The sequence below is a fragment of the Kineosporiaceae bacterium genome, from assembly GCA_016713225.1.
GTDB lineage: Bacteria > Actinomycetota > Actinomycetes > Actinomycetales > Kineosporiaceae > JADJPO01.
In genome coordinates this window covers 922,743-1,036,399 of record JADJPO010000002.1, presented here as the reverse complement: position 1 = coordinate 1,036,399, position 113,657 = coordinate 922,743, and the positions used below count along the sequence as shown (strand labels likewise).

General features: G+C 70.4%; 116 protein-coding genes, 2 pseudogenes and 1 riboswitch (2 of these 119 cut by a window edge). Of the genes and pseudogenes, 37 read left to right on the top strand and 81 right to left on the bottom strand.

Annotated features, from left to right (window positions below):
- A protein-coding gene (locus IPK24_10735; protein ID MBK8076026.1) for a MarR family transcriptional regulator crosses the window boundary here: on the top strand, nt 1-417 show its 3' portion. The gene continues 60 nt to the left of window position 1, outside the view; 417 of the gene's 477 nt are visible here — the last part of the coding sequence; its start codon lies beyond the left edge, outside the window; it ends in the stop codon at nt 415-417.
- Nucleotides 418-642: 225 nt separating this feature from the next.
- The gene (locus tag IPK24_10730; GenBank protein MBK8076025.1) at nt 643-2,244 is read left to right on the top strand and encodes a cellulose binding domain-containing protein; all 1,602 of its coding nucleotides are present in this window, start codon (nt 643-645) and stop codon (nt 2,242-2,244) included.
- A gap of 114 nt (nt 2,245-2,358) precedes the next feature.
- Here IPK24_10730 and pcrA read toward each other — a convergent pair whose 3' ends face one another.
- Nucleotides 2,359-4,785 carry a DNA helicase PcrA gene (pcrA, locus tag IPK24_10725; protein MBK8076024.1) on the bottom strand — a complete coding sequence of 809 codons (2,427 nt, stop codon included), beginning with the start codon at nt 4,783-4,785 and terminating at the stop codon, nt 2,359-2,361.
- A gap of 60 nt (nt 4,786-4,845) precedes the next feature.
- Nucleotides 4,846-5,601 (bottom strand): hypothetical protein, encoded by a 756-nt coding sequence (locus IPK24_10720; protein MBK8076023.1) that lies wholly within the window; start codon nt 5,599-5,601, stop codon nt 4,846-4,848.
- 115 nt (nt 5,602-5,716) lie between these two features.
- Here IPK24_10720 and IPK24_10715 point away from each other — a divergent pair, with 115 nt between their 5' ends.
- Nucleotides 5,717-6,976: an aminotransferase class I/II-fold pyridoxal phosphate-dependent enzyme gene (locus IPK24_10715; protein MBK8076022.1), complete on the top strand. Its 1,260-nt coding sequence runs from the start codon at nt 5,717-5,719 to the stop codon at nt 6,974-6,976.
- Nucleotides 6,977-7,145: 169 nt separating this feature from the next.
- Entirely contained in the window at nt 7,146-8,444 is a 1,299-nt protein-coding gene (locus IPK24_10710) for an ArsB/NhaD family transporter (GenBank protein MBK8076021.1), read from the top strand.
- Here the strand turns inward: IPK24_10710 and IPK24_10705 are convergent.
- Entirely contained in the window at nt 8,426-9,727 is a 1,302-nt protein-coding gene (locus tag IPK24_10705) for a sodium:proton antiporter (GenBank protein MBK8076020.1), read from the bottom strand. The two genes, IPK24_10710 and IPK24_10705, sit on opposite strands and share 19 nt — an antisense overlap.
- Nucleotides 9,728-9,810: 83 nt before the next feature.
- On the opposite strand from IPK24_10705, the gene IPK24_10700 reads away from it, so the two are divergent.
- The 12 genes from IPK24_10700 to IPK24_10645 all read left to right on the top strand — a co-directional run bounded on the left by IPK24_10700 (nt 9,811) and on the right by IPK24_10645 (nt 21,083).
- Nucleotides 9,811-10,431 (top strand): hypothetical protein, encoded by a 621-nt coding sequence (locus IPK24_10700; GenBank protein ID MBK8076019.1) that lies wholly within the window; start codon nt 9,811-9,813, stop codon nt 10,429-10,431.
- A complete protein-coding gene (locus tag IPK24_10695; GenBank protein MBK8076018.1) occupies nt 10,428-10,982 on the top strand; it encodes a hypothetical protein in 555 nt (184 codons plus the stop codon). Before IPK24_10700 ends, IPK24_10695 begins: the two co-directional genes overlap by 4 nt.
- A 78-nt stretch (nt 10,983-11,060) precedes the next feature.
- On the top strand, nt 11,061-11,225 hold the full coding sequence (locus IPK24_10690) for a hypothetical protein (GenBank protein MBK8076017.1): 165 nt from the start codon (nt 11,061-11,063) through the stop codon (nt 11,223-11,225).
- A 198-nt stretch (nt 11,226-11,423) separates the two neighbouring features.
- Nucleotides 11,424-12,359: a class I SAM-dependent methyltransferase gene (locus IPK24_10685; protein MBK8076016.1), complete on the top strand. Its 936-nt coding sequence runs from the start codon at nt 11,424-11,426 to the stop codon at nt 12,357-12,359.
- Nucleotides 12,360-12,402: 43 nt separating this feature from the next.
- Entirely contained in the window at nt 12,403-13,596 is a 1,194-nt protein-coding gene (locus IPK24_10680; GenBank protein ID MBK8076015.1) for a PLP-dependent aminotransferase family protein, read from the top strand.
- A 130-nt stretch (nt 13,597-13,726) separates the two neighbouring features.
- Nucleotides 13,727-14,788: an NAD(+)/NADH kinase gene (locus IPK24_10675; GenBank protein ID MBK8076014.1), complete on the top strand. Its 1,062-nt coding sequence runs from the start codon at nt 13,727-13,729 to the stop codon at nt 14,786-14,788.
- A gap of 8 nt (nt 14,789-14,796) precedes the next feature.
- On the top strand, nt 14,797-15,774 hold the full coding sequence (locus IPK24_10670; GenBank protein ID MBK8076013.1) for a thiamine pyrophosphate-dependent dehydrogenase E1 component subunit alpha: 978 nt from the start codon (nt 14,797-14,799) through the stop codon (nt 15,772-15,774).
- A 43-nt stretch (nt 15,775-15,817) separates the two neighbouring features.
- Nucleotides 15,818-16,831 (top strand): alpha-ketoacid dehydrogenase subunit beta, encoded by a 1,014-nt coding sequence (locus IPK24_10665; GenBank protein ID MBK8076012.1) that lies wholly within the window; start codon nt 15,818-15,820, stop codon nt 16,829-16,831.
- 8 nt (nt 16,832-16,839) lie between these two features.
- Nucleotides 16,840-18,051 (top strand): acetoin dehydrogenase dihydrolipoyllysine-residue acetyltransferase subunit, encoded by a 1,212-nt coding sequence (locus IPK24_10660; protein MBK8076011.1) that lies wholly within the window; start codon nt 16,840-16,842, stop codon nt 18,049-18,051.
- Nucleotides 18,052-18,177: 126 nt separating this feature from the next.
- Entirely contained in the window at nt 18,178-19,323 is a 1,146-nt protein-coding gene (locus IPK24_10655) for a GAF domain-containing protein (protein ID MBK8076010.1), read from the top strand.
- A 40-nt stretch (nt 19,324-19,363) separates the two neighbouring features.
- Entirely contained in the window at nt 19,364-20,083 is a 720-nt protein-coding gene (locus IPK24_10650) for a PIG-L family deacetylase (GenBank protein MBK8076009.1), read from the top strand.
- 67 nt (nt 20,084-20,150) lie between these two features.
- On the top strand, nt 20,151-21,083 hold the full coding sequence (locus tag IPK24_10645) for a CPBP family intramembrane metalloprotease (GenBank protein MBK8076008.1): 933 nt from the start codon (nt 20,151-20,153) through the stop codon (nt 21,081-21,083).
- 70 nt (nt 21,084-21,153) lie between these two features.
- Here the strand turns inward: IPK24_10645 and IPK24_10640 are convergent, their stop codons facing one another.
- A complete protein-coding gene (locus IPK24_10640; protein ID MBK8076007.1) occupies nt 21,154-21,504 on the bottom strand; it encodes a hypothetical protein in 351 nt (116 codons plus the stop codon).
- A 50-nt stretch (nt 21,505-21,554) separates the two neighbouring features.
- Between IPK24_10640 and IPK24_10635 the strand changes: the two genes are divergently transcribed.
- The gene (locus tag IPK24_10635) at nt 21,555-22,163 is read left to right on the top strand and encodes a hypothetical protein (protein MBK8076006.1); all 609 of its coding nucleotides are present in this window, start codon (nt 21,555-21,557) and stop codon (nt 22,161-22,163) included.
- Here IPK24_10635 and IPK24_10630 read toward each other — a convergent pair.
- Complete coding sequence (locus tag IPK24_10630) at nt 22,129-22,767, bottom strand: response regulator transcription factor (protein MBK8076005.1); 639 nt, start codon at nt 22,765-22,767, stop codon at nt 22,129-22,131. The genes IPK24_10635 and IPK24_10630 overlap by 35 nt on opposite strands.
- 32 nt (nt 22,768-22,799) lie before the next feature.
- A complete protein-coding gene (locus IPK24_10625; GenBank protein ID MBK8076004.1) occupies nt 22,800-24,152 on the bottom strand; it encodes a PspC domain-containing protein in 1,353 nt (450 codons plus the stop codon).
- 200 nt (nt 24,153-24,352) lie between these two features.
- On the opposite strand from IPK24_10625, the gene IPK24_10620 reads away from it, so the two are divergent.
- The gene (locus IPK24_10620; GenBank protein MBK8076003.1) at nt 24,353-25,882 is read left to right on the top strand and encodes a PspC domain-containing protein; all 1,530 of its coding nucleotides are present in this window, start codon (nt 24,353-24,355) and stop codon (nt 25,880-25,882) included.
- Nucleotides 25,883-25,892: 10 nt separating this feature from the next.
- Nucleotides 25,893-26,186: a hypothetical protein gene (locus IPK24_10615; protein MBK8076002.1), complete on the top strand. Its 294-nt coding sequence runs from the start codon at nt 25,893-25,895 to the stop codon at nt 26,184-26,186.
- A 70-nt stretch (nt 26,187-26,256) separates the two neighbouring features.
- On the opposite strand, the gene IPK24_10610 is transcribed toward IPK24_10615, so the two are convergent.
- Nucleotides 26,257-28,434 carry an N-6 DNA methylase gene (locus IPK24_10610; GenBank protein ID MBK8076001.1) on the bottom strand — a complete coding sequence of 726 codons (2,178 nt, stop codon included), beginning with the start codon at nt 28,432-28,434 and terminating at the stop codon, nt 26,257-26,259.
- Between the two features lie 2 nt (nt 28,435-28,436).
- A complete protein-coding gene (locus IPK24_10605; GenBank protein ID MBK8076000.1) occupies nt 28,437-29,222 on the bottom strand; it encodes an NUDIX domain-containing protein in 786 nt (261 codons plus the stop codon).
- A 348-nt stretch (nt 29,223-29,570) separates the two neighbouring features.
- On the opposite strand from IPK24_10605, the gene IPK24_10600 reads away from it, so the two are divergent.
- Together IPK24_10600 and IPK24_10595 are read left to right on the top strand one after the other, a co-directional pair.
- Nucleotides 29,571-30,134 (top strand): NUDIX hydrolase, encoded by a 564-nt coding sequence (locus IPK24_10600; GenBank protein ID MBK8075999.1) that lies wholly within the window; start codon nt 29,571-29,573, stop codon nt 30,132-30,134.
- A gap of 32 nt (nt 30,135-30,166) precedes the next feature.
- Nucleotides 30,167-31,840, top strand: a complete 1,674-nt coding sequence (locus IPK24_10595) for a SpoIIE family protein phosphatase (protein MBK8075998.1) — start codon at nt 30,167-30,169, stop codon at nt 31,838-31,840.
- A 3-nt stretch (nt 31,841-31,843) separates the two neighbouring features.
- Here the strand turns inward: IPK24_10595 and IPK24_10590 are convergent, their stop codons facing one another.
- Nucleotides 31,844-32,305, bottom strand: coding sequence for a hypothetical protein (locus IPK24_10590; GenBank protein ID MBK8075997.1), 462 nt, complete (start codon nt 32,303-32,305; stop codon nt 31,844-31,846).
- A gap of 449 nt (nt 32,306-32,754) precedes the next feature.
- On the opposite strand from IPK24_10590, the gene IPK24_10585 reads away from it, so the two are divergent.
- Both IPK24_10585 and IPK24_10580 read left to right on the top strand, forming a co-directional pair.
- Nucleotides 32,755-33,789: an inorganic phosphate transporter gene (locus tag IPK24_10585; protein ID MBK8075996.1), complete on the top strand. Its 1,035-nt coding sequence runs from the start codon at nt 32,755-32,757 to the stop codon at nt 33,787-33,789.
- A gap of 71 nt (nt 33,790-33,860) precedes the next feature.
- On the top strand, nt 33,861-34,553 hold the full coding sequence (locus tag IPK24_10580; GenBank protein ID MBK8075995.1) for a DUF47 family protein: 693 nt from the start codon (nt 33,861-33,863) through the stop codon (nt 34,551-34,553).
- A gap of 162 nt (nt 34,554-34,715) precedes the next feature.
- On the opposite strand, the gene guaA is transcribed toward IPK24_10580, so the two are convergent.
- Genes guaA through IPK24_10565 form a run of 3 tightly spaced genes read right to left on the bottom strand, consistent with a single transcriptional unit; the run spans nt 34,716 to nt 37,437 of the window.
- Nucleotides 34,716-36,290, bottom strand: coding sequence for a glutamine-hydrolyzing GMP synthase (gene guaA / locus IPK24_10575; GenBank protein ID MBK8075994.1), 1,575 nt, complete (start codon nt 36,288-36,290; stop codon nt 34,716-34,718).
- Entirely contained in the window at nt 36,287-36,634 is a 348-nt protein-coding gene (locus tag IPK24_10570; GenBank protein MBK8075993.1) for a DUF3817 domain-containing protein, read from the bottom strand. Before IPK24_10570 ends, guaA begins: the two co-directional genes overlap by 4 nt.
- Nucleotides 36,631-37,437, bottom strand: coding sequence for an SURF1 family protein (locus tag IPK24_10565; protein MBK8075992.1), 807 nt, complete (start codon nt 37,435-37,437; stop codon nt 36,631-36,633). The genes IPK24_10570 and IPK24_10565 overlap by 4 nt, the downstream gene beginning before the upstream one ends.
- Nucleotides 37,438-37,521: 84 nt before the next feature.
- Here IPK24_10565 and IPK24_10560 point away from each other — a divergent pair, with 84 nt between their 5' ends.
- Complete coding sequence (locus tag IPK24_10560; protein ID MBK8075991.1) at nt 37,522-39,324, top strand: cache domain-containing protein; 1,803 nt, start codon at nt 37,522-37,524, stop codon at nt 39,322-39,324.
- Between the two features lie 6 nt (nt 39,325-39,330).
- On the opposite strand, the gene IPK24_10555 is transcribed toward IPK24_10560, so the two are convergent.
- The 5 genes from IPK24_10555 to IPK24_10535 all read right to left on the bottom strand — a co-directional run bounded on the left by IPK24_10555 (nt 39,331) and on the right by IPK24_10535 (nt 44,770).
- Nucleotides 39,331-39,738, bottom strand: coding sequence for a DUF1707 domain-containing protein (locus tag IPK24_10555; GenBank protein MBK8075990.1), 408 nt, complete (start codon nt 39,736-39,738; stop codon nt 39,331-39,333).
- Between the two features lie 67 nt (nt 39,739-39,805).
- The gene (locus IPK24_10550) at nt 39,806-41,350 is read right to left on the bottom strand and encodes an aldehyde dehydrogenase family protein (protein ID MBK8075989.1); all 1,545 of its coding nucleotides are present in this window, start codon (nt 41,348-41,350) and stop codon (nt 39,806-39,808) included.
- Nucleotides 41,351-41,394: 44 nt separating this feature from the next.
- Nucleotides 41,395-41,748 carry a hypothetical protein gene (locus IPK24_10545; GenBank protein MBK8075988.1) on the bottom strand — a complete coding sequence of 118 codons (354 nt, stop codon included), beginning with the start codon at nt 41,746-41,748 and terminating at the stop codon, nt 41,395-41,397.
- Between the two features lie 173 nt (nt 41,749-41,921).
- The gene (locus IPK24_10540; GenBank protein ID MBK8075987.1) at nt 41,922-43,589 is read right to left on the bottom strand and encodes a glycerol-3-phosphate dehydrogenase/oxidase; all 1,668 of its coding nucleotides are present in this window, start codon (nt 43,587-43,589) and stop codon (nt 41,922-41,924) included.
- Between the two features lie 47 nt (nt 43,590-43,636).
- The gene (locus IPK24_10535) at nt 43,637-44,770 is read right to left on the bottom strand and encodes a GuaB3 family IMP dehydrogenase-related protein (protein ID MBK8075986.1); all 1,134 of its coding nucleotides are present in this window, start codon (nt 44,768-44,770) and stop codon (nt 43,637-43,639) included.
- An 80-nt stretch (nt 44,771-44,850) separates the two neighbouring features.
- Here IPK24_10535 and IPK24_10530 point away from each other — a divergent pair, with 80 nt between their 5' ends.
- Entirely contained in the window at nt 44,851-46,743 is a 1,893-nt protein-coding gene (locus tag IPK24_10530; GenBank protein MBK8075985.1) for a hypothetical protein, read from the top strand.
- A gap of 35 nt (nt 46,744-46,778) precedes the next feature.
- Here the strand turns inward: IPK24_10530 and guaB are convergent, their stop codons facing one another.
- From guaB to IPK24_10510, 4 genes are all read right to left on the bottom strand, one after another.
- On the bottom strand, nt 46,779-48,290 hold the full coding sequence (gene guaB, locus IPK24_10525) for an IMP dehydrogenase (GenBank protein ID MBK8075984.1): 1,512 nt from the start codon (nt 48,288-48,290) through the stop codon (nt 46,779-46,781).
- Between the two features lie 44 nt (nt 48,291-48,334).
- Nucleotides 48,335-49,474 carry a hypothetical protein gene (locus IPK24_10520; GenBank protein ID MBK8075983.1) on the bottom strand — a complete coding sequence of 380 codons (1,140 nt, stop codon included), beginning with the start codon at nt 49,472-49,474 and terminating at the stop codon, nt 48,335-48,337.
- Entirely contained in the window at nt 49,471-50,058 is a 588-nt protein-coding gene (gene shbA, locus IPK24_10515) for an RNA polymerase sigma factor ShbA (GenBank protein MBK8075982.1), read from the bottom strand. Before shbA ends, IPK24_10520 begins: the two co-directional genes overlap by 4 nt.
- Nucleotides 50,059-50,128: 70 nt before the next feature.
- Complete coding sequence (locus tag IPK24_10510; GenBank protein MBK8075981.1) at nt 50,129-50,743, bottom strand: response regulator transcription factor; 615 nt, start codon at nt 50,741-50,743, stop codon at nt 50,129-50,131.
- Between the two features lie 250 nt (nt 50,744-50,993).
- On the opposite strand from IPK24_10510, the gene IPK24_10505 reads away from it, so the two are divergent.
- The gene (locus tag IPK24_10505) at nt 50,994-51,296 is read left to right on the top strand and encodes a WhiB family transcriptional regulator (GenBank protein ID MBK8075980.1); all 303 of its coding nucleotides are present in this window, start codon (nt 50,994-50,996) and stop codon (nt 51,294-51,296) included.
- A gap of 93 nt (nt 51,297-51,389) precedes the next feature.
- On the opposite strand, the gene groL is transcribed toward IPK24_10505, so the two are convergent.
- Nucleotides 51,390-53,009, bottom strand: coding sequence for a chaperonin GroEL (groL, locus tag IPK24_10500; protein MBK8075979.1), 1,620 nt, complete (start codon nt 53,007-53,009; stop codon nt 51,390-51,392).
- A gap of 99 nt (nt 53,010-53,108) precedes the next feature.
- Entirely contained in the window at nt 53,109-53,408 is a 300-nt protein-coding gene (groES, locus tag IPK24_10495; GenBank protein MBK8075978.1) for a co-chaperone GroES, read from the bottom strand.
- A 267-nt stretch (nt 53,409-53,675) separates the two neighbouring features.
- Between groES and IPK24_10490 the strand changes: the two genes are divergently transcribed.
- The gene (locus tag IPK24_10490; protein ID MBK8075977.1) at nt 53,676-54,875 is read left to right on the top strand and encodes an SAM-dependent methyltransferase; all 1,200 of its coding nucleotides are present in this window, start codon (nt 53,676-53,678) and stop codon (nt 54,873-54,875) included.
- Here IPK24_10490 and IPK24_10485 read toward each other — a convergent pair.
- On the bottom strand, nt 54,859-55,890 hold the full coding sequence (locus IPK24_10485) for a nucleoside hydrolase (GenBank protein MBK8075976.1): 1,032 nt from the start codon (nt 55,888-55,890) through the stop codon (nt 54,859-54,861). The two genes, IPK24_10490 and IPK24_10485, sit on opposite strands and share 17 nt — an antisense overlap.
- A gap of 24 nt (nt 55,891-55,914) precedes the next feature.
- On the opposite strand from IPK24_10485, the gene trxA reads away from it, so the two are divergent.
- A complete protein-coding gene (gene trxA, locus IPK24_10480; protein ID MBK8075975.1) occupies nt 55,915-56,340 on the top strand; it encodes a thioredoxin in 426 nt (141 codons plus the stop codon).
- Nucleotides 56,341-56,373: 33 nt separating this feature from the next.
- On the opposite strand, the gene IPK24_10475 is transcribed toward trxA, so the two are convergent.
- On the bottom strand, nt 56,374-57,702 hold the full coding sequence (locus IPK24_10475; GenBank protein MBK8075974.1) for an aspartate aminotransferase family protein: 1,329 nt from the start codon (nt 57,700-57,702) through the stop codon (nt 56,374-56,376).
- 50 nt (nt 57,703-57,752) lie between these two features.
- On the opposite strand from IPK24_10475, the gene IPK24_10470 reads away from it, so the two are divergent.
- The 4 genes from IPK24_10470 to IPK24_10455 all read left to right on the top strand — a co-directional run bounded on the left by IPK24_10470 (nt 57,753) and on the right by IPK24_10455 (nt 61,325).
- The gene (locus tag IPK24_10470) at nt 57,753-58,277 is read left to right on the top strand and encodes a DinB family protein (protein ID MBK8075973.1); all 525 of its coding nucleotides are present in this window, start codon (nt 57,753-57,755) and stop codon (nt 58,275-58,277) included.
- A 117-nt stretch (nt 58,278-58,394) separates the two neighbouring features.
- Complete coding sequence (locus tag IPK24_10465; GenBank protein ID MBK8075972.1) at nt 58,395-59,141, top strand: hypothetical protein; 747 nt, start codon at nt 58,395-58,397, stop codon at nt 59,139-59,141.
- 134 nt (nt 59,142-59,275) lie between these two features.
- Nucleotides 59,276-59,389, top strand: a riboswitch (SAM riboswitch).
- Nucleotides 59,390-59,425: 36 nt separating this feature from the next.
- Nucleotides 59,426-60,823, top strand: a complete 1,398-nt coding sequence (locus tag IPK24_10460) for an aminotransferase class V-fold PLP-dependent enzyme (protein MBK8075971.1) — start codon at nt 59,426-59,428, stop codon at nt 60,821-60,823.
- A gap of 67 nt (nt 60,824-60,890) precedes the next feature.
- A complete protein-coding gene (locus IPK24_10455) occupies nt 60,891-61,325 on the top strand; it encodes a hypothetical protein (protein MBK8075970.1) in 435 nt (144 codons plus the stop codon).
- A gap of 28 nt (nt 61,326-61,353) precedes the next feature.
- On the opposite strand, the gene IPK24_10450 is transcribed toward IPK24_10455, so the two are convergent.
- The 9 genes from IPK24_10450 to glmS all read right to left on the bottom strand — a co-directional run bounded on the left by IPK24_10450 (nt 61,354) and on the right by glmS (nt 70,876).
- Nucleotides 61,354-62,952 carry a methyltransferase gene (locus IPK24_10450; GenBank protein MBK8075969.1) on the bottom strand — a complete coding sequence of 533 codons (1,599 nt, stop codon included), beginning with the start codon at nt 62,950-62,952 and terminating at the stop codon, nt 61,354-61,356.
- The gene (tsaD, locus tag IPK24_10445; protein MBK8075968.1) at nt 62,949-64,019 is read right to left on the bottom strand and encodes a tRNA (adenosine(37)-N6)-threonylcarbamoyltransferase complex transferase subunit TsaD; all 1,071 of its coding nucleotides are present in this window, start codon (nt 64,017-64,019) and stop codon (nt 62,949-62,951) included. Before tsaD ends, IPK24_10450 begins: the two co-directional genes overlap by 4 nt.
- Entirely contained in the window at nt 64,016-64,471 is a 456-nt protein-coding gene (gene rimI / locus IPK24_10440) for a ribosomal protein S18-alanine N-acetyltransferase (GenBank protein ID MBK8075967.1), read from the bottom strand. The genes tsaD and rimI overlap by 4 nt, the downstream gene beginning before the upstream one ends.
- A 65-nt stretch (nt 64,472-64,536) precedes the next feature.
- Complete coding sequence (gene tsaB / locus IPK24_10435) at nt 64,537-65,280, bottom strand: tRNA (adenosine(37)-N6)-threonylcarbamoyltransferase complex dimerization subunit type 1 TsaB (GenBank protein ID MBK8075966.1); 744 nt, start codon at nt 65,278-65,280, stop codon at nt 64,537-64,539.
- 2 nt (nt 65,281-65,282) lie between these two features.
- Nucleotides 65,283-65,756, bottom strand: a complete 474-nt coding sequence (gene tsaE, locus IPK24_10430) for a tRNA (adenosine(37)-N6)-threonylcarbamoyltransferase complex ATPase subunit type 1 TsaE (GenBank protein MBK8075965.1) — start codon at nt 65,754-65,756, stop codon at nt 65,283-65,285.
- Nucleotides 65,757-65,869: 113 nt separating this feature from the next.
- Entirely contained in the window at nt 65,870-67,072 is a 1,203-nt protein-coding gene (locus tag IPK24_10425) for an alpha/beta hydrolase (GenBank protein ID MBK8075964.1), read from the bottom strand.
- Nucleotides 67,069-68,619, bottom strand: coding sequence for a bifunctional ADP-dependent NAD(P)H-hydrate dehydratase/NAD(P)H-hydrate epimerase (locus IPK24_10420; GenBank protein MBK8075963.1), 1,551 nt, complete (start codon nt 68,617-68,619; stop codon nt 67,069-67,071). The genes IPK24_10425 and IPK24_10420 overlap by 4 nt, the downstream gene beginning before the upstream one ends.
- A gap of 21 nt (nt 68,620-68,640) precedes the next feature.
- Nucleotides 68,641-68,994, bottom strand: coding sequence for a holo-ACP synthase (locus tag IPK24_10415; GenBank protein MBK8075962.1), 354 nt, complete (start codon nt 68,992-68,994; stop codon nt 68,641-68,643).
- Nucleotides 68,995-69,019: 25 nt separating this feature from the next.
- Nucleotides 69,020-70,876 carry a glutamine--fructose-6-phosphate transaminase (isomerizing) gene (gene glmS / locus IPK24_10410; protein MBK8075961.1) on the bottom strand — a complete coding sequence of 619 codons (1,857 nt, stop codon included), beginning with the start codon at nt 70,874-70,876 and terminating at the stop codon, nt 69,020-69,022.
- A gap of 80 nt (nt 70,877-70,956) precedes the next feature.
- Between glmS and IPK24_10405 the strand changes: the two genes are divergently transcribed.
- Complete coding sequence (locus IPK24_10405) at nt 70,957-71,898, top strand: type I pantothenate kinase (GenBank protein MBK8075960.1); 942 nt, start codon at nt 70,957-70,959, stop codon at nt 71,896-71,898.
- A 19-nt stretch (nt 71,899-71,917) separates the two neighbouring features.
- On the opposite strand, the gene IPK24_10400 is transcribed toward IPK24_10405, so the two are convergent.
- The 3 genes from IPK24_10400 to rplM are packed head-to-tail and all read right to left on the bottom strand — an operon-like array spanning nt 71,918 to nt 74,265.
- Nucleotides 71,918-73,273: a phosphoglucosamine mutase gene (locus IPK24_10400; GenBank protein ID MBK8075959.1), complete on the bottom strand. Its 1,356-nt coding sequence runs from the start codon at nt 73,271-73,273 to the stop codon at nt 71,918-71,920.
- Nucleotides 73,274-73,284: 11 nt separating this feature from the next.
- Entirely contained in the window at nt 73,285-73,791 is a 507-nt protein-coding gene (rpsI, locus tag IPK24_10395; protein MBK8075958.1) for a 30S ribosomal protein S9, read from the bottom strand.
- 30 nt (nt 73,792-73,821) lie between these two features.
- Nucleotides 73,822-74,265 carry a 50S ribosomal protein L13 gene (rplM, locus tag IPK24_10390; protein ID MBK8075957.1) on the bottom strand — a complete coding sequence of 148 codons (444 nt, stop codon included), beginning with the start codon at nt 74,263-74,265 and terminating at the stop codon, nt 73,822-73,824.
- A gap of 172 nt (nt 74,266-74,437) precedes the next feature.
- Between rplM and sthA the strand changes: the two genes are divergently transcribed.
- Both sthA and IPK24_10380 read left to right on the top strand, forming a co-directional pair.
- Nucleotides 74,438-75,865, top strand: a complete 1,428-nt coding sequence (gene sthA, locus IPK24_10385) for a Si-specific NAD(P)(+) transhydrogenase (protein MBK8075956.1) — start codon at nt 74,438-74,440, stop codon at nt 75,863-75,865.
- 42 nt (nt 75,866-75,907) lie between these two features.
- Nucleotides 75,908-76,864 carry a DMT family transporter gene (locus tag IPK24_10380; protein MBK8075955.1) on the top strand — a complete coding sequence of 319 codons (957 nt, stop codon included), beginning with the start codon at nt 75,908-75,910 and terminating at the stop codon, nt 76,862-76,864.
- Here IPK24_10380 and IPK24_10375 read toward each other — a convergent pair.
- Entirely contained in the window at nt 76,810-78,543 is a 1,734-nt protein-coding gene (locus IPK24_10375) for an ABC-F family ATP-binding cassette domain-containing protein (GenBank protein MBK8075954.1), read from the bottom strand. The genes IPK24_10380 and IPK24_10375 overlap by 55 nt on opposite strands.
- A gap of 43 nt (nt 78,544-78,586) precedes the next feature.
- Between IPK24_10375 and IPK24_10370 the strand changes: the two genes are divergently transcribed.
- A complete protein-coding gene (locus tag IPK24_10370) occupies nt 78,587-79,234 on the top strand; it encodes a GNAT family N-acetyltransferase (GenBank protein ID MBK8075953.1) in 648 nt (215 codons plus the stop codon).
- 5 nt (nt 79,235-79,239) lie between these two features.
- On the opposite strand, the gene IPK24_10365 is transcribed toward IPK24_10370, so the two are convergent.
- On the bottom strand, nt 79,240-80,274 hold the full coding sequence (locus tag IPK24_10365; GenBank protein MBK8075952.1) for a GNAT family N-acetyltransferase: 1,035 nt from the start codon (nt 80,272-80,274) through the stop codon (nt 79,240-79,242).
- Nucleotides 80,275-80,413: 139 nt separating this feature from the next.
- Nucleotides 80,414-81,988, bottom strand: a complete 1,575-nt coding sequence (locus tag IPK24_10360; GenBank protein ID MBK8075951.1) for a DUF222 domain-containing protein — start codon at nt 81,986-81,988, stop codon at nt 80,414-80,416.
- A 240-nt stretch (nt 81,989-82,228) separates the two neighbouring features.
- Between IPK24_10360 and IPK24_10355 the strand changes: the two genes are divergently transcribed.
- Complete coding sequence (locus tag IPK24_10355; GenBank protein ID MBK8075950.1) at nt 82,229-82,867, top strand: maleylpyruvate isomerase N-terminal domain-containing protein; 639 nt, start codon at nt 82,229-82,231, stop codon at nt 82,865-82,867.
- 99 nt (nt 82,868-82,966) lie between these two features.
- Here the strand turns inward: IPK24_10355 and IPK24_10350 are convergent.
- The 41 genes and pseudogenes from IPK24_10350 to rpoB all read right to left on the bottom strand — a co-directional run.
- Nucleotides 82,967-85,570, bottom strand: a pseudogene (locus IPK24_10350) (cation-translocating P-type ATPase).
- 17 nt (nt 85,571-85,587) lie between these two features.
- Nucleotides 85,588-86,652, bottom strand: coding sequence for an aldo/keto reductase (locus IPK24_10345; GenBank protein MBK8075949.1), 1,065 nt, complete (start codon nt 86,650-86,652; stop codon nt 85,588-85,590).
- Between the two features lie 30 nt (nt 86,653-86,682).
- The gene (gene truA, locus IPK24_10340; GenBank protein ID MBK8075948.1) at nt 86,683-87,531 is read right to left on the bottom strand and encodes a tRNA pseudouridine(38-40) synthase TruA; all 849 of its coding nucleotides are present in this window, start codon (nt 87,529-87,531) and stop codon (nt 86,683-86,685) included.
- A gap of 38 nt (nt 87,532-87,569) precedes the next feature.
- Nucleotides 87,570-88,349 (bottom strand): 50S ribosomal protein L17, encoded by a 780-nt coding sequence (rplQ, locus tag IPK24_10335; GenBank protein MBK8075947.1) that lies wholly within the window; start codon nt 88,347-88,349, stop codon nt 87,570-87,572.
- Between the two features lie 60 nt (nt 88,350-88,409).
- Entirely contained in the window at nt 88,410-89,426 is a 1,017-nt protein-coding gene (locus tag IPK24_10330) for a DNA-directed RNA polymerase subunit alpha (GenBank protein MBK8075946.1), read from the bottom strand.
- Between the two features lie 133 nt (nt 89,427-89,559).
- Nucleotides 89,560-90,186 (bottom strand): 30S ribosomal protein S4, encoded by a 627-nt coding sequence (gene rpsD / locus IPK24_10325; GenBank protein MBK8075945.1) that lies wholly within the window; start codon nt 90,184-90,186, stop codon nt 89,560-89,562.
- A 51-nt stretch (nt 90,187-90,237) separates the two neighbouring features.
- Nucleotides 90,238-90,645: a 30S ribosomal protein S11 gene (gene rpsK, locus IPK24_10320; protein MBK8075944.1), complete on the bottom strand. Its 408-nt coding sequence runs from the start codon at nt 90,643-90,645 to the stop codon at nt 90,238-90,240.
- The gene (gene rpsM / locus IPK24_10315; protein MBK8075943.1) at nt 90,645-91,025 is read right to left on the bottom strand and encodes a 30S ribosomal protein S13; all 381 of its coding nucleotides are present in this window, start codon (nt 91,023-91,025) and stop codon (nt 90,645-90,647) included. The genes rpsK and rpsM overlap by 1 nt, the downstream gene beginning before the upstream one ends.
- A 153-nt stretch (nt 91,026-91,178) precedes the next feature.
- Nucleotides 91,179-91,292 carry a 50S ribosomal protein L36 gene (gene rpmJ, locus IPK24_10310; protein MBK8075942.1) on the bottom strand — a complete coding sequence of 38 codons (114 nt, stop codon included), beginning with the start codon at nt 91,290-91,292 and terminating at the stop codon, nt 91,179-91,181.
- 16 nt (nt 91,293-91,308) lie between these two features.
- Entirely contained in the window at nt 91,309-91,530 is a 222-nt protein-coding gene (gene infA, locus IPK24_10305) for a translation initiation factor IF-1 (protein ID MBK8075941.1), read from the bottom strand.
- A gap of 305 nt (nt 91,531-91,835) precedes the next feature.
- On the bottom strand, nt 91,836-92,672 hold the full coding sequence (map, locus tag IPK24_10300; GenBank protein ID MBK8075940.1) for a type I methionyl aminopeptidase: 837 nt from the start codon (nt 92,670-92,672) through the stop codon (nt 91,836-91,838).
- A 22-nt stretch (nt 92,673-92,694) separates the two neighbouring features.
- A complete protein-coding gene (locus tag IPK24_10295; protein ID MBK8075939.1) occupies nt 92,695-93,261 on the bottom strand; it encodes an adenylate kinase in 567 nt (188 codons plus the stop codon).
- Nucleotides 93,258-94,583 (bottom strand): preprotein translocase subunit SecY, encoded by a 1,326-nt coding sequence (gene secY, locus IPK24_10290; GenBank protein MBK8075938.1) that lies wholly within the window; start codon nt 94,581-94,583, stop codon nt 93,258-93,260. Before secY ends, IPK24_10295 begins: the two co-directional genes overlap by 4 nt.
- A gap of 87 nt (nt 94,584-94,670) precedes the next feature.
- Nucleotides 94,671-95,135, bottom strand: a complete 465-nt coding sequence (gene rplO, locus IPK24_10285) for a 50S ribosomal protein L15 (GenBank protein MBK8075937.1) — start codon at nt 95,133-95,135, stop codon at nt 94,671-94,673.
- A gap of 2 nt (nt 95,136-95,137) precedes the next feature.
- Nucleotides 95,138-95,323: a 50S ribosomal protein L30 gene (gene rpmD / locus IPK24_10280; protein MBK8075936.1), complete on the bottom strand. Its 186-nt coding sequence runs from the start codon at nt 95,321-95,323 to the stop codon at nt 95,138-95,140.
- Nucleotides 95,320-95,958, bottom strand: a complete 639-nt coding sequence (gene rpsE, locus IPK24_10275; protein ID MBK8075935.1) for a 30S ribosomal protein S5 — start codon at nt 95,956-95,958, stop codon at nt 95,320-95,322. Before rpsE ends, rpmD begins: the two co-directional genes overlap by 4 nt.
- Before the next feature lie 37 nt (nt 95,959-95,995).
- Complete coding sequence (gene rplR, locus IPK24_10270) at nt 95,996-96,385, bottom strand: 50S ribosomal protein L18 (protein MBK8075934.1); 390 nt, start codon at nt 96,383-96,385, stop codon at nt 95,996-95,998.
- Nucleotides 96,385-96,924, bottom strand: coding sequence for a 50S ribosomal protein L6 (gene rplF / locus IPK24_10265; protein ID MBK8075933.1), 540 nt, complete (start codon nt 96,922-96,924; stop codon nt 96,385-96,387). Before rplF ends, rplR begins: the two co-directional genes overlap by 1 nt.
- 12 nt (nt 96,925-96,936) lie before the next feature.
- Nucleotides 96,937-97,335 carry a 30S ribosomal protein S8 gene (gene rpsH / locus IPK24_10260; protein MBK8075932.1) on the bottom strand — a complete coding sequence of 133 codons (399 nt, stop codon included), beginning with the start codon at nt 97,333-97,335 and terminating at the stop codon, nt 96,937-96,939.
- Entirely contained in the window at nt 97,332-97,562 is a 231-nt protein-coding gene (locus IPK24_10255; protein ID MBK8075931.1) for a hypothetical protein, read from the bottom strand. The genes rpsH and IPK24_10255 overlap by 4 nt, the downstream gene beginning before the upstream one ends.
- 5 nt (nt 97,563-97,567) lie before the next feature.
- The gene (locus IPK24_10250) at nt 97,568-97,753 is read right to left on the bottom strand and encodes a type Z 30S ribosomal protein S14 (protein ID MBK8075930.1); all 186 of its coding nucleotides are present in this window, start codon (nt 97,751-97,753) and stop codon (nt 97,568-97,570) included.
- A gap of 1 nt (nt 97,754) precedes the next feature.
- Nucleotides 97,755-98,321, bottom strand: coding sequence for a 50S ribosomal protein L5 (rplE, locus tag IPK24_10245; protein MBK8075929.1), 567 nt, complete (start codon nt 98,319-98,321; stop codon nt 97,755-97,757).
- A gap of 2 nt (nt 98,322-98,323) precedes the next feature.
- A complete protein-coding gene (rplX, locus tag IPK24_10240; GenBank protein ID MBK8075928.1) occupies nt 98,324-98,668 on the bottom strand; it encodes a 50S ribosomal protein L24 in 345 nt (114 codons plus the stop codon).
- A 10-nt stretch (nt 98,669-98,678) separates the two neighbouring features.
- Entirely contained in the window at nt 98,679-99,047 is a 369-nt protein-coding gene (gene rplN, locus IPK24_10235; GenBank protein MBK8075927.1) for a 50S ribosomal protein L14, read from the bottom strand.
- Between the two features lie 148 nt (nt 99,048-99,195).
- On the bottom strand, nt 99,196-99,507 hold the full coding sequence (gene rpsQ / locus IPK24_10230; GenBank protein MBK8075926.1) for a 30S ribosomal protein S17: 312 nt from the start codon (nt 99,505-99,507) through the stop codon (nt 99,196-99,198).
- Nucleotides 99,507-99,737, bottom strand: coding sequence for a 50S ribosomal protein L29 (locus tag IPK24_10225; GenBank protein MBK8075925.1), 231 nt, complete (start codon nt 99,735-99,737; stop codon nt 99,507-99,509). Before IPK24_10225 ends, rpsQ begins: the two co-directional genes overlap by 1 nt.
- A complete protein-coding gene (rplP, locus tag IPK24_10220) occupies nt 99,737-100,156 on the bottom strand; it encodes a 50S ribosomal protein L16 (protein ID MBK8075924.1) in 420 nt (139 codons plus the stop codon). Before rplP ends, IPK24_10225 begins: the two co-directional genes overlap by 1 nt.
- 3 nt (nt 100,157-100,159) lie before the next feature.
- Nucleotides 100,160-101,008 (bottom strand): 30S ribosomal protein S3, encoded by an 849-nt coding sequence (gene rpsC / locus IPK24_10215; protein MBK8075923.1) that lies wholly within the window; start codon nt 101,006-101,008, stop codon nt 100,160-100,162.
- On the bottom strand, nt 101,008-101,370 hold the full coding sequence (rplV, locus tag IPK24_10210) for a 50S ribosomal protein L22 (GenBank protein ID MBK8075922.1): 363 nt from the start codon (nt 101,368-101,370) through the stop codon (nt 101,008-101,010). The genes rpsC and rplV overlap by 1 nt, the downstream gene beginning before the upstream one ends.
- Before the next feature lie 31 nt (nt 101,371-101,401).
- Nucleotides 101,402-101,683, bottom strand: coding sequence for a 30S ribosomal protein S19 (rpsS, locus tag IPK24_10205; protein MBK8075921.1), 282 nt, complete (start codon nt 101,681-101,683; stop codon nt 101,402-101,404).
- Between the two features lie 17 nt (nt 101,684-101,700).
- Nucleotides 101,701-102,537 carry a 50S ribosomal protein L2 gene (gene rplB / locus IPK24_10200; protein MBK8075920.1) on the bottom strand — a complete coding sequence of 279 codons (837 nt, stop codon included), beginning with the start codon at nt 102,535-102,537 and terminating at the stop codon, nt 101,701-101,703.
- A gap of 40 nt (nt 102,538-102,577) precedes the next feature.
- Nucleotides 102,578-102,889 (bottom strand): 50S ribosomal protein L23, encoded by a 312-nt coding sequence (gene rplW / locus IPK24_10195; protein ID MBK8075919.1) that lies wholly within the window; start codon nt 102,887-102,889, stop codon nt 102,578-102,580.
- Nucleotides 102,886-103,584: a 50S ribosomal protein L4 gene (gene rplD / locus IPK24_10190; protein ID MBK8075918.1), complete on the bottom strand. Its 699-nt coding sequence runs from the start codon at nt 103,582-103,584 to the stop codon at nt 102,886-102,888. The genes rplW and rplD overlap by 4 nt, the downstream gene beginning before the upstream one ends.
- 4 nt (nt 103,585-103,588) lie before the next feature.
- A complete protein-coding gene (gene rplC / locus IPK24_10185; protein MBK8075917.1) occupies nt 103,589-104,239 on the bottom strand; it encodes a 50S ribosomal protein L3 in 651 nt (216 codons plus the stop codon).
- 8 nt (nt 104,240-104,247) lie between these two features.
- Nucleotides 104,248-104,556 (bottom strand): 30S ribosomal protein S10, encoded by a 309-nt coding sequence (rpsJ, locus tag IPK24_10180; GenBank protein ID MBK8075916.1) that lies wholly within the window; start codon nt 104,554-104,556, stop codon nt 104,248-104,250.
- Between the two features lie 254 nt (nt 104,557-104,810).
- Nucleotides 104,811-106,004 carry an elongation factor Tu gene (gene tuf, locus IPK24_10175; protein MBK8075915.1) on the bottom strand — a complete coding sequence of 398 codons (1,194 nt, stop codon included), beginning with the start codon at nt 106,002-106,004 and terminating at the stop codon, nt 104,811-104,813.
- A 101-nt stretch (nt 106,005-106,105) separates the two neighbouring features.
- Nucleotides 106,106-108,221: pseudogene (gene fusA / locus IPK24_10170) on the bottom strand (elongation factor G).
- 109 nt (nt 108,222-108,330) lie between these two features.
- Entirely contained in the window at nt 108,331-108,801 is a 471-nt protein-coding gene (gene rpsG / locus IPK24_10165) for a 30S ribosomal protein S7 (GenBank protein MBK8075914.1), read from the bottom strand.
- On the bottom strand, nt 108,801-109,175 hold the full coding sequence (locus tag IPK24_10160; protein MBK8075913.1) for a 30S ribosomal protein S12: 375 nt from the start codon (nt 109,173-109,175) through the stop codon (nt 108,801-108,803). Before IPK24_10160 ends, rpsG begins: the two co-directional genes overlap by 1 nt.
- Before the next feature lie 363 nt (nt 109,176-109,538).
- Entirely contained in the window at nt 109,539-113,408 is a 3,870-nt protein-coding gene (locus tag IPK24_10155) for a DNA-directed RNA polymerase subunit beta' (GenBank protein MBK8075912.1), read from the bottom strand.
- A 52-nt stretch (nt 113,409-113,460) separates the two neighbouring features.
- Nucleotides 113,461-113,657: the final stretch of a DNA-directed RNA polymerase subunit beta gene (gene rpoB, locus IPK24_10150; protein ID MBK8075911.1), read on the bottom strand. Its footprint extends 3,283 nt past the window's final position; only the last 197 of its 3,480 coding nucleotides appear in the window; its start codon lies beyond the right edge, outside the window; it ends in the stop codon at nt 113,461-113,463.

Below are 113,657 nucleotides of genomic sequence, written 5' to 3'. Positions count from 1 at the left end.
CACGGCCTGCTGCTCGAGTTGGTGCGGTCGATGGGCGACCTGGTGAGCACCGACGAGGACGGCGGCGCCCGCACGGCCGTCACCATGTCCGAGGCTCTGACCCTGCACGAGCTCGATTCCGATGTGGTTCTCTCACAACAGGAACTCGCCGACCGGCTGCGACTCGACAAGAGCACCGTCAGCCGCCTCGTCGCAGGGCTCGAGGGGCGTGGCCTGATCCGTCGCCACCGCGATCCCGCCAATCGACGCTACGTACAGCTGATCCTGACCCCGACGGGGCAGCAACTGCACCGGGACATCGGCAGCGCCATGCACCACCGGCAACAGCGAGTGCTCGGCCGGATGACGGCCGCCGAGCGACAGTCCCTGCGCACCGGCCTCCAGGCCCTGCTGAGCGCCCTCGACCAGGGCGACTGAGCCGCACGGTTATCAGGGGCTCTGATTCCCCTTATGCGCTCCTGAACGATCACGGCATGGCCGTTCGTGGCCTCTAGCGTCGTCTCGGCCGCACCACTCGCGCAGCACGCCGGACCCTGCTCGTCACCCGGCGGCACCAGGAGGCATCACATGGACCCGAACAGGCCGACCCTCGGCCGCCACTGTCTCCCCGTGGACGTCGTGACGTCTCGGGCGGGCACCCGGATGGCTCATGCCGGCTCGAACGGACGGCGGGACCGGCGACTCGGACGGCGGGCGGGGCTCGCCGCAGGAGCAGCCCTTGCCGTGACCCTCGCCGGGTTCGGCGTGAATGCGGTCGCCGGGATCACCTCGGGGGTGACCCGGGCGACCTATCACCTCGACAGCTCGTGGGGTTCGGGTTACCAGTCGACCTACACCATCACCAACGTCGGCCGATCGGGCGTGACAGCGTGGCGGTTGGAGTTCGACCTGCCGACGAGCGCACACCTGACCAGCGTGTGGGGCGGTAGCGCCTCGGCGTCCAACGGGCACATCATCGTGCGGCCGGAGAGCTGGAACGCCCAGCTCGGCCCGCGCCACTCGACCACGGTCGGGTTCGTGGTCAGCGGCCGGGGAGCGCCGACCCGGTGCCGGATCGATGGTCACTCCTGCACCTCGGCCACGCCGCCGACCGCCACGGCGATCCCCACGCCATCGTCGAGCACCGCACCCGGACCGGCGAGCCCCACCTCCGGCGCCCCGGCGCCGAGCGTGCCCGCCTCTCAGGTCCCGGTTCCCACCGCTTCGACCCCCCGGCCGTCGGTGCCCGGCGCCACCGGCACGGGCGCCCCGAGCACTCCGGCGCCCACCGTCACCACCCCACCCTCCGGGTCGACGCCGCCCCCAGCGCCACCGGCCACGGGCGCAACCGGCGCCTTCGCGCCGTATGTCGACACCTCGCTCTACCCGCCCGCCAATCTGGTCTCGATCTCGAAGGCCACGGGAATGAAGGTCGTCAACCTGGCCTTCATCGTGTCCGGCGGTGGCTGCACCCCCAAGTGGGGCGGCGTCACGGCCCTGGCAGACGACGCGGTGGCCTCTCAGATCGGGGCACTGCGGGCGACAGGAGGGGATGCCCGCGTGTCCTTCGGTGGGGCCGCCGGCAGTGAGCTCGCCACGGTCTGCACCACCCCGGCCACGTTGGCCGCGGCCTATCGCTCGGTGATCTCGGCCTACAACCTCACCAAGGTCGACTTCGACGTCGAGGGCGGAGCGATCGCCGACACCGCGGCCAACGCGCGCCGGGCCACCGCCATCGCCACCCTGCAGAAGGAGGCCGTCGCCGCCGGCAAGACCCTCGAGGTATCAGTGACCCTGCCGGTGCTGCCCTCGGGCCTGACCCCGGACGGCGTGAACCTGGTCTCCGGGCTGAAGGCGGCCGGGGTGAGGGTCGACGCCGTGAACATCATGGCCATGGACTACGGCGACTGGGCGGCCCCGAGCCCGGCGGGCAAGATGGGCGCCTACGCCATCCAGGCGGCGAAATCGACCCAGGCGCAGGTGAAATCGGCTCTCGGCCTGAACGACACCCAGGCCTGGGCCGCCGTCGCGGTGACCCCGATGATCGGCGTCAACGATGTCTCGAACGAGATCTTCACCGTCACCGACGCCAGGCAACTGGTCGACTTCGCCAGGACCGTTCACCTGGGTTGGCTGTCGATGTGGTCGCTCACCCGGGACGTCGCCTGCACCGGTGGGGCCAAGACCTATGCCGACGCCACCTGCAGCAGCATCGTGCAGACACCCTGGGCGTTCACCACGACCCTGGCCGGGTACACCGGCTGACGGCACAGGGCTCGACTGCCCCCGCGCAGGCGAGCCGTGTCGATGACGCGCAGCGGCCCTTCGGGCCTGCTTCCTCGGGGGAGCAGGCCCGGAGGGCCTTCGCCTGCCCGGACGTCAGAGCTTGGTGACCGGGGCGTAGCGCAGCAACAGCCGCTTGCTGCCCTCGGAACGGAACTCGATGTGCGCCACGGCCTTGTCCCCCGCGCCCTCGACCCGGGTCACCGTGCCCAACCCGAACGTGTCGTGGGTGACCCGATCGCCGGGCTCGAGGTGCACGATCTCGCGGTTGCCGGGTGAGCGCACTCCCGGACGCGCCGCGACGCGCGACATCGCCGGGGCAGACGCCGGACGCGAGGACATCCCCGTGGCCTCCAGCCGGCGCCAATCGACCAGGTCGGGCGGGATCTCGTCCAGGAAACGACTGGCCGGGTAGTAGTTCGGCTGCCCCCAAGCGCTGCGTACCACGGCCCGCGACAGGTACAACCGCTCCCGCGCGCGGGTGATGCCGACATAGGCCAGCCGCCGCTCCTCGGCCTGCTCGGTGGCATTGCCGAGGGAGCGCATGTGGGGGAAGGTGCCATCTTCCATTCCGGTGAGGAACACCGTCGGGAACTCGAGCCCCTTGGCGGTGTGCAGCGTCATCAGGGTGACCACCCCGGCGTCCACGTGCTCCTCGGCCGCGTGCTCGCCGGCGGCGACGGCCTCGTCCGGCACCTGGTCGGCGTCGGCGACCAGCGAGACCTGTTCGAGGAACTCGGTCAGGCTCGGACCTGCCTCGGCCTCGGCAGCGGTGACCTCGTACTCCTGGGCGACCGCCACGAGCTCGGACAGGTTCTCGATGCGCGACTCGTCCTGCGGGTCGTGGCTGGCCTGCAGTTCGGCCAGGTAGCCGGTCTGTTCCAGGACGGCGGTGAGCACCGTCGCCGGCCCCTCCCCCGCCTCGACCACGGTACGCAACTGCTCGATCAGGGCGTTGAACGCGAGGATGTTGCTCAGCGAGCGCGTGGCGATCCCGGGAGCCTCCTCGGCCCGCAGCAAGGCGTCGCCGAACGAGATCCGCTCGCGATCGGCCAGCGCCGCCACGCACGCCTCGGCGCGCTCACCGATGCCCCGCTTGGGCACGTTGAGGATCCGGCGCAGGTTCACGGTGTCGGCCGGGTTGTCGATCAGGCGCAGGTAGGCCAGGGCATCCTTGATCTCGCGCCGCTCGTAGAACCGGGTACCGCCGACCACCTTGTAGGGCAGGCCGACCCGGACGAAGACCTCCTCCAGCGCCCGCGACTGAGCGTTGGTCCGATAGAACACCGCGACGTCCCCGGGGCGCACCCCCTCGGCGTCGGTGAGGCGGTCGATCTCCTCGGCGACGAACGCGGCCTCGTCGTGTTCGGAGTCGGCGACGTAGCCGACGATCTTCGCGCCGGGACCGTCCGCCGTCCACAGCTTCTTGGGCTTGCGGTCGGGGTTGCGTTCGATCACCGCGTTGGCCGCCGACAGGATCGTCGCCGTCGAGCGGTAGTTCTGTTCCAACAAGATGGTGCGGGCGTCCGGGTAGTCCTGCTCGAACTCGGTGATGTTCCGGATGGTCGCGCCGCGGAAGGCGTAGATCGACTGGTCGGCGTCACCGACCACGGTCAGCTCCGCGGGTGGCACGGGCACGGCAGGCGCCGCGGCGCCGTCGTCCACCCCGGACGCCGCGCGCTCGGCGTCCTTGATCGCCTGGGACAGCGAGCCACCGACCAGTTCACGAACGAGCACGTACTGCGCGTGGTTGGTGTCCTGGTACTCGTCGACCAGGACGTGCCGGAACCGGCGCCGGTAGTGCGAGGCGACGTCCGGGAAGGCCTGCAGGATGTTGACCGTCGTCATGATCAGGTCGTCGAAGTCCATCGCATGCGCCTGGCGCAGCCGCTGGGCGTACCCGGTGTAGGCCTGCGCCAGGGTGCGCTCGATCGGGGTGCCCTCGGCCACCTGCGAGGCGTACGTCTCCTCGTCGATCAGGTCGTTCTTCAGGTTGCTCACCTGGTGGCTGAACGCCCGTGGCGGGTACCGCTTGGGGTCGAGGTCGAGGTCGCGACAGACCAGCGCCATCAGCCGCTGCGAGTCGGCCTGGTCGTAGATCGAGAAGCTCGACTTCATGCCGACCCGGCTCGCCTCGCGGCGCAGGATCTTCACGCACGCCGAGTGGAAGGTCGAGACCCACATCGTCGAGGCCTGCGGGCCGACCAGGGTCGCCACCCGTTCGCGCATCTCGGCGGCGGCCTTGTTGGTGAAGGTGATCGCCAAGACCTGACCCGGCCGGACGCCGCGCGCCGCCAGCAGGTGAGCGATCCGGTGGGTCAGCACCCGGGTCTTGCCCGATCCGGCACCGGCCACCAGCAGCAGCGGGCTGCCCTGGTGCAGCACGCCCTCGCGCTGCTGCGGATTCAGCCCGTCGAGCAGGTCGGCGACCGAGGCACGGGTGCGCGCGAGCGACACCGACGGCGCCGGGTCACCGAGGGTGTCCAGGCCGGGCAACGGGATGTCTTCGAACAGGGTGCTCATGGCGTCGTCCAGACTACGTGCCCCCACCGACACGTCCCAGCACCAACCGGCGCTGAACCATCAGCCGCACCCGGCCAGGGTGAAGCGGCACAGCTGACGGGCGATGAGCTCCAGATCCGGGCGCAGGTCGGCGATCACCGCGGCATCGAACCGGTCGATCGCCGGGGTGAACTCGCCGCCGGCACGCACGGCGGCGACCGCCCGGCCGGTGCGCGCGAGCACCAGGTAGTCCAGACCCATGTGGCCCACGGTCGCATCGCTCGCACCGTCACGGACGGCGACCGAGGTGCTGTAGACCCGCCCGCGCCCCCACGGCCCGGCCAGATCACCCGCGCGCATCACGTGCTCGCCCCGGGCCGCCGGGGCACAGCGGGTGACCGCGGCGTCCAGGCGGGCGACGTAGGCGATGGCCGCTGCCGCGTCCGGGAAGACCGCGACCATCTCCTGCCGGGTGTACTCCGGGCCGGTCTGCACGATCGACCGGGCGTCGACGCCCGCGCCGAAGCTCAGGGGCGCGTCGTCCCCGCAGGGGCGGTAGGCCCACGTGGTGGGCTGCCAGTCGCTGATGTCGGTATCAGTGGAGCGCACACCCTGGTGCGGCAACCGGACGTCATCCGCCTCACCAGCCGCGGTCGGCGCGGAACTCTGCCCGGACGACGGAACCGCCGTCGAGGTCCGTGCCGACGAGGCCGACGAGGGCGACGCCGAATCGGCCGGGATCGGGGTCGGGCCGGTGCACCCGGCGAGGGCCGACGCTGCGGCCGACATCAGCAGGACCGCCACGGAGCGAGTGGGCGAGGACCAGATGTGGGTCATGACCCGAGGACGCTGCCCCGTGCACCGGCGTTGCCGGGCCGAGGATCACGATCCGGCGACAGCGGACCCTCACACCTGCCGCCGGTCGCCGGTCACGGACGAGTACTTTGTGCCCATGACGAACGACGCGCGCCCCGCACTCGCCGACGCCCAGGCCGCCTACGACGCCTTCGCCGCCAAGGGTCTGAAGCTCAACATGCAGCGCGGTCAACCGTCCGATGCCGACTTCGACCTGTCCAACGGCCTGATCACCGCCCTGTCGGAGCAGGACACCTCGCTGGACGGCATCGACCTGCGCAACTACCCCGGTGGCGTCGCCGGGCTACCGAGTGCCCGCGCGCTGTTCGCCGACTACCTCGACGTCGCCCCGGCCAACGTGGTGGTGTGGAACAACTCCTCGCTCGAACTGCAGGGCATGGTGCTGAGTTTCGCTCTGCTACATGGCGTCCGGGGATCGCAGCCCTGGTTCGGGCAGCACCCGAAGATGATCGTCACCACGCCCGGCTACGACCGGCACTTCCTGCTGCTCGAGACCTTGGGCTTCGAGCTGGTCACCGTGCCGATGCACCCCGACGGCCCCGATCTGGACGCCGTCGAGCAGCTCGCCGCGAGCGACCCCAGCATCAAGGGCATCGTGTTCGTGCCCACCTACTCCAACCCGGGCGGCGAGACGATCAGCGCCGACAAGGCCCGCCGTCTGGTCGCGATGCCCACGGCCGCAGCCGATTTCACCATCTTCGCGGACGACGCCTACCGCGCTCACCACCTGGGCGAACCGGATGCGGTGGTGAACCTGATCGAGCTGGCAGCCGCGGCCGGCAACCCCGACCGGGTGATCGTCTACGCCAGCACCAGCAAGGTCACCTTCGCCAGCGCCGGGCTCGGCTTCCTCGCCTCCAGCGCAGCGACCCTGGGCTGGATCTCGACCTATCTCGGCGCCCAGAGCATCGGCCCGAACAAGGTGGAGCAAGCCCGTCACGTCCGGTTCCTGCAGGGCTACCCGGGTGGCCTGACGGGATTGATGCGCGACCACGCCGCGCTGATCGCGCCGAAGTTCGCCGCGGTCGACGAGGTGCTGGCCGCCGAGCTGGGCACCGACGGCAGTCTGGCCACCTGGACCAGCCCGAGGGGCGGCTACTTCAGCTCGCTGTTCACCACCGCACCGGTGGCCTCCCGGGTCATCGAACTGGCGGGCGCCGCGGGCGTCAGCCTGACCCCGGCGGGCGCCACCTACCCCGGCGGGAACGACCCGGCGAACAGCAACATCCGCCTCGCCCCCACCCGTCCGCCGGTCGAGGAGGTGTACACCGCGATGCAGGTGGTGGCCGCCTGCATCCGGCTGGCCACCGAGGAGTACCGCGCTGTGCAGGGCTGACCTCGGCTGACCTCGGCTGACCTCGGCCGATCTCGCTCGGCCGATGCCCGCCGACCGGGCTACAGTGATCGAGTACGGGTGAGCCGGGAAGCCTGGTCGGCGCGACGGCGCCCCCTGCCCGCAGGGTCACTCGCCGTCGCTCGCCTGCGAGCTGCCGGGAGTTCGTACCGTGACCCTCACCGCGTGGTCTGCTGTAGCCGTTTTCGCCTCGGCCTACGTCCTCATCGCCAGTGATCGGATCAGCAAGGTCAAGATCGTCCTGGGCGGCGCCGTCCTCATGCTTCTCATCCAGGCGACGGACGGCCGCACGGCCTTCTTCTCCCCCGAGGCCGGCATCGACTGGAACGTACTGTTCCTGCTGCTCGGCATGATGCTCATCGTCGCCGTGGTGGAGCGGACCGGGGTGTTCGAGTTCATCGCCATCTGGGCGGTGAAACGGGCCGGGGGCAAGCCGTTTCGCGTGATGGTGATCCTCGTGGTGGTGACGGCGGTGGCCTCGGCCCTGCTCGACAACGTCACGACGATCCTGCTCATCGCCCCGGTGACATTCCTGGTGTGCGACCGACTCGCCGTCCCGGCGACCCCCTTCCTGATCGCCGAGACGCTCGCCAGCAACATCGGCGGCACGGCCACCCTGGTCGGCGACCCTCCCAACATCATCATCGCCAGCCGGAGCGGGTTGACCTACGACGACTTCCTCATCCACCTGGCGCCACTGGTCGTCGTCCTCATGGTGGTGTTCATCGGGTTGTGCCGGGTGATGTTCCGCTCCGCGTTCGTTCACGACGAGCAGCGCGCCGCTCAGATCATGGCCCTGCGAGAGCGCGACGCGATCCGTGATCCGCGGCTGCTGGTGATCTCCTCGGTGGTCCTGGCGGCGGTCACACTCGCCTTCGTCCTGCACACCGCCTTGCACCTCGAGCCGGCGGTGGTGGCCATGATCGGTGCCCTGGTGCTGTTGGCGGTCTCGGGCCTGGACGCCGAAGAGGTCGCCTCGGACGTCGAGTGGCCCACCTTGATCTTCTTCGCCGGCCTGTTCGTCATGGTCGGGGCACTGGTGAACACCGGGGTCGTCGACCAGATCGCGCGCGCCGCCGCCGAGGCCGCCGACGGACGTCTCGCTGCGGCAGCCGTGGGACTGCTGTGGGGGTCGGCCGCCCTGTCGGCGATCATCGACAACATCCCCTACGTGGCCACCATGAGCCCGGTGGTCGCCGAGGTGGTCGCGGCCGAGGGCAGCTCGCCTCAGGCGAGATCGCTGTGGTGGGCGCTGGCCCTGGGCGCCGACCTGGGCGGCAACGCCACGGCGGTCGGCGCCTCGGCGAACGTGGTCGCCCTGGGCCTGGCCCGCAAGGCCGGGCAGCCGATCAGCTTCTGGGGCTTCACGAAGTACGGCCTGCTCACCGCCGTGGTGACGATCGCGATCGCGACGCCCTACGTGGTGGTGCGCTACTTCGTGCTCGCGTGATCCGGGCTGGGATCCGTCTCGACCGGCTCGGCGGTGGCCTCCGCCGCCCGAGCAGCCAGCCGACCCACGGTCAGCCCCTGCACCACGATGCTGAACACGACCACGCAATAGGTCATCACCAGGAACAGCTCGCGGGGGGCGCCGTCCGGCAGGGTGAAGGCCATGGCGACGCCGAGGGCACCTCGCAGACCACCCCACACCATCAGCCGCCGGGTGTACGGGTCGAAGACCCGGCGGGTGAACAACAGCGTCGAGCCCTGCACGCTCACCGTGCGGGCGAACAGCACCAGCGGGATCGTGATCAGGCCGATGACGATCCAGCGCACCTCGAAGGCGATGGCCACGATCTCGAGCGCGAGCAAGGCGAACAAGACGACGTTGAGCACCTCGTCGATCAGGTGCCAGACCTCTTCGAAGCGTTCCCGGCTGGTGAGCAGGGACGGCTTGCGGTCGGTCAACGAGCCGACCAGCAACCCGGCGGCAACCGCGGCCAACGGACCGGAGACGTGCAGGTGAACGGCTACCGCAGTCAGTACCAGCACCACGCCGAGTGAGATCATCACCTCGGTGACGACGTCCTCGATGAGACGGATGCCGATCAGGCCCGCATAGCCCAGGACGGCGCCGAGCACCAGGCCCCCGACCGCCTCCTGCAGGAAGAACAGGCTGATCTCACCGGCGCCCGTCGCGCCGTGTCCGTCAGCGCCGTCACCAGCCGTGGCCGCCGCGGCGATCACGGTGAAGGCGACCACGCCGATGCCGTCGTTGAACAGACTCTCGCCGGCGACCAGGGTCTCGATCCGTGGCGGAACCTTGGCGTGCTTCAGCATGCCGAGCACGGCAACCGGATCGGTCGGGCTGATGAGCGAGCCGAACAAGAGGCAGTACACGAACGGGACCTCGAGACCGAAGAGCGTCAAGACGCCGTAGGTCAGTCCCCCCACCAGGGCGATCGAGATCGCCGTGGCCAGCAGCGCGAACACCAGCACCGGCCAGCGCATGCGCCAGAGCTCGTGCGAATCCAGTCCGAGGGCGCCGGCGAACAGCAGGAACGAGAGCACCCCGAGGAAGACCACCGCGTCGAAGTCGATGTCCCGCACCAGGTCGACGGCGTTCACGGCGAGTGGCACCTGAAGGCCGGCCAAACCCAACATCAGCAAGCTGACGCCCAAACCGGCGATGGTGACCCCGATGGTCGACGGGAGCCGCAGATAGCGGGCATTGACGAAGGCGAGGACGCCGATGAGAAACGCCAGGAGCGCGGCCAGGTCAAGAAGATGCACGCAGGCACCCTATGCCCGCACTATTCCCCGAAAGGCAAGCCTGAGACCTTGCTTTCACTTGAGAAAGGCTTCAGACTTTATTCATGCCCTTTGTCCTGACGATCGACCAACGCGGATCGAGCACCACAACCGATCTGGTGGATCACATGCTGGCCAGACTCACGCGCATCCACACCCGCCTGCCGTTCGAGCGGACAGCGGGCGATGAGTTCCAGGGCCTGCTGGAGGACCCGGTGTCGGTGGTCGATGCCATCCTCGATCTCGTGAGAGATGGCAACTGGCACATCGGGCTCGGGGCCGGCCCGGTGGCCGAGCCGCTGCCCTCCAGCACGAGGGCCGCTCGCGGCTCGGCGTTCGAGCGGGCCCGCGCCGCGGTCGAGGCGGCCAAGCGTCGCCCACAGCATCTGGCGGTGCAGGGGGCCGACACCGCACCTGCAGCCCAGGCCGATGCCGTACTGACCCTGCTCGCCGCGGTGATCCAACGGCGCAGCGAGGCCGCCTGGCAGGCGATCGACCTGGACGACGCCGGGCTCACAGCAGCCCAGGCCGCCACCAAGCTCGGCATCAGCCGGCAGGCCGTCGGGCAACGTCTCGCGGTGGGCCTGCGCTCCCAAGAGCTGGCGGTGCGGCCGGTGATCGCCGACCTGCTGATCCGTGCCGAGCGGCTGCCTCCCGCGGCCGAACCCACCACGCCGGTCCGGTGAACCCGCACGTGAACGTGGCGGCCGTGGCGGCCCAGGCCGTGCTCGGGGGCCTGGCCGTCCTGGCTCTGCCGTTCTGGGGCCGAGTGCGTCACGTGCGGCGGCTGCGCCTGCGCGCCGGCGCCGTGGTCGTCGTCGCCACGACGGGGTTGGCCGCTGCCGAGATCCTGGCCTGGCAGGCCGCCGCCGTCAGCGGGGGCGCCACGGTCATCGCCCTGGGACTGGTGGGGGCGGGCTCGGTGGCGGGGGGTGGCCCGGTCGCCACCGCGGTGCTGCGGCTGGCCGATCCCGGACGGCGCGACCGCCCCGGCCCGGCAGATCCCGATGTGCTGCACGGCGGGGCGTGGGTCGGCACCCTCGAGCGACTGGGCATCACGGCCTCACTGCTGGCGGGCTGGCCGGAGGGCATCGCGATCGCCCTGGCCATCAAGGGCCTGGGTCGTTACCCCGAGCTGCGGTCGCCGGCGGCGGCCGAGCGGTTCATCATCGGCACCTTCGCCAGCGTGTTGTGGGCCGCCGGATGCGCCGCGGTCGGCATGGCACTGCTGAGCTGAGGCTGCTTCGCGGAACCGGACAGGTCTCCCGGGACGGGTCCGCCGGGCCGGCCGGCACTCCTGCCAGAATCGACCACCGTGAGCGTGGCCCGTTACCTGACGATCATCGCCGTTCTGCTCCTGCTGGCGGGCGCAGCGATGATCCGGTTGCCCGGGCCCGGAGTGCTCGTGATGTCGAGCGCCGCTCCCCTCCTGCTGGTCGCTGCACTGCTGCACCTGATCCGCTCCCGACCGCGCGACTGATTCGACGAGTCCGGGCACCTCGGGTAGGAACAGCGGCCAGCTTCGTGTCCGATCGGAGATCGACGCCCTCGATCGCCGGCTGGAGCACACCGTGACCGCGAGCCAGCGTGATCACCGGGTGATCACCACGTGATCACGTGGGACCCGCCGGAGGCGAGGCAACCTGCGATCTCACGATGATCACGGTAAGAAGGTGGGGTGCCGTCACGGTCCGAGCGCATCCCGGTCACCCTCACCGGCGTGCCCGAGACACTGCTGTGGACGCTCTACTTCCGCGCCCAGGAGGCGTCCCGCCCGGACAGCGTGCTGAGCGACCCGCTCGCCATCGAGCTCATCGATCGCCTCGACTACCCCTTCGCGCAGCGGTTGGGACGCGGCGTCCGGCGTGCGCAATGGCAGGGTCTGCGCGCCCGGACCTTCGACGAGCAGATCCGCTCGTTCATGACCGCGCACCCCGGGGGCACGGTGGTGGCCCTCGGTGAAGGACTCGAGACTCAGTTCTGGCGCGTGGACGACGGCCGCGTGCACTGGGTGAGTGTCGACCTGCCCGAGTCTGCAGTGGTGCAGCGCCAGGTGTTGCCACGCCACGAACGCCGCCGCGAGATCGCCACGTCCGCCCTGGACGAGGGCTGGATGCACGAGCTGCGCGACGAACAGGCCGATCCCTGCGATGTCCTGATCACGGCCCAGGGCCTGCTGATGTACCTGCCGCGCGGCGACGTCCACACGCTGATCAGACGCCTGGCCGCGCACATCCCGGGGGCGCACCTGCTGCTCGACGGCGTCCCCCGCTGGGCCACCCGCGCCACCGCCGTCGGCCAACGCCAACACCTCAGCCGCCACGCTGCGCATCAGGCCAAGGACACCGAGGACACCGAGGACGCCGACCCCGGGCCGGAGCACTCGTTCCCGCCGCCGGCCATGCTCTGGTGGCTGGATGACACCGAGGCCGCCGCGCTGAGCCGGCTGCCGGGGGTGGCGCACGTTCGGCGCCTGCACCCGCCGCGCGGTCGCGGCCCGGTGCACGCCCTCGCGTTGCCGCTCGTCGACCGCACACCGGTGCTGCGCTCACAGGTGCTGTCCATCTGGTCGATCCTCTTCGCCGACCCCTCCGGCGACGTGAGCATGCCCTAGCGTTCGCGGCATGACCGTCCCGGACGACGTGCGGCGCCGCCTCATGTCGCAGACCAGCCAACTGTGGGGCGAGCCCGGCGTGGTCGACCTCGGCATCGGTCAGCCGCAGGATGTCCTGCTGCCGGTCGAGGAGTTCCGCCGCGCCCTGAGCGCTGCCCCCGTGCCGCCGTTTCAGCTCCAGTACGGCATCGAGCGTGGTGACGGCGCACTGCGGGTCGCACTCGCGGACTCGCTGGCCCCGCGGTACGGGGCACCTGTGGACCCTGAACTGATGATCATCTCGAACGGTAACTCGCAGGCGATCGACTGGTGCTGCGCCGCGCTGACCCGACCGGGCGACGTCGTCCTGGTCGAGGACCCGACCTACTTCTTGGCTCGGAACATCTTCGCCGACCACGGGTTACGTGTGGTCGGGCTGCCGATGGACGACGACGGCCTGCTGCCCGACGCACTCGCCGCTGCGCTGATCGAGCATCGCCCCGCCTTCGTCTACACGGTGCCCACCTACGCCAACCCCACCGGCATCACGACGTCCGCGACCCGGCGGGCCGAGATCGTCGAGCTGATCGCCCGGCACGGCAGCCTGCTGGTCGCCGACGAGGTGTACCACCTGCTGTCCTACGGCGAGGAGCCGCCGCCGTCCTGTTGTGCGTGGCTGGATTCGAACGTGGTGATCTGCCTCGGGACGTTCTCGAAGATCCTCGCGCCGGGGCTGCGACTGGGCTGGGTTCAGGCCGCCGAGCCGATCCTGGCCCGGCTCGAGGGGTACGGGACGCTGGTCAGCGGTGGCGGGCTGAACCCGTTCGCCGCCCCCATCGTGACCGCGATGCTGCAGGACGGGACCGCACTGACCTACCTCGACCGGCTGCGCACGATCTATGCGGCACGAGTCGCCGTGATGGACGACGCGCTGCGGACCGCGTTCGGCTCACCCGATCCGACCGGCGGCACGATCACGTCGGCCGGCCCGGTCTCGTGGCGCACCCCGGACGGCGGCTATTTCTTCTGGCTGCGCTTCCCGCCCGAGGTCGACACCGGGGCCGTACGCCCCCTCGCCGTGGCGCGGGGCGCTGCATTCCAGCCGGGGGCGAAGTTCTCGACGGACAGCGGATTCCGCGACTGCCTGCGACTCAGCTTCGCCTACTACGGCGAGGACGACCTGGTGCGCGGCGTCCACGCCCTCGCCGAGGCCTTCGCCGCTCGGTATCCCGACCTCCACCTCGAAGATCACCGTTAGCTCGCAGTCCGTACCGGGTGAGCCGGAACAAACGGCGATCCAACGGTGATCATGGGCGAGGGGTGCGCCTTCGCGTTGCAACCTTCGGCAACCCTGATGTCACCGGTGTGACCCAGGTCATGCTCACCGCATGGGTGAGGTGGCCCTCGGCATCGTGGCCAACCCGATGTCCGGGCGGGACATTCGGCGGTTGGTGGCCAAGGCATCCGTCTTCCCGACGGCCGAGAAGGCCAACATGATCCAGCGGATCCTCACCGCGGCAGCGGTGGTCGGGCTGCCCAAGGTGCTCATGTCGACCGATGTCGGCGGCATCAGCGCCGCCGTCCTGCGCGCCCTGCAGGCCCATGCCGGCACCCCGCCCTGGCCCGAGGTCGAGTTCGTCGAACTGCCCGCCCACAGTCAGACCGCCACCGACTCGGTGGCCCTGATCCGCGAGATGATCACCCGCGGCGCCACGGCGTTGATCTGCCTCGGCGGCGACGGCACGGCCCGGGTCGCCGCGGGTGCCTGCGGCGACGTCCCGCTGCTGCCGTTGTCGACCGGCACCAACAACGCCTTCCCGCAGATGCGCGAGGCCACCGTCGCAGGCCTGGCCGCCGCACTGGTCGCCACCGGAGCGGTCTCGGCGGACGACGGCACCCGCCGCGCCGCCACGCTGCAGGTCAGCGCGCGGCGCCCCGGGACGGGTGAGCTGCGCACCGAGAACGCGCTGGTCGACGTCGCGGTCGCCCGGACCAGCGACGTCGGTGCTCGTGCCCTGTGGGACCCGACCGTGCTCACCGAGCTGTACGTCACCTTCGCCGAGCCCGATGGCATCGGCCTGTCGTCGATCCCCGGCCTGCTCTGCCCCAGCCCCCGCAGCAGCCCGGACGGCGTGGCGCTGCGGCTGTGCCCACCCGCCCGAGCCCGCGTCATCGTCCAGGCCCCGATCGCGCCGGGACTGGTGCTGCCGGTGGGGGTGAGCGACTGGCGTCCGATGGCCCGGGGCGAGCGGATCCCGATCGAGACCGACCGCGGCACCATCGCGGTGGACGGCGAGCGCGAGCTGACCTTCGCCCCCGGCCGCGACCCGCCGGTGGTCGAACTGTCCGCCCACGGACCCCGGATCGTCGACATCGCCGCCGTGATGGCCGCCGCCGCCCGCGAGGGCCTGTTGCGCACCCCGCCACCGACATCTCAGGAGCGATCATGACCGAGACCATGCCCAGTACAACGGGTTTGAGCAGTGAACGGCTACTCGAGGCCTACCGCATCATGCGGACCATCCGCGAGTTCGAGGAGCGGGTGCACGCCGAGTTCGCCACCGGCGACATCCCCGGCTTCGTGCACCTGTACGCCGGCGAGGAGGCCAGCGCCGCCGGCGTCTGCATGCACCTGGACGACCGCGACGCCATTGCCTCGACCCACCGCGGGCACGGCCACTGCATCGCCAAGGGTGTCGACCCGACCGGCATGATGGCCGAGATCTACGGCAAGGTCACCGGGACCTGCCGCGGCAAGGGCGGCTCGATGCACATCGCCGACCTGTCCAAGGGCATGCTCGGCGCCAACGGCATCGTCGGGGGTGGCCCGCCGCTCATCTGCGGCACCGCACTGGCGGCTCGCTTCGCGGGCCAGGGCGGTGTCGGTGTGGCGTTCTTCGGCGACGGCGCCTCCAACCAGGGCACCACGCTCGAGGCGCTGAACCTGGCCGCGGTGTGGAACCTGCCGGCGGTGTTCGTGGCCGAGAACAATGGCTACGCCGAGACCACGTCGTCCACCTGGTCGGTGGCCAGCGACAACATCGCCGACCGGGCCGCGGCCTTCGGCATGCCGGGCGTCATCGTCGACGGGTTCGACTTCTTCGCCGTCCACGAGGCGGCCGGTGAGGCCATCGCCCGCGCCCGGGCCGGGGGCGGGCCGACCCTGATCGAGATGAAGTTCACCCGCTACTTCGGCCACTTCGAGGGCGACCAGCAGAAGTACCGCGCCGACGAGGTGAGCCAGGCCCGCGAGCACCTCGACTGCCTGCTGCGCTTCCGGGCCACCGTCACCGGTGACGGCCGGGTCGGTGAGCAGGCGTTGGCCGCGGTGGACGCCGACGTGGCCGCCCTGATCGAGAACGCCGTCGCCAAGGCCAAGTCCGACCCGAAACCCGGGCCGGACGACCTGACCACCGACGTCTACATCTCCTACTGACCTCGATTCTGACCTCGATTCTGCCAGAGAAGGGATTCCAGCGATGGCACGCAGCATCACCTACCGCGAGGCGATCAACGAGGCCCTGGCCCAGGAGATGGAACGCGACCCCAGCGTGATCGTCATGGGCGAGGACAACGCCGGCGGCGCCGGCAGCCCCGGTGAGGAGGACGCCTGGGGCGGCGTCCTCGGGGTCACCAAGGGGCTCTATCACAAGTTCCCGGGCCGGGTGCTGGACACCCCGATCAGTGAGTCGGCCTTCATCGGCGCCGCGGTCGGCGCCGCCACCCGTGGCATGCGCCCGGTGGCCGAGCTGATGTTCATCGACTTCATGGGCGTCTGCTTCGACCAGATCTTCAACCAGGCCGCCAAGTTCCGGTACATGTTCGGCGGCAAGGCGGTCACCCCGGTGGTGGTGCGCACGATGTACGGCGCCGGGCTGCGGGCCGCGGCCCAGCACTCCCAGTGCCTCTACCCGGTGTTCACCCACATCCCCGGCCTGAAGGTGGTCACCCCGGCCACCCCGTACGACGCCAAGGGCCTTCTGATCCAAGCGATCCGGGACGACGACCCGGTCATCTTCTGCGAGCACAAGGCGCTCTACGACCTCGCCGGTGAGGTACCCGAGGAGTCCTACGCGATCCCGTTCGGCGAGGCCAACGTCGTCCGCGAGGGGGGTGACGTGACCATCGTGACCCTCGGGCGCATGGTGCACACCAGCCTCGAGGCGGCCTCCGAGCTGGCCGCCGCCGGCATCGAGGCCGAGGTGATCGACCTGCGCACCACCTCACCCCTGGACGTCGACACGATTCTCGAGAGCGTCGAGAACACCGGCCGCCTGGTGGTGGTCGACGAGGCGACGCCGCGCTGCAACATCGCCACCGACATCTCGGCACTGGTGGCGCAGCAGGCGTTCTCGTCATTGCAGGCCCCGATCGAGATGGTCACCGCGCCGCACACCCCGGTACCGTTCGCCGACGCCTTGGAGGACCTGTTCATCCCGGACGCCCAGCGCGTGGTCAACGCGGTCAAGTCCGTCGCCGGCTGGACCCGGTAGGCGCGGACATGGAGTTCCCCGACCCGCGGATCCAGCCGGTCACGATGCCCAAGTGGGGCCTGTCGATGAAGGTCGGCAAGGTCGTCGACTGGATCGTCGCCGAGGGCGATTCCGTGGCCCTGGGCGATGATCTGGCCGACATCGAGACGGAGAAGATCGCCGGCACGCTCGAATCGTCCGCCGAGGGCGTCGTCCGCCGCCTCATCGCCCAACCCCGCCAGGACATCCCGGTCAGCGGGGTGATCGCCCTGGTGGCCCCGGCCGAGGTGGACGACGCCGCGGTGACGGCCGCGGCCGAGCTGGCGAGCGCCGAGCTGGCCGACCTGGCAGCGGCCATCGCCTCGGGTGAGGACGAGGACGCCGGACCCGAGATCGCCACGGTGGCCTCCGGCCGGCACACCGTCAGCTACGCCGGGGTCGGCACCACCACCGATGCCGAGCAGGTCGTGGTCATGGTGCACGGCTTCGGCGGCGACCGGGCCTCCTGGCTGTTCGTCCAGGAACCACTGGCCAACCCACCCACGGACGCGTCGGCGTCCCGGGCGGTCTACGCCCTCGACCTACCCGGGCACGGGGCGTCGTCCAAGACCCTCGCCGAGGGCGCGAGCCTGGCCGAACTGGGCGCGGCAGTGCTCGCGGTGCTGGAGGCCGTGGCGCCGGAGGACCGCCCGGTGCACCTGGTGGGGCACTCCCTGGGAGGTGCGGTGGTCGCCGAGGCGGCGGCGAGATCCCCGCGTCGGGTGGCGTCACTGACGCTGATCGCTCCGGCCGGCCTCGGCTCGGGCCGGCCCGGCCCGGCTGACGGTGTGAACGCCGACTACCTGCGCGGGTTCGCCGCGGCGTCCTCGCGCCGGGAGCTGAAACCGTTGCTGCAACAGTTGTTCGCCGATCCCGATCTGGTCACCCGCCAGTTGGTCGACGATGTGCTGCGCTACAAGCGGCTGGACGGCGTCGCCACCTCGCTGCAGGCCGCACTCGGCATCCTGCTGGACGAGGACGACGGCCAGGCGATCAACACCGCCGTCCGGCTGCGGGCGTTGGACGGGCAGGGCATCCCGGTGCGGGTGCTCTGGGGCGACAAGGACGTCATCCTCGCGATCCCCGAGGGCGCCTCACGCCCGGACGGCGACCCGGCGATCACCGTGGTGCCGGGCACCGGTCACATGCTGCACATGGAGGCCCCCCACCGGGTGCTGGAGGTGATCGAGGCGCAACTCTAGGCAATTAGGGTGATCCGGCTCACACTGGACGGACCGACCCGGAGGTGAGCCCTGCCCCCGAACCGCCTCGAGAGTGCCCTGCCCGCCGGTGCCGACCCGCGGGCCCATGCGCGCGCCCTCACCCAGGTGCACGAGGCCACGCTGTCGGGCCGGACGCCGCCGCGCCCCCCGCGCTCGGTCATCGCCGAATCCTGGCGCCGGGCACTCGGCCGCGGCGTCGACCCCGATCGGGGCGGGGAGCGCACGCCGCTGGCCCCCGAGGAGCTCGACCGGCACCGCGAGACCAGCGGGCTGCTGCCTGCCCTGCCGGCCTTGCGCGCCGGGCTGACCTCGATCGCCGACGAGGCGCTGCACATCATGGTGGTGGTCGGCGCCGACGGCCGGGTGCTCTGGCGCGAGGGCAGCAGTGCGGTGCGGCGCCGGGCCGACAGTCTGGGTTTCGTCGAGGGCGCCGCCTGGGACGAGGACACCGTCGGCACCAACGCGATCGGCACCGCGCTGGTGGCGCGGCGTCCGGTGCAGGTCTACTCGGCCGAACACTACGTGCGGACCCACCACGTGTGGACCTGCGCCGCCGCCCCGGTGCACGACCCTCGGTCGGGCCGGCTGCTCGGCGTGGTCGACGTCTCCGGCCCGGCGGCCACCGTGCACGCCAGCACGCTGGCCCTGGTAGACGCCGTGGCCCACCTGGCGCAGAACCAGTTGCGCGCGGACCATCGCACCGAGCTGGAGCGGCTGCGCGCGGTCGCCGCACCGATGCTGGCGCGGATCGAGGGGCGCGCCGTGGTGACCGATCGGCACGGCTGGCTGGTGGCGGCCACGGGTCTGGCCCCGACCGACCGGATCATGCTGCCCGACGGTCTGGACGGCGAGACCACCTGGCTGCCCGCCTACGGCGCCTGCCGGGTCGAGCCGATCCCGGGCGGCTGGCTGATCCGCACCCTGGACGACGCCGGCGGCTCGCCCGAACCGACCCGCGTCGTCCTCGACCTGCGGCACCGGCCCGCCCAGCTGATCGTGCGGGCCCCCAGCGGCACCTGGGAACACGCCCTCAGCCCCCGCCATGCCGACCTGCTGCGCGCGTTGGCGGAGCGTCCCGCGGGCAGTAGCGCCGCCGACCTGGCCCAGGCCCTGTTCGGGGACGCCGCCCGCACCGTCACCGTACGAGCCGAGATGTCGCGGTTGCGCCGTCACCTCGGCGGCGTGCTGGCGCACCGGCCCTACCGGTTCGCCGACTGGGTGCAGGTCGAGGTCCTCACCGCCGGCACGTAACAGCCCACTGCCACCGTCAGCGCCCGTACGATCAGCCACCATGCCCCCTCTGAACGACGTCACCCGTGTGCTGTGCGTGGCCGCGCACCCCGATGACCTGGACTTCGGCGCGGCCGGCACCATCGCCGGCTGGGTCGACGCCGGGATCGAGGTGACCTACCTGCTGTGCACCCGCGGCGAGCAGGGCGGCTTCGACGACACCCCGCGTGAGGCGATGCCGGCACTGCGCGAGAAGGAGCAGCGGGACGCCGCCGCCGCGGTCGGCGTGCACGACGTCCGGTTCCTGGACGGGTACCGCGACGGCTGGCTCGAACCGACCCACGAGCTGCAGCGCGACATCGTCCGGGTGATCCGCCAGGTACGCCCCGATCGGGTGCTGATGCCCAGCCCGGAGCGCAACTGGGCTCGGATCGGCGCCAGCCATCCCGATCACCTGGCCGCCGGCGAGGCCACCATCCGGGCGATCTACCCCGCCGCCCGCAACCCGTTCGCCCACCCCGAGCTGCTGGACGACGAGGGCCTGCAGCCGTGGACGGTCCGGGAGGCCTGGCTGATGGCCGACCCCGCCGCCGACCACCCGGTGCGCATCGACGACACCTTCGAGCGCAAGCTCGCCGCACTGCGTGCCCACGTCAGCCAGACCTCCCACCACGAGGACCTGACCGGCATGCTCACCGAGTGGGGCCGTCGGATCGCCGGCATGTTCGACCTGCCGCAGGGCGCCCTGGCCGAGGCGTTCCGGGTGGTCGAGACGGGCTGAGCCGGCATCGAAGGAGGGGGGTAGCCCCCTCGACGCCGGGGGTGCCCGAGCCCGAGGATGACGCCTCATGACGACGACCTCCGCGATCCCCCAGCGGCCGTGGCAGGTGCTGGATCGCCGTTCCGGCTGGCAGTACCCGCTCGGCAGCCTCGGTTTCGTGACGGCCCAGGGCCTCGGCCTGGTGGCCGGAACCCTGCTCAGCCGGGCGGTGCACGGATCCGGCGCCGCCTCGGACGTCGAGGCCCACCCGTGGCCCGGCCTCGCCGTGACCCTGGGCGTGCAGGCGCTGGTCTCCGTCGCGCTGTACGTGCTGATGGTCCGACTGCTGGCCCGGCGTCCGGTGCACGAGCTGAGCCGGGACGGCGCCGCGGCAGAGTTCGGCCGGGGCATGGCCCTGGGCGCCGGCATGATCGCCGTGGTGGCGGCCGTACTCGCCCTCACCGGATCGTTGCGGATCACCGGGGCCTCGCTGAACACCGGCATCGTGATCGGGTTGATGATGGGAGTCGGCGCGGGCTTCGCCGAGGAGATCCTGTTCCGCGGCGTGCTGCTGCGGCTGCTCGACCAGCACTTCGGCAGCTGGCCGGCGCTGACCGTCACCGCGGCGCTCTTCGGGGGGATGCACCTGCTGAACCCCGGGGCCACGATGTGGGGCGCCATCGCCATCATGATCGAGGCCGGGGTGATGCTGGGCGCGGCCTACCTGTACACCCGCCGGTTGTGGTTGCCGATCGGGATCCACCTGGCCTGGAACGCCGTGCTGGGTGGGGTGATCGGCGGCACCGTCTCCGGCACCGAGATCGGTGGACCGGCCGGGCTGTTCACCTCGCGACTGAGCGGCCCGGACTGGCTGGACGGCGGCACGATCGGCCTCGAGGGCTCGATCGTCACCGTCGTGGTCGGCCTGGCCCTCGGCGCGTGGTTCCTGCGCGGCGCCGCCCGCCGAGGACACCTGACGCCCGCCCACCTGCCGTGGCGCTCGTCACCATCACGTTCATGATCACCGTCTCGGTGCCGGATCCGGGACGAAAACCCCGCAATCCGGAGTCCAGACGCTGATCATGGTGAGCTCAGGACCAGAGCGCCGCGATCAGGACGTTGAGGATCGCCAGGCCACCGATGGCATGGACGGCGGTGTTCGGCTCGTCGTCCCGCTTGCGGTTCATCCAGGCCAGCACGAGCACGATCAGGGCCACCAGCAGCTTGGCCCCGATCTTGGCGTGGTTGATCTCCTCGTCCTCGTCGACCACTTTCGCCTCGAGCATGCCGACCATGATCAGACCGGTGATCACCTGCGTGGCCGCACCGTGCAGCATCAGCGGCACCATGCGGGGTCGGCGCACCACGGTCAGGTACGAGCCGACGATGCACGCCATACCGATGAGGTGAATCACGACGATGAGTTCGAAGACGAAGGACATGCGCGCATCCTAGGCCTCAAGCCCCACCCGGCCGACCCCGACAGATACGTATGACCGTCTCCGCGGCGGAGTACGCCCCGCCGGACGCGCGCCGGCGAGTGTCGGTGCTCATCCACCTCGACCGTGCCGCGCCGGCGCACGGCGATGTGCTGATGTCGGCGGCCATGCAACTGTTCACCGCCGCCGATGCCGTCGATCTCGCGATCCGGATCCGCGGCGTCCCCGACCCCGTCGAGGCGGACGCCGATCAGCTCGCCGCACGCTGCGCCGCGGTGTGCCCCCACCCCGATGCCCTGCCCGAGATCGTCCTGCTCGCCGACGCCGAGGAGCCGGACCATCCTGTGGTGCTGACGGTGGACCAGACCCCGGACGTCGCCAGGACAGCCCGGTCGGTCATCCTGCTGGCCGCTCTGGCCCAGCAGATCTGGCAGGACGAGCGCCCGGGGTCCGAGGCCCCGGCCACGCCCCTGGACACGGCCTCGCCGACCCGTCCCGGGCCCTCACTGCTGTTGCGCGATCCGGCACTCGGTGGCCGCGACCAGGGTTACGGCGAGAGCAGCCTCGCCGCCAAGCTGGGACGGCTCACCTCCACCGCTCGTGGCGCCGACTCCCCTGACGCCACCGCTACAGCAACCGACGGTCGGCCGCCCACCGCGTGAGCTCGTTGCGGTTGGACAGCTGCAGCTTGCGCAACACCGCCGACACATGGGTCTCGACGGTCTTGACCGAGATGAACAACTCCCGAGCCACCTCCTTGTAGGCGTAGCCGCGGGCAATCAGGCGCATCACCTCACGTTCGCGCGCCGAGAGCCGGTCGAGCTCGTCGTCGACCGAGGCCACCTCACCCACACTGCCGCCGAAGGCGTCCAGCACGAAGCCGGCCAGCCGCGGCGAGAAGACCGCGTCGCCATCGGCAACCCGGCGCACCGCGGCTGCCAGGTCCGGGCCACTGATCGTCTTGGTGACGTAACCCCTCGCCCCGGAACGGATCACAGCGATGACATCCTCGGCGGCGTCCGACACCGACAGCGCCAGGAACCGGACCGGGGGCACGCCGTCCGTCGACATCAGGTCGACGCAACGCTCCAGGACCTCCTTACCGCCCGGGCGTACCGTGCCACCGGGCAGGTGCACATCGAGCAGCACCACGTCCGGACGCAACGCGTGCACCGCCTCGATCGCCGCGGGGACGTCGGCAGCCTCGCCGACCACCTCGATGTCCGGGGCGGCACCCAGTTCGGTGCGCACCCCGCTGCGCACCATGGCATGGTCGTCGACCAGCACCAGCCGGATCGTCACCGGACCTCCTCGTTCTCGCCGGCATGGGCAGCGCTGCTCTCGCCGGAATGGGTGGCGCCGTTCTCGGACACGACGTCCGGCATCGACAATCGCACCTCGGTGCCCTCGCCGGGAATGCTGTGCACCACCGCGCTGCCGCCGTACCGGGACATCCGCCCGATGATCGATTCCCGGACGCCGTGCCGGTCACCGGGCACATCGGCCGGATCGAAGCCGGGGCCGCGATCACGCACGAACGCCTCGACGGCCGCCGGCAACGACTCGACGTAGACCATGACCGGTGCCCCCGCGTGCCGGACGGCGTTGACCATCGCCTCACGCAGCGCGGCCACCAGGGCCTCACCCCGCTCGTCGAGGTCTCGGTCACCGACCACCACCACGTCGATCGCCACACCGTGCAGGTCCTCGACGTCCTCGGCCACGGCCTGCACCCGGCCCTCGAGCCGGGCCTGGCGGTCGGCGCCGTCGGCGGTCCGACCGCCACCGCCGTACAGCCAGCTGCGCAATTCGCGCTCCTGGGTGCGGGCCAGTCGGTTCACCATGGCCGGGTCGTCACTACCACGCTGGATCAGGGCCAGCGTCTGCAGCACCGAATCGTGCAGGTGGGCGGCGATGTCGGCACGCTCGGCCTCGCGCGAGCGAGCGTCTCGTTCAGCGCTCAGGTCACGCCAGAACCGGATCGCCCAGGGCGCCAGGACCAGCAGGACTCCGCCGAGCATGGCCGCCACCGCGGCCAGGACCCGACCGGCGTAGGCGACGTCGGTACTGCCGACCACGGCGAGCATCACGCCACCGAGGACCAGCACCACCCCGGCCGCGACGCGCAGCGCCGCCCCCCGCCCGCTGGCCCCGGTCAGCGCCCACCGGGTGCCCTGCACCTCGTCCAACTGGGTGTAGACCAGGGCCGCGCCCCCGAGCACCACGATCGCCGGCAGCACCGCGCCGAGCGAGATCTGCCAGCCGGTGAGGCCGCCCAACACGGCGAGGCCACCGGCGAGCAACAGGCCACCCACCACGAGGTCGCCGATCCGCGTCGAGGCCCGACGCGGGACCCGGGGCGCCACGGCGGCCGGAGGGACCCCCGGGACCGGACCGGGTGCCGCAGCGATCGCCGAGGCGACCCCGGTCGCCGCGGGCTGCACCGGCGCCTCGGTCTGCGTGGGCACCAGCGCCCACAGCCAGATGTACAGGACCAGCCCGGCCCCACCACCCAGCGTGGTCACCACGAAGCCGATCCGGACGGCGGCCACCGGCAGGCCGAGGTGTGCGGCGATGCCGGCGGCGACCCCGGCCACGGCACGCCCTGGCCCCGGGCGCACCAGGGGTGGGCGCACCGGCGGGTCGATCACGGCCACCGACCCCGGCCGGGTGGTCACCGGCGACGAGGGCCTGGGCGGCAGTGACTGAGGGGATACGGCCTGGCTCACGAGACCATCTTGACCCCCACCGTGCCCCGAACGCCTCAGGGCCGGCCCCGGAGCAGCGAACCAGGGTCGAGTCAGGGGGGATCCCGATACCGTTCCGGTCGCCCATCGAGGAGAGTCGAGGCATGAACAGCCACCCGTCCGACAGCGACACCTCGGCCGCGACGCCGGAGTCGAACCCGACCCCCCCGGCGCAGCCTGCGCCGCCCGCTCCGCCGCCGCCCTACGTGCCGCAGCCTCCGACCGCGTCGTCCGCCTCGGTGGACTCCTTCGACAAGATCCGTGCCCTCGGCATCGTGCGCCCGGACGAGGGACGCTGGTTCGCCGGGGTCGCGGCCGGTCTGGCCCACCGCTGGGGCGTGGACCCGTTGCTGGTGCGCGGCGGCTTCGTCGCCCTCAGCCTGGTGTTCGGCATCGGCCTGTTCGTCTACGGCGCCTGCTGGCTGGTGCTGCCGCACCCCGACGGCCGGATCCACGCGCAAGAGGTCACCCGGGGCACCGTCACCGCCGGCTTCGTCGGCGCGGTGCTCGCCACGCTGGTCGGCCTGCCGTTCGGCAACATGTGGGGCAACGGCCCCGGGTGGGGTGGCGGCACCGGTCTGGTGTCCGTGGTGGTGATCGGCGTTCTGATCTGGTGGCTGGCCCGCCGCAAAGGTGCCGGTCCCGGCATCGATACCGCGGCCTCGTCGCACGTCGGCGCGGCTGGTGCGGCGTCCGGCCCTGCCGCGACCGGCACCACGGCCGCGCCGGGCACACCGGGCACGTTCGGTGCGTCAGCCAGCTACGAGCCCCCGGCCGGGTCGTGGCCCGGTGCCGGGTTCGGCGCCCAGGAGCCTGGTCCGTCCACCGGTGCGCCGGTCCCTGCGGTCACCAGCCCTGGGGCACCCGTCAGGCAGGCGCCCGCCGTCTCCACGACGCACGCCACCCGCTGGGCCACCCGTCCGTGGCGTCCGTTGACCCTGACCACCCTCGGCGCCGCCGTGCTGATCGGCGTCCTGGCCGATCAGCTGGCGCACAATGAGGCCGTCACCGCGGCCGCGGCCCTGGGCGTGGTCGGCCTGGGTCTGCTGCTCGCCGGCCTGGCCGGACGACGCGGTGGGTTCCTGACGCCATTGGCCCTGCTCCTGGCCCTGTCCAGCGTCGCCGCAACGGCATCGCTCAGTGAGTCCTCGACACCGGACCAGGTGTGGCGGCCGACCACGGCAGCGCAGGCCCTCGACGGCTTCCGCACCGGTGGGGCCGACACCCGGATCGACCTGACCTCGAGTGAACTCGTCGCAGCGGCCCGCAGCGGCGCACTGGAGATTCCCATCGACCAGGGTGCCGGTGAGGTCCGACTGGTGCTGCCTGCCGGCGTCCCGGCCCGGGTGGAGGCCAGCGTGGGCGCCGGCGAGATCCGCGATCTGCTCCGCACGCGCACCGAACAGGGCCTCGGGATCACGCAGACCGTCACCGCCGGCGTGGGCAGCCCGGTGCTGACCGTGAAGCTCACCCTGGGCGCCGGGCGCGTGGTGATCGGCGAGTCCGCCATCTCACCGGCGACCTCCCCGACCCCGGCCCCGTCCGGCCCGGCATCCTCCGGTGCCTCGCCCGCCACTCCGTCGTCGGTGCCCTCGCCCGCTGTGCCGTCGGCGCCCGTACCCAGCAGGTCCTGAGGAGGACACCGTGTCCGATAACCCGAACTCCACCACGCTGTCGCCCTCCGGGACACCCACGCCCCCGCCGACGACGAGCCGTCCCCCGCTGCGGATGCGCACCGTCGTCGTCGGCCTGGTGGCCCTGGCGGTCAGCATCACCACGCTGATCAATCAACTCACGTCCATCGACATCCCCTCGGAGGCCGTCACCCTCGCCGTGTTGCTCGGAGCCGGAGGCCTGCTGCTGGCCAGCGGCATCCTGGCCGCCATCCGGGAACAGCGGGTCCAGCACGAACGCAGCGACCCCTACGGGCGCCCCTGATCAGCCAGGCGTCCTGCCCCCAGAACTGAGGCCCACCGGCCGGCTCGTCCCCTCCAGCCGCCGGTGGGTCTCAGCACGTTGCCAGTCGATCGAAGGCCGCCAGAACCCTTGTGGCCGTGGCGAAGTCCCCGACGGTGCGTAGCTCGCGAGCCCGCAGCGCAGCGAATGTGCCCACCACGTGCTCGAGCTCCGCGCGGGTCCAGCCGAGCAGCAGGGCATGGGCGGCGTCGATCTCGGCCAAGGCCTCCTCCCGACCCTGACGCCGAGCTGCGGTGAGGTCGACGCCCAGCGCGGTGAGCTCCCGCGCCAGTGGTGTCAGCGTCTCGTCCCACCGGATGCTGGACGCCAGCCGGGTGAGCAGCCACCGATCCAGGCGTTCACCACCGCTGAAGGCCGTGACCGCTTCGTACGCCCCCGGTTCGGGCACCGCGGCCTGCTCCAGTTTGAAGAAGTTGAGGTTCGCGCCGGCGTGCTTCTGCCGCACCAGATAGTCGACCGGCAGCGCAGCCATCACCGTCAACAGCAACGGCAGCCGGGGCGCATCGATCAGGGGCAGCGAATTGCCCACGCCGGCCACGGGCAGCGCGCACGGCACCAGCGTTCGCGCCGAGTCGGTGGTGGTGACATTGCGGTACGCGCCGAGCCAACCCCGGTCGACCAAGCCCGAGAACCTTTGTGCCACAACCGATTCCGGAACCCAGTAGCGATGTTCGGCACGAGATCCGCCGCGATGATCCAACAACCCGGCGTGCTTGGCCTCCCACAGCGGCACCAATCCCGGCCCGGCTGCGGAGTGAAAGTGCACCGCATCACGGGTCATGTGCAACGGCGTCAGCAGACGCACCTGCCAGGGATTGCCGTCCGAGCCCTCGCCGCCGTGGCGCACCAGCACCGGCCAGCGCCGATGGGCGCGGGCGAGCAGGTCGGCGTCCCGCGCCGAGCCGCACAAGGGCAACGTGGCGGTGTTCGGGTTGACCAGCCGCGGCAGGTCGGCCGGCAGCAGCCAGCGACGTTCGGCCGGGATGTCGGCCGGGTTCCGGACGTCCACCGCGACCTCGGCAGGTTCGGCAGGCTCGGCGCGACCGGGCGCCTCGGTCTCGTGCGCACCGTGACGCAGCTCCAGCAGCGCCACCCCGACCCGGGCCGAGACTCCGTCGAACACGGCGCGGTCGGTGGCCAGCAGGTGGAGCGCCCGCAGCGAGCCGGATTCCAGCAGCGCCCGCATCAGCTCGGCCGCCGACCGATCCGCCCCGATCCCTGCGGGCACCAGGATCGCCGCCCGACCCCGCGGCGCGAGCAGGCGCCAGCAGGTCTCGACGAAAGGCAGGTAGGCATTGACCTCACCGCGGCCGGTCAACGGGTGTCGGCCGCCGGTGCGCACCGCTCGGGACTGCCCCGCCCGCAGCCGGCGCAGCGCGCCGTCCACGCGGTCCGGGGCCTCGCGACGGAACACCTTCAGCCGCTCCCAGGGCGGGTTGGCCAGCACGGCCTCGAAGCCACCGCACCACCCGGTCACCGGCTCGGCCGGCAACCCGGTCACGGCCAACACATCGGGGAACTCCGCGTGCCACACCAGGCCCGGGCCGGCCCGGGCGATGGACGCTGACGGTGTGCTGGGCACCGGGCCGAGCAGAGCGTCCCCGCAGCGGATCCGGGGGGTGCCCATCGCCTCCGATCCGGCCCGACCAGCGGCCATGGCGAGCTGTCGCGCCCGCGCCGGCAACGCCGCTCGGCACAACGCCACCGCCACCGGGTCGGCGTCCGCCCCCGCCAACCGGGACACCGCCTCACCGGCGGGAATCCCGTGCTCCACGAGCCGGTCCAGGGCCGCCACCAGCAGCGAGCCCGCACCGCAGGCCGGGTCGACCACGCTGGCCACGGGCTCGGGCAGAGCGCGTCGAGCCAGCTCCGCCGCCAGGTGCGGCGGGGTGGCGAACGACCCGCGGCGGCGGCGTTCGGTGAGCCCAGCGGCGAGCAGCACCACCTCGCCGTCCCGACGCGCCGGCACCGTACCGAGCAGCCGGTCGTAGCTGCGGGCCAGGTCCAGCACCGCCACGTCGTCCCCGGCCCCCTGAGCCCGATCGAGCGCCGCCAGCACGGCCGCATCGCGCCAGGCGCCGGCATCCGCCCCCGCCTCGGGGCCGAGCGAGGACGCCGCGCGGCAGATCGCCTCCGCGACCTGCGCCGGAACCTGCGCCGGAACCTGCGCTGCAACCCGCGGGGAGGCACCGTTCTCCGGACGCCCCATCGTCAGGTGTCCAGGGAGATGCCGACCAACCCCAGCCCGGACCGCACGGCGTAGGTCAGGGGTAGCGCGGACACCTCCGCCAGGTCCACCCAGGCCACCTCGCTGGTCGATCCGTCGCGTTCGACCACGTGCGGCACGGCATCGGTGTCGACATCGGCCGTGTAGAGCACCTGCACCGCGTGAAAGTCCTCGACGACGCCGTCCGGGGCCCGGCCCGTCCACCGGGCGGTGCTCACCCCCGCGAGGCGCACGCCGTCCAGCGACAGACCGGTCTCTTCGAACACCTCGCGCGCCAGGGAGTCCCCCGGTTGCTCACCGGGATCGATGCCGCCACCGGGCAACGTCCATCGGCCGGTGTGGGCCAACCGGGTGAGCAGGACCTGCGCGCCGCGCCGAATCACGGCATAGGCCCCCGCGCGCTGCACCTTCATCACGTCGCGGCCCACCTGAGTGCCCAACGGATCGGTGTGGCGGCCGTCCGCCCACGCCGTGAGCACCTCGTCGAGGTGAGCGGGGTCGGTGGTCTCGTCCAGCGTCAGGGGCAGCAGATCGTCCGGTGGCCGCCGAGACGGCGAGGGCCAGGTGTGGTCCAGCGCCAGCAGGTGGACCCGGATCGACCCCGAGCGCACATCGCGGGGGATCGACCGGACGGTGCTCAGCCGCAGGGAAGCTGCCAGGCTGCCTGCACCCGGGACCAGGCGGGCGAGGGTGTCGACAGTCGTCTCACCGTGCCGCAACCACGCCGCGGTCAACACCTTCGCGTCGGGGTCCACGATGCGCACTGCCACGCGACGAACCTGGATCGGTGGCGAGAACACCTGCCGGACCCTACCGGCGCGGGAGCCTCGCACACAGATCGGCCCACAGACTCGCGCACAGATCACGACACAGAGCCGGACACGGGGCAGAACCGGATCCGGACATGGATCGAGGGCGGGAAGGTTACCCTTCCCGCCCTCTCCGACCCGGTCCACCACGGGCCGTTCCTTCGCCGCTGGATCACTGTGACGATGTGGTGGGGTCCCTCGGCTTTCACGTTCACGCTATGACTCAGCGGCATGGCCGACCCAGGACGTTTCGCCCCGAACGATATTGTCCGGATCACAGCATCCGGCTGGGGCGGTTACGGTTTCGTCATGGCACCACAAGGCATCAGACCCGGCGTGGAGTCCTATGCCGGCACGCCGCGGCCCGGGGTCGTCCGACGGCTCGCCTGGCGGGTCTTCGCCCGGTTACCCCGGCCCGTGCGACTGGGATTGGTGCACACCTTCACCCCCGACTACACCGTGGGCGCGCTGTGCTTCCTCGAACACGGCAGCCTCGAGCAGGGCGGGCGGGTCCTGGTGCTCCGGCAACGCCATCGGCGGGGCTGGACGCTGCCCGGCGGCCTACTCGACCGTCACGAGGACCCGGCCGGCGCAGTGCGGCGCGAGGTCCGCGAGGAGATCGGCCTGAACATCGACCCGGGCGAGCCGGTCACGGTGGTCATCGATCCCCACGAGCGCAGGGTCGATGTGATCTTCGTCGTCCCGATCACCGAGCGCCCCGAGGTCTACCCACAGGGTGAGGCGATCGCCGCCCGTTGGCTCACCCTGGACGATCTGGGCACCGTCGACATCTCCACGGCGCAGGCCTTCGGCGCCCTGGCCCACGTCCGCGCCGGTGGTGCCGGCCCCGGGCTGGTCCTCGATCACGGCTGACAAGACGCCCCCGGGCCGAGCACGATGGCCCCATGGCCCCGGAGCCCGGCGATCTGGTCACCAGGTTGGAGCGCGCCCTCGATCGAGGCAGCCGCCTGCTGGCGATCACCCGTGGGCTGCAGACGGCGTTACGTCCGGCGGACGTCGCCGACGTCGTCACGCATCATGCCCGGGAGGCTCTCGGGACCTTCTTCGCCGGGATCGCCCTGGTCGACCCCGAACGCCGCAGCATGGCCTACCTCAGCATGAGTCCCCTGCCGGAGGGGACCGCCCGGGCCTGGCAGGTCATCCCGATGGAGTCCACGCTCCCGGTGACGGCCGCCGTCCGGACCGGACGGAGCTACTTCCTGCAGAATCGCGCCGAGGCCGAGGCCGAGTTCCCCGGCATCGCGGCGCACATGCAGACCGCCGGCACCCACGCCATGGCCCACCTGCCGCTGATCGCCGGCGGCGGTGAGCGGCTGGGGACCCTGGCCCTGACCTTCGCGGCCCCGCGCCACATGAGCGCTGCCGAGCGCGAGTTCATGACCACCATCGCCGGCTACACCTCGCAGGCCATCGAACGATCGCTGCTCTTCGAACAGAAACTCACCGTCGCCGAGGCACTCCAGGGATCGGTCTTGCCGACTCGCATGCCCGACATCGACGGCTGGCAGGTGGTGGGACGCTTCGAGCCCGGGGGCGTCGGCATGGCCGTGGGCGGGGACTGGTTCGATGCCTTCAGCCTGCCCGATGGTCGCCTGGTCTGCGTGGTGGGCGACGCCACCGGACACGGCCTGCCCGCAGCCCGCGTGATGAGCTCGGTGCGCAATGCACTGCGGGCCTACGCCGTCCTGGGCGACGGCCCGGCCGCGGTGCTGACCCGGCTCGACGACCTGCTCGCCGCCCTGCAGCCGGACTCGATGGCCACGGTGCTCTACCTCGAACTCGACCCCCGCACCGGGGCCGGCCGGCTGAGTCTGCCAGGGCATCCACCGCCGCTACGGCGCGCACTCGACGGCACGAGCACCGTCATCGACCTGGAACCCGACCCACCGCTGGGGTGCCGCGGGATACCTCCCCGTGGCGAACACCGATTCGACGTGGGTCCGGGCGAGATCGTGGTGCTCTACACCGACGGCCTCGTCGAGCGACGCGACGAGGACATCTGTCACGGCCTGAACCGGCTGACGAGCACTCTCACCGACCTCGCCGACCGCGGGAGCGGCATACACCAGATCCTGGATCAGCTCGTGGCGACGATGCTCCGGGGGGAGTCCCCCGGGGACGACGTGTGCGCCATGCTGCTGCACCGCGGCACACCGTCCGGGGCCGTCACCCGACGTCAGGCGTACCTCCAGCCGCAGGCCGTCTCGGTGAGCGCGGCCCGAACGCTGGCGCGACAGGCCTTGACCGAGTGGGGCGTCACCGCGCGCCGCGACGAGATCGTGCTGGCGGTCAGCGAGATGGTGACCAATGCCGTCACCCACGCCGGGACCTCGCTCACCCTGCAGTTCGACCTGGAGTCCGACCTGGAGGGCACCCGGGTTCACGTCGCCGTGACGGATCGGAACACGAACCTGCCCGAGCATCTGCTGGCCGCACCGGTCGAGGAGCACGGCCGCGGCGTGCACCTGGTGGAGTTGCTCTCCGACCGCTGGGGCACCTCACCGACCCCCGAGGGCAAGCGCGTGTGGGCGGAGTTCGACCTGCCCGTGGCCGACTGAGCCTCAGGACACCGAGAGCAGACGCCAACCCCGGGTGCGCCCCACCGGATCGATCCGCGCCAGTTCGAGGCGCACCGTCCGATCGGCCTCGTCCCGGCGCACCCCGCCATGCCACGTGCTGTAGTGACCGACCACCTCCGCACCGGCCCGGCGGGCTCGGGCATGCACGTCGTCCCATCGCGTGACGACGAAGTAGACCGGCGCCCCGGGGTCACGGGTCGGCGTGGCCGCAGCCGTGGCGTCCCGAGACTCGACCGCCGCCAGCCGTCCGGCCTGGGCGGCGTCGTCCCACACCGAACGGACCAGGGCGGCACGTTCGGCCCGCGCAGCCAGGTCGACCGGAGCCGGCAGCGGAACGATCCGCGCATCCGCTTCCAAGAGCAGGACGGCGGCGGCCCGCACGCCCGGCTCAGCGGCCGGATCGGCGCGGTACTGCATCCACTGGGTCAGGGCGACGGCCGCCATCGCGACACCAGCACCAACGCCAGCACGGACACCAACACGGACACCAGCACGGACACCAGCACGGACACCAGCACGGACACCAGCACGGACACCAGCACGGACCATGTCGCGCCGATTCATTGATTGTTCACCTTTCGATAAACTCTCGAACATTTTCTGCTAACGCCTTGTTGCACAACAGTTTTGGGCCACATCTCGCACAGTGAACGAAAAGTTTCTCGTTCGGCTCGGGAACATGTCCGCTCGGCGCACGAGCGGTATCCGGACGCGCCTCGAGCCTTGACCGCAGGTGTGGCGCTCGCCACTTTTGGCCCCTGAAGCGTTTGGCCGACACCACCGACCGGGCGCCCACCACGACCCGCCGTCCACCCGGGTCGATGTCGCTGAACCACGCATCGCACCGTGTCCGCGCCCTCACCGCGGGCCTCGCCGACATCTGAGGACGGCTCATGACGACCCTGGCGGTACTCACGGTCATTGCCGTGGCATTCGTGGTGCTCTTCGACTACACCAACGGGTTCCACGACGCATCGAACATCATCGCCACCGTGATCGCCTCTCGAGCGATGACCCCGATCCAAGCTGTGATCATCGTGGCGACCTTCGAGTTCCTCGGCCCCATCCTGGGCGGCACTGCCGTGGCGAACACCATCGGCAAGTTCGTCGACGTGGGCGACCTCGACGCCACCAAGGCCATGGTGGTGATCTTCTGCGGGATCATCGGGGCCATCACCTGGAACCTGGGCACCTGGTGGTTCGGCATCCCCTCGTCGTCCTCGCACGCCCTGGTGGGCGGGCTGATCGGCTCCGTGATCCTGGCCGCCGGCCCCGACCACGTGAAATGGGGATTCTCCGAGCTGGTGCAGCACGCACACGTCACCGGTGTCATGAAGGTGCTGCTCGGATTGGTGATCTCGCCGGTGATCGGGTTCTGGGTGGGTTTCGGCATCCACCGGCTGATGAGTCGTCTGCTGCGGGGCGCCCGGCCCGGGGCGAACCGGGTGCTGCGCCGCGCCCAGTGGCTCACCTCGGCGGGCCTGGCCTTCTCTCACGGCGCCAACGATGCCCAGAAGAGCATGGGCATCATCACGCTGGTGCTGGTGCTCGGTGGCCACCTGACCGAGTTCGACGTGCCGTTCTGGGTGATCCTCAGCTGCGCCGGCGCGATCACCCTCGGCATCCTGTCCGGCGGGTGGCGCATCGTGCGCACGGTCGGCTTCGGCATCTACAAGGTGCGTCCGCTGCACGCCCTGGACGCCCAGCTGACCTCGGCCGCGGTCATCCTGTCGGCCTCCTACCTCGGAGCGCCGGTCTCCACCACCCACGTCGTCAGCTCCTCGATCATGGGCATCGGCTCCTCCGAACGACCCAAGGCGGTCCGCTGGGCCAAGGCCTTCGAGATCGTCAGCACCTGGTTGATCACGATTCCCGGCTCGGCCACCGTGGCCATCGTCGCGTATCTGATCGCCTCCCTGTTCATCTGAGCCGTCGCCGTTCAGCTGAGTCGTCGTCCGAGGGTTCGGCGCCGCCGCACCCACCCCCACAGGAGGTCGTCATGTCCGAAGGTTCCGCCCTCGGGAAGGTCATCAGCCGGGTGTTCCCCCGGATGCCCAACTTCTTTCTGCTGCTGAACGACCAGTGCGATCTGGCGGTCAAGTCCGCCGAGGCGCTGGTGCAGTTCATGAACACCGGCGCCGAGAGCGACGCGCTGCGGGTCCGCGAGATCGAACACGAGGCGGACACGGTCAAGGACCGCAACATGGATGTGCTGAACAAGGCCTTCGCCACCCCGATGGACCGCGAGGAGCTCTACCGGGCCATCAGCAGCATCGACCACATCATCAACTACGCCAAGACCACGGTGCGCGAGATGGAGGTGCTCGGGGTCGCCCCGGACGCCGTCACCCAGGACTTCGCCGATCGGCTGCAGGAAGGCGCCCTGGCGCTGCAGCAGGGCTACCGCCTGCTCGAGACCGACCCGGGTGCGGCCGAGGCCAGCGCCGCCGCCGCCCGCAAGGCGGAGCGCAACTGCGAGAAGACGTACCGCAAGGCCCTGGCCGAGCTGTTCAACGTCGAGGCCGATGTCGAACGCCTCGAGGCGTCCGGTGGTCCCACCGGCGGCAAGGCGCTGGCCCAGGTCATGGACGTCATGAAGAAGCGCGAGGTCTACCGCCACTTGTCGAACGCCGGTGACCGGGTTGCTCGGGCCGGCGAGGTGCTGCACGACATCGTCGTGAAGCTGGTCTGACCCACCCACCAAACCTGCTCATGCTCCGCAGCTGACCACTCATGCTCCGCAGCTACCGCCCAAATCCGACATTTCCGTGTCGGGAGCGGTCAGCCGCGGAGCATGAGCAGGTTTGGTGGCGGGTTCGGCCGGGTTCCACGCAGTGGTCGCTTCGCGACCTCGCTACTCCCACTCGATGGTGCCGGGGGGTTTACTGGTGATGTCCAGCACCACCCGGTTCACCTCGTCGACCTCGTTGGTGATCCGGGTCGAGATCCGAGCCAGTAGGTCGTGGGGCAGCTTGGACCAGTCAGCCGTCATGGCGTCCTCGCTCGACACCGGACGCAGCACCACCGGCGGCCCGTAGGTCCGGCCATCGCCTTGCACGCCAACGGATCTCACGTCGGCGAGCAACACCACCGGGCACTGCCAGATGTCGCGGTCGAGATCGGCTGCGGTCAGTTCCTCCCGCACGATCGCATCCGCCTGGCGCAGGGTGGTCAGCCGGGCCTCGGTCACCTCACCGATGATCCGGATGCCCAGACCCGGCCCCGGGAAGGGCTGGCGGTGCACGATCTCCTCCGGCAGGCCCAGCTGCTCCCCGACCGAGCGCACCTCGTCCTTGAACAGGGTGCGCAACGGCTCGACCAGTTCGAAGTCGAGATCGTCCGGCAGTCCCCCGACGTTGTGGTGGCTCTTGATGTTCGCCGCGCCCTCGCCGCCGCCGGACTCCACGACGTCCGGGTAGAGCGTGCCCTGCACCAGGTAGCGCACCTGTTCGCCGTGGGCGCCGGCGTCGGCGACCACCTCGCGCGCCGCCTGCTCGAACACCCGGATGAACTCCCGGCCGATGATCTTCCGCTTGGCCTCGGGGTCGGTGACCCCGGCCAGCGCGTCGAGGAACCGCTTCTGGGCGTCGACCACCTTCAGCCGGACGCCGGTGGCGGCCACGAAGTCGCGCTCGACCTGTTCGGCCTCACCGGCCCGTAGCAGACCGTGATCGACGAAGACGCACGTCAGCCGGTCCCCGATGGCCCGCTGCACCAGTGCGGCCGCGACCGCCGAGTCGACCCCGCCGGACAGCCCGCAGATCGCCCGACCCGTCGGCACCTGGGTGGCGATCCGCTCGGTCTGCTCCGCGATCACGTTGCCGGTGGTCCAGTCCGGCACGATCCCGGCGCCCCGGGTGAGGAAGTTGACCAACAGATCCTGCCCGTACGGCGAGTGCCTGACCTCGGGGTGCCACTGCACCCCGTAGAGCCGGCGCGCGTCGTCCTCGAAGGCCGCGACCGGCACCACGTCGGTGCCGGCCACCACCGCGAACCCGGACGGCGCCCGCACCACGCTGTCGCCGTGGCTCATCCACACCGACTGCTGCTCGGGCTGGCCGGCCAACAGCGTGGACGACGCCGGGCGGGCGTGCAGCGCCGTCCCGCCGTACTCGCGGGTGCCGTTGTGCGCCACCTCGCCGCCGAGGGCGCGGGCCATCGCCTGGAAGCCGTAGCACAGGCCCAGTACCGGCACCCCGGCCTCGAACAACCCCGGATCGACCTGGGGGGCGCCGTCCGCGTACACGCTCGCCGGGCCGCCCGACAGGATGATCGCGGCGGGCCGTTTGGCCAGCAGGGTGGCCAGCGGCATGGTGTGCGGGACGATCTCGGAGTAGACGTGCGCCTCGCGCACCCGGCGGGCGATCAGCTGGGCGTACTGCGCTCCGAGGTCGACCACCAGCACCGGCGCGTGCGTCGTGCCGCTCATCGGGTGAGGCCGATCGCGTCGTGTGCCCCGGGTTCTCCGTCCAGCATCGGCTCGACCTGGTGACGCACCCAGCGCTCGGCGACGAACGACATCAGCGGCACCGTGCCGGCGAGCACCACCAGGATGGTGCGTCCCACGGCCAGCGTCTTGCCGGTGCGGAACCACAGATCGACAGCAACCAGCACATAGGCCAGGTACAACCAGCCGTGGACCATCGCCAGCCAGTCACCGAGGTGGCGCTCGGAGTCGACCACGTACTTCAACACCATGTTGATCGTCAGCAGGATCAGGAAGACACCGGTGGCGTAGGCCAGCACGCGGTAGCGGGTGAGGGCGGCTCTCATGCCCCCAATCCTGCCCCCTGCGCGGAGTCCTCCGTGCGCGGGGTGTCCGACGAGCTGTTCGACGGGGCCGCCACACCGAGCTCGCCGCGGTGATCATCACGCACCAGTCGGTACCAGAAGAACAACCCGAAGGCTGCGAACACCCACCACTGCACGGCATACGACAGGTTCTGCAGCGCCAACTGGCCATCGCCCGTCGCCGGGGGGATCGCCGTCAGTCCGGTGGACGCGGGCGCGATCAGCAGCACGTAGCCGGTGAACTGCGGGGTGGGCCACCGTTCGATCAACGCGACCGGGTCGATCCGTTCCAGGTGCCCGGCGGGCAGGCCGCTCGTGGTGCCGGGATCGCGCGCCACGGCCTCCTCACCGGGCCGTAGTACCCCGCGCAGGCTCACCTGACCGGTGGGCAGGGCCGTCGTGCTGGACGCCGCGGCGTCCGCTGAGGCGGCCCAGCCCCGCACCACGGCCAGCACCGATCCGTCCGGGCGACGCAGCGGGGTCAGCACCCAGAGGCCCTCTTCGCCGTGCAGCCACCGCTCCGGAAGCAGCAGTTGCCCGGCGCCGTCCCAGGTACCCGTCACCGTCACCGGCTGGTCGACCGCTGCGGCCGGGAACGCGGTCTGCGGCGGCAGTACCGACTCGAGCGGCACCGGCGTCGCGGCGACCTTGGCCTGCCGGGCAGCGTCCCCGTGTTCGCGGGCCCGGGCCAGTTGCCAGTTGCCGAGCCAGGCCATGCCCGACGACAACACGAGCACCAGCACCAACAGCACGAGCCAACGAGGTTTCCGGGCGGTTCGCCACACGCCGTCCACGGTATCGCCTCAGGTCGGGGTGGCGGGCGGCCGAGACATGCAGGGTGAGCGACCGCTCGACGGGGAGGTAACCACGTGTTGACCCGCTTCCCGGTCACCGTACGGCTGTGGGCTCTGGTCATCGTGGCCATGCTCGGCATGCTGACCACGGCGGCCATGGGCGTCTTCGAGATCCGTTCCGGGATCGAGGACGAACACCGCGCGCAGGTGAAGTCCTCCGTCGAGGAGGCGATGTCGGTCGTCGCCGAGCTGCACCAGCGCGAGAACGCCGGCACCCTCACCCGCGCGCAGGCGCAGGCCGAGGCCAAGGCGCTGCTGAAGGTGATGCGGTTCAACGGCGACGGCTACGTCTGGATCAACGACCTGAACCACGTCATGGTCATGCACCCGACCAAACCGGCGTTGGACAACACGTCGGTCAAGGACATGAAGGATCCCGACGGCCTGCCGCTGTTCCAGCGGATGGTGACCCTGGTGAAGGCCCAGGGCTCGGGGTACGTCGACTACCTGTGGCCCAAGCCGAACTCCAAGGACCCACAGCCCAAGATCTCCTACGTGGCGGGGTTCCAGCCCTGGGGCTGGATCGTCGGTTCGGGGGCCTACGTCGACGACATCGCGGCGGTCACCAACTCGCTGAGCCTGCGGCTGGGCATCGTGCTGCTGAGCTGCCTGCTCATCCTGATCATCCCGACGATCCTGATCGCGCGGACGACGAAGCGTGACGTCGAACTGCTGAACACCGGGGTGTTCGCCCTCGCCGAGCACGACACCACCGAGCACCCGTTGCCCGCCGGTCGAGACGAACTGGCCCAGATCGGTCATTCCGTGTCCCTGGCGCGCGCCCGCATGGTCGAGCAGGAGGCCGAGATCGAGCTGGCCACCCAGGACCGGGACCAGCAGATCCGCGACAACTTCCGCGAGCAGCGCGAAGCCGTCGACCGGGCCCGGGCCAAGGCCCGCAAAGTGGTCGACGAGACCGTGAACACCGTCGGTCACCAGCTGCAGGAACTGGTCAAGCACGTTGCCTCGGTCGGGGAGGCCGCCGGCACCATCGACGAGAAGGCCGGCACCGCCGAGGTCGTCACCCGCGAGGTGATCGCCGAGGCCGCCGAGGCCGACCGGGTGGCCACCGCGCTGGGTCAGAGCCTGCGCACCGTGGCCGGCATGGCCGAGCTCATCGCCGGCGTCGCCGATCAGACCAAGATGCTGGCCCTGAACGCCACCATCGAGGCCGCGCGGGCCGGCGAGGCCGGCCGCGGCTTCAGCGTGGTCGCCGGCGAGGTCGGCGAGCTGGCGCTGACCACGGCGAAGTCCACCGACGAGATCACCGCCACCCTGACCCGACTGCAGCAGGACGCCGCCGCGGTCGGTGCCGCCGTGACGCGGATGGGCCAGCGCATCGGTGGGCTGAGTGAGGCCACCGAGGTACTCAACGGGGTCGCCACGCACCAACGCGACCTGGTGGGAAGCCTGAGCACCACGGTCCACACCGCCCTGGAACGCCTGTCCGCCATCACGATCGTGGGCGACGAGGACGAACGGCGCAAGTACGAGCGGATCCCGGTGCACGAGCTCGCCGAGATGAACCTGGCCAATACCCAGCCCGAACCGGTCCAGCTCGAGGACGTCGGCGAGGGAGGCCTGCGCTGCGTCATCGGTGACGAGTTCATGCTCGCGCGGATGCAGCCCGGCGACATCATCCAGATCAAGCTCGGCAGCGAGGCCGGCGCCCTGGAGCTGACCGGCTTGGTGCGCCACCGGATGCCGCGACGCAAGCGGGTGGCCTTCGGCATCCAGTTCGAGCCGTTCCCGACCGGGGAGACGGCCGAGGCGCTGCGCCGCTACCTCGCCCGGTTCGCCATGTCCTCGGCCGACTGAGGCCGGTCACGACCGGCGGTGCGGCCCCTTGGCCAGGGTCCACATCAACGGGACCATCAGGAACCAGAGCCAGTTCTTCGTCACGAAGAACAAGATCAGAGCAATGATGGGCGTGGCCGCGGCCAGCCTCGCCAACCAGTCGACCCCACCGGGGGCGGCGGCTGTCGCTCCTGGCTCGAACGGGGCACCAGAGCGTGGCTGTGGCTGTGGAGCCGGCAGATCGCCGAACAGCACGCCCACCTCGGCCCAGGTGCGGGCCCGCGATGCCACCACCTGACGCGCCTCGAACTCGGTGGGTGAGAGGCGGCCGGCCTCGCGGTGCACGGTGAGTGCCGCGAGGACCGCCTCACGATCGGACTCGGTGAGCAGCCCGGACGGCGGACCCGCGGGCGGCGGGACGACGGAGTCACTCATGGCCCCTACTCTGACACCTCGCACCAGCTCACGGCAGCGCACAACGGTTCGGGCATGCCCCACCTGCTCAGGGCCAGGGCAGCCGCGCCGCCCGCGCCGTCCGCAGCGCCCCGGTGAACAGGGATGCCACACGCCCCGGCCCCCGGGCATAGAGCGGCCCCAGACCCACCACGTGCTGGGTCGCCACCGACTGGGTCTCGGTGAACCGCCGCAGCCCGTCGAGCCCGTGACGCCGCCCCAGGCCGGAGGCTCGCCGGCCGCCCATCGGGGTGGTCACGCTGCCGAACACCACGGCATAGGTCTCGTTCACGGACGCCGTCCCCGTGCTCACGCGCCGGGCCAGGGCGGCGCCGCGGGCCGGGTCACGGGTCCAGAACGAGGCGGTGAGCCCGAACTCGCCCTCGTCGATCACGGCGAGCGCGCTCTCGTCGTCCGGCACGATGCGCACCATCACCACGGGACCGAACGTCTCCTGCGTGAAACAGACGGCCGCCGGCGGCACGTCGGCCAACACGGTGGGTTCGTAGAACGTCGGGCCGAGGTCGGGTCGGGCTCGCCCCCCGGCGAGCACCCGCGCGCCCTGGGCCACCGCGTCGTCGACGTGGGTCGCCACACGCCTCAACTGCTCGGCCGAGACCAGGCTGCCGACGTCGGTCGAGTAGTCCAGTGCGGCCCCCAGCCGTAGCCGGCGCACCCGGCCGAGGAAGCGCTCCAGGAAGGCCTCGACGATGTCGGCGTGCAGCAACAGCCGCTCGGTCGAGACGCACAGCTGACCGGCGTTGCCGAAGCAATCACGGACGGCGCCCTCCGCGGCTCGGTCGAGGTCGGCATCCGCGGCCACGTAGAGCGCGTTCTTGCCGCCCAGTTCGAGGGAACAGCCGATCAGGCGCCCCCCGGCTTGCTCGGCGATCAGCCGCCCGACGGCTGTGGAGCCGGTGAAGCAGACGTAGTCCACGGCGCCCACCAGCGCCCCGCCGACCCCCGGGCCGTCACCCGCCACCACCTGCACCACGCCCTCCGGCAGGCCGGCCTCACGCAGCAGGCGCGCCGCCCACAGCGCCGTCACCGTGGTCTTCTCGTCCGGCTTGATCACCACGGCGTTGCCCGCCAGGAGCGCCGCCAGGGCATCGCCGATGCCCAGGGTCAGCGGGTAGTTCCACGGCGATATGACCCCGACGACGCCGCGCGGGTGGTGCACCTCGCGAATCCGGGTCAGCCCGGGGACCAGGCCCACGTGCCGCTCGTCGTCCAGCATCGCCGGACCTCGGCGGGCGTACCACCGCGCCACCATCGCGACGTGGGCGACCTCGTCGAAGGCGTGGGTACGGGCCTTGCCGGTCTCGAGTTGGATCAGATCGAGCACCTCGTCCTGGCGGCGCAGCACCAGGTCGTGCCACCGCAGCAGCACGCCGGCCCGCTCCCGCGCAGATCGGGCGGCCCACTCCGGCTGCCGCGCGCGGGTGCGTTGCACCGCCATCCCGACGTCCTCGGGGGTGCTCAGCGGCAGGTCGGCGAGCGCCTCCCCCGTCCAAGGCGAGCGGGTGGTGATCGAGCCTGCGGCCCCGGAGGCGACCACGCCGTGCGTCAGCGTGCGCCAGCGCTCCATGGCCATGGCCGCAGGGTAGCCGGTGCCCAGCGGCGCGGCGCCGGGAAGGCTCAGTCCAGACCGGCGTCCAGCCTCTGGTGCAGGCCGACCGCAGCGGCCGCGGCCACCGCGGTCGCCGACGACAACCAGTTGGCGAAGTCGAGGCACTCGTCCTCGGTCAGCCGGGGTCCCTCGTGCAGCTCGGCGGCCTCGGCCGGCATGTCCACCGGCACCGCCGTCACGCCACCCATCTTGAGCAACCGGATCACCTCGGCGCCGGCGGGTTTGCGCACCTCGTCACCACACTGCGGGCACACGAAGGCGTAGGAGGAGCGCTCCTTGACGGGGTGCACCGTCAGGCTCACCTGATCGCGCGTCAGCTCGACGTCGCCACAGCACGGGCACGTCGCCTTGATGATCGTCACGAGTTGCTCCCCAGGGGCCGGTTGCCTGATCCGATTCCCCCTTCGGCAGGCATCCGCCACCCCTTGAGCCGCCCTTCTCGGTGACCCCCCGACTGCCGGACGGCACTCAGCCGTTCGGGCCAGCCGGCACGCGGACGGCTCGGACGACGCGAGTCGGCGCGAGGTGACGTGGCTCAGGCCACCGGCACGATCTCCGGCGCGCCCATCCGGACGGCGTCCGCCGCCTCGTCGTCCAGCTGTGCCTGGGAGGCCCGCTCGGCCTCGACCCGCGCCAGATAGTGGCGCACCTCGCGGTCGAGTTGGTCCGCGCTCCAGCCGAGCACGCCGGCCATCAGCGCACCAGCCTGTGGCGCGGTCGACACGCCCCGGTCCCAGGTCTCGATCGAGATCCGCGTGCGGCGGGCCAGGACGTCGTCCAGGTGACGCGCCCCCTCGTGTGAGGCGGCGTAGACCACCTCGGCTGCCAGATAGTCGTCGGCTCCGGTCAGCGGCTCGGCGAGAGCCGGGTCGGCCGCGCACAACGCCAGCACCTGGTCGGTCATCGAGCCATAGCGCTGCAGCAGGTGTTCGATCCGCGCCACGTGCAACCCGGTGGCCGCGGCGGTGCGAGCGCGGGCGTTCCACGCCGCCCGGTATCCCTCGGCGCCGAGCAACGGCACCTCGTCGGTGCAGCTCGGCGCCACCCGGAAGTCCAGCGCGCGAGCAACCTCGTCGACGGCGTCGGCAGCCATCACGCGGTAGGTGGTGTACTTGCCGCCCGCGACCACGACCAGGCCGGGCGTCGGGTGGGCGACCACGTGCTCGCGGGACAGCTGCGAGGTCTGGTCGCTCTCACCGGACAGCAGCGGACGCAGCCCGGCGTAGACGCCCTCGACGTCCTCGCGGGTCAACGGCCGTGCCAACACCGTGTTGACGGTGTCGAGGACGTAGTCGATGTCCCGCTTGGACGCCGCCGGGTGGGCCTTGTCCAGGTTCCAGTCGGTGTCGGTGGTGCCCACGATCCAGTGCCGGCCCCAGGGGATCACGAACAGCACCGACTTCTCGGTGCGCAGGATGATGCCGGTGGAGGACAGGATGCGATCCCGCGGCACGACCAGGTGGATTCCCTTGGACGAGCGCACCTTGAACTGGCCGCGCTCGCCGACCAGGGCCTGGGTCTCGTCGGTCCACACCCCGGTCGCGTTGATCACCTGCTGGGCGTGCACCTCGAACTCGACCCCGCGCTCCAGGTCGCGCACCCGGGCCCCGACGACACGCTCCCCCTCCCGCAGGAAGCCGACCACGCGGGCCCGGTTGGCCACCAGCGCGCCGTAGGCGGCCGCCGTCCGCACGATGTTCATGGTGTGCCGGGCGTCGTCCAGTTGGGCGTCGTAGTACTGCACAGCGCCGACCAGAGCGTCCTTGCGCAGGCTGGGGGCCAGCCGCAGCGCCTGCTTGCGGGTGAGGTGCTTGTGCATCGGCAGCCCGGCGGAGGCGTCACCGGTGCGCGCCATGACGTCGTACAGCGTCAGCCCGGCGGTCACGTAGGGGCGCTCCCAGGCACGGTGCTTGAGCGGGTACAGGAACGGCACCGGACGGGTGAGGTGCGGCGCCAGCCGGGTCAGGATCAGCCCCCGCTCGCGCAGCGCCTCGAGCACCAGGGCGAAGTCGAGCATCTCGAGGTAGCGCAGGCCACCGTGGATCAGCTTGCTGGATCGGGACGAGGTGCCGCTGGCCCAGTCCCGCGCCTCGACCATGGCCACGCTCAATCCCCGCGTGGCGGCGTCCAGTGCGCACCCGGCGCCGACCACACCGCCACCGACCACCAGGACGTCGACGGTCTGCCGCTGCATGGCGGCCATCGCCTCGGTGCGCTCGGCCGGACCGAGGACGCCGGCCGAGGGGCCGGTCACGACTCGCCGCCGCTGGGACGGTGCGGCGAGACCACGACCTCGACCCGCTGGAACTCCTTCAGGTCGGAGTACCCGGTGGTGGCCATCGCCCGGCGCAACGCCCCGACCAGGTTGGTGGTGCCGTCGGGCTGCAGACCGGGGCCGAGCAGGATCTCGGCGAGGCTGCCGACCCGTTCGACCGGCATCCGCTCCCCGCGAGGCACCTGGGGATGGTAGGCCTCCGGACCCCAGTGGACGCCGCGGCCCGGCGCATCGGCGGCCCGGGCGAGCGCCGTCCCCAGCATCACGGCGTCCGCGCCGCAGGCCACGGCCTTGACCATGTCGCCCGACAGCGCCATGCCACCGTCGGCGATGACGTGCACGTACCGTCCGCCGGACTCGTCCATGTAGTCGCGCCGGGCGGCGGCGACGTCGGCGATGGCGGTGGCCATCGGAGCGTGGATGCCCAGCGTGGTGCGGGTGGTGTGGGTGGCCCCACCCCCGAAGCCGACCAGGACGCCGGCCGCGCCGGTGCGCATCAGGTGCAGCGAGGCGGTGTAGGTGGCGCAGCCGCCGACGATCACCGGGACGTCCAGCTCGTAGATGAACCGCTTCAGGTTCAATGGCTCGGCCCGGCCGGAGACGTGCTCGGCGCTGACCGTGGTGCCCCGGATGACGAACAGGTCGACCCCGGCGTCCACCACGGTCTTCCAGAACTGCTGGGTGCGCTGCGGGCTGAGCGCCCCGGCGACGGTGACCCCGCCGTCGCGGATCTGCTTGACCCGCGCCGCGATCAGGTCGGGCTTGATCTCCTCGGCGTAGATCTGCTGCATCCGCCGGGTGGTCTGGTCCGGCTCGAGCTCGGCGATCTCGGCCAGCAGCGGCTCGGGGTCCTCGTAGCGGGTCCACAGGCCCTCGAGGTCCAACACACCGAGCCCGCCGAGGTTGCCGAGGGCGATGGCCTGGGCGGGCGACATGACCGAGTCCATGGGCGCGGCCACGACGGGCAGCTCGAACCGGTAGGCGTCGATCTGCCAGGCGACGCTGACCTCCTCGGGGTCACGGGTGCGCCGGCTGGGCACGATCGCGACGTCCTCGAAGGTGTAGGCCCGTCGGCCTCGCTTGCCCCGCCCGATCTCGATTTCGTTCACCGCGCCAGGCTAGCGGTGCCGCTCGCCGCCTCCGCCTCACCCCCGCTGCGACCCCGACGTCGGTGCGGTTGGATGGCGCCATGCGAACTCCCCTGGTGATCGCGGCAGTGGTGACGGTGGTCGCGGCCGCGGGTGCCGGTGGCGCGGTCGTCGTCCATCAGCGCGCCGAGGCCGAGCTGGACCACCAGGCGAGTGCGGCGATCGACGCGCTGGCCGCCGGCTGGACCCGACGCGATGTCACCGGGGTGCCCTTCGCCGACCCGAAGGCGGCAACCACCCTGCAGTTGGCGACCGCCGGGTTGCGGGCGCAGGCCGTGACCGTGGAGCGCGACCGCGTCACCCGCCGGCAGGACCGGGCAGACGCCACGTTGAAGGTCACCTGGTCGCTGCCCTACGGGGTGACCTGGGCCTACGAGGTGCCCACCACAGCGACCCAGCAGGGCGATCGCTGGCTGATCGCCGCCCCCGAGCGCGGCAGCTACTGGCATCCCGAGCTGAAGCCCGGGCAGGCCATGACCCTGACCCGGACCCCCGCCGAACGCGGCGACCTGCTCGACCGGGACGGCACGCCGCTGATGCCCCAGCGCACGGTGTACCCGGTGCAGCTCGACCCGACGCGGGCCACCCCGGACGTGGCCACGCAGCTGGAGCGTCTGGTCGGGGAGAAGCCCGGGGTGCTGGTGGCCAAGCTCGCGGCGGCCCGGCGCGCCGGATCCAAGGCCACGATCGCCGTCATCACCTACCGCGAACCGGACTTCGAGGCTCGCCGAGAGGCCCTCGACGCCCTGGTCGGCGTGGTCTATCCGAAGACCACGCAACCCCTGGCGCCGACCCGAGAGTTCGGTCAACCGCTGCTCGGCACCTTCGGCGAGGTCACCGCCGAGCTGGTCGCGGCGTCCGATGGACGGCTCGTCGCCGGTGACCGGGCCGGCCTCAGCGGCCTGCTGGCGCGGTTCGACGCCCAGCTCGCCGGCACCCCCGAGATCAGCGTGACGGTGCCGCAGGACGCCGGCAACCCACTGTTCGATCAACCCGGGGTGCCCGGCACGGACGTGACACTCACCCTCGATCCGCAGGTGCAGGCGGCCGCGGAGAAGGCCCTGGTGGGCAGCGGTGACATCCCGTCGGGCCTGGTGGCGGTCGATGTCGCCACCGGCGAGATCCTGGCCTCGGCGAACCGGCCGGCGTTCGGCTTCGACCGCGCCCTGACCGGCCGCTTCCCACCCGGGTCGGCGTTCAAGGTGGCCTCGACCTCGGCGCTGCTGGGCCGGGGCCTGGTGACGCTCACCTCGCCGGTGAGCTGCCCGGCGTCCTTCACCATCGACGGGCGGGCATTTCGCAACTTCGAGGGCGAGACCCTCGGCTCCCCCACGTTCCGGCAGGACTTCCAGCACTCGTGCAACACCGCGTTCGTGCAACTGTCGCGCAAGCTGGCGGACGACGACCTGACCAAGGCCGCTGCCGCGCTCGGGATCGGGGCGGGCTGGGCGAAGGAGCTGGGGGTGGTGAACGCCTTCGACGGCTCGGTGCCCACCACCACCGGAGCCACCGACAAGGCCGCGGCCACCATCGGCCAAGGGCGGGTGCTGGTCTCGCCGGCGGCCCTCGCCGTGATGTCGGGATCGGTGGCCCGCGGCAGTTACCTGCCACCGCGGCTGGCCACCACCACCGAGCAGCCCGCCGCCGTGCCCTTGAACCCCACCGCGACCGCTGCACTGCGCACCGCGATGCGCGACGTGGTCACCGGCGGTACCGCGACCGTGCTGGCGAACACCCCGGGCGGGCCGGTGTTCGGCAAGACCGGCACCGCCGAGTTCGGCAACGCCAGCCCACCGAAGACCCACGCCTGGTTCACCGGATACCAGGGCGGTGTGGCCTTCGCCGTCGTGGTCGAGCAGGGCCGCAGCGGCGGCAGTGTGGCCGCGCCGATCGCCAAGGCCTTCCTGACCGAGCTCGCCGGTCAGCGCTCGTGATTCAGCAGCTGCCGTGATTCAGCACCCGAAGTGGTTCAGCGCCCGGAGTAGTTGGGCGCCTCGACCGTGATCTGGACGTCGTGCGGGTGGGACTCCTTCAGCCCTGCCGGGGTGATCCGCACGAACCGACCCCGCTCCTGCAGCTCGGGAATGGTCCAGCCCCCGACGTAGAACATCGACTGGTGCAGACCCCCCACCAGCTGGTGGATCACGGCGGACAGCGGGCCACGGTAGGGCACCTGCCCTTCGATGCCCTCGGGCACGATCTTCTCGTCGCTGACCACGTCGGCCTGGAAGTAGCGGTCCTTGGAGTAGGACTTCTTACCCCGCGAACTCATTGCCCCGACCGAGCCCATGCCTCGGTAGGACTTGTACTGCTTGCCGTTGACCAGCAACGTCTCGCCCGGGCTCTCCTCGCACCCTGCCAGCAGCGACCCGATCATGACGGCGTCGGCACCGGCCACCAGGGCCTTGGCGATGTCGCCGGAGTACTGCAGCCCGCCGTCCGCCACCACCGGGACGCCGGCCGGCCGGCAGGCCTGCGATGCCTCGAAGACCGCGGTCACCTGCGGGACACCGACCCCGGCCACCACCCGGGTGGTACAGATCGATCCCGGCCCGACGCCCACCTTGACCGCGTCGGCGCCGGCCTCGACCAGCGCTGCTGCCCCCTCACGGGTGGCGACGTTGCCGGCCAGCACCTGCACGTGGCGGGTGGCGGGGTCGGACTTCAGCTGACGGATCATGTCGAGCATGAGCCGGGCATGGCCGTTGGCGACGTCCGGCACCAGCAGGTCGACCCCGGCCTCGACCAGGGTCGTGGCGCGCTTCCAGGCGTCCCCGAAGTACCCGATCGCCGCGGCGACCATCAACCGGCCATCGGCGTCCTTGGTGGCGTGGGGGAACTGCTCGGACTTCACGAAGTCCTTGACCGTGATCAACCCGACCAATGTGCCGGCGGCGTTGATGATCGGTAGCCGCTCGAGCTTGTGCCGACGCAACAGGGCGATGGCGTCGTCCCGCTCGATGCCCTCGGGGGCGGTGACCAGCGGCATCGGGGTCATCACCTCGCGCACCAGCGTGGTTCCCCACTCGGCGATCGGGGTGAACCGCAGGTCGCGGTTGGTGATGATGCCCAGCAGGGTGCCGTCGGCAGCCACCACCGGCAGGCCCGAGACCCGGTAGCGGCCACAGGTCTCGTCGAGTTGTTCCAGGGTGGCGTCCTGCCCGATGGTGACCGGGTTCGAGATCATGCCGGTCTGGGTCCGCTTCACCAGATCGACCTGGTAGGCCTGATCCTCGATCGACAGGTTGCGGTGCAGCACCCCCATACCGCCCTGGCGGGCCATGGCGATCGCCATCCGCGCCTCGGTCACGGTGTCCATCGCCGCCGAGACGACAGGGATCCGCAGCGTGATGCCGCGGGTCAGCCGAGAGGTGGTGTCCACCTCGCTGGGGATCACATCGGTCTCGCCCGGAAGCAACAGGACGTCGTCATAAGTGAGGCCGGTGGTGCCGAACACCACGGCCGGGTCACGATCCGCCATGACTCGATGGTAGTTGTGTCGCGACCCTGCGCGGTCGCCGTAGGTCAGCCGGCGGACGACGAGGGCTGCGGCGTCGACTCAGCCGGCGCGGTGGCCACGCTGGCCGCGGGCGATGTGGTGTGGTGCTCCGGGTTGCCGGGGCCGGGGTGACCTCCGGGCACCGGGGGGTGGGCGCCGAGGCCGTTCGGAGAGCGGGAGGGTATCGGCCAGTGAGGTGGACGCGAGTCCTTGCCCTGTCCAGGGGGCAGATGAGGCGGCTTGGCACCTGCCGTGGGCGCGGTCACCGGGACAACGGCCCCGGGTGACTCGCTGTGCGCCGAGGTCGCCGTCGCTGCATCCGTCGGATGCTGCCCCGAGTCGTCGCCGCCGGCCTGGCCTCCCGGCGCCACCACACCGGGGTTCTCGGGGTCCGTCGTGCTCTGACCCGGCGATACCGGCAGCGGCCCGATCGGCCCGAGCCCGGCGAAACCGGGCGAGGTGGACCCGCTGGGCACCGACGAGGAGCTGGGCGACACCGAGCCGGACCCGTTCGAGCCGCTCACACGTCCGGCCTCGCCTGCCGAGCCGGACGATGAGCCGGGAGCGGGCGGGGGCGCATCGTCGGACATCTCTCGCACGACGTGCACCAGGGCCGCCGCGGGATTGACCGACTCCCCTCGGGTGAGGGCTGCGGCAGCCGTCATCGACAGCACCAGGGCCGCCCCGGCGGCGACCAGCCCGGGAACCACCCTGATGGTCACCGGACGACGGGTCGCGGCCAGGGAGCGCTCGGCCCGGCGAGTGCCCCCGGCACCGGGATTCGTGCGCTGAGGCGCGATGAGCGCCGCGGGCGAGGCCACGGGCGCGTCGTCCGGGGGGCACAACCGCGGCAGGGTGATCGGTTGGGTGGCCGGTACGGAATCGCCGGCGGCATCCCGGTGGACGACTCCCCCGCCGAACCGTTGCACGTCCGGCGGCCACAGACCGCGCTGCACGGCCGCGCGGCGGGTTCGTTCGAGGGAGACCGGGGCCAGGTCGACGTCCGCGGCCAACACGGCCAACGAGGCCAGGACCGGGTCGTCCAGGTCTCTGGCGACCGGCATCCGCCGTCCGATGCGGTCGAGGAGTTCATCGGTCTGGATCAGCAGCGCGACGTCCGGTGCGCCGCTCGTCGGCACCGTGCTCACCCCGGGGATCTCGTTCACAGCGGCCGCCGGTCCACGATCAGGTTCGCCTGCGTCCGCAACTTGGCCAGGGCGCGGTGCTGAGCCACCCGGACGGCACCCGGGCTCATGTCCAGCGCACGCCCGGTGGCCTCGGCCGACAATCCGACGCCGACCCGCAGGACCAGGAGCTCGCGCAGGGTCTCGGGCAGATGATCGAGCAGGTCGCGCACCTGCTGGGCGTCCGCGTCGCGCAGCACGAGCTGTTCGGGCCCGTCCGTCAGGTCGATGACGTCGGGGATGTCCGCCTGGGGCTGGGCGTGGCGGTAGGTGTGGCGTTGGGCGTCGGCGACCTTGTGCGCGGCGATCTTGTAGACGTAGGCCTCGAAGGGCTTGCCTTCGTCCACATAGCGCGTCAGGGCCGACAACACAGCGATGCAGACCTCCTGAGCCACGTCGTCCGCCATGTACTCGGCCGCTGGGTAACGGGACAAGCGGACACGGCAGTAGCGCTGAACCATCTGATGGACGGCGGCCAGGAGATCCTCGGTGGCGCGGGCGTTCCCGGCGAGCGCACCGGCAAGCAGGCCTTGAAGGCCCTCCGAACCGTCATCTGCCCGTGTCATCGTATGACCGGGCGACCGCGTTACGCCGGGGGGCGCTTGCCCCTGTGTTACCCGCCCCGAGTCCACCCGATCAGCGCACCAATCCCCATCGGAATCCCACCGCGACGGCCTGTGCCCGGTCGGCTGCGTCGAGCTTACGGAACAGCCGCCGAGCATGGGTCTTGACCGTGTCCTCGGACAGGAAGAGCTCCTTGCCGATCTCGGCGTTGCTCCGGCCACGGCTCATGCCGGTCAGCACCTGCATCTCGCGTTCGGTCAGGGCAGGAGCCGCTGCGGCCGCCTCGACGCTGCGCGGGGCCGGGATGGGGCGGCGCCACACGGCATCGGACAGTGCGTGCACCACGGCGGCGGCCATCTCCTCCCTTGTCGCGTCCTTCACAACATACCCCCGGGCACCGCTCGACACGGCGCGGGCGACCCCCTCGGCATCTTCGGCCACCGTCACCATCAGCACAAGAGCTTCCGGGTGTCGCGCCAGCAACCGTCGGGTCGCCTCGACGCCACCGATGCCCGGCATGCGCACGTCCATCATGACCAGTGACGGGCGCTCGACGGGCCAACGAGCCAGGGCTTCCTCACCAGAGGAGGCGTCAACCACCCTGGTGATACCCGGCACACTGGCCAGTGTCCGATGCAGAGACTCGCGGACGAGGGCGGAATCGTCGCAGACCAGCACGGTTGCCACCGGCTCTCACCTTTCCACCACGGCCGCCCGGCCCAGTGCCAGGGCGGTCCTGCGCATGGTGTCGTCAGGCCGACCAGGCAACCTGAGCGGTGGAGCGGGACGGACTCGGCGAGCGGGTCAGGAATCACCGAGACGATCCCCACGTTTCAGCCCATGCCGAATGTGGGCACTCTGCGGGCAGCTCGCTCGTTCGACACCGCGACGCACGAGGCACAAGCACTTCCGACCGCACTTGCGAGGGTGAGACCCGATGGCTGAGATCTCCCGACTTCCCGGGCCGGTGGCCGACCTGTGGGATTGGCAGTTGGAGGGCGCCTGCCGCGACACCGATCCGACCCTGTTCTTCCATCCCGAGGGCGAGCGGGGGCCGGCCCGACGCAAACGGGACGCCGCCGCGAAGGCGATCTGCGAAACCTGCCCGGTGCTCGAGTTCTGCCGCGAGCACGCCCTCGCCGTCCGGGAGCCCTATGGCGTGTGGGGTGGCCTCAGCGAGGACGACCGCGAGCAGTTCTACAGCACCGGACGCCGCCGCAAGGTCTCGGCGGCCAGCTGAGCCGGTCCACGCCCGCGAACGCGACAAACGAGAGCTGGGCTCGCCCCCGTGGGGGCGAGCCCAGCTCTCGTTCTGACGGTGTTTTCTCAGACCTCAGTGGCCGTGACCGTGGCCGTGCCCCGCAGCGGGGGCGGCCGGCTCCAGTTCCTTCTTCTCCACCACGAGGGTGTCGGTGGTCAACACCATCGACGCGATCGACTCGGCGTTGCGCAACGCCGACCGGGTCACCTTGACCGGGTCGATGACGCCCCGGGCGATCAGATCGGTGTACTCACCGGTCGCGGCGTCCAGGCCCTGGCCGATGGGCAGGTCGCGCACCTTCTCGACCACCACGTAGCCCTCCTGGCCGGCGTTCTCGGCGATCCAGCGCAGCGGCTCGACGACGCTCTTGCGCACGATCGCCGCGCCGGTGGCCTCGTCACCGGTCAGACCCAGGTTGTCCACCGCGGACGCGGCGTGCACCAGGGCGGTACCGCCCCCGGCGACGATGCCCTCTTCGATCGCGGCGCGAGTGGCCGAGACCGCGTCCTCGATGCGGTGCTTCTTCTCCTTGAGCTCGACCTCGGTGTGCGCGCCGACCTTGATGACGCAGACCCCGCCGGCCAGCTTGGCCAGCCGCTCCTGCAGCTTCTCGCGGTCCCAGTCCGAGTCGGTGCGCTCGATCTCGGCCTTGATCTGCTGCACCCGGGCCTCGACGTCCGCCCGCGGGCCGGCGCCGTCGATCACCGTGGTGTTGTCCTTGGTGACCACGATGCGCCGCGCAGTGCCCAGCACTTCGAGGCCGACCTGGTCGAGCTTGAGGCCGACGTCGGGCGAGACCACCTGGGCGCCGGTGAGGGTGGCCAGGTCCTGCAGCATCGCCTTGCGGCGGTCACCGAACCCGGGGGCCTTGACCGCCAGGGCGGTGAAGGTGCCACGGATCTTGTTGACCACCAGGGTCGACAGTGCCTCGCCGTCGATGTCCTCGGCCACGATGAACAGCGGCTTGGATGCCTGGAGCACCTTCTCGAGAACCGGCAGCAGCTCGCTGATCGCCGAGATCTTGTTCTGGTGCACCAGCACGTAGGCGTCCTCGAGGACGGCCTCCATGCGCTCGGGGTCGGTCACGAAGTAGGGCGAGATGTAGCCCTTGTCGAACTGCATCCCCTCGGTGAACTCGAGCTCGAGGGCGGTGGTCGAGGACTCCTCGACCGTGATCACGCCGTCCTTGCCGACCTTGTCGAAGGCGTCGGCGATCAGGTCGCCGATGGCCGGGTCCTGGGCAGAGATGGTCGCCACCTGGGCGATCTCCTCCTTGCCCTCGACCTCACGAGCCATCTCGAGGAGACGGTCGTTGATGGCCACGACCGCGGCGTCCATGCCCCGCTTGAGCGCGGCAGGTCCGGCGCCGGCGGTGACGTTGCGCAGCCCCTCCTTGACCATGGCCTGGGCGAGCACGGTCGCGGTGGTGGTGCCGTCACCGGCGACGTCGTTGGTCTTGGTCGCGACCTCCTTCGCCAGCTGTGCCCCGAGGTTCTCGTACGGGTCCTCGAGCTCGATCTCCTTGGCGATGGTCACGCCGTCGTTGGTGATGGTGGGAGCGCCCCACTTCTTGTCGATCACGACGTTGCGCCCACGCGGGCCGAGGGTCACCTTGACGGCGTTCGCCAGGGCGTCCACACCCCGCTCCAGCGATCGGCGGGCGGAGTCGTCGAACTCCAGGGTCTTGGCCATGCAGTGCGTCCTTCCAATAGCGACCACGGACGACCGCCCCGGCCGATCGGCTGATGCCGGCCGGTCGGGGCGGAGGTCACTTCGCGGGTGGGTGGGTCGTTACTTCTCGATGATCGCGAGCACGTCGCGGGCCGACAGGATCAGGTATTCCTGACCGCTGTACTTGACCTCGGTGCCCCCGTACTTGCTGTAGAGGACGGTGTCGCCGACCTTCACGTCGAGCGGGATGCGCTTGGCACCCTCGTCGTCGAACCGGCCCGGACCCACAGCGAGGACCTCGCCCTCCTGGGGCTTCTCCTTCGCGGTGTCCGGGATGACCAATCCGGACGCAGTGGTCTGCTCGGCCTCGAGAGGCTTCACGACGATGCGGTCCTCGAGAGGCTTGATGGAGACCGACACTTGCGGACCTCCCCTTCGGGAATGTCGATGGGCGGCTGTTGGACTGTGCCGGGTGGGTTGACGAACCGTCGTCGCGGGTGCCGGTCGGACCCTCCCAGCGTTGGCACACTCACACCGAGAGTGCCAACCACGAATCTAGGACGTCGATTAGCACTCGGTCAAACCGAGTGCCAGTTTCGTGGTCCGGTCGTGATCTGGGGACGACCCGCGCCGGTGCCGTTCGCGGCCGCCGGCGCGCCCACACGGGTGACATGCGAGGATCGTCCGGTGGACCTGGCGGGAATCTCCGGACTGCTGACCGAGCAGGGCTGGGCCTTGCTGGAGTCGCTGCCGCCCTACCGCGAGGACGACGCCCTGGGCCTGGGTGAGCAGTTGCGCGCCGCCGGCCACGATCCCGCCCTGGTGGCCGCTGCGCTGACCCAGTCCCGGCTGCGGTCGGCGGCACGGGCCAAGTTCGGCCCGTTCGCCGACGGCATGCTGTTCACCGTCACCGGGCTCGAACAGGCCACGCGGTTCTCCGTGGCCGCCCGGCACGCCCAGCGCTTCGTCTCGGCCGGCATCGACCGGGTGGCCGACCTGGGGTGTGGCATCGGGGCGGACTCCATGGCGCTGGCGACCTTCGATCGCGAGGTGCTGGCGGTCGAACGGGACGAGGTGACCGCCGCCGTCGCCACCATGAACCTGCGGCACTGGCCCGAGGCGTCGGTGCGTTGTGCCGACGCCACCACCGTCGACCTGGCCGGATTCGGTGGCGCCTTCGTCGACCCGGCACGACGCAACGAGACCGGCAAGCGCCTGCTCGACCCGCGCCTCGGGTCACCACCGCTGTCGTTCGTGCTCGACCTGGCCCAGCGGCTGCCGGCGGTGGGCCTGAAGACCGCCCCGGGTATCCCCCACCACCTGGTCCCCGCAGGGGCCGAGGCGCAGTGGATCTCGGTGGGGGGCGACGTGGTCGAGGCGGGGCTGTGGTTCGGGCTCACGGCGCGCGACGGCGTCCGGCGCTCGGCCCTGGTGCTACCCGCCGAGGGCGACGAGAGCCCGCCGGCGGAGGTCAGCGACGCCGGCATGCCGGCAGCCACGGTCGGGCCGGTGGCGGCGTACCTGTACGAGCCGGACGGCGCCGTGATCCGCGCCGGGCTCGTGGGCCAGGTCGCCGCCGCCGTCGGCGGTCACCTGGTCGACCCCACCATCGCCTACGTCACCGGCGAGGCCCTGGTGCGGACCCCGCTCGCCCGCGCGTACGCCGTCCAGGATGTCTTCGGCTTTCAGCTCAAGACGCTGCGCAGCTGGTTGCGTGACCGTGGCGTGGGCCGACTGACGATCAAGAAGCGCGGGACGGCGGTGCAGCCCGAGCAGTTGCGCAAGCAGCTGCGCCTGTCGACCAGCTGGGGCGAGGCCGACGCCACCATCGTGCTCACCCGGGTGGCCGGGCGACAGAGCGTGATCGCGGTCAGGCCGGTGCTCTGAGACCCGGGTCGCTCGGTGCCTCGACGACCTCGAGCCAGAGCCGGGCGTAGCGGGCCGCGTCCACCCCGAGCGCCACGTCGATCACGGCCGGGGCGAGGCCGTGCGGATCGTGGGCGTGGTCGAGCCCGGTCTCGCGTTGGTCGACGACCGTCTGTCCACGGGTCCACGAGCCGGCCAGTTCGATGCGCACCGGCAGCCGCCGAGTGGCCAGGCCCGCCGGATCGGCCACCGCGCACACCGCACCCGCGTCGCCGATGGTGGCGTCGTCCTCACCGAACCGACGGCACTGGAAGTCGATCAGCGCGCCCGCCAGACGGGACGTCACCCCCGGCGCAGCCATGAGATTCGTTGCCTGCGAACGGCTCACCCGCACGTCGTAGAACACGTCGAGGCCGTACATGGTGACCTCGATCCCCAGGGACGTCGCGGCGTCCAGCACGATCGCGGCCGACTCCGGGTCGTGCCAGACGTTGAACTCCGCGGCGGCCGTGGCATTGCCGACCAAGGCGGCACCACCCATGAACACGATCCGACGCAGACCCCGGGCGACGTGGGGGTAGGTCCGCAGCAGCAGCGCAATGTTGGTCATCGGGGCCAAGGGCACCAACGTCACCCGCTCACCGGCGGTAGCCGCGGCGTCCAGCACGTCGCGTAACAGCTCGACGGCGTGACGCGGGTCCGGACGGCGGGTCGAGACCGCCCAGCCCGCCGGCTCCAGGTCACCCATGCCGTCCTCGCCGTGCACGTGGCGGGCGGGACGGGCCGGCTCGAGCATCGGCCGGTCCGCGCCGCGCGCCACCGGCACGTCCGGCCGACCGGCGACGTCGAGCACCGTGAGGGTGTTCGCCACCACCTGGTCGACGTCGGCGTTGCCGGCGACACAGGTCACCGCGCGCAGGTCCAGCCCCGGGTGGCGGGCCGCGAGCAGCAGGGCGCAGGCGTCGTCCACCCCGGTGTCGACGTCCAGCACGATCGGGATCGAGCCTGCGCCACCCGCGGCCGCTTCCGTTGTCATGACCGGCGAGTCTAGGTTTCGACCATGGCTTCTCGCGTCACTCCGTGTCCGAACTGCGGTACCAAGAACCGAGTCCCGGTCGCCTCGTCCGGTCGACCTCGTTGCGCCTCCTGCCACACCGACCTGCCCTGGCTCGTCGATGCCGGGGACGCCGACCTGGCCGCCGCGCTGGACACCGGCCGGCTGGTGTTGGTCGATCTGTGGGCGCCATGGTGCGGCCCCTGCCGACTGGTCGCGCCAGTGCTGGAGCGGATCGCCGTCCGTTACGCCGGCACGGTCAAGGTGGTCAAGGTCAACGTGGACGACAACCCGCAGGCCTCGGCCCGCTTCGACGCCCGCAGCATTCCGACGCTGGCGTTCGTGCGGGACGGCGTCACCGTGGGACGCATCGTCGGAGCCCAGCCGGAACCCGTTCTGGCCCAGCGGATCGACGCGCTCCTCGCCGGGTGAGGTGACGGCTGCTCCGCAGACCGTCTACCCGAGCTACCCCGCGCTACCCGCGGAACTCCCCCTGGCCAGGCACGCGGTGAGCGACTCGTCGATGATGCCGACGGCGATGTCGATCTCCTCGTGGGTGACGGTCAGCGGCGGCGCCATGCGGAAGCAGTTGGTCTGCGACCCGTCGCCCTTGACGATGTTCATCGAGAGGCCGCGGCGCAGACACTCCTCGGTGACCGCGGCACCGAGCGCATTGGCGGGCGCCTTCGAGTCGCGGTCGGTGACCAGTTCCAGCCCCACCAGCAACCCCCGGCCCCGGACGTCGCCGACCTGCTCGTGCCGTTTCGCCAACGCCCACAACGAGTCCATCAGGTAGGTCCCCATGGTCTGCGCCCGCGCGGCGAGGTCGTCCTCCTCGAGCGCATCCAGCACGGCCAGGCCGACCGTGGCCAGCATCGGGTCGTTGACGTGGGTGGTGATGTGCAGCATGCCGGCGTCCACACAGGCCTGCTCGATCGCCGCCGAGGTCACCGTGGCGCCGACCGGGACGCCGCCGCCCAAGGTCTTGGACATGGTCAGGAAGTCGGGCACCACACCGTCCGCGATCGAGGCGAACAAGGCGCCGGTGCGGCCCAGGCCGGTCTGTGCCTCGTCGACGATCAGCGTCATGCCCCGCCGCTCGCACTCGGTCTTCGCCTGCGCCAGATATCCCTCGGGCAGCGGGATCACCCCACCGGTGGACAACACCGGCTCGACGATCATCGCCGCCGGCGAGCCGACGGTCTGGGCATCGACCATCTCGAAACCCAGTCGCAGGCAGGCCAGTTCACAGGTGTCCCGCTGCATCGCCAGCGGGCAGCGGTAGCAGTAGGGCGCCGGGATGGCGTACGAGCCGGGCATCAGCGGGCCGTTTCCCTTGTGCCCCATCGAGAACGTCACCGAGTTGGTGCCGGCGAGCAGCCCGTGGAAGCTGCGGGTCAGGCCGACGACCTCGAACCCACCGGTGAACACCTTGGCCATGCGCAACGCGAACTCGTTGGTCTCCGAACCGGTACTGAGCACGATGGTGCGATCCAGTGGATCGGGCAGCAGTTCGGCCAGGCGCCGGGCGAGCTCGAGCACGTCCTCGTGCAGCATCCAGGAGTTGAGGTGGATCGCCCCACGCAGCGAGCGTTCGATGGCCTCGATCACCCGGGGGTGGTTGTGCCCGAGGGTGGAACTGATCTGGCCGGAGGTGAAGTCGAGCACCCGCCGTCCGTCGGTGGTGATCACCCAGGAGCCCTCGGCCCGCTCCACCACGAACGGTGCGAACGACCCGGCATACCGGATCAGGTACTGCTCTCGGGGGTCACCCGAACCCGTTGCGACACCCATGATCTTCTCCTCGACGACCGCCCGACCCCGCCGCGCTAGCCTGGCATGCCATGACGACCCAGCGCATCGACACCCCGCCGACCGGGGACGAGATCACGCTCCTGCGCAGCTTCCTGAACTACTACCGCGCGACGGTGCGGCTCAAGGCCGAGGGACTGGACGGCGCCCAACTGGCGATGCGGCTCGGGCCGTCGGAGCTGACCCTGGGCGGGCTGCTCAAGCACCTGGCCGTGGTCGAGCAGGGCTGGTTCCGGCACAAGCTGATCGGTGGCGAGTTCACCGAGCCCTGGCGCAGCGTGGACTGGGCCTCCGATCGGGACTGGGAGTTCCATTCTGCGGCGGACGACTCCCCGCAGGAGCTGTTCGCCCTGTTCGACGCCGCCGTCGCCGATTCGGAGGCGATCCTGGACGCCGCTCTGCCCGGCGGCCTCGACCAGCTCATCCAGCGGGACAGCTACCGCGGTGACCGGACCAGCCTGCGATGGGTCCTGATCCACCTGATCGAGGAGTACGCCCGCCACGCCGGGCACGCCGACCTGCTGCGCGAGTCCATCGACGGCGCCACCGGCGACTGACCCACGACCACGCGTCGGCGTCGTCGTCGCGAGCCGGCAGGTGTGGACGACTCGTCGCGGTCGTCCTCCTGTGGACAACCGGACCACGGTGACCGAGGGCCGCCTAGCGTGAGCGACGTGAACGGGCCCGGACCGATCTACGACAACGCGCTGCGTCAACTTGCCGCCGTCGAGCTGGTGGCTGTGTGTCGATGGCTCGGCATCGAGGCGGCCGAGGAGAGCGTCCGGGTGAGCGAGGCCCTGCCAGCGGTCACGCGCTACGCCGACCTGTTGGTGACCGCCTCCGGCGCGCTGACCCACGTGGAGTTCGTGCGACGGGTCACGCCGGACCTACCGCTACGGATGCTCGACTACCGGTCACGGATCCACGTCATCTACCTGCGCGACTGCGACCCGATCGGTTTCCTGGGTACACCGGCCCTGGCGCCGCTGGCCAGCCTGGCCCAGGCACCCGACCGCGCCCATCGGGCTCAGCTGCTCCGCCGGGCGCTCGAGGTGATCCGAGATCACGCACCGCCACATCGCACGATCGATCTGGCCAGTGTGGCGATCGTGCTGGCCGCGATCAGACTGGACGCGGCTACCATCGAAACTGCCCGAAGGGAGGCCGGAATGCCCATCAGTCTCGAGGGAACCGTGGCCGGCGAGATCATCGCGCAGCGTGCCGCCGTCCGAGCCCGCGTCGAGGGTCGCGTCGAGGGTCGCGTCGAGGGTGAGATCAGCACCCTGGCGGCCGTGCTGTCGAGCCGGTTCGGGCCGGATCCACGCATCGTCGACATCGCGCGAGCACTGCACACCCGCGAAGGTCCTCACGCCGTCGAGGTGGCTCTGGGGGCCGCCTCCCTCGACGACCTTCGCGGCTGATCAGCCGGTCACCGCGCCGCCCGAGCTCGGCCGGATCACCCCAAGGCGGGATCCGCGGGGCACGTCTCACATCGCGAGATGTACCCGATCGGACCCTGGACGCCGCCGCCGCGCCCTGCGTAACCTCGTCGTCAGGTCATGAGTGCCAGCACCAAGCCCCGGCTCGCTGGCCGGCAACCCTCCTCCGCGGTGGGGTGCTCCGGGTGACGACCAGGTCCGCACCACACGGGTGCGGGCAAGCGCGGACCCCGGCACCGCCTCGGGTCCCGACCCGAGGAGCTGTCATGCCGCTCATCTCCACCGTCGCCCGCACCGCCCTCCGCTCGGCCACGCCCGCCGCGCCCCGTCCCCCCGTTGGCCCCCCGGCGCGCCACGAGGCCATCCCGGCCACGCTGGCTGACCACCTGCTGATCCCGTTCGACGGCGGCGTCGCGCAGTACGCCAACCTCGACCACGCGGCGTCCACCCCGGCCCTGGTCGGCGTCAAGACCGCCGTCGACCGCGCCCTGGCCACCTACTCCTCGGTGCATCGCGGCAACGGCTACGCCAGCCGGGTGACCAGCCGCTGGTACGAAGAGGCCCGCACCGAGGTGGCCGCGTTCCTCGGTGCCCGCCCCGATGACACCGTGGTGTTCACCCGGTCGACCACCGACTCGTGGTCGGTCCTGGCCCACGTCCTGCCGCAGGACACCACCGTGGTGGTCTTCGCCACCGAGCACCACTCGACCCTGCTGCCCTGGGGCGCCGAGCGCACCATCACCCTGCCGGTGCCGACCAGCCTGCCCGAGGCCCTGGGGCGCCTCGAGGCCACGGTGGCCGCGGTCACCAACCGCCACTGTCTGGTCGTGATCACCGCCGCCTCCAACGTCACCGGCGAGATCTGGCCCATCGATCGGATCGCCGAGATCACGGCCCGGCACGGCGCCCGGCTCGCCGTGGACGCCGCGCAGTTCGCGCCGCACCGCCCGATCGACCTCGCCTCCAGCGGCATCGACTACCTCGCCTTCTCCGGCCACAAGCTGTACGCGCCGTTCGGCACCGGGGTGCTCGCCGGCCGCTCGGACTGGCTGGACGACGCCGCGCCCTACCTGATCGGTGGCGGCGCCACGGCCCGGGTCACCTCGGACGAGAACCCGACCGCCGTCCCTGCCGCGACCTGGGCGGCCGGCGCGGCCCGCCACGAGGGCGGCAGCCCCAACGTCATCGGCGCCATCGCCCTCGCCGCGGCGTGCTCGGCGCTGCGCCGCAGCTGGGCCGCCGTGCAGGCCCACGAGGAGCGGTTGGCCCAGCGGCTGCGCGACGGCCTGGCCGCGATCCAGGGCGTGCACACCTACTCGATCTTCGGCGACGAGGCCGCGAGTGCCGGCGCCATCGACCGGGTCGGCGTGGTGGCCTTCACCGTGGATGGTGTGGCGTCGTCCGACATCTCCGCAGCCGTGTCGTTCGAGTACGGCATCGGCGTCCGCGACGGCAAGTTCTGCGCGCACCTGTTGGTCGACCACCTGTTGGCCGGTACCGGCCACGACACCGCGGTGCGGGCCAGCGTCGGCCTGGCCACCACGGACGAGCACGTCGAGCGCCTGATCGCGGCCATCGGCACCATCGCGGGCCGGGGACGCGCCGGCACCTGGACCACGCCGGTCGACACCCACCTCGAGGACGCCGCGGTCCGCCCCTGGTGAGCCGCGCATCGATCGCACCGACAGTGCCCCATCGGCATCCAGCTCGCCCGGCGGCAGACTATGGGTTGTGAGCATGCCGAACGCTGTCGTGGTGGTGCTGGACCCGGGCTGTGTCGACCCGGCACGGGTGGCGGACCTGCTGCCGGGGATCGTCGCCGGGCAGCACCACGAGGGCGGCTGGTGGGACCTGATACCGGTCTCGGACGGCACCCTGTTCCTGCAGCGGCACCGGCTGGGGGTCGACGTGTTGACCGCCACCTTCTCCTCCCGGGAGTTGGCCGAGCACCCCGAGCGCACCCTGGCCTGGACCGAGCGACTGCTGACCACCCTGGCCCGGCAGCTGCCGGTCAGGTTCGGGTTCGTCTCGCGCTACAGCATCTGGTGGGAGGAGCCGCTGCTCTCCGACGGCGTGCTGACCCCCCTGCAGGAAGGACGCTGGGACACCCTGCTCGCGGCACCGCACGAGCAGTGGTTGCGTGACGGGACCGTCACCACCGCCTGATCCACCTCGTACCCCCGCCGGGCGGGACTCACGAGGCGGCGGCATCGCCGATCGTCAGCAGGCCGTCGCGCACCAGCGTCCGTACGGTGCCGGCCACCTGTGCCCGCACTGCCTCGGTGTCGGCGTCCAGCAGAGCGGCGATCGCCACGGCGGCCTGATCGGCACTCAACTCGCCGTCCGCCACACTCACGTAGGCGGCGGCCACGGTGTCGACTCGGTGGGCCAGACCGAGCCCGCCGCCCTGCCGCACCAAGATGACGGCGGGATCGGCCTCCCCGGGGCGGTAGTGGTGTTCCTGGGTGACGTCCGGCGCCACTTGCCAGTGGCGGGCGAGCAGGTCGGCGTCATCATGCTCGGCGAGCCAGGTGCGCGCGGCCAGCCCGGCGTCCACCACCGTCCCCATCACGGGCGCCACCGGGCCGAGCACCTCGACCAGGTCGACGAACGCAGGACGCGCCCGCTCGGGGCGTTGCAGGGTGATCACCCCGAAGCCGATCGCCGCCACCTCGCGGGCCTCGAAATCGTCGAGCCAGGCCGCGTACATCGCCTCGAACGCCGCCCCGGACTCGGCGCTGCCGGCGACATGTCCGCCGTCGCGCGCCCACAGCTCGGCGTACTGCGCCGGGTCGGTCAGCTCGCGCTGCACCACCCAGGCATCCAGGCCGGTGGGCTCGACCCAGGCACGCACCCGGTCACGCCAGTCGGCGCCCGCACCGACCTCCCAGTTGGCCAGGAACTGCGCCACCCCACCGGGCTGGAGCACGTCGGCGACTCCCGAGACTCCAGACCCCGCAGCCCCGATCAGCTCCGCGACGATGCCGTCCCCCACTCGACCGCCGTCCCGGTAGGTGTACTGCACCAGGTCGGCGGTGCGGGGCGTGATGACGAACGGCGGATTGCTCACCACCAGGTCGAAGCGTTGCCCGGCAACGGGCTCCAGCATCGACCCGGTCAGCAACCGCCAGTCCTGCCGGTTGAGCGCGGCATTGAACCCGGCGAACGCCACGGCCCGGTTCGACAGATCGGTGGCGGTCACCGAGGCCGCGTGGGTGGCCAGGTGCAGCGCCTGTACCCCACACCCGGTGCCCAGGTCGAGGGCACGCGAGACCGGACGCCGCGGCGTCCAGGAGGCGAGCGTCGCCGAGGCGCCGCCGATCCCCAGCACGTGATCAGGGGCCACCGGCGCACCGGTGGCCAACTCCGAACAGTCCGAGGCCAGCCACCACGCATGCGTCTCGTCGCCGTAGGGCCGCAGGTCGACCGCGGCAACGAACTGCGCTGCACCCCGCGTGGGGCGCACCAGGCCCAGCCGCACCGCGCCGACGGCGCCCAACCGGGGTAACGCGGCGTCCAGGGCCGGCCCGTCGAGCGGTACCCCGAGGGTGAACAGCCCGATCAAGCGCGCCAATCTCAGCCGAGCGGAGTCGGTGTCCCCCAGCGCCTCCCGCGCCCGCTGCGCCACGACGCGACGCGCCGGCAGCGACTGCTCGCGATCCAGTGCGGCGGCGGCGAGCGGCCCCAACAGGTCACGGGCGCCGTCCACGGTGTACCCGGCCGAGTCGAGATCGGCGCGCAGCGCAGAGATCCCCGCCGGGTCGGCGATGGGGACACTGGTCGGCGCGCTCATGCCGACCCTGCTCCTGACACGGTGGTGACGGGCATCGAGGAGTCGACCCCCAACCCCAACTCGGACGGCGCCCGCCCGGCCGCGACCATCAGCGACCCGAGTGCCGCCACCATCGCGCCGTTGTCGGTGCACAGCCCCGGCCGGGGCACCCGTAGACGTACCCCGGCATCGGCACAGCGCTGTTCGGCCAGCGAGCGCAGCCTCGAGTTGGCCGCCACCCCGCCCCCGATCAGCAGGGTGTCGACGCCCTGTTCGCGGCAGGCGAGCAGCGCCTTGCGGGTGAGCACGTCGACCACGGCCTCGGTGAACGAGGCGGCGACGGCACCGACGTCCACCGGTTCACCGGAGTCCTCGCGATGCTCCACCCACCGGGCCACCGCGGTCTTCAGACCGGAGAACGAGACGTCGTAGCGGTGTCGTTCCTGATCGCGTGCCGAGGTCAACCCCCGCGGGAACGCGATCGCCGAACGCAGCGCCTCACCGCGTTCGGCCACGGCGGCGGTCGCGACGCGATCGATGTGCGGCCCACCGGGGAACGGCAACCCGAGCAACCGGGCGATCTTGTCGAAGGCCTCACCGGCGGCGTCGTCGATGGTGCGTCCCAACGGGATGATCTCGGCGGTCACATCGGGCACCAGCAGCAGCGAGGAATGCCCTCCCGAAACCAGCATGGCGATCGACGGTTGAGGCAGCGGGCCGTGCTCGAGGGTGTCGACCGCGACGTGCGCCGCCAGGTGGTTCACCCCGTACAACGGCACACCCAGCCCGAGCGCGAGCGCCTTGGCTGCGGCCACGCCCACGGTGAGCGCTCCGACCAGCCCCGGCCCCGACGTGACCGCCACGGCGTCCACGTCGGACACGCGAACCCCGGCCTGCGCACAGGCCCGCTCGATGGTCGGCACCATCGCCTCGAGGTGCGCCCGGCTGGCCACCTCGGGCACCACGCCGCCGAACCGGGCGTGCTCGTCCACCGAGCTGGCGATCGCGTCGACCAGCAGCACCCCGTCCCGCACCAGGCCGACCCCGGTCTCATCGCACGAGGTCTCGATGCCCAGGACCAGGCTCATCGCTTCTCCCCCAACGGCTCTCGCCGCCGCATCACCCAGGCGTCCCCACCCTCGGGCGCGTAGTAGCCGCGACGCACCGAGATCTGCTCGAACCCGAACCGGGTGTACAAGGCGATCGCGGCGACATTGGATGCCTCGACCTCGAGCATGACCGAGCCGACCCCGCGCCGGCCGGCCTCCGCCAGCAGCGCCGACAGCAATGCACCGCCCAGACCCTGCCCTCGCGCGGACGGCGCCACCGCCACGGTCTGCACGTCGCCTTGGCGATCGGTCACCATCAATCCGGCGTAGCCGAGCACCTGATCCCCGTCGAGAGCCGCGACGTACCAACGGCTCTGCGGGCGGGCCAACTCCGACCAGAAGGTCTCGGCGCTCCAGGCGGTGCCGCCGAACAACTCCGTCTCGAGGGCGGCGGCGCCCTCGAGATGCCACCACCGCAGCGGCACGAGCATCGACTCCACGCTCGGTTGCGACGTCGGTCGCGGCCTCGGTTGCGACGTCGGGTGCGAGCTCGTCATCACCGCACCCGCTTGCGCACGCCGGGGGCCACGGCGTCCGGACGGCGCAGATACATCGGCACCGGCTCGAGCACCTCACTGCGGGCCCGCATCGCGGCGGCGCAGCGCGCCACCGCCCCGGCGGCGACGTCCAGGTCAGCACCCTCGGGCGGCACGCCCAGCAGCTCCGGGTAGAGCTGGGCGCCGCGTCCGAACACCGCCATCCGCCCTGCCGCATCCGAGATCCGGCCGAGCAGGTCCGCCGGACGGTCGACAGCAGGCCCGCTCAACCGCTGGGGCATCACGCCGGCCTCGGGCTCGGTCCCAGCTCCGGCCCCAACTCCGGACCCGGATCGGTACTCGGCCCAGTACACCTCGCGCCGTCGGGCATCGGTGGCCACGACGAACGTCGTCCCCGGCTCGACCGCACCGGTCTCGATCAACTCGGCGGCCAGGGCATCCAGCGAGCACACCCCCAGCACCGGAACGCTCAGCACGTGGCCCAGCACGCGGGCGGTGACCAGACCGACCCGTAGCCCGGTGAACGGTCCGGGCCCGACGCCGACCGCGACCGCGCTCACATCGCTGATCGCCCGGTCGGCCTGGGTGAGCACCTCGGCGATCATCGGGGCCAGCCGCTCGGCATGGCGGCTCGCCAACTCCACCCGCTGTTCGGCGATCACGGTGACGGGCGCTGCGTCGTCCGCCCCCTGCGCGAGCGCCACCGTCACGGTGGCTCCGGAGGTGTCCAGGGCGAGGAGCAGGCTCACCCGACCGAGGTGGGAAAGCTGACGCCCTCCCACCGCTCGCCGTATCCGGAGATGGACACGTACCGGTTCTCGTCGCCGTCCATCGGCGCCATGTCGGCGGCGCCGTCGGCATCGCCGCGAGGACGGCGGATCAGCACCTCGAGCCGGTCCGGGGCCAAGTCCTCGACCAGGCCCTCACCCCACTCCACCACGGTCACCGAGCGGTCCAGCGAGGCGTCCAGGTCGAGCTCGTCGACCTCGGCCAGTGAGCCGAGACGGTAGGCGTCCACGTGCACCAGGTCGGCGCCCCCGACCAGCGAGGGGTGCACCCGGGCGATCACGAAGGTCGGGCTGCTGATCATCTCGCGCACGCCGAGCCCGGTGCCGATGCCCTGGGTCAGCGTGGTCTTGCCCGCCCCCAGGTCGCCGGTGAGCACGGCCAGGTCGCCGGGGCGGACCAGCAGCGCCAACCGGGCGCCGAGGATCCGCATGGCCTCGGCGGTCGGCACCACCAGATTGGCCCGTGCGGTCGGTGCAGCTCCCCGTTGGGCCTGCTCCGCACGATGCGCTCCTGACACGCCACCTCCTGAGGGACTGACGTCGTTCACGCCGTCGGACCTCGGCCCGGGCGACGACGTCGCAGCGAGGCAACCGTACGCCGAACCGGTGACGGCAGACGAACCCGGCGCGCGCCGTCCGGATCGGTTGCGGCGTCGATCAGCTGCAGCAGGTTGGCCGTGACCACCTCGGGGTGCTCGAGCATCAGCAGGTGGCCCCCGTCCGGCACCACGACATGCTCGGCCCTCGGCAGCAGCTCGGCGATCTCGGCACTGTGATCGGCCGGGGTGAGCAGGTCGTGGTCCCCCACGATCACCAGGGCCGGCACCATGGCCAGCGACGACAGTGCGGCACGCTTGTCGTGCGTCGAGAACGTCGGCAGGAAGTCGGAGATCACCTCGAGCCGGGTCGAGGCGATCATGTCGGCGGTGAAGCGCACCAGCGCGTTCGAGACCGGCGAGGCGTAGGAGTAGCGCCGCACCAACACGGTCTCGAGGTCGCTGACGATCCGTCGGCCCCGCTCGACCAGCCGTGGCGTCCGGATGAGGGCCTTGACGGTGGACGGGGCGAACCGCTGCAGCACCCGCCCCAGCCCGGCGATGCCGAAGTCGACGTCGTCCAGCCCGCCGGCACTGGTCGAGACCAACGCCACCGCGCGCACCCGGTCGGCGAACAACTCCGGACGGCGGTGGGCCAGCGACATCACCGTCATGCCCCCCATGGAGTGGCCGATCAGGATCAACGGCCCGGACGGCGCCACCGCCTCGATCACCTCGGACAGGTCCGATCCGAGCTGGTCGATGGTCGAGGATCCCGGCCGGCCGGAGGCAGAGCGGCCGTGGCCCCGCTGATCCCAGAACACCAGGCGCAGGTTGCGGCCCGGCTCGCGGCGCAGCTGCTGACGCTGGAAATGCCAGGAGTCCATGGTCAGCGCGTAGCCGTGGCTGAACACGACAGTCGGGTCCTGGCGACCCGGGGTGCCGATGTCCTCGACCTCGACGTGCAGCCGCACCGTGTCGTCGGCCAGCACGGCCCGGCCGGGGGTGTGCAGGCCGCCGTAGTCCTCACCATCCTCCGGCGGTGGGCCGAACGGCGGCAGCAACGGCCGCCCGACGGCGAGCCGCTCGGCGGCCACACCGAGTGCGGCCCCGACCCCCGCCGCAGCCAGACCGACCCCGAGCGAGACCAGTCCGACCTTGGCGCGGCGCACCTTCGGCCCCGTCGTGCTCGGCTCGGCGGGTTCGGTCACCGGAGGATTCTCTCAGGTGCGATCACTTCCCGGACGGCGGCCGGCAGCCGGCTCGCCACGTCACCGGCCGTGATCGGTCCGCCGCCGGACCCATCGGGCCGGCAGCCCGCCGCCAGCCGCGCCGCCCGACCGTGCACCAGGACCCCGGCACCCGCGGCCTCGAACGGGTCCAGCCCTGCGGCGAGCAAGGCGCCGATCACCCCGGCCAACACGTCCCCGGCCCCCGCCGTGGCCAGCCAGGCGGTGGCATCGGACTGGGCCGCGACCCGCTCCGGACGCTCCGACGCCGGATCCGCCGGCTGCACCACGAGCGTGGTCGCCCCCTTGAGCACCACGGTGGCCCCGGTGAGCTCGGCGGCGCGGCGGGCATGGCGCAGCGGGGCGGCCTCGATGACCTCTCGACTCGCCGGTTCGCCGAGCCGGACGAGCAATCGCGAGAGTTCCCCCGCGTGCGGGGTGAGCACCGTGTGGCGAACCAGGGGGCGACCCGCGAACTCGAGCGCGCCGGCGTCCAGCACCTTGGGGGTGTCATCGAGCAGGACGTCGCGGATCGCCTCGTACTGCTGCCGCAGGCCCGCGGACGGGATCCCGCTGCCGATCACCCAGGCGTCGATCCGATCGCTCGCCTCGACCCCGATCACGGTCTCCGGGTGGGCCGCGAGCACCGCGGCCGCGACCTCGGGCGGTCCGACATGGCGCACCACGCCCGCCCCGGCGCGCAGTGCCCCCCCGACGCCGAGCACGGCAGCGCCCGGAAAGCGGACAGAGCCCACCACCATGGCGAGCACCCCGCGGGTGAACTTGTGGTCGCGCACGCTCGGCTGGGGCCAGCACCGCGCGGCGTCGTCCGGCTGGAAACGCTGGACATCGGGCCCGGGCCAGCGCAACGAGCCGAACCCGAGGTCGACCAGCTCGACCCGGCCACACACCGACGTCGCAGGAGGCAGCAGCACACAGGGTTTGTAGGCCCCGAAGGTCACGGTGACGTCGGCCGTCACGTGCCGCGGGCGGTCGTCGCCATCGGCCGGCGGCAGCTCACCGGTGTCGGGGTCGACGCCACTGGGCAGATCGACGGCCACCACCACCGCGGACGGCGCGATCGCGGCCACCGCGCGCGCGGCGTCCTCGCGCAGACCGGGGGTGCCGCCGAGCCCGACGATGCCGTCGACGACGAGATCGGCCGACGCGAGCACGCCCGCCACGGCAGGGCCGTCCTCGCCGAACACGACCCGGCCACCCGCTGCCCGCAACGCCGCCAGGCCCGCCTGGTGCACGCGGCCGAGCGTCGCCAGCAGCACGGCGTCCACGCGCGCACCGCGGCGGGCCAGCCGCTGCCCCGCGTAGAGCGCATCGCCGCCGTTGTTGCCGGCCCCGACCAGCAGGACGACGCGACGCCCGCTCACACCGCCGGCGCGCCCGCGCAGTTCCCGGGCACACACCGCGGCAAGCCCCGCCGCCGCCCGCTGCATCAGGGCACCCTCGGGCACCTCGGCCAGCCGGATCTCCTCCGCCTGCCGGATGTCGGCCACCCGCCACGCCCGCAGCATGATCTGCCCTCTCGCTCGGCCCTACTCGCCCTCGGCGACCACCATGGCGCTGGCGATGCCCCCGTCGTGCGACATCGACAGGTGCAGCCGGACGACGCCCAACTCGGCCGCCCGTTCGGCGACCGAGCCGATGATGGCGAACTCGGGACGGGTGGCGTGCGGGCGCAGAATGGTGACGTCCTGCCAGCTCATGCCGACCGGCGCCCCCAACGCCTTGGCCAGGGCCTCCTTGGCGGCGAAGCGAGCCGCCAGGCTGAGGACGCCGAGCTCTCGCTCGGGCGCGGTGAACAGCCGTTCACGCAGCGCCGGAGTGCGCTCCAGGGTGCGCTCGAACCGGGCGATGTCCACCACGTCGATCCCGACACCGATGATCATGCTCGGGACGACCCTCCCGCTCGGTTCACTCGACGGTCACCGACTTGGCCAGGTTGCGCGGCTGGTCGACGTCCAGGCCCTTGGCGGTGGCCAGCTCGCAGGCGAACACCTGCAACGGCACCACGGCCAGCAGCGGCGAGAGCAGCACGGGCGACGCCGGGATCCGGATCACCTCGCTGGCGTAGGGCACCACGTCGTCGTCGCCCTCCTCGGCGATCACGATGGTGCGCGCACCGCGGGCGTTGATCTCCTGGATGTTGGAGACCACCTTGCCGTGCAGCGAGTGCGGCTCGTTCGGGGACGGCACGATCACGAACACCGGCTGGCCGGGCTCGATCAGCGCGATCGGCCCGTGCTTGAGCTCACCGGCCGCGAAACCCTCGGCGTGGATGTAGGCCAGCTCCTTGAGCTTGAGCGCACCCTCCATCGCCACCGGGAAGCCGACGTGACGGCCCAGGAAGAGCACCGAGCGGGTGTCGGCCATCCAGCGAGCCATCAGACGTACCTGGTCGAGGCCCTGCAGCACCTTGGCGATCTTGTCCGGCATGGCGTGCAGCTGGGTGAGCACCTCGCGGACCTCGTCCCGGCCCTTGGCGCCCCGCAGCTCGGCCAGGTAGAGCCCGAGCACGTAGCAGGCGGTGATCTGGGCCAGGAACGCCTTCGTCGAGGCGACCGCGACCTCGGGGCCGGCATGGGTGTAGAGCGCGGCGTCCGACTCCCGCGGGATGGTCGAGCCGTGGGTGTTGCAGACCGCGATCACCCGGGCGCCCAGGTCGCGCGCGTGCCGCACCGCCATGATCGTGTCCATGGTCTCGCCGGATTGCGAGATGGCGACCACCAGGGTGCGCTCGTTCACCACCGGGTCGCGGTAGCGGAACTCGTGAGCCAGTTCGACCTCGACCGGGATCCGGCACCAGTGCTCGATGGCGTACTTGGCCACCTGCCCGGCATAGGACGCGGTGCCACAGGCGATGACGACGATCTTGTCGACCTCCCGCAGCACGGCCTCGTCGATCCGCAGCTCGTCGAGCACCAGCCGGCCCGACGGGTCGGTACGTCCGAGCAGGGTGTCGGCCACCGCATGGGGCTGTTCGTGGATCTCCTTGGTCATGAAGTTCGGGTAGCCGCCCTTCTCGGCGGCCGAGGCGTCCCAGTCGACGTGGTAGCGCCGTCCCTGCACCGGATTGCCGTGGAAGTCGGTGATGGTCACCGTCTCCGGGGTGATCGTGACGACCTGGTCCTGACCGAGTTCGATGGCCTCGCTGGTGTGCGCGATGAACGCGGCGACGTCCGAACCGAGGTAGTTCGCGCCGTCCCCGACGCCGACCACGAGCGGGGAGTTGCGCCGGGCGGCGACCAGCTGGTGCGGGACGTCGGCGTGCACCGCCAGCAGCGTGAAGGCCCCCTCCAGGCGGCGGGCCACCGAGCACATCGCCTCGGCCAGGTCACCCTCGGCGGCGTAGGCGCGGGCCAGCAGGTGAGCGGCCACCTCGGTATCGGTCTGGCTGGCGAACTCCACACCCTGCGCGATCAGCTCGGCCTTGAGGGCAGCGAAGTTCTCGATGATCCCGTTGTGGACGACGGCCACGTCGCCGCCGGTGCCGATGTGGGGGTGGGCGTTGTCGTCGGTGGGGCCGCCGTGGGTGGCCCAGCGGGTGTGTCCGATGCCGGTCACCGAGTGCGGCAACGGCGCGTCCTCGAGCGCCTCGGTGAGCCGGGCGAGCTTGCCCGAGCGCTTGACCATCACCAGACCCTCGGGGGTGTGCAGGGCGACCCCGGCCGAGTCGTACCCCCGGTACTCCAGCCGGCGCAGACCACCCAGCACCACGTCCAGCGCCGTCAGCTCGGGGTTCGAGCCGGTGTATCCCACGATTCCGCACATGGGCGCCAGCCTACTTCGCATGTGGGAATGGCCACGGCCGGACGCCGACGCCCACCCGGGTGGGCGGGCACAATGCTCCGATGCCGCCGTACGTGGAGTTCGACCGCGCCGCCTGGCGGGCGTTGCGCGACGCCACTCCCCTGATGCTCGCCCAGCACGACCTGGACCGCCTGGCCGGTCTGGGCGATCGGGTCGACCTGGCCGAGGTCGAGGACATCTACCTGCCGCTGTCGCGGCTGATCGACCTGCACGTGGCCTCGGTGCGCGGCTTGCACGCCGCCACCTCACGCTTCCTGAAGGACGGCACGACGCCGACCCCGTTCGTGATCGGCATCGGTGGCTCGGTGGCGGTCGGCAAGTCCACCACCTCCCGACTCCTGCGCGAGCTGATCTCCTCCTGGCCGCGCACACCCTCGGTCGATCTGGTCACCACCGACGGCTTCCTGCGGCCGAACGCCGAGCTGGAGCGTCGAGGGTTGTTGCAGCGCAAGGGGTTCCCGGACTCCTACGACCGCAAGGCCCTGTTCGACTTCGTCACGAAGGTCAAGTCGGGCGCCGCCGAGGTACTGGCTCCGGTGTACTCCCACCTGACCTATGACGTCCTGCCCGACGAGCACGTGGTGGTGCGCCGGCCGGATGTCCTGATCATCGAGGGCCTGAACGTCCTGCAGCCGGCGCCCTACCTGCACGGAAACCATCATCGACACACCAGCGTGATGGCACTGAGCGACCTGTTCGACTTCTCGATCTACGTCCACGCCAAGACGTCGCACATCCGGCGCTGGTACATCGAACGATTCCTGCGGCTGCGGGAGACCGCGTTCGCCGACCCGGACTCCTACTTCCACCGCTACGCGGTGCTGGACGACGAGGCCGCCCGGGCCACGGCCGAGAGGCTGTGGGACCAGATCAACGAACCCAATCTGAGGCAGAACATCCGCCCCACCCGAGACCGGGCGCGCGTCGTCCTGATCAAGGGTGGCGACCACGGCGTCTCGAAGGTGCGATTGCGCAAGATCTGACCCGAGATGCGACAGCCGGTCAGAGCGACAAGCGTTCCTTGACCACGACGGCCAGGTCGTCGGCGATCCGGCGGGCCTGATCGGCGGCGCCGGCCTCGACCATCACGCGCACCAGCGGCTCGGTGCCCGAGGCGCGCAACAGCACGCGTCCGGTGCCGTCGAGCTCGGCCTCGGCCTTGGCGATCGCGGCGGCCAGCTCGGCGTCCAGGTTCTCGCCCCCGGCACGGGCCTTGTCGACGCCCTTGACGTTGACCAGCACCTGCGGCAGCCGCTGCATCACCGAGGCCAGATCGGCCAGGCTGCGTCCGGTCTGGGCTACCCGGGCCATCAGGTGCAGGCCGGTCAGCGTGCCGTCGCCCGTGGTGGCGTGGTCGAGCATGACCACGTGGCCGGACTGCTCGCCGCCCAGGGAGTAGCCGCCGCGGCGCATCTCCTCGAGCACGTAGCGGTCACCGACGCCGGTCTGGATGACCCTCACGCCCTCACGCTGCATGGCGAGCATCAGCCCGAGGTTGCTCATCACCGTGGCCACCAGGGTGTCCTCGCGCAGCGCCCCGCGGTCGCGGAACGCCAGCGCCAGCACGGCCATGATCTGGTCGCCGTCGACGTCGCGGCCCAGGTGATCGATGGCCAGGCAGCGGTCGGCGTCCCCGTCGTGAGCCAGGCCCGCGTCGGCGCCGTTGCTCACCACGGCGTCCCGCAGGTGTTCGAGGTGGGTCGAGCCGTAGCCGTCGTTGATGTTGCGCCCGTTGGGGTCGGCGCCGATCACGATCACCTCGGCACCGGCGGCACGCAGGGCGGCCGGCGAGGCGACGCTGGCGGCACCGTGGGCACAGTCGACGACGACCTTCAGGCCGTCGAGCCGGTACGGCAGGGTGGCGACCAGGCGATCGACGTAGTTGCCGACCGCCCCGGTCATCACGTGCACGCGTCCGACGTCGGCGCCGGTGGGGCGCGCCCAGTCCTCGCCCATGCGCCGCTCGATCTCGTCCTCGACGTCGTCGGGCAGCTTGTGCCCACCCTTGGCGAAGAACTTGATCCCGTTGTCGGGCATGGGGTTGTGCGAGGCCGACAACATGACGCCCAGGTCGGCGCCGGTGTCGGCCACCAGGGCCGCGACGGCAGGCGTGGGCACCACGCCGGCATCGCTGACGTCGACCCCGGCACTGGCCAGCCCGGCGATGACCGCCGCCGACAGGAACTCACCCGAGGCCCGCGGGTCACGACCCACCACGGCCGTGGGACGGTGACCGGCGAAGGCCCCGACCTCACCGAGAACGTGCGCCGCGGCAACAGCCAGGTCCAGCGCCAGCTCGGCGGTGAGATCGCGGTTGGCCAGTCCCCGGACACCGTCGGTGCCGAAGAGCCTCCCCACGATGGGTGGCCTCAGCGCTTGCTGTACTGCGGCGCCTTGCGCGCCTTCTTGAGTCCGGCCTTCTTGCGCTCCTTCACCCGCGCGTCGCGAGAGAGGAAGCCGGCCTTCTTCAGGGTGGGCCGGTTGGCGTCGTGGTCGATCGCGTTCAGGGCGCGAGCCACGCCGAGGCGCAACGCACCGGCCTGACCGGAGGTGCCACCGCCGTGGATGCGCGCGATGACGTCGAAGCGACCCTCGAGCTCGGTCACCTTGAACGGGTCGTTGACCAGCTGCTGGTGCACCTTGTTCGGGAAGTAGTCCTCGAGGGTGCGCCCGTTGATCTTCCAGGTGCCGCTGCCGGGAACCAGTCGCACCCGAGCGATGGCCTCCTTGCGGCGGCCGGTGGCGGCGCCGGGGGCCGTGATGCTGGACCCGCCACCGCGCAACTGCGGGGTGGAGGTGCTGTAGCTGCTCGGCGCGTTCTCGCCGTCGAGGACGTCGCCTTCTGGCGCGTCGATCTCGGGGGTGGTCTCGGCCACGATTCTCCTGGTCCTAACTGCTGACAGCGATTACTGGGCGACTTGGGTGATCTGGAACGGCTGTGGCTGCTGCGCCTGGTGCGGGTGCTCCGGACCGGCGTAGACCTTCAGCTTGCTGAGCTGGGCGCGACCGAGGGTGGTCTTCGGCAACATGCCGCGGACAGCCTTCTCCACGGCCCGCTCGGGCTTGGTGGCCAGCAGATCGGTGTACCGGGTGGCGGTCAGACCGCCGGGGTACCCCGAGTGCCGGTACGCGTGCTTCTGCTCGCGCTTGTTGCCCGTCAACGCGACCTTGTCGGCGTTGATGATGATCACGAAATCGCCGGTGTCCACGTGGGGGGCGAATGTCGGCTTGTGCTTACCACGAAGCAGCGTGGCCGCCTGGACGGCGAGCCGACCGAGGACGACGTCGGTCGCGTCGATGACATGCCAGCGACGTTCGACGTCGCCCGGCTTGGGGGTGTACGTGCGCACGGTCGTACCTTCGTCCTCGTTCGGATGTCTGCGTTCGATAGCGCCCGAGTGTCGGTTCTCGCAGTGGGGGATAGGTCCCCAGGTCAGTACCGACGGGCGGATACCACAACGACCCGAAAGGTTACCGGCGCGCCGTCGGGGGGTCAAAACGCGTCCCCGTAGCATGCAGGCCATGGCCTCGGACTACGCAGAGCGACGAAGCGACTACGACATTTTGGTGATCGGCTCCGGGCCGGGGGGACAGAAGGCGGCGATCGCCGCGGCCAAGCTGGGACGGCGCGTGGGGGTGGTCGAACGCCGCGCGATGGTGGGCGGGGTGTGCATCAACACCGGCACCATCCCCTCCAAGACGCTGCGCGAGGCCGTGGTCTACCTGACCGGCATGAACATGCGCGACCTCTACGGCCAGAACTACCGCGTCAAGCAGGACATCACGGTCACCGATCTGCTCGCCCGCACCCAGCACGTCATCGGCCGCGAGATCGAGGTGATCCGCAGCCAGCTCTCGCGCAACGGGGTGGACCTGCTGCACGGCACGGCCCGCTTCCTGGACGAGCGCACGGTGTTGGTGCACGGGGACGACGAGACCGAGCGGCGGGTGATCGCGAACAAGTTCGTGATCGCGACCGGCACGCATCCGGCCCGGCCGAGCACGGTGGCCTTCGACGACGTCCGGATCCTGGACTCCGACGGCATCCTGCACCTGAAGTCCATCCCCCGATCGATGGTCGTGGTCGGCGCCGGGGTGATCGGCATCGAGTACGCCTCCATGTTCGCCGCCCTGGGCTCGCGGGTGACGGTGGTCGAATCCCGCGATCGGATGCTCGACTTCTGCGACGCCGAGGTGGTCGAGGCGCTCAAGTTCCACCTGCGCGACCTGTCGGTGACCTTCCGGTTCGGCGAGACGGTCTCCTCCGTGGAGGCCAACGAGAACGGCACCATCACCACGCTGGCCAGCGGCAAGAAGATCCCGGCCGACACCGTCGTGTACTCCGCCGGTCGTCAGGGCGCCACCGACGCGCTCGACCTGGCCAAGGCCGGCCTGACCGCCGATTCGCGCGGCCGGATCTCCGTCGGGCCGAACTACCTCACCGATGTCCGGAACATCTACGCGGTCGGTGACGTGATCGGCTTCCCGGCGCTGGCCGCGACGTCGATGGAACAGGGTCGGCTGGCGGCCTATCACGCGTGCGACGAGCCGGCCAACTCCCTGGTCTCGTTGCAGCCGATCGGCATCTACACCATCCCCGAGATCAGCTACTGCGGTCAGACCGAGGACGAACTGACCGAGTCCTCGATCCCCTACGAGGTGGGGATCTCGCGCTATCGCGAGCTGGCGCGCGGGCAGATCATCGGGGACTCCTACGGCATGCTCAAACTGCTGGTGTCCAGCCGGACCCGGCGGCTGCTCGGGGTGCACGTCTTCGGGTCACAGGCCACCGAACTGGTGCACCTGGGGCAGGCGATCATGACCTGTGACGGCACCGTCGACAACCTGGTCGACACGGTGTTCAACTACCCGACCCTGTCCGAGGCGTACAAGGTGGCCGCCCTGGACGCCGCGAACAAGATGCGTGCCCTGGAGCGCTTCGGCGTCTAGCCGAGGTCCGAAGCTCCGGGGGGGCTCGGCTACCCTCGCCCGGTGCCGCAGACCCAGAACGCCGCCCGCCGCCATCGCGAAGGGCTGGCCTGGGCGTTCCTCGGAGTGGTGCTCTTCTCGTTCTCGCTGCCGATGACCAAGGTGGCCGTCACCGGGTTCAGTCCCTATCTGACCGCCACCGGACGCGCCGTGATCGCGGGAGTGCTCGCCGTCGTCCTGTTGCAGGTCAGGAAGGTGCCCTTCCCCGACCGCCGGCACCTGCCCGGACTGTTGATCACGATGCTGGGGGCGGTGTTCGGCTGGCCGATCCTGCTCGCCCTGGCGCTGGAGCGCACCACGTCGGCCCACGCCGCCGTGGTCGCCGCGTTCATGCCGCTGACCACGGCCCTGATCGCCGTGCTGCGCACTCACGAGCGGGTGACCCGGCAGTTCTGGGCCGCCGCTGGGCTGGGGACGGCGGCCCTGGTCGCCTTCGCGCTCTCGCGCGGTGGTGCCGCGGACGGCGACCTGATCGCCGATCTGTTGGTCGCCGGCGCCGTGGTCGCGTCGTCCTGGTGTTACGTCGAGGGGGCCTCGGTGGCCGCGGCGATGCCCGGCTGGCAGGTGATCTCCTGGGTGTGCGTCCTCGCCCTGCCGATCACCGTGCCCGCCTCGGCGCTGATCTGGCTGCTCACGCACGCCTCCTACTCCCCCGGGCCGGCGGCCTGGAGCTCGCTGGTCGGCATCGGGGTGTCCTCGATGTACCTGGGCTTCTTCGCCTGGTACCGCGGCCTCGCCCTGGCCGGGTCGGCCCACGGCGGGCAGGTGCAACAGCTGCAGGCGCTGCTGACCCTGGGCTGGTCGGCCTGGCTGCTGGACGAGCACGTCACCTGGGCCATGGTGGCCGCCGCCGCGGCGGTGATCGGCGCGGTGATCTGGGCCCAGCGCTCGCGCGCCACCCGATCTCAGCGCTCGCGCGCCACCCGGGCCTCGTCCCAGATCGGCTCGGTCGAGTCGTAAACCTCGCCGTCGGCGCCGAAGACCAGGAACCGGTCGAAGCCCCGGGCGAACCACCGGTCGTGGGTCACCGCGATCACCGTGCCCTCAAAGGCCTCCAGCGCCATCTCGAGGGCCTCGGCCGAGTGCAGGTCCAGGTTGTCCGTGGGCTCGTCCAAGAGCAGCAGCGTGGCGCCTGACAGCTCCAGGAGCAGGATCTGCAGCCGCGCCTGCTGCCCACCGGACAGCGAGTCGAATGTCTGCTCACTCGCCCGGGCCAGCTCGTAACGGTCCAGAGCGCGAGCCGCCTGTTCCCGTGGCATACCGGGGCGGTGGTCGGTCCCCCGGTGCAGGATCTCGAGCAGGGTGCGGCCACGCAGCTCGGGATGGTCGTGAGTCTGGGCGAACCAGCCCGGACGGACCCGTGCCCCCAGTTTCGCCCGGCCGGTGTGGTTCACCGCCGCGATGGGCACCTCGTCGACCGGACGGTGCTCGACGTCCGGATCGCTGCCGCCGGCGGCGAGCAGCCGCAAGAAGTGGGACTTGCCCGATCCGTTCGAGCCCAGGACGGCGAGCCGCTCACCGAACCAGATCTCGACATCGAAGGGCTTCATCAGACCGGTGAGTTCGAGCCGTTCGCAGACCACGGCGCGTTTGCCGGTGCGACCACCGCGCAGCCGCATCGTCACCTTCTGCTCGGCCGGAACCTGTTGCGGTGGGCCGGCTTCCTCGAACTTGCGCAATCGGGTGAGGGCAGCCTGATAGCGCGAGGACATGCCGTCGTTGTACTCGGCCTTCACCCGCAGCGTCGTCACCAGCGTCTTCAGTTTCAGCAGTTCCTCGTCCCAGCGACGGCGCAGCTCCTCGAGCCGGGAGTTCCGCTCCGCCCGGGCCACCGGGTACGTGGCGAAGGAGCCACCGTGCACCCAGGCGCTCGCCCCCACCGCGGTCGGCTCCAACGTGACGATGTGGGTCGCCGCCTGCGAGAGCAGTTCGCGATCGTGCGAGACCAGCAGCACCGTCTTGGGCGTCTCACGCAGTCGCTGTTCGAGCCAGCGCTTGGCCGGCACGTCGAGAAAGTTGTCGGGCTCGTCGAGCAGCAGCACCTCATCCGGCCCCCGCAACAGGGCCTCGAGGGCGAGCCGCTTCTGCTCCCCACCCGACAGGGTGTCCAGCGAACGGTACTGACACCGGGTGAACTCGATCCCCAGCGCCGCCACGGTGCACACATCCCAGAGCGTCTCGGCGTCGTAGCCGCCGACATCGGCCCAGTCGGCCAAGGCCTGGGCGTAGCGCAGCTGGGTGGGCTCGTCGTCCGTGGTCATCATGGCCAACTCGGCGGCTTCGAGCGACGCCGCGGCGTCCCGGATCCGTTGCGGCGCAAGCGAGGTGAGCAATCCGCGCACGTCAGTGATCACACCGGCCCCCTCGCCATGCCCGGCCGCCTCGCCATGCCCCCCGGCCTCGCCCCGCAGCTGCCCGATGAACTGGCGCATCACCCCGAGTCCCCCGCTGCGGGTAACCGCCCCACCGTGAGCGTCCAGATCGCCGGAGATGATCCGCAGCAAGGTGGTCTTGCCGGTCCCGTTGGGGCCGACCAGCGCCACGGTGGCGCCGTCCCCGACCCGAAAGCTCACCTCGTCGAGCAGCGGCCGGCCGTCCGGCAGCGCGAACGAGACGGCGTTGACCTCGACGTGTCCCATGCCGATCAGTCTGCAGCCCGGTGCGGTGTTCCTACCATCGGATATGGCCCCAGCCGCTTCCCGCCGTCCGGTCGCAGACCCAGCCGCCGGGTGTGCCCCCGCCGCGCCCGTGCTCGTCACCCACGCCGCGACCCCCGATCGCTGGCCCGACCTGCAGACCGTCATGACCACCACCGGCGACTCGGGACGCTGTTGGTGCCAGTGGTTCCGCTGCAGCACCGCCGACTGGCAGGGCCGAGACCGCTCCGATCACCGCACGCAGCTGCGAGCGCAGGTGGACGAGCAGTCTCCGCCGGGCGTGATCGGCTACCTGGACGGCGAGCCGGTGGCCTGGTGCGCCCTGGCCCCGCGGCCGAGTTACCTGCGGTTGCGCCGCTCACGCAAGCTCACCCTGGCGGGCGTGGCCGACGATCTGGACGACGACACGATCTGGTCGGTGACCTGCTTCGTCGTCCGCGCCCCGTTCCGTCGGCACGGCCTGTCCCGGCGACTGCTGGAGACGGCCGTCATTTTCGCCGCGGACCACGGCGCGCGCATCGTCGAGGGCTACCCGGTCGACCTCGCCCAGCGGACCACGATCGCCGGCGCGGAGCTCTTCGTCGGCACCCTGACCACCTTTCTCGCCGTCGGGTTCACCGAGGTCGGCCGCTCGGCCCCGGCCCGTCCGGTGGTCCGACGATCGGTGCCCTGACCAGCTCAGGCTGGCTCGACGAGCAGGTTGACCATGTCGACCACGGGCACGTACCCGATCCGCTGGTAGATCGCGTTGGACGTCGGATTCGCCTGGTCGGTGAACAGGCACACCCGCGCCCCGGTCTCGTCCAGCTCGCGCGACAACACGTCCACCATCGCGGTGGCGTATCCCTGGCCACGATGCTCGCCCGGGGTGTACACCGGCCCGATCCGCACCACCCCGAAGCTCGGCGGACTCGCCTGTGTCAAGTGAACCGGGGTCCCGACAGGGTCCTCCCAGAGCCACACCCGATGGTGTTCGATCCGCCTGAGCACCTGCTCCTCGGTCAACTCGGCATCGTGCGCCACCCCCTCCCCCGGACGCCGCCCGGCCTGCTCGTCGGCGGACGCCCCGAACGAAGCCAGCCACTCGGTGACCAGGGGCACGTCGTCAGCACCAGCCAACCGCCGGGCTCCTCGCACCACCCGGCCCCCGTCGCCGTCGCCGACCTCGGATCCGCCGACCTCCGATTCGCCGACCTCCGATTCGCCGACCTCGACGCCACCGGCCGCAAGCTGAACCGGCCGATACTCGAACAGCCTGGTGTGCACCTGTTCTCGCACCGTTCCGCCGATCAGCCGCGCGATCTCGTCGGCACACACCCGGACCGTCGGCAACGACCCGTTGACGCCACACACGCTGCCGACGATCACCTCACCCCGCTCGACCAGCGACCGGGCCAGCTGCACCGCCGCCTCATCGGGCATCGGCATCACGTACAGCGGGTACGGCGCGAAGGGCGCTGTCCGCATGCCCACGCCTGCGATCGGGGAATCGGCATCGCGTCCCCGATCGTGCCGCGCCACGACCCACCACCGGGTGAACGGCAGGTCACTCGAGCTGCCCTGGGCCGAGTCAGCGGCTACCGAGGCCGTCTCCGCGGCGATCGCGGCGGTCACGGTAGCGACCACTGTGCCCAGTAAGGGATCAGCCGCCAAGTGTGCCCCAGCCACGGCAAGAAACGCCTCGGGATCGGCCATGAACTCCAAGGTGGTCACGCCGCGAGCATCTCGAGAAGCAGGACCGGAGTGCCACCGCGTTTCATGCGGCGCCGAGCGCCACGGAGCAACCCCTTCGGTTGCGCGTCTGGCACGGCTCCGGTCACCGATCCGCTCACCGATCCGGTCACGCCCCTGGTCATGCCGCCGGTCGACCGTCGCGCACGACGGACTCCCGACGCCACTCGCGCGTCAGGTCGCACAAGGCGCCCACGGCGTAGCCCAGGTCGAGGGGCTCCCCCGCCCAATGGCACGGAGGCTCCCCGACGACGCTGTTCCCCAGAGCCTCGGGCAACGCCGCACCCGGCCGGTGCAACGTCGGCCGCTCAGCCGGTGGCACGTCGGCCAGCTCGGGGACGGCGGGGAGCTCCTCACCGTGCGAGCCGTGCACTCGTGCCCGACCGTCGACGATCACGATGTGCAGACCGAGCTCGTGCACCTCCCCGTGATGCCACCGGCAGAGCAACACCAGGTTGGACAGGTCGGTTCGGCCCCCGTCCGCCCAGTGGACGATGTGGTGGGCATCAACCCACCGGCGCTCGGTACAGCCAGGGAACACACATCCGCGGTCTCGCGACTGCAGGGCGCGGCGCTGCCGCCGGGACACCACCCGACGCGCTCGACCGACATCCAACGGCGACCCGTCAGTACGGAGCAGCACAGCCTGAAGCGTTGCGTCGCAACCGATCCGACGAAGCACGTGACCGGAGAGCCGCTCGCCGTCCGGCATCAGTTCACCGATCTCGAACGGTTCGGGATCGCGCCCCGCAGCGAGCACCTCGGCATCCACCTGGATGCTCAGCAGGTAACGGTCCGCAGCGGCCCGGGCCTGGTGTCCGTGCGCGAGGAACGACTCCGCGACCCTGACGAGTCCCTGCCCGAGCCGACCCGGCAGGCACCCGGAGACGTAGGACCGCCGACGCGACCGCGCCATCGCCGACCACATGGCGCACCCATCCCGAACGTCCGCGCCGTCCCTCGAGGACCTCGACCCCGCCGAAGAGTCACTCGACGCACCGGCCACCAGCGCAGCATCATCGTCGCCGTCCTCACCGGCGCCCGCAGCGTCGCCGCCGTCCTCGTGATCGTCATGATCGTCGTCCGCGGCATCCGGATGCAGCTCGGCGTCGGCCGGCGATGCGACGTCCAGCGCCTGCACCACCAGCGCGGCATCCTCCGGCGTCAACACCAGCCGCAGCTCGACCCGCCCATCCGGCAGGTAGCGCCGGTGCACCTCACCGATCACCGGCGCCGACTCGGCGTCGGAGGAGTCCTTGCCCGCACCATCGCCCTCAGCGCCATGGTCGGTGGCGCGGCGATAGCCGGCCGTGATCCGTTCGACGTGCGTGGCGGTTCCGGATTCGGCCAGGTCGAGCCACATCCCCTCGTCCTGGGGCGTGGCGACCCGGGTCACCGCTCGCACCTTGGAGTACGACACCCGGCCGGCGGCGAAGGCCTCGGCGATCAGCGGTAACCCCTCCAGCGACCGCGCCACCCGGACCTTCTCGCGGGCAGCGTGCAGTGAGATGCCGCAACGCCACGAGAGCCAGTGGGCACACGAGCGTACTCCGGCACCCGCCCACCCCTCACGGCGATCGAAGGCACCGAGCAGCCGCAGGAACCACGCCTCGAGAGCGAACAGCCTCGAGGCACACGCGACCAGATCTCGCTCCAGCTGCGCGAGCGGCAGGTCGTCCAACTCGGCGGCACCCATCGTGTCCCCTCCCGACAGTCATTCATCGAACATCAGTTCGATGATGTCATCAGGGTCCGACACGTACCTCTACGCATCCAGGTGGCGACCATGAGTCATGAATCCTCGGGCAACGTCGGCCTTCTGCCGGCGCGGACGTCCCAGCTGGGACGTCCGGCCCCACCTCCGCTCAGCCATGGCAGGGCCGGGCAGGGCAGGTGACCGTCTCCTTCAGCGACGGACCGACGGCATCATGGGGACATGACCAGCGATATCCGGGCCGTCTACCTCGCCACCGCAACACACGTCGTCCAGGTGATCGACCGACCGACGATCGGCGAGCGGTGGGATCAGCCCAGCGCGCTCGACCGGATGAGCATCGGCGACCTCACCGCGCATCTGTGCCGCTCGATCCAGCTGGTCGCGGCGTTCCTGGATGCCGCAGAGCCGGACGCCGGGGATCCGGTCACCCCGCAGGCCTACATCGGTGACCTCATCGGCCTGGACGACCTGGACTCGGCGGTGAATGCCGGCATCCGCGACCGCGCCCGGCAGGACGGCAGCGTGGGGTACACGGCAACGGTGGACGCCGCCCGCCGCACCCTCCAGGCCCTCGGCACCAGGCTGCCCGGCGTACCCGCCGAGCGGCGCGTCACCGTCTTCGCCGGGCGATCGATGCTGGTGGACGACTTCCTGCGAACCCGACTGGTCGAGTTCGCGGTGCACCTGGACGATCTGGCCGCCAGCCTCGGGGACGACATCTCCGCCCCGCCCGAGGCCCTCACCGAGGCCCTCGCCGTGCTGCTCGGGGTCGCGCGACACCGCCACGGGGACCTTGCCGTGGTGCGGGCGCTCGCCCGGCCGGAGCGGGACGTGGTCGACGCGCTGCGGGTGTTCTGATCGCCGCCGATCGCCACGGATCGTCGTGGACCGCCACGGACCGCCACGGACCGCCACGGACGGCCGTGGACCACATCGATCACGAACCCGAGGGTCTCGTCGCCGCCGCACCCCCTTCTCGGCCTCGACGGCGAGGAACACCACGCTCGAGGCCAGCAGGCAGAACGCCAGTTCGCCCGGCGTCAGCGGCTGCGTCGAGAAGACCGAGTTGAACAGCGGCACGTACAGCAGGGCCAACTGAGCGATCACGGACCCCAACACCGTGAGCAGCAGCCACCGGTTCGACCACCAGCCCAGGGTGACGATCGAGAGTCGCTCGGAGCGGATCGCCAGCACGTGTCCCAGCTGCGAGAACGTCAGCACGGTGAACACCATGCTCTGCCAGTGCGCTCCCCTCGCCTGCGCGTAGGCCTGCACCGCCAGACACACCCCACCCATGAGCAGCCCGACCCACAGCAGGTGTTGCCACATCCCGCGGGCGAACACACTCTCGGAGACCGGGCGCGGCGGCCGGCGCATGACGTCCGCCTCGGCCGGTTCACGGGCCAGCATGATTCCGGGCAGGCCATCGGTGATCAGGTTGACCCACAGGATGTGGATCGGCAGTAGCGGCAGGGGCAACCCGAGGAACGGCGCCAGGAAGATCAGCCAGATCTCCGCCGAGTTGCCGGTCATCGCATACTTCACGAACTTGCGGATGTTGTCGTAGATCCGCCGCCCGTCGCGGACGGCATGAACGATCGTGGCGAAGTTGTCGTCCAGCAGCACCATGGCCGCTGCCTCGCGCGCCACATCGGTGCCGCCACGACCCATGGCCACACCGATGTCGGCCCGTTTCAGCGCCGGGGCGTCGTTGACACCGTCCCCGGTCATGGCGACCAGTTCCCCGCGTGCCTGCAGTGCGCGCACGATGCGAATCTTCTGGGCCGGGTCGACCCGCGCGAACACCCGGACGGCGCGCAACCGCTGGGCGAGCGCGGCGTCGTCCAGCCGGGTCAGTTCCGGCCCGGTGATCACCTGGTCGTCGCCGCCGGACGGCGCGCAGATCCCGAGCCGGGCGGCCACCGCCACGGCTGTGGCCGGGTGGTCGCCTGTGATCATCATCGGCGTGATGCCGGCGGCCCGACACTCGGCGACGGCGTCGTGTGCCTCGGCGCGGGGCGGATCGAACAAGGCGATGAGCCCGAGCAGGGTCAGGTCGCGTTCCGGATCACTGTGCCGGGTGTCGTGCGGGTCGCGGCGTTCGGCGACGGCCAGAACCCGCATCCCGTCACCGGCGAGTGCCCGCACACGATCCTCGAACGCCCGACGATCGTGCTCGTCCAGCGGTCTCGGGCCGTCAGCACTGCGAAGGCTCGTGGCCCGGGCGAGCACCGCCTCGGGCGCCCCTTTCACGCACACCCACACGCCGTCCACGCCGTCCAGGCGGTGGCTGGTGGACATCAGCTTGCGGTCGGAGTCGAAGGGCACCTCGCCGCAGCGTGGATACCTCCGCCGCAACGCCGCCACATCGATCCCGGCCCTCAGCGCAGCCTCCACCAGAGCCACCTCGGTGGGCTCACCCACAACCACAGCCGTCGCCTCGGCGTCGTTGCACAGGACCGCGACCTGCAGGATCGCCGCATGCACGGAGTCCTCCGGCGCCCGGTCGTCAGCGGCCTGCAGCGCCTCGACGCGCATCCTGTTCTCGGTGAGGGTGCCGGTCTTGTCCGAGCAGATCGTGGTGATCGATCCCAACGCCTCCACCGCGGGCAGCCGCCGGATCAGGGCGTTCTGGCCCACCAGCCGATAGGCACCCAGGGCCAGCGAGATGGCCACCATCGCCGGCAACGCCTCGGGGATCGCCGCGACGGCCAGGCTGACCGCGGTCAGGAACATCAGCGTCGGGTCTTCCCCGCGCAGCAGGCCGGCAGCGAAGACGACGACACAGATGGCCAGCACCAGCACGGCCAACCAGGTGCCGAGTCGTGCCAGGCGACGCTGTAGCGGGGTCCGCTGGGTCTGGGTGGCCCCCAACAGCTGGGCGATGCCGCCGAGCTCCGTGTGCTGACCGGTCGCCACCACCAGGCCCACCCCGCGGCCGGCTGCCACGGTCGTCCCCTTGAACGCCATGTTCGTACGGTCCGCCACCGGCAACTCGACTCGTTCGAGCGTGTGGCTGCCCTTCTCCACGGCAACCGATTCCCCGGTCAGCGCTGCCTCGTGGGTCGCCAGCCGTGCCGCGTCCACCAACCGGACGTCCGCCGGGACGACGTTGCCCGCCTCCAGGAGCACCAGGTCACCGGGCACCACCTCATGCGACGGCACCTGCACCGGACGACCGTCCCGGCGCACGGTCGCCGCGGGAGCGGCCAGGCTCCGCAGCGCGACCATGGCGCGCTCGGCGCGGTACTCCTGCACGACACCCAGCGTGGCGTCCAGCGCCACGATGATCATGATCGCCACCGTGTCGGCCACCTCGCCGACGATGCCCGAGATCACCGCAGCGACGATGAGCACCAGGATCATGAAGTCCGCGAGTTGGCCCGCCACCATGCGCCCCAGGCCACGGGCGGGGATCTCGGGTAGCGCATTGGGGCCGTGGCGGGCCAGGGCGTCGGTGGCGGCCACGGGGCTCAGACCCAGATTCAGGTCGGTGTCCAGGTGCCGCACGAGCTCGTCCACCGGCCACCCGTGCCAGAGGCGGGTGGCCGGTTCCGGCAGGTCCTGCGGCTGCACCGTCAGCCTCGGTACGGCCCGATCAGGGCCAGGTCGGCCTCGCTCAGCCGCTCGGACGCCGAGGCGAGCTGGTGCCAGTAGGGATAGGCCAGGTGCGGTCGGCTCACCTGCTCCAGCCGGGCAACCTCCTCGGCCGACAGCTGAAGCGCCGCCGCGGCCAGGTTGTCGGCCAGCTGCTCCTCGGTGCGCGCACCGATGATCACCGACGAGATCGCCGGTCGGGTCAGCACCCACGCCAACGCCACCTGCGCCGCGGACACCCCGTGCGCCGCGCCGATCTCGACCAGCGCATCGACGATGTCGTAGAGCTGCTCGGTGTCGGGCACCGGTGGCTCACTCCACTCGGTCAGGTGTCGCGCGCCCTCCGCGGGCTGGACGCCGCGGCGATACTTGCCACTCAACAGGCCGCCGGCCAGGGGCGACCACACCAGCACGCCAAGACCCTGATCGATCGCCAACGGCAGCAGTTCGCGTTCGACATCGCGGGTCTGCAGCGAGTAGTGAATCTGCTGGGACACGTACGGCGCCAGGTGTTCTCGCGCCGAGACGGCCAGCGACTTCATCACATGCCACGCCGAGAAGTTGGAGCACCCGACGTAACGCACCTTGCCCGAGCGCACCAGATCGTCCAGCGCCGACAGGGTCTCCTCGACGGGCGTGCGACCATCCCACTCGTGCACCTGGTACAGATCGATGTGATCGACCTTCAGCCGCCGCAGGCTGGCCTCGCAGGCCCGCACCAGGTGATGGCGTGACAAGCCGGCATCGTTGGGACCCGGCCCCATGGTGAAGCGCGCCTTGGTCGCCACCAGGACGCCGTCGCGGCGGTCGGCGGACAGCCCACCGAGCACCTCACCGACGATCTGCTCCGAGAGGCCGTCGCTGTAGACGTCGGCGGTGTCGATCAGGTTGACCCCGGCGTCCAGGCAGGCGTCGACCATGCGCCGGGCCAGATCGAGACCCACCGCGCCGGTCAGGGCGAAGACGCCCTTGCCACCGAAGGTCATGGTGCCCAGGCTGATCGAGGACACCTGCAGGCCGGACCGGCCGAGATAGCGATATTCCATGTCGCAAACTACCGCGCCACCGGGCAGATCTCAGAGCGTCCGGACGGCGCGCGCCCGGACGGCGCGATCGGCCAGCTGCGCGTCGTCCGGGTAGCCGACCTCTTCGAGCACCAGGCCCTGGGGCGGCACCACCGTCACACCGCTGTCGCGGGTGCGGGCGGCGAGGACGGTTGCCAGCCAAGCCGGCTCACGGCGACCTTGCCCGACAACCAGGGCACCTCCGACCAGTGCCCGCACCATCGAGTGACAGAACGCATCGGCCACCACCCGCGCCACGACCAACTCGCCGTCGTCGGACGGCTCGCGCGACCAGGAGTACTCGAGCAGCGTCCGCACCGTCGTGGCGCCCTCACGGCGTTTGCAGAATGCGGCGAAGTCTCTGAGCCCCACCAGGTTCGCGCAGGCGGCGTTCATCGCGGCAAGATCCAACCCGGTGGACGGCGCCCGCACCGCCAGGACGTCGTGCCGCCGCAACGGCGGCGCGCCGACGGCGGCGTCGGTCACGCGGTAGGCGTATCGACGCCAGATCGCCGAGAACCGCGCATCGAAACCGGACGGCGCGACCCGCACGCCGTGGACGCGCAGGTCGGGCGGCAGCACCCCGCGCAAGGCCCGCAGCAGGGCGTCCTGCGGGGTGAACGTGGAGCGGCCCGGCACCGCCCGCCAGGCGTCGTCCGGCAGGTCGAGATGCGCGACCTGCCCCCGGGCGTGGACCCCGGCATCGGTGCGACCGGCGACCACCAGGCCCAGTGGGTCGGGCAGCCGCAGCACCTGGGCCAAAGCCAGACCGAGCACGCCCTGCACCGTGCGTCGACCGGGTTGGGCGGCCCAGCCCGAGAAGGCGGAACCGTCGTACCCCAGATCGAGCCGCAGGCGCAGGAGCGTGCTCGGCGTGTGCTCGGGTGGTGCGGTGCTCGTCAGTCGTCCTTGGACTTGCCGGCCTCGACGAAGCCGGCCTCCTCGGCCGCCGACGCGGTGCGGAAGTAGACCTCGGCGACGGTCTTGTCGTACCAGGGCGAGGCCGGGGTGTGGAACTTCATCGAGTCCCGGTTCCCCTTGACCAAGAAGCCCTCCGGCGCCTCGCCACCGTCCAGCGGCAGTCGCGACTCCGGGCCGTAGGGGCCGGACTCGACGCCCTCCGACGCGGTGTCGGCCGCGGGCGGCTCGACGTCGGTGGGGTCGAGCGCGACGTCCTCGGCCGGTGCCTCGGTCGCCTCGGCGGCCTTGTCGGCCTTGTCGGCCTTTGCCTTGTCGGCCTTCGGCTTGTCGGCCTTCGGCGTCTTGGCGGCTCGCTTGGTGGCTGCCTCGGCCTCCTTGACGGTGGCCTGCTTGGCGGTCATCGGCTCCAGGACCAACTCGATGACGGCCATCGGGGCGTTGTCGCCCTTGCGGCTGCCGATCTTGGTGATCCGGGTGTAGCCGCCGGGACGCTCGGCCATCTTCGGGGCGATCTCGGTGAACAGCTCGTGCACCACCGACTTGTCACGCACCACCGTGAGCACCCGCCGACGCGCGGCGAGATCGCCGCGCTTGGCGAAGGTGATCAGGCGCTCGGCGAGCGGACGAACCCGCTTCGCCTTGGCCTCGGTGGTGGTGATGCTGCGGTGCTCGAACAGCTGCGTGGCGAGGTTGGCCAGGAGCAGCCGCTCGTGAGCCGGTCCACCACCCAGACGCGGACCCTTGGTGGGCGTGGGCATGTCGGTCGTTCTCCTTGCTCAGGCGATCACGGGGATCAGCGGGTCATGAAGAGCTGGGGCTCAGAGCTGCTCGTCCTCGGCGAAGGACATGTCGTCGTCCGCACCGAAGCTGTCGACCACCAGCGCCGGGTCGAACCCGGGCGGGGAGTCCTTGAGCGCCAAGCCCATACCGTGCAGCTTCGCCTTGACCTCGTCGATCGACTTGGCGCCGAAGTTGCGGATGTCGAGCAGGTCGGCCTCACTGCGGGCCACGAGCTCGCCCACGGTGTGGATGCCCTCGCGCTTGAGGCAGTTGTAGGAGCGGACCGTGAGGTCGAGCTCCTCGATCGGCAGGGCCAGGTCGGCCGCCAGGGCGGCGTCGGACGGCGAGGGGCCCATGTCGATGCCCTCGGCCTCGACGTTGAGCTCACGGGCCAGGCCGAACAGCTCGACCAGCGTCTTGCCGGCCGACGCCATGGCGTCACGCGGCTGGGTCGAGGGCTTGGTCTCGACGTCCACGATCAGCCGGTCGAAGTCGGTGCGCTGCTCGACGCGGGTGGCCTCGACCTTGTAGGTGACCTTCAGCACCGGCGAGTAGATCGAGTCGACCGGGATCCGGCCGATCTCGGCCTCGCCGGACTTGTTCTGGTTCGCCGAGACGTAACCGCGACCGCGCTCGACGGTCAGCTCCATCTCGAGCTTGCCCTTGCCGTTCAGGCTGGCGATGTGCAGGTCGGGGTTGTGCACCTCGACACCCGCCGGGGGCGCGATGTCGGCGGCGGTGACCGTGCCGGGGCCCTGCTTGCGCAGGTACATCACGACCGGCTCGTCGTGCTCACTGGAGACGACGAGCTGCTTGATGTTGAGGATCAGCTCGGTGACGTCCTCCTTCACCCCCGGAACGGTGGTGAACTCGTGCAGGACGCCGTCGATGCGAATCGAGGTGACCGAGGCACCCGGGATGGACGACAGCAGCGTGCGGCGCAGGCTGTTGCCGAGGGTGTAGCCGAACCCGGGCTCGAGCGGCTCGATGACGAACCGAGAGCGGTGGTCACCGACCACTTCTTCGGTGAGGCTGGGCCTCTGAGCAATGAGCATGTCTGGAACTCCTTCTGGCGACCGCTATATGACGCCTGACAGATGAGGGCGAAGCCCTCGTCTGGATGTTTCTCGTCTTCGGTTGTTACTTCTTGCTCTTTCGGGGGCACACGGGGGCGGAGCCCCTGTGTGATTACTTCGAGTAGAGCTCGACGATCAGCTGCTCCTGCACCTGAGTGTCGATCACCTGGCGTGCCGGCAGGCCGTGCACCAGGACGCGCATCTTGCTGGGGATGACCTCGAGCCAGGCCGGAACGGTCCGCTCGCCGGTCTCCGCACGAGCGACCACGAACGGGGTCATCTCGAGCGACTTGGCCCGCACCTCGACGATGTCGTTCTCGCTCACCCGGTAGCTCGGGATGTCGACCTTGACGCCGTTCACGATCAGGTGGCCGTGGCGCACCAGCTGACGTGCCATGTCACGGGACTTGGCGAAGCCGGCCCGGTACACGACGTTGTCCAGGCGGGACTCCAGGATGCGCAGCAGGTTCTCGCCGGTCTTGCCCTGCTTGCGGTTGGCCTCTTCGTAGTAGCCACGGAACTGCTTCTCGAGGACGCCGTAGATGCGCGCAGCCTTCTGCTTCTCACGCATCTGCAGCAGGTACTCGCTCTCCTTGGTGCGCGCGCGACCGTGCTCACCCGGGGGGTAAGGACGGATCTCGATCGGGCACTTCGGGGAGTCGCACTTGGCTCCCTTGAGGAACAGCTTGGTCTTCTCGCGGCGGCAACGCTTGCAATCAGCGCCGGTGTAACGCGCCATGTGGTCTCGGTTCTCCTTCGGCTGGTCTCGCGTCTGAGGTCTGGATGCGCGTCAGACGCGGCGGCGCTTGGGCGGGCGGCACCCGTTGTGGGGGGTGGGGGTCACGTCCTGGATCGATCCGACCTCGAGGCCGGTCGCCTGCAGGGAGCGGATGGCGGTCTCGCGGCCCGAACCCGGACCCTTGACGAAGACGTCGACCTTGCGCATGCCGTGCTCCTGAGCACGGCGCGCGGCCGCCTCGGCAGCCATCTGCGCGGCGAACGGCGTCGACTTGCGCGACCCCTTGAACCCGACCTGGCCGGCCGAGGCCCACGAGATCACGGCACCGGTCGGGTCGGTGATGGACACGATGGTGTTGTTGAACGTGCTCTTGATGTGAGCGTGCCCGTGGGAGACGTTCTTCTTCTCCTTGCGGCGCGGCTTGCGCGCACCGCCGGACTGACGAGCCTTGGGGGGCATTACTTCTTCCCTGCCTTCTTCTTGCCGGCGACGGTGCGCTTCGGGCCCTTGCGGGTGCGGGCGTTGGTCTTGGTGCGCTGTCCACGCACCGGCAGGCCGCGGCGGTGCCGGAGGCCCTCGTAGCAACCGATCTCCACCTTGCGGCGGATGTCGGCGGCAACCTCACGGCGCAGGTCACCCTCGACCTTGAAGTTCACCTCGATGTAGTCGCGCAGCTTGACCAGGGACTCGTCGTCCAGGTCCTTGACCCGAAGGTCCGGGCTGACGCCGGTGGCCTTCAAGGTCTCGAGCGCACGGGTTCGGCCGATGCCGAAGATGTAGGTGAGCGCCACCTCGAGCCGCTTGTCGCGGGGGAGGTCGACGCCAACGAGACGTGCCATTGTCTGCTTTCTCTTCGCAGAGGTCTGTGGCAACACCGGTCCGCGGGCATGTGCCCACGGTCCCCGGCCTCTGTTCCGGGGGTGGCGTCCCGGGGCGTGAACCCCGGGGGTCGGGTGCTGCGTTGGGTGGTGCGAACGGCGAAGGAGTGCTGCTCAGCCCTGGCGCTGCTTGTGGCGCTGGTTGTCGCAGATCACCATGACCCGACCGTGACGGCGGATCACCTTGCACTTGTCGCAGATCTTCTTGACGCTCGGCTTGACCTTCATGGCTCCGATTTTCCGGTTACTTGTAGCGGTAGACGATGCGACCACGGGAGAGGTCGTAGGGGCTGAGCTCCACCACCACCCGGTCCTCCGGAAGGATCCGGATGTAGTGCTGGCGCATCTTGCCGGAGATATGGGCGAGGACCTTGTGTCCGTTGCTGAGCTCCACGCGAAACATCGCGTTCGGCAGCGCTTCGACCACGGTGCCCTCGATCTCGATGACCCCGTCCTTCTTTGCCATGTCCTCCGCAATTCTTCGAGCCGTATCTGGTGTGTCTCACGAGTGACGACGCCCTCCGCTCGCCAGACCAGCCGCGGGGCGAGTTCGAGGGCTACAGATGCACGTGAGCCGACAGGTGAGTGTATGCCAGCAGGCGCGCCGAACTGAAATCGATGATCACCCAGCCCCTTGCCGTGCCTCAGGGTGATCCGAATATGACAGTTGGTGACGGCGACTCGAGGTGCTGGGGCAGCGAGGGTACTGCGGTCAGGACGCGTCCGGTCGGGACGCGCTCAACAGGTGCGGCACCAGGTGGCGGTCGGGTGTCAGTCCCCGAGCGGGGCGTATCGGGACGCCGCGCCCACCGAGGCCAGGCCGGCCTCGCCGCCGTCGCGGGCCGTCAGAACCCACAGGCCGCCCTCGTACAGGGCGACACTGTGCTCGGTGTGGGCTGCCCGCTGCCCGTCGACGGTCGCCACGGTCCAGTCGTCGGCGAGCACGTGGGTGGCCGGATCCCCGGCGGTCAGCATCGGTTCGATGGCCAGGCAGATCCCGGGCCTCAGCTTCGGCCCGCGGTCGCGGGTGCGGTAGTTCAGGACGTGCGGGTCCTGGTGCATGGCCGTCCCGATGCCGTGACCGCCGTACTCCTCCACCAAGCCGTAGCGTTCGGCGACGCAATCCTCCACGGCCGCCCCGATGGCGTTGAGTCGCTCGCCCACCGCGATGGCGGCGATGCCGTGCCACATGGCCTGCTCGGTGACCGCCATCAGCTCGAGGTCGGCCGGATCCGCCGCGGACTCGCCCCCGACGACGGCGCTGAACGCCGAGTCGCCGTGCCAGCCGGCGACGATGGCGCCGCAGTCCACCGAGACCAGGTCCCCGGCCTGGAGCACTCGAGCCCCGGGGATGCCGTGGACCACCTCGTCGTTCACCGAGATGCACGTGCTGGCGGGGTAGGCCGGGCGCCCATACCCGAGGAAGGAGGGGGTGCCGCCGCCGGAACGGATCACGTCCTCGGCGACGGCGTCGAGCTCCTTGGTGGTCACGCCGACCCGCAGCTCACGCCGCACGGCGTCCAGGGCGTCGGCGACCAGCAGACCAGCAGTACGCATCAACCGCATCTGGTCGATCGACTTGTACTGGATCCGGTCGCGTCCCAACATCACCAGCGCGTCACAGGTGGTGTCAGCGCCCGTCGAGGGCGGCGAACAGCCGGTCGGTGACCTCGCCGATCTCACCCATCCCGTCGACCCGCACCAACATGCCGCGGCCGTCGAAGATGTCGATCAATGGCGCGGTCTCGGCGGCGTAGACCTCCTGGCGGTGCCGGATGACGTCCTCGGTGTCGTCCTCACGGCCCTCGATCTCGGCCCGCTTGAGCAGCCGCTGCACCAAGGCGTCGGTGTCGGCGGTGATCAGGACGACGGCGTCCAGCGGGGTGCCGGAAGCAGCCAACATGGCGTCCAGAGCGTCCACCTGAGCCGCATTGCGCGGGTAGCCATCGAGCAGGAAGCCCGGCGCCACGTCGTCCTGGGCGAGTCGGTCGGCGACCATGTCGTTGGTGACCTCGTCGGGCACCAGCCGCCCGGTCGAGGTGTAGCTCTGAGCCAGCTTGCCCAAGTCGGTTCCGCCCTTGATGTTGCTGCGGAAGATGTCACCGGTCGAGATGGCCGGGATGCCGAGCCGGGCCGCGAGGCCGACGGCCTGGGTGCCCTTTCCGGCGCCGGGGGGACCGAGCAGAACAAGCCTCATCGCAAGAACCCTTCGTAATGCCGCTGCTGCAGCTGGGACTCGATCTGTTTGACCGTCTCGAGACCGACGCCCACCACGATCAGGATGGAGGTTCCACCGAACGGGAAGGACGCCTGATTGGCCTGGATCAGGGCGAACGCGACCAAGGGGATCAGGGAGATGATGGCGAGATAGACCGATCCGGGCAAGGTAATCCGGGACAGAACATACTCGAGGTACTCAGCGGTGGGCCGACCGGCGCGGATGCCGGGGATGAACCCGCCGTACTTCTTCATGTTCTCGGCGACCTCGTCCGGGTTGAACGTGATCGACACGTAGAAGTACGTGAAGAAGATGATCAGCGCGGTGTAGATCACCATGTAGATCCAGTGGTCACCGGTCTGCAGGTACCGGCGGATGAAGGTGATCCACCCGGCGGTGCTGTCGGGCTGGAACCCGGCGATCAGCATCGGCAGGTAGAGCAGCGACGAGGCGAAGATGACCGGGATGACCCCGGCCATGTTGACCTTGATCGGGATGTAGGTGCTGGTGCCGCCGTACATCCGACGGCCGATCATGCGTTTGGCGTACTGCACCGGGATCCGCCGTTGCGACTGCTCGACGAAGATGACCAGGGCCATCACGACGATGCCGACGGCGATCACCAGCGCCAGGGTGTCCCAGCCGTGGCCGGAGGCGTCGTTCTGCTGCTTGATCCCCCACAGCGCGCCGGGGAACGTGGCCGCAATCGAGGTGAAGATCAGCAGCGACATGCCGTTGCCGACGCCTCGCTCGGTGACCAGCTCACCGAGCCACATGATCAGGCCGGTGCCGGCCGTCAGCGTGATCACCATCAGCAGGACGGTCCAGATGTCGCGCTTGGGCACGATGTCGGCCGTGCAGTTGGGGAAGATGTTGTTCGCCCGAGCCATGGCCACCAGCGTGGTCGACTGCAGGATGGCCAGGCCGATGGTCAGGTACCGGGTGTACTGCGTCAGCTTCGACGTCCCGCTCTGCCCCTCTTCCTTCAGGGCCTCGAACCTCGGGATCACCACGGTCAACAGCTGGATGATGATGCTCGCCGTGATGTACGGCATGATCCCCAGCGCGAAGATGCTCAGCTGGAGCAGCGCCCCGCCGCTGAACAGGTTGGCCAGGGCGAACGCCCCGGCGGCTCCGCTGGAGCTGTCCTGCTGGCCGATACAGCTGCGCACCGCGCTGTAGCTGATCCCCGGCGTCGGGATGAACGACCCGAGCCGGAACACGGCCATGATCGCCATCGTGAAGAACAACTTGCGACGCAGGTCGGGGGTTCGGAACGCCCGGGCGAACGCGGTGAGCACGGTTCCTCCTGATCCTCAGGGCGGAAATGGGTACGGGCCGGGTCCGGCTGCGGCGCTCGGCCGCGGGCCGGACCTGGCCCGTCATCCTCAGTCGGTCGAAGCGGTCCCGCCCGCAGCAGCGATCTTCTCGCGAGCGCTGGTGGAGAAGGCGTCGACACTCACCTGCAACGCCACACCGACCTCGCCGGTGCCCAGAACCTTGACCGGGTGTCCGGGACGCACCGCGCCCTTGGCCACCAGGTCGTCCACGGTCACCGTGCCGCCGTCCGGGTAGAGCGACGACAGCCGGTCCAGGTTGACCACCTGGTAGGTGACCCGGAACGGGTTCTTGAAGCCACGCAGCTTGGGCAGGCGCATGTGCATCGGCATCTGGCCACCCTCGAAGGCAGCCGAGACCTGGTACCGCGCCTTGGTGCCCTTGGTGCCACGTCCGGCGGTCTTGCCCTTGCTGCCCTCACCACGACCCACCCGGGTCTTGGGGGTCTTGGACCCCGGAGCAGGCCGCAGGTGGTGAACCCGCAGCGGCTTCTCGCTGTTCTGCGAGCCGGCCATGATCAGTCAACCTCCTCGACGGTGACCAAGTGGCGCACCGCCTTGACCATCCCGCGGATCTCGGGACGGTCCTCCTTCACCACGACGTGGCCGATCCGCTTCAGTCCGAGTGAACGCACTGTCTCCCGGTGAGCGGCGATCCCGCCGATCGTGGACCTGATCTGGGTCACCTTGAGCTTGGCCATCATGCACCGGTCCCGGCACGGGCTCGCAGCAGGGCGGCCGGCGCGACGTCCTCGATGGGCAGACCCCGACGGGCCGCCACCGACTCCGGACGCTCCAGACCCTTCAGCGCCGCCACCGTCGCGTGCACGATGTTGATCGCGTTCGACGACCCGAGCGACTTGCTGAGCACGTCGTGGATCCCGGCGCAGTCCAGGACCGCGCGCACCGGCCCACCGGCGATGACACCGGTACCGGGCGAAGCCGGCTTGAGCAGGACGACGCCCGCGGCCTTCTCACCCTGGATCGGGTGCGGGATGGTCCCCTGGATGCGCGGCACCTTGAAGAAGTGCTTCTTGGCCTCCTCGACACCCTTGGCGATCGCCGCGGGCACCTCCTTGGCCTTGCCGTACCCGACACCCACGGTGCCGTCGCCGTCGCCGACCACGACCAGGGCGGTGAAGCTGAACCGCCGACCACCCTTGACCACCTTGGCCACGCGGTTGATCGCCACGACCCGCTCGACGAAGGCGGTCTTCTCCGCGCCGCCGTCGCGATCGCGCCGGTTGTCCCGGTCGCGACGCTCACGCCGTCCCGAGTTCTCGCCGCCGCCGCTGGCACCGGCTCCGGCGCCAGTTCCGCGGCGCTGGGGTCCCGCCATCAGAGGTTCCTTCCCGCGTGCGTTGTCATCTCGATGCTCACAGGGACAGCCCGCCTTCGCGAGCGCCGTCCGCCACGGCCGCGACCCGGCCGTGATAGCGGTTGCCGCCGCGGTCGAAGACCACGGCCGCCACACCGGCCGCCTTCGCGCGCTCGGCCACCAGCTCGCCGACCCGCTTGGCCTTGGCGGTCTTGTCGCCCTCCAGGGTGCGCAGGTCGGCCTCGAGGGTGGACGCCGAGGCGAGCGTGCGGCCCGCGGCGTCGTCCACGATCTGGGCGACCATGTGCCGGCTGGACCGGGTGACCACCAGACGGGGACGCTCGGGGCTGCCCACGATGCGCTTGCGCACGCGCAGGTGACGGCGCTTGCGTGCCGCGTCGGTGCCCTTACCGGCCCCGCCTCCGCTGCGCTTGATGCCGATCGCCATCACTTCTTGCCTGCCTTCCCGACCTTGCGCCGGATCGTCTCCCCGGCGTACCGCACGCCCTTGCCCTTGTACGGGTCGGGCTTGCGCAGCTTGCGCAGATTGGCGGCGACCTCGCCGACCTTCTGCTTGTCGATGCCGGCGACCGAGAACCGGGTGGGCGCCTCGACCGCGAAGGTCACGCCGTCCGGTGGCTCGACCGTGATCGAGTGGCTGTAGCCCAGGGCGAACTCGAGGTTCGACCCCTTGGCCTGCACCCGGTACCCGGTACCGACGATCTCGAGCTTCTTCTCGTAGCCCTGGGTCACGCCGATCACCATGTTGGCGATCAGCGTGCGGGTCAGGCCGTGCAGGGCGCGCGAGCTGCGCTCGTCGTCCGGCCGGACGACGCGCAGCGTGGCGTCCTCACGCTCGACCGTGATCGGGGCGGCGATGGAGTGGTTCAGGGTGCCCTTGGGACCCTTGACCGTCACATCCTGACCGTCGATGGTGACCTCGACGCCGCCGGGCACGGTGATGGGCAGCTTGCCGATGCGGGACATCTCAGCTCTCCCTCACCAGACGTAGGCGAGGACTTCCCCACCCACGCCCTTCTTGTTCGCCTGCTTGTCGGTCAGCAGCCCCGAGGAGGTCGACAGGATCGCGATCCCCAGGCCACCGAGCACGCGCGGCAGGTTGGTCGACTTGGCGTAGACCCGCAGGCCGGGCTTGCTGACGCGCCGCACACCGGCGATCGAACGCTCCCGGTTGGGGCCGTACTTCAGCGTGATGGTCAGCGACTTGCCCACCTCGGCGTCACCGACTGCCCAGGAGGCGATGTAGCCCTCCTGCTGCAGGATCTCGGCGATGTGCGCCTTGAGCTTGCTGTAGGGCATCTCGACCGCGTCGTGGTAGGCCGAGTTGGCGTTGCGCAGACGGGTCAACATGTCTGCGATCGGGTCGGTCATGGTCATCGGGCTTGCACGCCCTTCCTCACCACGGTTTCGCCGGACGTTTCCGTCTCGACGACCTGCGGCGTAGCGGTTGCCTCGGAGCTGAGAACCTCACGAAGGGCTTCGTCGAGGTCCGTGGGGTCGATGGTGTCCATCGGGGCGTCGATCAACGGCATCTGATAGCGAACCGTCATCCGACCGGTGTTCGGGTACTTGCTGCGCAGTCGCACCATCTCGAGAGTGGCCATGGGGCTCACCAACTGCTCTTGGTCAGGCCCGGCAACTCGCCCCGGTGCGCCATCTCACGAAGGCACACCCGGCACAGTCCGAACTTCTTGTACACCGAATGCGGCCGGCCGCAGCGCTGGCAGCGCGTGTAGCCGCGCACCTTGAACTTGGGCTTTGCGTTGGCCTTGTTGATCAGTGCGGTCTTGGCCACGTCAGTTCTCCTTGAACGGGAATCCGAGGTGGCGCAGCAGCGCACGGCCCTCGGCGTCGGTGCCGGCGGTGGTGACCACGGTGATGTCCATACCGCGGACCCGGTCGATCCTGTCCTGGTCGATCTCGTGGAACATCGACTGCTCGTTCAGGCCGAAGGTGTAGTTGCCACGCCCGTCGAACTGCTTGGGCGACAACCCACGGAAGTCACGAATACGCGGCAGGGCCACCGACAGCAGACGGTCGAGGAACTCCCACATCCGGTCGCCCCGCAGCGTGACGTGGCAGCCGATCGGCATGCCCTCGCGCAGCTTGAACTGGGCGATCGACTTGCGCGCCTTGGTGACCTGCGGCTTCTGGCCGGTGATCGCGGCCAGGTCGCGGATGGCGCCCTCGATCAACTTGGAGTCGCGAGCTGCCTCGCCGACACCCATGTTGACCACGATCTTGACCAGACCGGGGGTCTGCATGACGTTGGAGTAGCCGAACTCGCCTCGCAGAGCCGGCGCGATGTCGCTGCGGTAGCGCTGCTTGAGCCGCGGCCCGCTGGTGAGTGTTGCAGTGCTCATCCTCAGATGTCCTTACCCGAGCGCTTCGCGACCCGGATCCGCACGGTCTTGCTGCGACCGTCGCGCTCGACGGTCTCGGTGCGGACGCCGACGCGGGTGGGCTTCTTGGTCTGCGGGTCCACCAGCATCACGTTGCTGATGTGGATCGCCGCCTCCTGGGTGACGATGCCACCCGTACGCGAACCGCGGTTGCTGGTGCCGACCTTGGTGTGCTTGGTGATCCGCTTGATGCCCTCGACCAACACCCGGTTGGTCTCGGGGTAGACGGCGATCACCTTGCCGGTCTTGCCCTTGTCCTCGGCCGCACCGGCGATCACCTGCACGGTGTCGCCCTTCTTGATCCTGATGCGGGCCATCTCAGAGCACCTCCGGGGCCAGCGAAATGATCTTCATGAACTTCTTGTCGCGCAGCTCGCGCCCGACGGGACCGAAGATGCGGGTTCCCCGCGGGTCACCGTCGTTGCGCAGGATGACGGCAGCGTTCTCGTCGAAGCGGATGTAGGAACCATCCGGACGACGACGCTCCTTGGTGGTGCGCACGACGACCGCCTTGACGACGTCGCCCTTCTTGACGTTGCCGCCCGGGATCGCGTCCTTGACCGTCGCCACGATGACGTCGCCGATACCGGCGTAGCGGCGACCGGACCCGCCGAGAACCCGGATGCACAAGATCTCCTTGGCACCCGTGTTGTCGGCGACGCGCAGTCGCGACTCCTGCTGGATCACTGAATTACTCCTCTGTCACGCTGGTTCTCGCGGGGAGCCTTGCGGAACGACACGAAAGGCGGAGCCTCTCGTGTCTGCCTCTATTGCTCTTGACTGTTCGTGTCTTTCCGGGGGGCACACGGGGGGCGGAGCCCCCTGTGCGATGTGATTACTTCGCCTTCTCGACGATCTTCTCCAGCCGCCAGCGCTTGGTCGCCGACAGCGGGCGGGTCTCCACGATCTGCACCAGGTCACCGACACCCGCCGAGTTGGCCTCGTCGTGCGCCTTGACCTTGCTGGTACGGCGCAGGACCTTGCCGTACAACGGGTGCTTGACCCGGTCCTCGACGGCGACCACCACGGTCTTGTCCATCTTGTCGCTCACCACATACCCACGGCGCACCTTGCGGTAGCCCCGGGCCTGCGATGTCACGCTCTCAGTGTCGCTCACTACTGCCTTCTCTTCCGACTCGGGCGCCATCACTGCGGTCCGGAGGTGATGCCGAGCTCGCGCTCGCGCATGATCGTGTAGATCCGGGCGATGTCACGCCGGACGGCGCGCAGCCGGCCATGGCTCTCCAACTGACCGGTCGCCGACTGGAACCGGAGGTTGAACAGCTCTTCCTTGGCCTTGCGGAGCTCCTCGAGCAGACGCTCGTCGTCGAAACCGCGAAGGCTCGCCACGGCGAGGTCCTTGGAACCGACCGCCATCACCCTTCACCACCCTCGCGCCGGACGATCCGGCACTTCATCGGCAGCTTGTGCATGGCGCGGGTGAGCGCCTCGCGTGCCACCTTCTCGTTCGGGAACGACAGCTCGAACATCACGCGTCCGGGCTTGACGTTCGCGATCCACCACTCCGGCGAACCCTTACCGGAACCCATGCGGGTTTCGGCCGGCTTCTTGGTGAGCGGACGGTCGGGGTAGATGTTGATCCACACCTTGCCGCCACGCTTGATGTGGCGGGTCATCGCGATACGCGCGGCCTCGATCTGCCGGTTGGTCACGTAAGCGGGCTCGAGCGCCTGCAGGCCCCACTCACCGAACGTCACCGCGGTGCCACCCTTGGCGGCACCCGAACGCGACGGGTGGTGCTGCTTGCGGTGCTTGACCCGACGGGGGATGAGCACGGCTCAGGCCTCCGTTTCGGTACTGGTCTCGACAGCGGCGGGAGCCTCTGCCGCAACGGCCACCGGCTCCTCGGCCACGACCGGGGCAGCGGCGTCACGACGACGCGGCGCACGGCCACGACCGCCCTCGCCACGACCACCCTCGCCACGACCACCACGGTCGTCACGACGCGGTGCCCGAGGCGCGGTGACCTGCTCACGAGCCAGCTCGCGCTGGGTCAGGTCGCCCTTGTAGATCCAGACCTTCACGCCGATCCGGCCGAAGGTGGTCTTGGCCTCGTAGAAGCCGTAGTCGATGTTCGCCCGCAGGGTGTGCAGCGGCACCCGGCCCTCGCGGTAGAACTCCGAACGGCTCATCTCGGCGCCGCCCAGACGACCGGAGCACTGCACCCGGATGCCCTTGGCGCCGGCGCGCGTCGAGGACTGCATCCCCTTGCGCATGGCGCGACGGAACGAGACCCGGCTCGCGAGCTGCTCGGCGATGCCCTGGGCGACCAGCTGCGCGTCCATCTCGGGGTTCTTGACCTCGAGGATGTTGAGCTGCACCTGCTTGCCCGTGAGCTTCTCGAGCTCGCCGCGGATGCGGTCGGCCTCGGCGCCACGGCGTCCGATCACGATGCCCGGACGGGCGGTGTGGATGTCGACCCGCACCCGGTCACGGGTGCGCTCGATCTCGACGCGGCTGATGCCGGCCCGCTCCATGCCCTTGGACATGAGCTTGCGGATCGCGACGTCTTCCTTCACGTAGTCGCGGTACCGCTGACCGGCGCGGGTGCTGTCGGCGAACCACCGGCTCTTGTGCTCGGTGGTGATGCCGAGACGGAACCCGTGCGGGTTGACCTTCTGGCCCACTAGCGGGTCCTCCCCTTCGGCTGGCCCACCACGACCGTGATGTGGCTGGTGCGCTTGTTGATCCGGTATGCGCGCCCCTGGGCACGCGGCCGGAACCGCTTCATGGTCGGCCCTTCGTCCACGTAGGCCGCCTGAACCACGAGCTCACGCTCGTCGAACGGCTCCGAGGCCCGGTCGGCCTTGGTGCGCGCATTGGCGATCGCGCTCTGCACGACCTTGCGCACCGTTTCGCTGGCGGCCTGCGGTGCGAACTCCAGCACCGCCACCGCCTCGCTGGCCTGCTTGCCCCGGATCAGGTCCACGACGCGTCGGGCCTTCATGGGCGTGACACGGACATACCGTGCCGTCGCCTTGGCTTCCATTCGTGCGTCCCTTCGATGCTCGTCTGCGCCGTCAGCGACGACGGCCCTTGCGGTCGTCCTTCTCATGACCGCGGAAGGTCCGGGTCGGAGCGAATTCCCCCAGCTTGTGGCCGATCATCGATTCGGTCACGAACACGGGGATGTGCTTGTTGCCGTTGTGAACGGCCAGGGTGTGACCCAGCATGTCGGGCACGATCATCGATCGACGCGACCAGGTCTTGATGACGTTCTTGGTGCCCTTTTCGTTCTGAACGTCCACCTTCTTCATCAGGTGGTCGTCGACGAAAGGACCCTTCTTCAAGCTGCGCGGCATGTCTTCTCGCTCTCCTGTCAGCGCTTCTTGCCGGTGCGCCGGCGGCGGACGATCAACTTGTCGCTCGGCTTGTTCGGATGACGCGTACGGCCCTCGGCCTGACCCCACGGGCTGACCGGGTGACGGCCACCGGAGGTCTTGCCCTCGCCACCACCGTGCGGGTGGTCGATCGGGTTCATGGCCACACCGCGCACCGTCGGGCGCTTGCCCTTCCAGCGCATCCGGCCGGCCTTGCCCCAGTTGATGTTCGACTGCTCGGCGTTACCCACCTCGCCGACCGTCGCGCGACAGCGGACGTCGACGTTGCGGATCTCACCGGACGGCATGCGCAGCTGCGCGTAGGGGCCGTCCTTGGCCACCAGCTGCACCGAGGCGCCGGCCGAGCGGGCGATCTTCGCCCCGCCACCCGGACGCAACTCGATCGCGTGCACCACGGTGCCGACCGGGATGTTGCGCAGCGGGAGGCTGTTGCCCGGCTTGATGTCGGCGCTGGGGCCGTTCTCGATCCGGTCACCCTGCGACAGCTTGTTCGGCGCCAGGATGTAGCGCTTCTCGCCGTCCGCGTAGTGCAGCAGCGCGATGCGCGCCGTGCGGTTGGGGTCGTACTCGATGTGCGCCACGGTGGCCGGCACGCCGTCCTTGTCGTGACGACGGAAGTCGATCAACCGGTAGGCGCGCTTGTGGCCACCACCCTGGTGCCGAGTCGTCACGCGGCCGGCGTTGTTGCGCCCCCCGGACTTGCTCAGCGGGCGGACCAGCGACTTCTCCGGCTCGGACCGGGTGATCTCGACGAAGTCGGCGACGGACGAGCCACGCCGGCCCGGCGTCGTCGGCTTGTACTTGCGGATTCCCATGTTCTGTCAGTCCTCGAGTGTCGAATCAGCTCGACCGCCGTCAGGCGGCCGGTCCGCCGAAGATGTCGATGGTGCCGTCGGCCAGGGTGACGATCGCGCGCTTGGTGTCCTTGCGATGCCCCACCCCATTGCGGGTGCGGCGCGCCTTGCCCTTGCGGTTGCTGGTGTTCACCGAGGAGACCTTGACCCCGAAGACCTGCTCGACCGCCTGCTTGATCTGGGTCTTGTTGGCCCGCGGGTCCACCAGGAAGGTGTACTTCCCCTCGTCCAGCAGGCCGTAGCTCTTCTCCGAGACGACCGGCGCGAACAGGATGTCGCGCGGATCGGCGTGGACGTTTCCGGCGGTGCTCACTTGGCGGCCTCCTCGTCGCTGGCAGTGCCGGACGACGCGCTCGTCCCGATCGCCTTGGCGCCCTTACCCCGAGCCGGACCGGCCAGGAAGGCCTCGAGCGCCCCGGAGGTGAAGACCACCGAGTCGGCGCACAGCACGTCGTAGGTGTTGAGCTGGTCGGCGAAGAGCAGGTGGGCGCGGCCCACGTTGCGCAGGCTCTTCCAGGTCAGTTCGTCGGTCCGGTCCAGGACGACGAGCACCCGGGCTGCCTCGCTGATGGCGGCCAGTGCCGCGGACGCCGTCTTGGTGGACGGAGCCTCACCGCCCAGCAGAGACGAGACCACGTGCACCCGACCGTGACGTGCCCGGTCGGACAGTGCGCCCCGCAGTGCGGCCGCCTTCATCTTCTTGGGGGTCCGCTGGCTGTAGTCGCGCGGCGAGGGGCCGTGCACGACGCCGCCACCGGCGAACTGCGGCGCCCGGGTCGAACCCTGGCGGGCGCGGCCGGTGCCCTTCTGCTTGTACGGCTTCTTGCCACCACCGCGAACCTCGCCGCGGTTCTTGGTGTCGGCCGTGCCCTGACGGGCGGCAGCGAGCTGGGCCACCACGACCTGGTGGATCAGCGGGACATTGGTCTGAACCTCGAAGATCTCGGCCGGCAGCTCCACGCTGCCCGCCTTCTTGCCCGAGGCGTCGAGAACATCGACGGTAGCCATGAGGTCAGGCTCCCTTCGCGGCGGTCTTGACCAGCACCACGGACCCCTTGGGGCCGGGCACCGCACCCTTGATCAGCAGCAGGCCGCGCTCGGCGTCCACAGCGTGCACGATCAGGTTCTGCGTGGTCTGTCGGACGGCGCCCATGCGGCCCGCCATACGCACGCCCTTGAAGACGCGAGCCGGCGTGGCGCAGGCGCCGATGGACCCGGGCGAGCGGTGCTTGCGCTGGGTACCGTGCGAGGCGCCCAGGCCATGGAAGCCGTGGCGCTTCATGACGCCCGCGGTGCCCTTGCCCTTGGTCCGGCCGACGACGTCGACGTGCTGGCCGGCCTCGAACAGCTCGGCGGTCAGCTCCTGCCCCAGTGCGTGCTCGCCGGCGTCGGCGGTGCGCAGTTCGACCAGGAACCGGCGCGGGGTGACGCCCGCCTTGGCGAAGTGACCGGCCATGGGCTGGTTCACCTTGCGGGGGTCGATCGCGCCGTAGGCGATCTGGACGGCGTCGTAGCCGTCGGCGTCAGCCGAGCGAACCTGGCTGACCACGCACGGGCCGGCCGCGACGACGGTGACGGGGACCAGCTTGTTGTCGGCGTCCCAGACCTGGGTCATGCCCAGCTTCTCGCCGAGCAGGCCCTTGACGGTGGATTTCTGACTCATCACAGGCCTCAGAGCTTGATCTCGATGTCGACCCCGGCCGGCAGGTCGAGCCGCATGAGCGAGTCGACGGTCTTCGGCGTGGGGTTGATGATGTCGATCAGCCGCTTGTGGGTGCGCATCTCGAAGTGCTCGCGGCTGTCCTTGTACTTGTGCGGAGAACGGATCACGCAGTACACGTTCTTCTCCGTCGGCAGCGGCACCGGTCCGGCCACCGTGGCACCAGTGCGGACCACCGTGTCGACGATCTTGCGCGCCGAGCTGTCGATGACCTCGTGGTCGTAGGCCTTGAGCCGGATGCGGATCTTCTGTCCCGCCATGGCTTCGCTGTGCTCTCTCTCTTCCGAAAAGCTGTGGTGACCCGCCGACCCCCGAGGTCGGGCGTGTCGCGAACTCGACTCGTGCCCGACCCGATGAGATCTGGGCTGGGACGTCGCCGCCGGCGACTGACGCCCACCATGGTCTGGCGGGCGTCGCGTGCCGCGACGGAGCGCGGAACAACCTGTTCAGTCTGCCAGAACGACGCTGGCCTTGACCAATCGGGTGTCCGGCTCCGCCGCGACCCGCGGTGGAACTACTTGAGGATCTTGGTGACGCGACCCGAGCCGACCGTCCGGCCACCCTCACGGATGGCGAACTTGAGGCCCTCTTCCATGGCGATGGGCTGGATCATCTCGACCCGCATCTCGGTGTTGTCACCGGGCATCACCATCTCGGTGCCCTCGGGCAGGTGGACCACGCCGGTGACGTCCGTCGTCCGGAAGTAGAACTGGGGACGGTAGTTGTCGTAGAACGGCGTGTGCCGGCCACCCTCGTCCTTGGACAGGATGTAGACGGTGGCCTCGAACTCGGTGTGCGGGGTGATCGAGCCGGGCTTGGCCACGACCTGGCCGCGCTCGACCTCTTCACGCTTGATGCCACGCAGCAGCAGACCGACGTTCTCGCCCGCGCGGGCCTCGTCGAGCAGCTTGCGGAACATCTCGATCCCGGTGACCGTGGTCGACTGCTTGGTCTCCTTGATGCCGAGGATCTCGACGGTCTCGTTGACCTTGACGATGCCACGCTCGACCTTGCCGGTCACCACGGTGCCGCGGCCGGTGATGGTGAAGACGTCCTCGACGGGCATGAGGAACGGCTTGTCGACCTCACGCTGCGGCTCGGGGATGGCCGAGTCCACGGCGTCCATGAGCTCGAGCAGCTTGGCGCTCCACTCCGCGTCGCCCTCGAGCGCCTTCAGCGCCGAGACCCGGACGACGGGCAGGTTGTCGCCGTCGAACTCGTACCCCGACAGCAGCTCCCGGACCTCCATCTCGACGAGCTCGAGGATCTCCTCGTCGTCGACCATGTCGGACTTGTTCAGGGCCACCACGATGTACGGGACGCCGACCTGACGCGCGAGCAGCACGTGCTCCTTGGTCTGCGGCATCGGGCCGTCGGTGGCGGCGACCACCAGGATCGCGCCGTCCATCTGCGCAGCACCGGTGATCATGTTCTTGATGTAGTCGGCGTGCCCGGGGCAGTCGACGTGGGCGTAGTGCCGGGCCTCGGTCTGGTACTCGACGTGCGCGATGGAGATGGTGATACCGCGCTGCCGCTCCTCGGGCGCCTTGTCGATCTGGTCGAACGGCGTGAAGGGGTTCAGGTCCGGGTACTTGTCGTGCAGCACCTTGGTGATCGCCGCGGTGAGCGTCGTCTTGCCGTGGTCGATGTGACCGATGGTGCCGATGTTGACGTGCGGCTTGGTCCGCTCGAACTTCGCCTTCGCCACGGTGGTCCTCCTCTGGACTGTTGATGTCGCCGTCCGGTCGGTACCGGGGAGCGGCCGTTCTGTTGGTGGTGAAACTGACGTGCGGCTGACGTGCGGCGGAGTTACTCGCCACGAACCTTCTTCACGATCTCCTCGGCCACGTTGCGCGGGACCTCGGAGTAGGAGTCGAACTGCATGCTGTAGACGGCGCGCCCCTGGGTCTTGCTGCGCAGGTCGCCGACGTAGCCGAACATCTCCGACAGCGGCACCAGGGCGCGAACCACCTTGGCGCCGGTGACGTCCTCCATGGCCTGGATGTGGCCGCGGCGGGAGTTCAGGTCGCCGATGACGTCACCCATGTACTCCTCGGGGGTGCGCACCTCGACGGCCATCATGGGCTCGAGCAGCACCGGGTCGGCGCGGCGCGCGGCCTCCTTGAAGCCCATCGAACCGGCGATCTTGAATGCCAGCTCGGAGGAGTCCACGTCGTGCGAGGCGCCGTCCGTCAGGATGCCCTTGACCCCGACCATCGGGTAGCCGGCCAACACGCCGTACTGCATGGCGTCCTGGAAGCCGGCATCCACGCTCGGGATGTACTCGCGCGGAACGCGGCCACCGGTGACCTTGTTCTCGAACTCGTACAGCTTGCCGTCCGTGGTCTCCATCGGCTGGATGGTGAACTGGATCTTGGCGTACTGCCCCGACCCACCGGTCTGCTTCTTGTGGGTGTAGGAGTACTTCTCCACCGCCTTGCGGATGGTCTCGCGGTAGGCGACCTGCGGCTTGCCGACGTTGGCCTCGACCTTGAACTCACGGCGCATCCGGTCGACCAGGATGTCGAGGTGCAGCTCGCCCATCCCCTTGATGATGGTCTGGCCGGTCTCCTCGTCGGTGCTCGACCTGGAAGGTCGGGTCCTCTTCGGCGAGCTTCTGGATCGCGACGCCGAGCTTCTCCTGGTCGCCCTTGGTCTTCGGCTCGATGGCCACGTTGATGACCGGCTCGGGGAAGGTCATGGACTCGAGCAGGATCGGGTTCGAGGAATCGCACAGCGTGTCGCCGGTCGTGGTGTCCTTCAGACCGATGACCGCGTAGATGTGCCCGGCGGTGACGCTGTCGACCGGGTTCTCCTTGTTGGCGTGCATCTGGAAGATCTTCCCGATGCGCTCCTTCTTGCCCTTGCTGGCATTGATCACCTGGCCACCGGAGGCGAGGTGGCCCGAGTACACCCGGATGTAGGTGAGCCGGCCGAAGAAGGGGTGGGTCATGATCTTGAACGCCAGCGCCGAGAACGGCTCGGTGGACTCCGGCTTACGGCTGATGACCAGCTCGGGGTCCTTCAGGTCGTGGCCCTCGGTCGGCGGCAGGTCGACCGGGCTGGGCAGGTAGTCGACGACGGCGTCGAGCATCGGCTGCACACCGCGGTTCTTGAACGCCGAACCGCACAGCACCGGGTAGATGTCACCGGCGACGGTGAGCTTGCGGATGGCGCCCTTGATCTCGGCGACGGTGAGCTCCTCGCCACCGAGGTACTTCTCGAGCAGCACCTCGTCCGTCTCGGCGACGGTCTCGACCAGCGTGTGCCGGTACTCCTCGGCCTTGTCCTGCAGGTCGGCCGGGATGGGCTGGATCTCGTACTCGGCGCCGAGGCTGACATCACCCTTGGCGTCGCCGGGCCAGACCAGCGCGCGCATCTCGACGACGTCGACCACACCGACGAACGAGTTCTCGGCACCGATCGGAACCTGCAGCACCAGCGGCTTGGCCCCCAGCCGCTTGATGATGGTGTCGACGGTGAAGAAGAAGTCCGCGCCGAGCTTGTCCATCTTGTTGACGAAGCAGATCCGCGGGACGTCGTACTTGTCGGCCTGACGCCACACCGTCTCGGACTGCGGCTCGACGCCTTCCTTGCCGTCGAACACCGCGACCGCGCCGTCGAGCACCCGCAGGTTGCGCTCCACCTCGACGGTGAAGTCGACGTGCCCGGGGGTGTCGATGATGTTCAGCTGGGTCTCGCCCCAGAAGCAGGTGGTGGCCGCGGAGGTGATGGTGATGCCGCGCTCCTGCTCCTGCTCCATCCAGTCCATGGTGGCCGCGCCGTCGTGGACCTCACCGATCTTGTAGTTGATCCCGGTGTAGAACAGGATCCGCTCGGTGGTGGTGGTCTTGCCGGCGTCGATGTGCGCCATGATCCCGATGTTGCGGACCTTCTTCAGGTCGGTAAGCACCTCGAGTGCCACTGCAGTCAGCCTCTGCTCGTCGTGTCGTGGGCCTCTTGTCGCCACCCATCCGTGGGCGGCGACGTGCGGCAGGTCTGGATCGGTTCGGACGGCGCGCGCCGTCCGGAGCTCACCAGCGGTAGTGGGCGAACGCCTTGTTCGACTCGGCCATCTTGTGCGTGTCCTCGCGACGCTTGACCGCGGCCCCCAGGCCGTTGCTCGCGTCCAGGATCTCGTTCATCAGGCGGTCGGTCATCGTCTTTTCGCGGCGGGCGCGGGAGTACATGATCAGCCAGCGCAGGGCGAGCGTGGTCGCCCGGCCGGCCTTGACCTCGATCGGCACCTGGTAGGTGGCGCCGCCGACCCGGCGGGACTTCACCTCGAGCGTCGGCTTGACGTTGTCCAGTGCGCGCTTGAGCGTGATCACCGGGTCGGTGCCGTTCTTCTCGCGGCAGCCCTCGAGCGCTTGGTAGACGATCCGCTCGGCGGTGGACTTCTTGCCGTCCAGCAGCACCTTGTTGACGAGCTGGCTGACCAGCGGGGACCCGTACACCGGGTCGACGATCAGCGGCCGCTTCGGGGCGGGACCCTTGCGAGGCATTACTTCTTCTCCATCTTCGCGCCGTAGCGGCTGCGCGCCTGCTTACGGTTCTTGACGCCCTGGGTGTCCAGTGAGCCGCGGATGATCTTGTAGCGCACGCCGGGGAGGTCCTTCACCCGGCCGCCGCGCACGAGCACGATCGAGTGCTCCTGGAGGTTGTGACCCACGCCGGGGATGTAGGCGGTGACCTCGATCTGGCTGGTCAGCTTGACGCGGGCGACCTTGCGCAGCGCCGAGTTCGGCTTCTTGGGCGTCGTGGTGTAGACGCGGGTGCACACGCCGCGGCGCTGCGGGCTCCCCTTGAGTGCAGGGGTCTTGGTCTTTCCGACCTTGTCCTCGCGGCCCTTGCGGACCAGCTGCTGGATCGTGGGCACTCACTTCTCCGAATTGTGTCGCAGTGTCGCTTCATCTGGTGGTGGTGCTGGTGAAGCCTGTGTCGCGGAGCCGGGCTACCGACCCCCGCGGTCGGGCGTGTCGCGGGCTCCTGAGGTCCCTCGCGATCGGGTGAGAGGAAACCGGAGGTTCGCAGCTCACCCCTGCCGCAACGGCAGGGCGAGAGTGCCCGGGGAGCCCAGGCACGCCTGCCGAGGTTACCCGTCGGCCGTCTCGAGCGTCAAAACGGCGCCTTTGGTGCTGGTGATCGTGCGTGAGCGCCGCTGGATCGCAGCCCTCCCCCGGCTGTCGGGGTAGGGCTGCGATCCGTTGGCGCTCAAGGGGTTCAACGGGGTTCAGCGCGGTCAGCGGTCGTAGCGACCGAGGTCGAACTCCTCCAGCGGCACCGCAGCGCCACTGCCGACGCCGAAGTGGCCGTAGTCGACCTCTTCGTAGCCGGGCATCGCGTACATCGCCGACCGTGCCTCCTCGGTGGGCTCCACCCGGATGTTGCGGTAGCGGGGCAGGCCCGTACCGGCCGGGATCAGCTTGCCGATGATCACGTTCTCCTTCAGGCCGAGCAACGGGTCGCTCTTTCCGTTGATCGCGGCGTCGGTGAGCACCCGGGTGGTCTCCTGGAAGGAGGCCGCCGAGAGCCACGACTCCGTGGCCAGCGAGGCCTTGGTGATACCGAGCAGATCGGGCCGGCCGGACGCCGGGGTGCCGCTCTCGGCGACCACCCGACGGTTCTCCGCCTCGAACCGGGTGCGCTCGACCATCTCACCCGGCAGCAGCTCGGCGTCGCCCGACTCGATGATCGTGACGCGCTTGAGCATCTGGCGCACGATCACCTCGATGTGCTTGTCGTGGATCGACACGCCCTGGCTGCGGTAGACCTCCTGGACGGCGTCCACCAGGTGGATCTGCACCTGGCGCGGGCCGAGGATGCGCAGCACCTGCTTCGGGTCGACAGCACCGTGGACGAGCTGCTGGCCGACCTCGACATGCTGACCGTCCTCGATCATCAGGCGCGAGCGCTTGCTGACCGGGTAGGCGACCTCCTCGGACCCGTCGTCCGGGGTGACCACCAGCTTGCGTGACCGGTCGGCGTCCTCGATGGTCACCCGGCCGGCGGCCTCCGAGATCGGCGCCATGCCCTTGGGCGTGCGGGCCTCGAACAGCTCGGTGACACGCGGCAGACCCAGGGTGATGTCGTCACCGGCCACACCACCGGTGTGGAAGGTCCGCATCGTCAGCTGGGTGCCGGGCTCACCGATGGACTGGGCGGCGATGATGCCGACCGCCTCGCCGATGTCGACCAGCTTGCCCGCGGCCAGAGAACGGCCGTAGCACATGGCGCAGGTGCCGACCTTGGACTCGCAGGTGAGAACCGAGCGAACCTTGATCGAGCTGACCCCACGAGCGACCAGGTCGTTGATGATCACGTCACCCAGGTCGGTACCGGCCGGGACGATCACCTTTCCGTCCACCTCGACGTCCTGGGCCGACGAGCGCGCGTACACGCTGGTCTCGACGTCGTCGTGGCGGCGCAGGCCATCTGCCGTCTCGACCGCGATCGGCATGACCAGACCGCGCTCGGTGCCGCAATCCTCCTCGCGGATGATCACGTCCTGCGCGACGTCGACCAGGCGCCGGGTGAGGTACCCGGAGTCGGCGGTGCGCAACGCGGTGTCGGCCAGACCCTTACGGGCACCGTGGGTGGAGATGAAGAACTCCAGCACCGTCAGGCCCTCACGGAAGTTGGCCTTGATCGGGCGCGGGATGATCTCACCCTTGGGGTTGGCCACCAGACCGCGCATACCCGCGATCTGACGCATCTGCATCCAGTTACCACGCGCACCCGAGGACACCATCCGGTAGACGGAGTTGTCCTTGGGCAGGTTCGCCTCCATCGCCTTGGCGACCTCGTTGGTGGCCTGGGTCCAGATCTCGATCAGTTCCTGACGACGCTCGTCGTCGGTGATCAGACCGCGCTCGTACTGCGTCTGCACCTTGGCCGCGCGGGTCTCGTACCGGTCGAGGATGGCCTGCTTGCCGGGCGGGGTCACCACGTCGGAGATGGACACCGTGATGCCCGAGCGGGTGGCCCAGTGGAAGCCGGTCTCCTTCAGGGCGTCCAGCGTCGCCGCGACCTGCACCTTCGGGTAGCGCTCGGCGAGGTCGTTCACGATCGCCGAGAGCATCTTCTTGTCGATCTCGCTGTCCACGAAGGCGTAGTCCACCGGCAGCGTCTGGTTGAACAGCGCCCGACCGAGCGTGGTCTTCAGGATCACCGGGTCGCCGACCTGCCACCCCTCAGGCATGGCCGCCTCCGCCGGAGGCACGACGTCGGGGAACCGAATCGTGATCTTGGCCTGGACGTCGAGCTCGCGCGCGTCCAGCGCCATGATCGCCTCGGCGACCGAGCTGAAGGCCCGGCCCTCGCCGATGGCACCCTCCTTGATCAGCGTCAGGTGGTACAGGCCGATGATCATGTCCTGGGTGGGCATGGTCACCGGACGACCGTCGGCCGGCTTGAGGATGTTGTTGCTGGACAGCATCAGGATGCGGGCCTCGGCCTGGGCCTCGGCCGACAGCGGCAGGTGCACCGCCATCTGGTCGCCGTCGAAGTCGGCGTTGAACGCGGTGCACACCAGCGGGTGGATCTGGATGGCCTTGCCCTCGACCAGCTGCGGCTCGAAGGCCTGGATCCCGAGGCGGTGCAGCGTCGGTGCGCGGTTGAGCAGCACCGGGTGCTCGGAGATGACCTCTTCGAGCACGTCCCACACCACGGGGCGGGCGCGCTCGACCATGCGCTTGGCACTCTTGATGTTCTGCGCGTGGTTGAGATCGACCAGCCGCTTCATGACGAACGGCTTGAACAGCTCGAGCGCCATCTGCTTGGGCAGGCCGCACTGGTGCAGCTTGAGCTGCGGGCCGACGACGATGACCGAACGGCCGGAGTAGTCGACGCGCTTGCCGAGCAGGTTCTGGCGGAACCGGCCCTGCTTGCCCTTGAGCATGTCCGACAGCGACTTCAGCGGACGGTTGCCCGGACCGGTCACCGGCCGGCCGCGGCGGCCGTTGTCGAACAGCGCGTCGACGGCCTCCTGCAGCATCCGCTTCTCGTTGTTGACGATGATCTCCGGCGCGCCCAGGTCGAGCAGCCGCTTGAGCCGGTTGTTCCGGTTGATCACCCGGCGGTAGAGGTCGTTCAGGTCGGACGTCGCGAAGCGGCCACCGTCGAGCTGCACCATCGGGCGCAGGTCCGGCGGGATCACCGGGACGCAGTCGAGCACCATGCCGTTGGGCGAGTTACGGGTGGTCAGGAACGCCGAGACCACCTTGAGTCGCTTCAGGGCGCGGGTCTTGCGCTGGCCCTTGCCGGTGCGGATGGTCTCGCGCAGGCTGGCCGCCTCGGCCTCGAGGTCGAAGGACTCGAGCCGCTTCTGGATCGCGGCCGCCCCCATGCCACCCTCGAAGTACATGCCGAACCGCTCACGCATCTCGCGGTAGAGCAGCTCGTCGCCCTCGAGGTCCTGGACCTTGAGGTTCTTGAACCGGTCCCAGACCTGCTGCACCCGGTCGATCTCGGCGTCGGCCCGCTTGCGCAGCTGCGCCATCTCGCGCTCGGCCGACTCCTTGACCTTGCGCCGGACGTCGCCCTTGGCGCCTTCGGCCTCGAGCTCGGCCAGGTCGCCCTCGAGCCGCTTGGCGCGCGAGTCGATGTCGGAGTCGCGGCGGTTCTCGATCTCCTTCTTCTCCACCTCGATCTGCGCCTCCATGGAGGGCAGGTCGCGGTGGCGGGCCTCGTCGTCCACCCAGGTGATCATGTAGGCGGCGAAGTAGATGACCTTCTCCAGGTCCTTCGGCGCCAGGTCGAGCAGGTAGCCGAGCCGGCTCGGCACGCCCTTGAAGTACCAGATGTGCGTGACCGGGGCGGCCAGCTCGATGTGCCCCATGCGCTCACGGCGCACCTTGGCGCGAGTCACCTCGACGCCGCAGCGCTCACAGATGATGCCCTTGAAGCGCACCCGCTTGTACTTGCCGCAGTAGCACTCCCAGTCCCGGGTGGGGCCGAAGATCTTCTCGCAGAAGAGCCCGTCCTTCTCCGGCTTGAGGGTGCGGTAGTTGATGGTCTCGGGCTTCTTCACCTCACCGTGCGACCACTGACGGATGTCGTCCGCGGTCGCCAGGCCGATACGCAGCTCGTCGAAGAAGTTCACGTCCAGCAAGACGCTTCCTGCTTTCTCTTCAGTGCCGATGACTGGATGACGGAGAGAGGGGTCAGACCTCTTCAACCGAGCTGGGCTCGCGGCGGGACAGGTCGATGCCCAGCTCCTCCGCAGCCCGGAAGACGTCCTCGTCGGTGTCGCGCATCTCGATCGACATGCCGTCGCTGGACAGCACCTCGACGTTGAGGCAGAGGGACTGCATCTCCTTGATGAGCACCTTGAACGACTCGGGGATGCCCGGCTCGGGGA

Coding starts and splice junctions, on each gene's coding strand:
- IPK24_10330 (MBK8075946.1), bottom strand. CDS start 89,426: ATGCTCATTGCTCAGAGGCCCAGCCTCACCGAAGAAGTGGTCGGTGAC.
- IPK24_10700 (MBK8076019.1), top strand. CDS start 9,811: ATGCCCTTTGTCCTGACGATCGACCAACGCGGATCGAGCACCACAACC.
- rplF (MBK8075933.1), bottom strand. CDS start 96,924: ATGTCCCGCATCGGCAAGCTGCCCATCACCGTGCCCGGCGGCGTCGAG.
- IPK24_10225 (MBK8075925.1), bottom strand. CDS start 99,737: ATGGCGGTCGGTTCCAAGGACCTCGCCGTGGCGAGCCTTCGCGGTTTC.
- IPK24_10640 (MBK8076007.1), bottom strand. CDS start 21,504: ATGTCCTTCGTCTTCGAACTCATCGTCGTGATTCACCTCATCGGTATG.
- IPK24_10415 (MBK8075962.1), bottom strand. CDS start 68,994: ATGATCATCGGTGTCGGGATCGACGTGGTGGACATCGCCCGGTTCGAG.
- IPK24_10580 (MBK8075995.1), top strand. CDS start 33,861: ATGTCCGAAGGTTCCGCCCTCGGGAAGGTCATCAGCCGGGTGTTCCCC.
- rplV (MBK8075922.1), bottom strand. CDS start 101,370: ATGGAAGCCAAGGCGACGGCACGGTATGTCCGTGTCACGCCCATGAAG.
- guaB (MBK8075984.1), bottom strand. CDS start 48,290: ATGGCGGATCGTGACCCGGCCGTGGTGTTCGGCACCACCGGCCTCACT.
- IPK24_10585 (MBK8075996.1), top strand. CDS start 32,755: ATGACGACCCTGGCGGTACTCACGGTCATTGCCGTGGCATTCGTGGTG.
- tsaE (MBK8075965.1), bottom strand. CDS start 65,756: ATGCGGATCCTCGGCGCCCGGTTGGCGCTGCTGGTCCGCCCCGGCGAC.
- IPK24_10610 (MBK8076001.1), bottom strand. CDS start 28,434: ATGGGGCGTCCGGAGAACGGTGCCTCCCCGCGGGTTGCAGCGCAGGTT.
- IPK24_10550 (MBK8075989.1), bottom strand. CDS start 41,350: ATGGCCATGGAGCGCTGGCGCACGCTGACGCACGGCGTGGTCGCCTCC.
- IPK24_10540 (MBK8075987.1), bottom strand. CDS start 43,589: ATGGCCGCCATGCAGCGGCAGACCGTCGACGTCCTGGTGGTCGGTGGC.
- IPK24_10370 (MBK8075953.1), top strand. CDS start 78,587: ATGGCCCCAGCCGCTTCCCGCCGTCCGGTCGCAGACCCAGCCGCCGGG.
- sthA (MBK8075956.1), top strand. CDS start 74,438: ATGGCCTCGGACTACGCAGAGCGACGAAGCGACTACGACATTTTGGTG.
- rplC (MBK8075917.1), bottom strand. CDS start 104,239: ATGAGTCAGAAATCCACCGTCAAGGGCCTGCTCGGCGAGAAGCTGGGC.
- IPK24_10670 (MBK8076013.1), top strand. CDS start 14,797: ATGCCCAGTACAACGGGTTTGAGCAGTGAACGGCTACTCGAGGCCTAC.
- IPK24_10530 (MBK8075985.1), top strand. CDS start 44,851: ATGCGAACTCCCCTGGTGATCGCGGCAGTGGTGACGGTGGTCGCGGCC.
- rpsS (MBK8075921.1), bottom strand. CDS start 101,683: ATGCCGCGCAGCTTGAAGAAGGGTCCTTTCGTCGACGACCACCTGATG.
- rpsH (MBK8075932.1), bottom strand. CDS start 97,335: ATGACCATGACCGACCCGATCGCAGACATGTTGACCCGTCTGCGCAAC.
- IPK24_10555 (MBK8075990.1), bottom strand. CDS start 39,738: ATGAGTGACTCCGTCGTCCCGCCGCCCGCGGGTCCGCCGTCCGGGCTG.
- IPK24_10715 (MBK8076022.1), top strand. CDS start 5,717: ATGACGAACGACGCGCGCCCCGCACTCGCCGACGCCCAGGCCGCCTAC.
- IPK24_10675 (MBK8076014.1), top strand. CDS start 13,727: ATGGGTGAGGTGGCCCTCGGCATCGTGGCCAACCCGATGTCCGGGCGG.
- IPK24_10645 (MBK8076008.1), top strand. CDS start 20,151: ATGACGACGACCTCCGCGATCCCCCAGCGGCCGTGGCAGGTGCTGGAT.
- rpsM (MBK8075943.1), bottom strand. CDS start 91,025: ATGGCACGTCTCGTTGGCGTCGACCTCCCCCGCGACAAGCGGCTCGAG.
- IPK24_10650 (MBK8076009.1), top strand. CDS start 19,364: ATGCCCCCTCTGAACGACGTCACCCGTGTGCTGTGCGTGGCCGCGCAC.
- IPK24_10630 (MBK8076005.1), bottom strand. CDS start 22,767: ATGGTGCGCAGCGGGGTGCGCACCGAACTGGGTGCCGCCCCGGACATC.
- rplO (MBK8075937.1), bottom strand. CDS start 95,135: ATGGCCGGCTCGCAGAACAGCGAGAAGCCGCTGCGGGTTCACCACCTG.
- IPK24_10660 (MBK8076011.1), top strand. CDS start 16,840: ATGGAGTTCCCCGACCCGCGGATCCAGCCGGTCACGATGCCCAAGTGG.
- rpsJ (MBK8075916.1), bottom strand. CDS start 104,556: ATGGCGGGACAGAAGATCCGCATCCGGCTCAAGGCCTACGACCACGAG.
- IPK24_10360 (MBK8075951.1), bottom strand. CDS start 81,988: ATGGGTGCCGCCGAGTTGGACGACCTGCCGCTCGCGCAGCTGGAGCGA.
- rpsQ (MBK8075926.1), bottom strand. CDS start 99,507: ATGGCGCCCGAGTCGGAAGAGAAGGCAGTAGTGAGCGACACTGAGAGC.
- rpsK (MBK8075944.1), bottom strand. CDS start 90,645: ATGCCCCCCAAGGCTCGTCAGTCCGGCGGTGCGCGCAAGCCGCGCCGC.
- rpsD (MBK8075945.1), bottom strand. CDS start 90,186: ATGGCGCGTTACACCGGCGCTGATTGCAAGCGTTGCCGCCGCGAGAAG.
- IPK24_10295 (MBK8075939.1), bottom strand. CDS start 93,261: ATGAGGCTTGTTCTGCTCGGTCCCCCCGGCGCCGGAAAGGGCACCCAG.
- rplQ (MBK8075947.1), bottom strand. CDS start 88,349: ATGCCCACGCCCACCAAGGGTCCGCGTCTGGGTGGTGGACCGGCTCAC.
- IPK24_10450 (MBK8075969.1), bottom strand. CDS start 62,952: ATGAGCGCGCCGACCAGTGTCCCCATCGCCGACCCGGCGGGGATCTCT.
- IPK24_10375 (MBK8075954.1), bottom strand. CDS start 78,543: ATGGGACACGTCGAGGTCAACGCCGTCTCGTTCGCGCTGCCGGACGGC.
- IPK24_10635 (MBK8076006.1), top strand. CDS start 21,555: ATGACCGTCTCCGCGGCGGAGTACGCCCCGCCGGACGCGCGCCGGCGA.
- IPK24_10470 (MBK8075973.1), top strand. CDS start 57,753: ATGACGACCCAGCGCATCGACACCCCGCCGACCGGGGACGAGATCACG.
- IPK24_10620 (MBK8076003.1), top strand. CDS start 24,353: ATGAACAGCCACCCGTCCGACAGCGACACCTCGGCCGCGACGCCGGAG.
- IPK24_10475 (MBK8075974.1), bottom strand. CDS start 57,702: ATGGGTGTCGCAACGGGTTCGGGTGACCCCCGAGAGCAGTACCTGATC.
- IPK24_10485 (MBK8075976.1), bottom strand. CDS start 55,890: ATGACAACGGAAGCGGCCGCGGGTGGCGCAGGCTCGATCCCGATCGTG.
- rplD (MBK8075918.1), bottom strand. CDS start 103,584: ATGGCTACCGTCGATGTTCTCGACGCCTCGGGCAAGAAGGCGGGCAGC.
- rimI (MBK8075967.1), bottom strand. CDS start 64,471: ATGCTCGTGCCGCTGCGGTGGTGGCATCTCGAGGGCGCCGCCGCCCTC.
- tsaD (MBK8075968.1), bottom strand. CDS start 64,019: ATGAGCCTGGTCCTGGGCATCGAGACCTCGTGCGATGAGACCGGGGTC.
- groL (MBK8075979.1), bottom strand. CDS start 53,009: ATGGCCAAGACCCTGGAGTTCGACGACTCCGCCCGCCGATCGCTGGAG.
- IPK24_10665 (MBK8076012.1), top strand. CDS start 15,818: ATGGCACGCAGCATCACCTACCGCGAGGCGATCAACGAGGCCCTGGCC.
- pcrA (MBK8076024.1), bottom strand. CDS start 4,785: ATGAGCACCCTGTTCGAAGACATCCCGTTGCCCGGCCTGGACACCCTC.
- rplB (MBK8075920.1), bottom strand. CDS start 102,537: ATGGGAATCCGCAAGTACAAGCCGACGACGCCGGGCCGGCGTGGCTCG.
- IPK24_10600 (MBK8075999.1), top strand. CDS start 29,571: ATGGCACCACAAGGCATCAGACCCGGCGTGGAGTCCTATGCCGGCACG.
- rpsG (MBK8075914.1), bottom strand. CDS start 108,801: ATGCCTCGCAAGGGTCCCGCCCCGAAGCGGCCGCTGATCGTCGACCCG.
- trxA (MBK8075975.1), top strand. CDS start 55,915: ATGGCTTCTCGCGTCACTCCGTGTCCGAACTGCGGTACCAAGAACCGA.
- IPK24_10405 (MBK8075960.1), top strand. CDS start 70,957: ATGCCGCCGTACGTGGAGTTCGACCGCGCCGCCTGGCGGGCGTTGCGC.
- shbA (MBK8075982.1), bottom strand. CDS start 50,058: ATGACACGGGCAGATGACGGTTCGGAGGGCCTTCAAGGCCTGCTTGCC.
- IPK24_10730 (MBK8076025.1), top strand. CDS start 643: ATGGCTCATGCCGGCTCGAACGGACGGCGGGACCGGCGACTCGGACGG.
- rplE (MBK8075929.1), bottom strand. CDS start 98,321: ATGAGCACTGCAACACTCACCAGCGGGCCGCGGCTCAAGCAGCGCTAC.
- infA (MBK8075941.1), bottom strand. CDS start 91,530: ATGGCAAAGAAGGACGGGGTCATCGAGATCGAGGGCACCGTGGTCGAA.
- IPK24_10460 (MBK8075971.1), top strand. CDS start 59,426: ATGCCGCTCATCTCCACCGTCGCCCGCACCGCCCTCCGCTCGGCCACG.
- guaA (MBK8075994.1), bottom strand. CDS start 36,290: ATGAGCGGCACGACGCACGCGCCGGTGCTGGTGGTCGACCTCGGAGCG.
- IPK24_10570 (MBK8075993.1), bottom strand. CDS start 36,634: ATGAGAGCCGCCCTCACCCGCTACCGCGTGCTGGCCTACGCCACCGGT.
- IPK24_10595 (MBK8075998.1), top strand. CDS start 30,167: ATGGCCCCGGAGCCCGGCGATCTGGTCACCAGGTTGGAGCGCGCCCTC.
- IPK24_10355 (MBK8075950.1), top strand. CDS start 82,229: ATGACCAGCGATATCCGGGCCGTCTACCTCGCCACCGCAACACACGTC.
- IPK24_10255 (MBK8075931.1), bottom strand. CDS start 97,562: ATGGCCACTCTCGAGATGGTGCGACTGCGCAGCAAGTACCCGAACACC.
- IPK24_10680 (MBK8076015.1), top strand. CDS start 12,403: ATGTCGCAGACCAGCCAACTGTGGGGCGAGCCCGGCGTGGTCGACCTC.
- IPK24_10590 (MBK8075997.1), bottom strand. CDS start 32,305: ATGGCGGCCGTCGCCCTGACCCAGTGGATGCAGTACCGCGCCGATCCG.
- IPK24_10420 (MBK8075963.1), bottom strand. CDS start 68,619: ATGCTGCGGGCGTGGCGGGTGGCCGACATCCGGCAGGCGGAGGAGATC.
- glmS (MBK8075961.1), bottom strand. CDS start 70,876: ATGTGCGGAATCGTGGGATACACCGGCTCGAACCCCGAGCTGACGGCG.
- IPK24_10505 (MBK8075980.1), top strand. CDS start 50,994: ATGGCTGAGATCTCCCGACTTCCCGGGCCGGTGGCCGACCTGTGGGAT.
- rplR (MBK8075934.1), bottom strand. CDS start 96,385: ATGGCGATCGGCATCAAGCGCAGCGGAGGCGGGGCCGGTAAGGGCACC.
- rpsE (MBK8075935.1), bottom strand. CDS start 95,958: ATGGCGGGACCCCAGCGCCGCGGAACTGGCGCCGGAGCCGGTGCCAGC.
- IPK24_10345 (MBK8075949.1), bottom strand. CDS start 86,652: ATGGAATATCGCTATCTCGGCCGGTCCGGCCTGCAGGTGTCCTCGATC.
- IPK24_10720 (MBK8076023.1), bottom strand. CDS start 5,601: ATGACCCACATCTGGTCCTCGCCCACTCGCTCCGTGGCGGTCCTGCTG.
- map (MBK8075940.1), bottom strand. CDS start 92,672: ATGTTGGGACGCGACCGGATCCAGTACAAGTCGATCGACCAGATGCGG.
- rpmD (MBK8075936.1), bottom strand. CDS start 95,323: ATGATGGCCAAGCTCAAGGTGACCCAGATCAGGTCCACGATCGGCGGG.
- rpmJ (MBK8075942.1), bottom strand. CDS start 91,292: ATGAAGGTCAAGCCGAGCGTCAAGAAGATCTGCGACAAGTGCAAGGTG.